Genomic DNA, 113,982 nt, shown 5'->3' on the forward strand with positions numbered 1-113,982 from the left:
GATATCGCCGAGCGACGGATCCCGCAGGATGGCCGGATCAGCCTGACCCTGGGCGGGAAACTGCTCGACGTGCGTGTGTCGACCTTGCCCAACCGGTCGAGCGAACGGGTGGTGATGCGGATATTGGACAAGGAGAGTGCGGGGATATCGCTTGATCTGCTGGGCATGTCACCGGGCACACATGATATTCTCACCGAGGCCCTGAGCGAACCCAATGGTATCATCCTGGTCACCGGGCCGACAGGCTCGGGCAAGACCACCAGTCTCTATGCCGGGCTCAAGCAGCTCAACGATGGCAGCCGCAATATCCTGACCATCGAGGATCCGGTGGAATATGCGATCGAAGGCATTGGCCAGACGCAGGTGAACGCCAAGGTCGGTCTGACCTTTGCCGCTGGACTGCGCGCCATATTGCGCCAGGATCCGGACGTGGTGATGATCGGGGAGATACGTGACAGAGAGACCGCCGAGATAGCGGTACAAGCCAGCCTGACGGGCCATCTGGTGCTCTCGACGGTGCACACCAATGATGCGGTGGGCGCGATCACCCGTATGCGCGATATGAAGGTGGAGCCGTTTCTGCTGGCCTCGACGCTGAGAGCGGTTGTCGCGCAGCGTCTGGTCCGCAAGCTCTGCCCGGAATGCCGCACCCCGATTCAGGCAGACGGCTCTCTGGCCTCGCTGCTCGGCTTTGACAATGGCACGGTGGTTTATCGCGAGACGGGCTGCGAGGCGTGCAACCAGACCGGCTTCCAGGGCCGTATCGGCGTGTTCGAGGCAATCCGTATCGACGACACGCTCCGCAAGCTCATCAATGATGGTGGGGATGAGGCAGCGATAACTGCACATGCATTCCGGAACCAACCCAATCTGGGGACAGCTGCAAGAGATCTTGTCCTTGAAGGTCTGACCACGGCCGAAGAAGCAATCCGGATATCGAGGCGCGAAAGCGAAGTGGCCGATGCCTGATTTCGCTTATGTCGCCATCGACCCGAAGGGCCGGGAAAAGACAGGACGACTGGCCGCTGCCAGCGATGATGCCGCGCGGGCGAAACTGACGGAGCGGAACTTCTATGTGGTCAGTGTGGAGGCGTCGCAAGGGAAACAGGCGAAGGCGTCTGGTGGGCTGCTGGGCCCGAAAAAGCTGAATGCCAAAGAACTCACATTGTTCACGCGGCAATTGTCCTCACTGGTGCAAGTCAGTCCGCTGGAAGAAGCGTTGCGGCTGATCGGCAATCAGAATGAAAAACCACACGTGCAGCAGCGGATCGCTTCGGTCCATGGCGGGGTGATAGAGGGGCAACGCCTGTCCGAAGCGATGCGCCGCGAACCGAAAAGCTTTCCACCGCTCTATCGGGCGATGATCGCCGCCGGGGAAAGCTCGGGCACGCTGCCCGATATCACCGAACGCCTGGCGGATCTGCTGGAGCGACAGGCGGAATTGCGTGGCAAATTGATCGGGGCATTGGCCTACCCGATTGTGCTGGCGCTGGTTTCCGTCCTCGTGGTTGCGCTTCTGATGATCGCGGTTGTGCCCAAGGTGGTCGAGCAATTTGATGATGTGAACCAGCAACTCCCTATGATCACGCGCATTGTAATTGGAATTTCCAGTTTTCTGGCAGACTATTGGTGGGCGATTGCCATTGTGATCGGTATCGCCTTGCTGATCGGCTGGCGCGCGCTCAAGGAGCCCCAGATCAAATATCGCTTTGATGGCTTTCTGCTCCGTCTGCCATTTTTCGGTCGGTTGCTGCGGGATTTGCATGCGGCGCGTCTGGCGCGGACATTATCGACCATGGTCGCGAGCCGTTTGCCGATCATCGAAGGTCTGCGGCTGACCACCAACACAATCAACAACAACGTGTTGCGCAAGGCGTCGGAAGATATGGTGGAAGCCATTCGTGGGGGCGGGAGCTTGTCCACAGCGCTCAAGAATACCGGCGTCTTTCCGCCGATGCTGGTCTATATGACGTCCAGCGGGGAAGCATCCGGACAGCTTGACGATATGCTGGCGCGGGCGGCAGGTTATCTCGAACGGGAATTTGACAATTTCAGTTCCACCGCCTTGTCTTTGCTTGAACCGATCATCATCGTGGCCCTTGGCGGGCTGGTCGCGCTGGTGATATTGGCGATATTATTACCGATCTTGCAGCTTCAGAATCTTGCCGGACTTTAGAGCCGGATAAAGGAATGGATATGACGACAGATATAGAAAATGCTGAAGAGGCTTCTGCACCGGAAGCAAAGCCCCGTAAAAAGCGCAATGGTTTCACGCTTGTGGAACTGATGGTGGTGATTTTCATTCTGGGCCTGCTGACCACCATCGTGGTGATCAATGTGCTGCCCAGCCAGGATCGGGCGATGGTCGAAAAGGCGCGAGCTGATATTGCCACGCTGGGCCAGGCACTGGAAATGTACCGACTCGACAATTTAAGCTATCCCGGTTCATCCGACGGGCTGCAGGCCTTGATCGCGCCACCGGCATCGCTGGTCAATGCAGCGCGCTACCGGAAAGGCGGTTATATCAAGAAGCTGCCCGAAGATCCGTGGGGACGACCCTATCAGTTTGACAATCCGGGCCGTCAGGGTCCCGGTTTTGATCTTTATTCGCTGGGCGCCGACGGGGCGCCGGGCGGTGAAGATGACAATGCCGATATATACGCTGAATAAGACCGGAAAGGCGTGAACATCCCTCTTCTTCTGGTCGCTTTTCCAACGGCGGATGACGAACCACTCTATTGGTGGCGGGTTGACGATGGCGTGGTGCAGGCGCGGGGCTGTGATTCCGACCCTTGGACCGCCTCGCACGCGGCTGGGCAGGATGATGCGCCATCGGATGTTTATATAGTCGCGATTGTACCGTCGCATCTGACCACGATCATCGGGCATGACGCCGTAAACGACGTAACCGATAGTCAGGGCCTCGCAGCGGCGATCATGGCTGCAAAAGCCCAAAGTCTAGACAGCGAAAATGCCCATATTGTGGCCGCAATGGACGGCACCGGCAGAGCGGTGACGGCAACGATCGGAGCGGATATTTTCTCCGCTGGCCTGACCCGATTAGAAGCGATTCATATCGACCCCGACGCGATCATCGCATCGGGCTGGCTGCTGCCGGTTGCCCAAGAGGGCGCAGTTGTAGCAGATTTTGGCTTTGATCGGGTCATTCGCGCGGACAATATTGTCGGGACCGATGATCCGGCACTTAGGGAGCTTCTATTTGCTGGTCAGGACATCGCGCCAATCATCGGTGACGATTTCGACGCGATGCTCACAGCCGCCTCTCAGAAAACCGAACTCAATTTCCGCAGCGGAACCTTCGCCAAAAAGACGCAGCGGGTGATGGACATGCGGCAGAAGCGCCGTCTTATCTGGATGGCTCTGGCGTTGCTGATCCTGTCTCTGGCGATCCCCTTGATACAGTTTGCGCAATATCATTGGGCTGCCAATGCAGCTGATTCGGCTGCTTTGACCAGCGCCGCTGCGGTGGTTGGAGAGGTTGATGATCCGGACAGCGCCGAGCGGGCGCTGGATGATCGGATGATTGCTGAAAACAGAGGGAATATCATGTTCCCGGTGCCAGCTTCGGCGCTTTATTCGGCCCTGCAGAACGTTCCCAATGTTTCCATAAGCCGCATGGCTTACGGAGAAAACGGGATTGTGTCGGCAACTTTGTCCGCGGTCCGCAACGAGGATATCAATCCCGTCCTGCTGGCGATGCAGGATGCTGGGTATATCATCACCGCAACACCGCGCACCGATGCAACAGGCTCGGCGCAGGCGGATATTACGGTGAGGGCGCCATGATGGAAAATGTCAGCAACTGGTTTGTCGGTCTTAGCCAACGGGAAAAAGCCCTTGTTGCTATCGCCGGCCTGCTGCTGGTCGCGGTGACCGGCTATTATGGCGTCATCAAACCTCTATCCGGAGCGATGGAGACTGCCGAAAAACGCTATGTTGATGCGGTCGAGAGACAGGGGCGGATCGATAGCAAAATCGCGGCGCTCAAACAGCCGCTTGGCGAAGAAACGGTCAAATATAGTGGCGCGATCGATTCCTTTGTCAGCCAAAGTGCGGGCGAAACCGGAATCGCAGTGGGGTCCATCACGCCACAGTCCGAAAACCGCGTGAATATGGTCGTGGAATCGGCCAAGCCTGTAGCTTTATTCGGTTGGCTGGCGCGGATCGAGCGGCAGGGGGTCTCGGTGGAGACTCTCAGCATCAGTCCGTCGGGCAATGAAGCAATATCGGCAACATTGACCTTGCGGTCACACTAGCTCAGGCTTTTGCTGTCGTCACTCGGCGGGTTCAATGTGACGCTGCTTGTCTGCAGGGAACATCACACCGCCATCATCTGCGGACATGACTTCGGGTTCAGCCGGCTTGGCCTTTGCGAGCTTTTGTTCTTTCAGGACCCATTCGCCTTTGCTGTTGCGAATATAGGCGGGCGCCCGCTGGACGTTCCAGACCAGACCCATTTTTTCCCAAAGATAGATGATCTGACCGTTGAGGTCGAATTCCCACCAGGCAATTTGCGATGATGCTGCGCGTGGATGCTGGTGATGGTTGTTGTGCCAGCCGTCACCGAAGGTCATCCAGGCCATGAACCAGTTGTTGCGCGATCCGTCGTTGGTGTCGAACCGCTGGGAGCCAAAGACATGGCCGATGCTGTTCACACCCATGACGAAATTGAGGAAGAAGAAATTGCGGAGCAGACCGCCGATCAGGATGGTCCCGACGATATGTTCCGGTCCGCCAAATGCCAGGGCCCAAAGCGCCGGCAAGATGATGACCGAGAAAATGGCAATCGACCAGCGATGCTTGTGGCACCACATGACTTGCGGATCGTCGATCAGACCTTTGCCGTACACCTTCATGTCCGATGTGGTATTGTCAAACAGCCAGCCAAAATGGGCAATGCCGAGACCTTTCCATTTCGACATTTTATTGCCGTGGCCGTCAATATGGGGACTGTGGAGATCGCCCACATCATCCGAAAAAGCATGATGGCGGCGATGGTCGGCAGCCCATTTCAGGACCGAATGCTGCGTGGACATTTGCGCCAATATGCCGATAGCCAGGCGCATCTTGGGTCCGGCTTCAAAAGCGCGATGCGTGAAAAAGCGATGATAGCCGATGCCCACGCCCATGTTGATCAGCACGAAGCCGAACAGAAATGCTGACCATTCTACCCATCCAGTCGACTGGGAGAGGGCCCAATATAGCGCGCCGATCGCGCCGAAGGTCATAGCAGACAGCAAAATGCCATATTCGATGCGTTTGGCCCGCGCGGCGGGGCCGCCGATAATGACACCATTTTGTGGATGTTTCTCAGCTGGCTGGAAACTTTCCGGCTGGAGGTCTTCAAATGCTGTGGCCATGGACAAAATCCTTCACACTTTACGCAGAAGGCTAGGATATCCGCTAAACACTATGATTACAAACCTCTTAACCATTTGAGCGCTTTTGTGGCACGAAAATGGCCGATGTAGTCAAGTTTCTAAACGAAATTGCGACAATCAACCGGGATTTCGGCGCAGCAGGCTACTCGTCGTTTAATCTGCCTTGGGTGCTTCTGCTCGTCCGTGGCGAGGCGCGTGGGCGTTCGGGACGCGGTTGCTGGGCGACTCTAGCAGGACGCGCTGCCGGCCTCCGGTCTGCGCGCTGTGGACGCGCTTGTGCTTGCTGACCTGCATTGGTTGGCCGTCTGCTGGTTCGGCCGCTTCTGTCTGCGGAGTTACGGTTTCCGCGCGCCGCTTGCCCACTGCCGCGTGCGACGCCGGTCATGTTGGAGCCGCCACGCCGCTCACCGCGTACGGTTTCGCCTTGGCGCGCGCCGGAATAATTTCTGCGTTCCGCTCTTCGTTCGCGGCGTTCTGCGCGTTGTTCGGGGGACAAGTTCGCACGATTTGCCCGATGTCCACGGCGGCTTTGGCGCGCCCAATATTGCGCCCGTTGACCGGCCCAGTGACGGCGATGATTGTCGCGCATGGCATGACGCTTGCCACCACGGTCGAAGATGTAAACACCATAGCCGGGATAATAATATTGATCGTACCAGCCGCCGCCATAGCCGATGTTCGAGAAGCCATAGCCATAGTCGCAGGCATAATAGTCATCAAACGGGGCATAGGGGTCACAGCCCTGATCATATCCATTGACATATCCGTCGCCATAATAGCCGCCGGCGGAACCATACATGCAGCCGCTCAAGCCTAGAACGGCGCCAGCAAGCACAGATGCTTTCAGCCATTTGGTGGTTATTTGATGTGCCATTGTCGATCCCCGTTTCGATTGCTGCGGCGATAGCTACTGCCGCTTTGTCGGCGAGTCTCGGCGCAAATTCATGATGACCCATTATCTAACGGATTGTGATTGAATAGCTTATGAATGGAGAGCCTTGCTGACATTAATGAAAGTAGCTAACAGGTGATATAAACCGCAGATCAGGAGCGATCCCTTGGCCACAGTTGCAGAAAAACCCCATGGATATCCCTTTGAGGAATCGGCTAACCCGCATTGGGTGAGACGTCCCAGCAAGGAAGAGCTGGAACATATTCCGGGGGAGGCCGGACTGCCGTTTCTGGGTTGTACGCTAGAACTTCTCAAAGATCCTGCGGCTTTTGGCAATCGGATGTTGGAACAATATGGATCGGTCTACCGTGCGTTCAGTTTTGGCGGATGGTCGGTCAATATGCTGGGTGCCGATGCGACCGAACTGATCTTGTTCAACAAAGACAAGATATTCTCGAGCGAGCAGGGCTGGGGCCCGATCCTCAACAATCTCTTCCCGCGCGGCTTGATGCTGATGGACTTTGAACGCCATCGGGCGGATCGAAAGGCGCTTTCCGTGGCCTTCAAGCCCGGACCTATGAAACACCATTGTCAGGTGCTCGGTGAAGGCATTTTGGAACGGGTCGCCGAGTGGGGCGGGAGCGAGTTTAAATTCTATCCGGCGATCAAGTCCTTGTCGCTGGACACCGCAGCAAGCGCGATCCTCGGCATTCCCTGGGGGCCGGAAGCGGACAAGATCAACAAGGCTTTTGTGGATGAAGTGCAAGCTTCTGTTGGTGTGGCACGCAAGCCTATTCCGTTCACAAAAATGTGGAAAGGCGTGAAGGCCCGTGAATATCTGTTGCGCTATTTTACCCCTCAGGTGGAAGAGCGTCGCGCCAGAGGCGGCGAGGATATTTTTACGCAAATCTGCCTGGCCACCCATGAAAATGGCGAATTGCTTACCGCAGATGAAGTCGTCGATCACATGAACTTCCTGATGATGGCAGCGCATGACACAATTACCTCATCGGCGACCAGTCTGATCTATTTGCTCGCCAAAAACCCAGAGTGGCAAGAGAAGGTGCGCGAAGAATGTCTGGCGGTTGCACCGGCCGGAACCGCGCTTTCAATGGAACAATTGGGCAAGCTTGAGCTGACCGAAATGGCCTTTAAGGAAGCGCTGCGACTCATCCCGCCGGTGCCTTCTATGCCACGCCGGGCGATCAAGGAATTTACCTTCCGCAACTATACGATTCCGGCGGGCACCAGTGTCGGGATCAGCCCGAGCTTCGTGCACAAGATGGAGAAGCACTGGCCCGATCCAAACAAGTTTGATCCGTTGCGCTTCACGCCGGAAAATAGCGTCGGCCGTCACAAATATGCCTGGGTGCCCTTTGGCGGCGGCGCGCATATGTGTCTGGGCCTCCATTTCGCTTATATGCAGATCAAGATATTGATGCACGCGATGTTGACCCAGAACCGTGTGGTGCTGCAAGGAGGACCGGACTATGAACCGCAATGGCAGGTCTTCCCGATCCCGCAGCCCAAAGATGGATTACCGGTCCGGTTGGAAGCGCTTTAGCTAGCGATCGGGACAAAGGATAAGAATTAGATTTCTCCGGGGGCGGAGAGGAAAAGCACAGGGGAAACATCATGAAAGCATTTCGTATCGTCACCATATTGGTGGGGTTGATCTCGATATTCCTGGGCGCAACCGGTGTGCTTTTCGGGGCTGTCGAACATTCCGGTGGTGCCGAAGTCGCTGCGGCGCTGGACAACCAATATCGCTATCTTGCCGCTGTCTATGTTGCAGTCGGGCTGATGATCTTATGGTCTTCGGGCGATGTGAAAGGCCGGGTAGCCGCGTTGCGTTTCGCGATGCTGGGCTGGTTTCTCGGCGGCTTAGCCCGCATTGTTTCTTGGTTGACCGTTGGTGAACCTGCCAGCTGGCAAGTGAGCGGGATGGCAATTGAACTGATCGTGCCGGTGGTTCTCGTGCTATGGCAAGAGCGGGTGATCAGAGCCTGACCGGCTTTGCCTAGCCAAACCATCGCGGAAATTTCCGCTTGATCAGGGTGACCAGCACCGGGTCCATATAGCGGTAATCATCCGCAATGCCCAATATGTGGAGGTCTTTGTCTTTGAGCTGGGCCCTGAATTTTTGCGTGACCTTCTTTTGATGTTGGCGTTCCATAACGTAGATGGCATCGGCCCATTCTATCAGATCGCCCGATAGCGGTGTCTCGGAATCATTATTGGTCCCCGCTGAAATGGCTTCAACGCCGTCAATCCCGTTTAGCACAGCCTCGGCTGTGGGGCTGCGCAACTTGTTGCGGGAACAGATGAACAAGAGACGCGTTGGAAGAGCGCTCACTTGGCAGTCTGTGATGCCAGCATATCCTTCAGATAGCCGCCGGTATAACTGCCCTTGACCTTGGCCACTTGTTCCGGCGTGCCTTCTGCGACAATTTCACCACCACGCACGCCGCCTTCAGGACCAAGGTCCAGAATATGGTCAGCGGTTTTTATCACATCGAGATTATGCTCGATCACCACCACGCTATTGCCCTGTTCGACCAGTCTGTGCAGCACTTGCAACAATTTGCGGACATCCTCGAAATGGAGACCGGTGGTCGGCTCGTCGAGAATATAGAGCGTTTGTCCGGTCGAACGTTTGGACAGTTCCTTGGCGAGTTTTACCCGCTGTGCCTCGCCGCCGGAAAGCGTCGTGGCCTGTTGCCCGACCTTCACATAGCCGAGACCCACTTCGTAGAGCATCGCCATCTTGTCGCGGATCGGCGGCACCGCTTTGAAAAAGCTCACCGCATCTTCGACCGTCATGTCGAGGATATCGGCGATGGATTTTCCCTTGAACTTCACCTCGAGCGTTTCGCGGTTATAACGTTTGCCGCCACATTCCTCGCAGGTCACATAGACGTCGGGCAGGAAATGCATCTCGATCTTAATCAACCCGTCACCACGGCACATTTCGCAACGGCCGCCCTTGACGTTAAAGCTGAACCGGCCTGGCTTGTAACCGCGGACTTGTGCTTCGGGGAGACCGGCGAACCAGTCGCGGATATTGGTGAAGGCACCGGTATAGGTGGCCGGGTTGGATCGCGGGGTGCGACCAATTGGCGACTGGTCGATATCGATGACCTTGTCGCAATATTGCAGACCGGTGATCTTGTCATGCTTCCCGGCAATCATCCGCGCGCCATTGAGCGTCCGTGCCGCCGACGCATACAGCGTATCGATGGTCAGCGAACTTTTGCCCGAGCCGCTTAGTCCCGTCACACAAGTGAATGTGCCGAGCGGGATGGATGCCGTGACATTTTGCAGATTGTTGGCGGTCGCTCCGTGGACCGTCAGCTTCTTGCCATTGCCCTTGCGGCGCTTGGCCGGAACTTCAATCTCTCGTGTCCCGTTGAGATAGGCTGCGGTCAAAGATTTTTTCGACTTCAATATCTGTTTCAACGTGCCTTCGGCGACCACTTCGCCGCCGCGCACACCCGCGCCCGGGCCCATGTCGACCACCCAGTCCGCGGTGCGGATGGCATCTTCATCATGTTCCACTACGATCACCGTGTTGCCAAGATCGCGCAATCGTTTCAGCGTGGTCAGCAACCGGTCATTGTCCCGCTGATGCAGGCCAATGCTGGGCTCATCGAGGACATAGAGAACGCCGCTGAGTCCCGATCCGATCTGGCTGGCCAGACGAATGCGCTGGCTCTCGCCGCCGGACAATGTTCCGCTGGTGCGATCGAGATTGAGATAGTCCAGACCGACATTGTTGAGAAACCCTAGCCGCTCGATAATTTCCTTGAGAATAGGTTCGGCAATTTGGCTCTGTGTTTTGTTGAGCTTGGCACCCAGCGTTTCAAAAAAGGCCAAGGCATCGCCGACGCTGCGCCGGGTGGAAATACTAATATCCTCGCCCGCGATTTTGACCGCCAGTGCTTCGGGCTTCAGCCGCGCGCCGTCACAGGTCTCGCAAGGGGCGGCCGCTTGAAATTTGGCGAGCTCTTCCTGCATCCATGCGCTCTCGGTTTGCAGCATCCGTCGTTTGAGATTGCCGACGACTCCTTCGAATGGCTTTTTCACTTCGTAGGATTTTCGTCCGTCCTGGAACCGCAGCGTGATCGGCAGCCCCTGCGTGCCATTGAGGATGACATCTTGATGATGTTCGCTCAGTTCATTCCACGGGGTATCGAGTTCAAATTCGAAATGCCGCGCGAGACTGCCCAGCACTTGCATATAATAAGGCGAGGGCGGGTTGGATTTCGCCCATGGCACCACGGCGCCCTTCTTGATGGTCAGCCCAGGATTGGGGACGATCAGCTGGGTGTCGAAGTGGAGCTTTTCGCCAAGCCCATCACAGGAAGGGCAAGCGCCTTGCGGGGCGTTGAAGGAAAAGAGACGCGGCGCGATTTCTTCAATGGTGAAACCGCTGACCGGGCAGGCAAAGCGTTCGGAAAAAACGATCCGGTTCGGCGGCAGGCCGGTGCCTTTCATTTTCTTGCTTGTCGGTTCCGGTTTGAAATTCGCGTTGGTCTCTGCGACGTTAGATCCTTCGCCGGATTCTGGACCAGCGGCAAGAGCCTCCTCAACCGTCCCATCGGCCAGATCGATAAAGGCCAGCCCATCGGCCAGCCGCAGTGCGGTCTCGAAACTGTCGGCGAGCCGCTGTTCCATGCCTTCGCGCACGACCAGCCGGTCAACCACGACTTCGATGTCATGCTTATATTTTTTGTCGAGCTTTGGCGTTTCCTCGATGTCGTGAAATTCGCCATCGACGCGAACCCGCGTGAAGCCGGCTTTCTGCCATTCGAGCAATTCCTTGCGATACTCGCCCTTGCGGCTGCGGACGACGGGCGCGAGCAGGAAGAAGCGGGTTTTCTCGGGCAGGGTCATTACCCGGTCGACCATCTGTGATACCGTCTGCGCGGTGATCGGCAGGCCGGTGGCTGGCGAATAAGGCACGCCAGCGCGGGCCCAGAGCAGGCGCATATAGTCATAAATTTCGGTCACCGTCGCGACGGTCGAGCGCGGATTGCGGCTGGTAGTTTTCTGCTCGATCGAGATTGCGGGCGATAGACCCTCGATATGTTCGACATCGGGCTTCTGCATCATCTCCAGAAACTGTCGCGCATAAGCGGACAGCGATTCGACGTAGCGCCGCTGGCCTTCTGCATAGATGGTGTCGAACGCGAGCGAGCTTTTGCCGGAGCCGGACAGGCCGGTGATCACGATCAATTTCTCGCGCGGAAGCTCAATATCGACGCCTTTGAGATTATGCTCGCGGGCACCTTTTACTTTTATGTGGGTCAAACTCATGCGCGTGCTTTGCCGAAGATGCCGGAGAGAGTCCAGCGGGTCAAAAGGACAGGGTGGTTTGTGCTATATGTTCTGTTTATGTTCGCATTGCAAGTCCGGAATGGTCAACGCACCGGGAAAGCCACTATGTCGATAGATTGCTATGCTCTTTGTTTATCTATCGCGTCTGTTTGCTTTAAAAGTCGCCCGATAGCGCTCAAAGAACCCGACCATTTCCGGTGACCGCTTGCTCTTCATGTCGCAGAAAAATTTGCGGTTCCATCCCTTGGCGGTACCCAAGTGGATCATCGCGTAAACATAGGCGAGCAACCCCGCCGAAAAGGCAAAGGCGGCGCCCATGCCAGCCGCTGCCCAGACCACTGCTGCTAACAGCGGATAAGCCAGCACCGGAAAGCTGATCGCTTTGCGATAGTTGAATATGCCTTTGCTTTCCCGTGTTGGCAGGCCGAATTTCCCGACCAGGGTGGAGGTGAAGGGCAGGCGGTTATGGATGATCGCCGCCGGTATCTTGACCCACCATGGAACGGGCGCGAGCATGATCGTTGCGAGTGCCAGCAGCTCGAAAAACGGATAGCGAATGACCAACAGTGCCAGGACTTTATAATCGTGATATTGTTTGGCCGTATGGTCGATGAGTTCGCCAATGCCTTCGACCGCATAGCAGCCCTTCTCGCGGAAGCGGAACACATTGTTGGGCGCCATATAATAGCGCATCAGGCCTATCTTTCCGGGCATGTCAGCTCGCGCGGGGCGGATATCGAGCAGCTTGGCGACTTCATCTGTATAGGTGCCATACCAGACCAGATGATCCGTCTTTTTCTCAGGCCTGTTGGCATAATAGGTCGCATTATACTTCGCGATCCGCTGGTCGATATTGCCATTGATGCTGTCGCGAAAGTCCGGATCCGCGATCATCCGGTGGACCAGCAGGCATTGCATTTCGCTGATATTGTTGAGGCCGCCGGTGAAGGGGCGGGTGAAGCCGATCGTGTAGATATTGTCGAGGTCGGGTGAAACCACGCCCATATATTGCTCGCGGGTTTTATAGGAGAAGGTCTCCACGTCGCTATCACCATATATCCGGATCTCGGGAATGGCCGGTTCTTCCTGATCACCGTCGATGATCATATCGAAGGTCGCGCGTTCGCCGCCCTCGCTGATCAGCTTTGCATCATGATCGATCATGGCCGCCGACTTGTCCCAAAGCTTCACATGGCCATGTTCGAGGAAGAAAGGCAGGTCGTTGATCAGATAGCCATCGCTGATCTTCTGTTCCAGCGTCTCCTCGCAATAGAGTTTATACACATCGATCGGCCAATATTTGATCGCGATATGGCCGTTTTCGACCGGTGCCTTGGCTTTGAAAAAACTACGGATATCCTTGTTTGGCCGGATGCTCTTGGGATGGCGGACGCCCAGGCTGTTGCGGTCGAACAGCTTGGCAAAGCCATGGTGGATCAAGCCATGGATATAGCCGCCATCGATAAAGGCACGATAGCTCCATTTGCTGACTTCGGAGAAATTGTGACATTCCAGCTGATCGAGCGGTACGAAGCGCGGACCATCGTCGAACGGGGAGAAGGTCGCGAACATCTTGTCGAGCATGATGAAGCCATTGGTGATCAGATGGACCTGCGCGCCATAAGCGACCAGTTTGGCGATCAACAGATTGGCGCTGTCGCCGGTGGAGGTGATCGCCACGCTCTTGCCCGCCACGCTTTCGTCGATGGCAATCTGCTTCAGATTGCTGTTCATTTTCCGCCGGAAAGCCGTGGCAACAACGACATGTTTGGCGCGGAATTGCTTGCCGTTCTCGAGATGGACGATGCTGTGATCGCCATGATTGTCGATATGGCCGACGCGCCCGTTGTGGATATGGTCGGCGTAGCGCGCGGCATATTTCTTGTGGATCGCGTAAAATTCGCGGGCAGTGGGGAAGCCATCGGAAAAAGCTTCGCCTTGTTCCTTGAGCATATCGACCAGTTCGAAGGAATAGACACTGCTCTGCAGAGAACTGACCAGATCGAAATCCAGCGCGTCGGCGGCTTCCAGCTGCTGCCAAATTGGGGTCAATTCAGAAACCATCAGCCAGCCAATCCCGCTGGCATCCAGTTCACGGATCAACGGCATGGTTGAAAACCCGCCACCGACGATCAGGACATCAATCTCCTGTGTTTGAACCATATTGCTCCCCGCGGCGATCCGGCGCTTGTGCCATTGGTAACCAGACGACGGAATAAAACAACGCTCTTTTGGTTGCGGCGGATATCAGAAATGGCAGCAGCATGTTCGGTAACATGCAGAATAGGCCATCGTCTTGCCTATTGATCGACGGATAAATGGCGTTGGTCGAATGGAAAGCGGCGCAGCGCCTTGCCGTGGTAAACCGCGAGCAGCTCCTTGATGATCTTGCAAGCATGTCTGCTAACGGATCCGATCGAAGCTCAATCACAGGGGGGATGGTGTCAGATTGCCGATCCGCAAAATGTTGGCCCGGGAAGATTGCCTACCGCATGGGCGAGCTCCGACTCCCGGAACAGCAGGCCGAAAGCCCACCCCTTACCGGGCTTAGCCATTGCGACGCTTCTGGGACCATCCCCTTTTGATTGGGTTTGCTAATCAGATAATGATTGATTGATCACTCGGCCATCAGATCCCGGACAAAGCCGATCAGGCCGGTTTGCCGCGAACGGCGCATGCGTTCGGTGGCGAGAATTTGTTTCACCTTGGTAAAGCAGGCGTCAAGATCATCATTGATCAGGACATAGTCATAGCCATCCCAATGGCTGATCTCGCTGGCGGCCCGCTCCATCCGTCCGTCAATCACGTCGGCGGCATCGGTGTTGCGGCTTTCCAACCGCTGGCGCAATTCTCCGAGTGACGGCGGCAGGATGAACACCCGCACGACATCCTGTCCGGCCCGTTGGTAAAGTTGCTGGGTTCCCTGCCAGTCGATGTCAAAAAGTACATCCTGGCCGGCTTCCAGGCTCTGATTGACCGGGCCGGTCGGCGTTGCATAGCGGTTGCCGAACACGGTGGCATATTCGAGGAAACTATGGTCGGCGACCATTTCCTCAAATTCGTCATCGCTGACGAAATAATAATCTTTGCCATGTTCTTCGCCCGGGCGTTTTTTGCGCGTGGTAACAGAGACCGACATGGCGATCTCATCATCCGCTTCCAGCAACATGCTGGCCAATGTGGATTTGCCTGCGCCGGATGGCGAGGACAGCACGAATAGCAGCCCTCTGCGGTTCAGATCACGGTGATCATTGTCAATTGTCTGAGAAGAAATATCGTCGGCCATAGCGGCTATTGGCCGAGAAGGGCGTATCGCGTCAAGATACTTGTCCCGATGATCTTCACTCTTGGGCCGAGATGAAATCATCCTGATGACAGTCCTGAAAATTCCGGCTATCCAAATTATATGTTTCAGGGACGTGTCAGCACTATCTTCTATGCGATCGGCATTACCATCATGGTCGGCTGGCTGTTTTACGTCGGTAAGGACATCATTCTGCCGATCGTGACGGCTGTGATATTGTTACAGATTCTCTATGCCGCGAGTGCCACGGTCGCCCGTATTCCGGGACTGGGCCGCACACCGCTTTGGCTCCGGGCCTCTCTCGCGCTGATCGGCGTGCTCGCGCTGCTTTTTGCGATGACCCGGATGCTGGTCGCCAGCCTGCAGAATCTGGTGCCTTCCTTGCCGCTCTATCAGCGCAATCTCGAGAATCTGTTCGCCGCCTGGTTCCCCGCACCGGTCGAGAATGCCGTTGCTCAGCCAGAAATTTCCGAACTCATGGCTTCTCCGACCGAAATGTTTGACCGGGGCACCGAGGCGGTTGCCAAGGCGATCAGTGAATTTGCGACCCGATTTTTTACCGAGATCGATATCGCCGCGCTCGCCCAATCCGTGCTGTCTTCGCTGACCAGTTTTGGCGGTTTTGTCTTCATCACGATATTATATGCTTCGTTCCTGCTGAGCGAGATTACCGGATTTCCGGAAAAAGTCCGCCGGGCTTTCGGATCGGATAGCGATTCCACCGACACGCTCAACATGATCACCCGAATCAACCATGATATCGGTAGCTATCTGGCAACCAAGACGTTGATCAATATCATCCTGGGCGTCATTTGCTGGATCATATTGCTGACATTGGGCGTGGAATATGCGGCTTTGTGGGCGATTATCATCGGCTTGCTCAACTATATTCCCTATATCGGATCTTTCGTTGGCGTGGCGTTTCCAGCCCTCTTCGCCGTTGCTCAGTTCGGCAATCTGACCATTCCATTGATAGCGACCGGTCTGATGACAACGGCGCAAGTGATTATCGGCAATGTTGTTGAGCCCAAAATGCTCAGCAAGTCGGTCAATGTCAGCCCGATGGTGGTGCTCGTTTCGCTGGCGATCTGGAGCAGCCTATGGGGTATTCCCGGTGCGATATTGGCTGTGCCCTTCACCACCATCTTGATGATTGTGCTTGCCCGCCGGCCGGGCACCCGTCCGATTGCGGCGCTGCTGTCCAGTGATGGCAATGTCTAGAGCAGGACCCGAGGCAGGGATCTCTTAAGCGGGGGTCAACGGGGGCTTTAGGAAAAAGGCCGCGATGAGCCCTGAGACCAGCAAGCCAATGGCCAAGGCAAAAGCCATGTCATAGCTGCCGGTTGCTTCGAAAATGAAGCCCGCCCCGGCCGGTGCAGCGGCCGCAAAAGGCAACATGACAGGTGCAATCACCGAGTTGATGATCGGGAAGGCGCGTTCGCCATAATAATTCCCCGTCACCACCGGTCCGAGCACAAGCAAGCCTCCGTAACCGGCGCCGAATAGCATGCCCATCGCCGAGAGCAGGATGACACCCGTGCCCAGCCAGAAACCCGCCAGACCAAGGGTCATGAGCGAAACAAACCCGAACACCGCCCAGCGCAGCTCGAATTGATCTCCAAGCCAGCCGGCAGGAATTCGGGCCAACCCGCTGCCCAAAATCGCGAGACCAATTATGGACGCCGCTTCGAGACCGGAAAGCCCGTTGTCGGTGAGATGCAATATCCCGTGGTTGAGCAGAAAAAAGAACGTCCCCAGATAGCCAAGCGTCACCAACATCACCAGATAGAGCGCGGGTGTCCGGATAATCTGTCTAACCGTCCAGTCATGATCAGTGCGGTGGGTTTTTGGTTTTTGGTTTTGGGCCAAGGAGCCGCCCGCCGCGAGGCCCGGATCGACATCATCAGGAAACTGGCCAATGTCCTTTGGCCGGTCGATGATAAATTGCGCTACAATCAGGGCTAGGATGATCATGGCAGCGGCCACCATCCAGGCGGCACGCCAACTGTCAAACTGGCTCATCAAGGACGAGAGTATTGGCTGCACCAATGCGCCACCCACAGCGCCGCCAGTCAGGACAATCCCTATGGTGGTCGATCTTTTGATGCTGAACCAGCTGATCATCGCGGTTTGTGAGCAAATCGGGCCGGTCAAGGCAAAGGACAAGCCCATGATTCCGCCCCAGATCAAGATCCATTGCCAGACCTCTGTCACCGAGAAAATCAGCAACATGAGGCCGGACAGCATGACGAGCAGGCCGATCGTTTCTGTCCAGCGGACGCCATATCGACTGAGAAGATATCCGGTCAAAGGATAGGCCAAGCCAAACATTACCAAGGCAATGGACTGCGCCAAAGACGCCGTCCCACGGTTCCAGTCCATCGTCTCGACCATCACCGGGAAGACGACAGAATAAGCGAAATAGACAAAGCCGGAGGCGGCAAATTGGATGAAGAAGAACAGCCCGACATTGGTCCAGCCATAGAATTTTCTGGGCGATTGCCCCGATTGCGCGGTTACCGCCAACATGCTCTCCTGCACCGCTTGATAGCAGCGGTTTTTTTACGAGCTTACAGCAATGTCAGTTACAATCAATGTTGCAGTCGGAAGGGCCAAATGGTTTTTGCTGGATTTTGGCAGCCAGAGATCGCGCCTTCCCCGCTGCCCCGTTCAACAAATATTGATAGAGCACATAATCGTCATCATGGACGAATATTAGCCGGCGACTATTGCTTCTCTGGGTCACATGATGAGGAAAGCTAGGGATAGCAATGCAGGCAAGAAGAGCCATGGCAGCAAGTTATAAACATACTTGGCGATGGCAAATGGGGTCAGGTTTTCAATAACGGACAGTTCACACCGGATTAGTGCAGTTAATAAAGTGTCATCGAGATTTAAATTCAACGTTTACAGCCCCAATCCTTGCCACCGAACGTCATATTCCAGAACAATGCAGTCCTCGTTCAGATCGGTATTTATTATCCAAGCATCGGCAGTGTACAAACTAAATGAGATTTTTGTATAGTCATCGCAATATAAAATTTTGCCTTTTTTGTATTTTTTCTTTCCATTAAGGTTGTTTCGAGGTTTGATATTTTCATAGGCCTGCTCTCTTGCGCTTCCATAATATAATGTAGAATAATCATTATTTTCCATCGTAATTATGGCTTCGTTTATGTGCATGTTGCGAATGTCAGGTGGGCTTGGTCTTATACAAAAATACAATACAATAAGAATAGATAGAAATACTATTAATAGTAAGCAAAATACAGTTACACAGCCATTTTTTTGAAATATTCTCATCATAAAATATATCTCAGAAACACTTAAGTTGCAGTGGAATTACGGCGACAGTAGCAAAAATGCACTTGTTTATCTGACTACGAGTTTAGGGGGTATTGCACCTGCTACCGTAACTCAATCTCGGCTTAGCTCATTCGTCGCCCAACGTAGCCGATAACCCCAAACAGCGCCATTCCCTTGGCGATTACCAAAGGGGCAAATGCGGCGATCTTAAATTCCTGAGGCATCGGGGCTGTGAATATCGCAAGCGCGTTAGTCACAATGAGCAATCCCAAAATCAGCCAGAACCAAGCCCTACCCCTTAAATGCCACTTCAAATTCAGAGCTACGCCAATGCCTCCAAACAGAAAAATACATCGCACAGATAAATGCCGTTATGATTTGTTCGGAATAGAGCGGACCAGGTTATCGTATTTTCTGTTCCTGCAGGAGTTGTAGGCATCTGCTGTATTCGCAATATCATATGCGGTCAAACCACCAACGCGACTGTACCTAGGCGCTTGAAGGCTGCACCTCCCAAGCTTTCTCCGACCGCTTCTTGTTTGCCAGTATAAGCTAACTCTGTTCGGGGACTGGTTTGCCCTCAATATCAATAACGGCTTCGGACGCAGGCAGGTTCTCTGCTTCTTTCGAATCATCATATATTTTTTTGGCGATCAGCGCTCCGCCGACCAAAAGGGCGCCCGGGATAGAACGGGTCGCGATGCGGGCGGCGATCATGCCTAGTCCGAAGTTCAGCAAGCCATCACCTTTTGCATGTTTGCGGGTTTCATTGCCGACCACGGTGGTGAATATATTTCTGACTAGCGACATCGCACATAGGTTCCTGATCTACGTCGGGTTTCCGACCATATTCTCAGGCTTAACATGGGCATCATAGGTTTCTTCGTCAACCAGCCCCAGTTCCAAGGCCGTTGCGCGCAGCGTCTGGCCAGAGGCGTGGGCGTGTTTGGCGATGGCCGCCGCCTTGTCATATCCAATGACCGGGGCAAGCGCGGTAACCAGCATCAGACTATTGTTGACCAGCTCCTTGATTCGCGCTTCATTGGCGGTCAGTCCGTCAACACAACGTTCGGCAAAGCTCGACATGCCGATGGAGATGATCTCGATCGAACGCAATACATTGGCGCCGATCAGCGGTTTGAATACATTCAGCTCCAGATGGCCTTGCAGGCCGCCCACCGTCACCGCCTGATGATTACCGATGACTTGCGCGGCGACCATGGTCAGCATCTCGCTTTGGGTCGGGTTGACCTTGCCCGGCATGATCGAACTGCCCGGTTCATTGGCCGGAAGGTCCAGTTCGCCGAGACCAGACCGCGGCCCCGAACCGAGCAACCGGATGTCATTGGCGATCTTGGTCAGCGAAACGGCCAGCGTGTTGAGTGCACCGGAGAGTTCGACCATCGTGTCATGGGCTGCCAGTTCGGCGAATTTATTGGTGGCGGACGTGAATTTCAGTCCCGTGATCTTGGAGATCTCATTGGCAATATGTTCGCCGAAATTCTCTGGTGCGTTGAGTCCGGTGCCCACGGCTGTGCCACCCTGAGCCAATTTGAGCAGCCGGGGCAGGACCGCCTCGACTCGGTCGCGCGCGGCTACCAGTTGCGCCGCATAGCCGGAGAATTCCTGTCCTAGGGTCAACGGCGTGGCATCCTGAAGATGCGTGCGACCGATTTTTACAATCGATTTCCACTTTTGTGCTTTCTCCGCCAGCGCATCGTGCAATTGTTCGAGTGCAGGAAACAGTTCGACCTCCAGCGCCAGTGCTGCAGCCACATGCATGGCGGTGGGGAAGCTGTCATTGGACGACTGCCCGCGATTGACATGATCATTGGGGTGGACCGGATATTTGCCACCGCGGGTGCCGTATATCGCTTCATTGGCGACGCCGGCAATCACTTCATTGACGTTCATATTGGACTGGGTGCCCGACCCGGTCTGCCAGATGGTCAAAGGAAATTGATTGTCATGCGCGCCGGTGCGTACGGCATTGGCGGCTTTTTCAATGGCTGCGGAAATTTCCGGTTCCAGGCCATGGATGCCATTGACCCGCGCGGCGGCCTGTTTGACGGCCGCCAGAGCATGGATCAGCCGGATCGGCATGCGCTCTTGCCGGGGAAAGGGGAAATTCTCGATGCTACGCTGAGTTTGAGCGCCCCAATAGGCATCGGCCGGGACTTCTATCTCGCCAAGAGAGTCGGTCTCGGTGCGGGTGCCGCTCACTTTTTCTTGCCGAAGTCCACTGTTACAACGTTGGAGCCATCATCAACCAGTTCGACCGCCGCGCTGTCGCCGTCATTTTCCGCGGGATCATGGTTGTCCATTTCGCCGTCAATCTCGTCCACCTGAAATTGCAGCGCAAAATCTACGGCCGGATCGACGAAAGACGTGATGGCCGCGAACGGGATATGGAGCATGGAACTGATCTGGTTGAAACTGAGGCCCACTTCGAATCGATCCTCATCAACCTTCAAATCCCAATAGCGGTTCTGAATGACAATCGTCATCTCGTCCGGGAATTTTGCGATCAGGTGGTCGGGAATATCAACGCCGGGTGCGCGGGTCTTGAACGTTATATAGAAATGATGCTCGCCGGGCAGGCCGCCTGTTACGACTTCTCCCAATACCCGGCCGACCACGGCGCGCAGGGCTTCCTGGACGATTTCGTCATATGGAATCAGGCTATCGATTGCATCATCACTCATTTGTCCTAGGTGGCGGGAAGCGGGCATCGGGTCAAGAGCGTAAAGTGAATTTCGTGACAACCAAAGGCCGCGAAATTCTTGCCTGATTTGGCCAAGCCATTATAGGCCTGTTGCATGAGAACAGCGACAATCGAACGAAACACCAAGGAAACCGAGATATTTGTCGAGCTGAACCTCGACGGTACCGGTCAATATGACGTGTCTACCGGCATTGGTTTTCTTGATCATATGATCGAACAATTTTCGCGTCATTCGCTGATTGATCTGAAATTGCGGATCAAGGGCGATCTCCATGTCGATCAACATCACACAACCGAGGACAGCGCCATTGCGCTGGGACAGGCGATCCAGCAGGCGCTCGGCGACAAGGCTGGCATCGTCCGTTACGGCAGCGCCTATTCCCCGATGGACGAGACTTTGAGCCGCGTTGCGCTGGATATCTCTGGTCGACCCTATTTTGTCTGGAATGCAGCTTTTACGCAGGAACGGCTCGGCGAGATGGATACCGAATTGTTCAAACACTGGTTCCACAGCGTCGCCGATGCTGCCGGGATTACCCTGCATATAGAGCTGCTCTATGGCGAGAATAACCACCATATAGCCGAGAGTATTTTCAAGGGCTTTGCCCGGGCCATGCGCCAAGCGGTAGAACGGGACCCGCGCAAAGGCGATGCTATACCTTCTACCAAGGGGCAGCTGGGTGGCTGAGACAATTGCGCTGATCGATTTTGGCGCTGGCAATCTTCATAGCGTACACAATGCGCTGATCGCTGCAGGGGCCGGGAATGTCGCAGTGACGGCAGATCCGAAGTTGGTCGCGCAAGCCGATCGCATCATATTGCCCGGCGTTGGAGCATTTGGCGCCTGCCGTGATGCACTGGTCGGGATATATGGCATGGTCGCAGCCCTAGAGCGGCGGGTCCGCGATGAATCTGTACCTTTTCTCGGTATTTGTGTCGGAATGCAGATGCTGGCCGACACAGGTATAGAATTTGGCACACATGAAGGTCTTGGTTGGATCGGCGGTACGGTAAAGGCAATCGAGCCTTCTGCCGCCGCGATCAAGATCCCGCACATGGGCTGGAATGATGTGACCCCGACCGAGGGGCATGATCTTCTCGAGGCCGGCGAAGCTTATTATCTGCACGGCTATCATTTTGACGCCGCCAACGAAGCGGAAATCTTGGCGAGGACCAGCCATGGCGGCCCGCTGGTATCTGCTGTCGGCCGCGACAATATCGTCGGCGTCCAATTTCATCCCGAGAAAAGTCAGGCTTATGGACTGGCTTTTCTCAGTCGCTTTTTGGAGTGGAAACCATGATCGTATTTCCCGCAATTGACCTCAAATCGGGCGAAGTCGTGCGGCTCGCCGAAGGCGATATGGATCGCGCGACCGTCTATGGTGACAATCCGGCGGAGCAGGCGGGCTTGTTTGCCACGGCCGGAGCCGAGCATATCCATGTGGTCGATCTCGATGGCGCTTTTGCGGGTTCACCGAAAAATGCCGAAGCGGTCGAAGCGATTGTCGCCAGCTTTCCCGGCTATGTGCAACTGGGCGGCGGGATTCGCGATCGCCAGACGGTCGAACGCTGGTTTGGACTGGGTGTGGCCCGGCTGGTGATCGGGACTGCGGCGCTCAAAGATCCAGAATTCGTCAAGGATATGGCGAAAGAATATGAAGGCGGCATAGTCGTCGCTGTGGATGCCAAAGACGGCATGGTCGCAACCGAAGGCTGGGCCGATGTGTCGGATGTCAGCGTCCGTGATCTTGCGCGCCGCTTTGAAGATGCAGGCGTTGCTTCTGTGCTGTTCACCGATGTTGGCCGCGATGGGATGCTGACCGGCTGTAATATCGAAGCGACGGTCGATCTGGCCCGGGGCGTCGATATTCCTGTGATTGCCAGCGGCGGGGTCAAGGGCCTGGATGATATTCACATGCTCAGCCAATTTGCCAAGGATGGCATTGAAGGCGTGATCACGGGGCGTGCGCTTTATGACGGACGGCTGGATCTGGCGACCGCGATTGCGATGGCCAACCGGTGACCGTCCGTATCCGCGTCATTCCCTGCCTCGACGTTGCCAATGGCCGCGTGGTCAAGGGTGTGAATTTCGTCGACCTGCAGGATGCCGGTGATCCGGTGGAACAGGCCCAGGCCTATGATGCTGCCGGCGCTGACGAACTCTGTTTTCTCGACATTACGGCCAGCCACGAAAACCGCGATACGATTATCGATGTGGTCCGGCGCACCGCCGAAGTCTGTTTCATGCCGGTAACGGTGGGCGGCGGCGTGCGCACCGCGGATGATGCCCGCGCCTTGCTAATGGCGGGCGCGGACAAGGTTGCGGTGAACAGCGCTGCTGTCGCCCGGCCTGAAGTGATCAGCGATATTGCAACCCGGTTCGGCAGCCAGTGCATGGTGGCATCGATCGACGCGCGGCGTGTCGCCGAAGGGCGATGGGAAATCTTCACCCATGGCGGACGCACAGCCACCGGGATTGATGCGGTCGACCATGCGGTCAGGATGGCCGAGCTGGGCGCAGGCGAGCTGCTCGTGACGTCGATGGATCGGGATGGTACCCGCGATGGCTATGATCTCGCATTGACGCGCACAATCGCCGATGCCGTGTCTATTCCGGTGGTTGCAAGCGGTGGCGTGGGCAATCTTGATCATCTGGTAGAAGGGGTAACCAAGGGGCACGCCAATGCAGTGCTTGCGGCCTCGATATTCCATTTCGGAGAATATAGTATAGCCGATGCCCACGCCGCGCTGCGCTCGGCACGGCTTCCCGCAAGAGTTTGATTCTGCTTCTATCGTCTATGGTTAATGTCGGTTTACCTTACAAATCCGAAACTTCGCAAAATACGTTAACCATTCTAACCCTCAAGAAACTAGGAAATTCATCAAGTTGGCAAGGAAATTGCTTAACTAATCCCATCGAAAAACGAAGATTAAATAGGGGTTTATGATGAAATTGATGAAATCAGCAGTATTGGCAGGCGTTGCAGCAATGGCTTTTGCAGCAGGCGCTCCCGCAAATGCTACTTGGGGTAGCTCAGGCTGGGGTAGCTCCGGTTGGGGTAGCTCAGGTTGGGGCAGTTCAGGTTGGGGTTCTTCTGGATCAACCGGTTCATCTGGATCGACAAATTCAACCGGTTCTACCGGCGGAACCACCAGCACATCAACCGGTTCAACTGGTTCAACCGGCGGATCTTCTTCCGGCGGTGGAACACCGGTTCCAGAGCCATCAAGTTTGATGATGCTCGGTTTCGGTCTTGGTGGTTTGGTTGCAGGCCGTATGGTCGCACGCCGCCGCAAAAAGGCCTGATTTCTCAGGTTTCAGAGACGCCCGTTTTCCAATAGCGGCGCGCTAGAAACAGGGCTGTCAGATGGGGATCTGACAGCCCTTTTCTGTGGGTGTCATAAACTTGTGCCGCTAGCACTTGACGAACAGGCAATCGGTCGCGCAAACCGTCAGCGATGACGGATATTCTTAAAACTCTCGAACGCACAATCCTGGAACGGCGTGAAGCCGAGCCGGATCAAAGCTATGTTGCCAGCCTCCGTGCCAAAGGTCGCGCCAAAATGGCCGAGAAATTGGGCGAGGAGGCTATCGAAGCGGTGATCGCTTCGGTTCAGGACGACAAGGCCGCGATGACCGGCGAGGCTGCTGATCTTTTGTTTCACCTGATGGTCTTGCTCGCCGACATGGATATGTCGCTTGACGACGTGATCGCGGAGCTGGCGCGTCGCGAAGGCCTGTCCGGATTGCAGGAAAAAGCTTCAAGAGGAACCAGCTGATGGCCATCGACCCGACCCTGTCCTATGATGATGATAATATTTTTGCGAAAATCCTGCGCAGCGAAATTCCCAACAAAACGGTTTATGAAGATGAATGGGTGCTCGCCTTTCATGATATCAATCCGCAAGCGCCTGACCATATCTTGGTGATCCCGAAGGGGCGCTATGTCAGCTGGGACGATTTCTCGGCAAAGGCTAGCGCGGCTGAGATTGCCGGATTTGTGCGCGGAGTGGGTCATGTGGCGCGCGAAGCCGGCATGGTGGAGCCTGGTTATCGCTTGCTCGCCAATATCGGCAAAGATGGTCATCAGGAAGTTCCACACCTGCACGTTCATATTTTTGCCGGAAAACCGCTTGGCCCGATGTTGATGCGCAGCTAGTAACAGGTGTAACAAGGCCGAAACGGTCCAAGATATTGGGGAGAATATTTCAATGGCAGGCGCAATAGCACCGGGTGGCGAGGGTTGGTCCTCGCGAACAGCATTTGTTTTGGCAGCGGTTGGCGCCGCGGTTGGCCTCGGCAATATCTGGCGTTTCCCGACGCTTGCTGGTGAAAATGGCGGCGGTGCCTTCGTCCTTGTCTATATTGGTTGTATTCTTTTGATCGGACTGCCGATGGTGCTGTCTGAAATATTGATTGGCCGTCATGGCCGCAGCGACGCCTATCATAGTGTGGTCAAGGTCGCGGAAGATTCCAATGTTAGCAGAAAATGGGGCATATTTGGCGGAATTGGGGTTCTGAACGCCTTTCTCATCCTCACCTTTTATAGCGTCGTTGCTGGCTGGGTGCTCTATTATGTCGGCGTGATGGGCGGCGATTTTCTTGGGGCCATTGCTTCCGGAAACCCCTTTGCTGGAGCGCTTGCTTCGGAAAGTCCGGAAACCATTCCCGGCAGAATGACCGATCTTTTCAGCAACATACCCATGCTGTTGGGGATGCACACATTGTTCATGATCATGACCATCTGGATCGTTGCGCGCGGCGTGACCGACGGTATTGAAAAAGCGGCAACCTATCTGATGCCGACCTTTTTTATCCTGCTGGTGTTGATCACGATCTATGGTGCTTTCACTGGTGAATTTGCCAAAGCGGTGGCCTTTTTGTTTACTCCGGATTTCAGCAAGCTAACTCCGGCGGTTATGAATGATGCGTTGGGGCAAGCCTTGTTCTCGATGAGTGTCGCTTCCGCGGCATTGATCACTTATGGCGGCTATGTATCGCGGGAGACCAAACTCGCGCCCACCGCCGGGATGATCGCCTTTGCTGACACCGGCGTTGCGCTTCTCGCAGGTCTGATGATTTTCCCGATTGTTTTCGCCGTTGGGCTAGATGCCGCAGCGGGACCGACATTGGTGTTCCAGTCTCTGCCAATAGCTTTCCACACGATGCCTGCCGGATCATTGGTAGGACTCTTGTTTTTCATCCTGGTCTTTTTCGCGGCCTTGACCAGCTCCATATCGTTGCTCGAAGCCGTAGTGGCATGGGCGATGCGCAAATTTGAACGGAGCCGTGCGTTCACAGCCTGGTCGATTGGCGGAATCACCTTCTTGATCGGCGTTGCCTGTGCCTTGTCCCTGAACGTTTGGAGCGATGTGCGACCTTTGGGCTTCATTACGCTTTTTGAAGACAAGAATATTTTCGATACGATTGACGATCTGGTGTCCAAAATCTTGCTGCCGCTCACGGCGTTCCTGACCGCTGTCTTTATCGGTTGGAAGGCTGACAAGAAGCTGATCGCGGCAGAGACAGGCCTGGAAGGCCCGCTGTTTGGCCTGTGGCGCTTTTTGGTGGCGTGGCTTTCTCCCGTCGGCGTGGCGCTGATCTTTGTCTTCGCTGTCTTCCCTAACCTGGTTGGGCAGGGCTAGCCGGTGGCCGGGCTGAAATCCCCGAAATGCCCGATATGTCGCAAAGCCGGAGTAGAGCAATGGGCACCTTTTTGCAGCGCAGGCTGTAAGGATCGCGATTTGCTGCAATGGCTGGGCGATGGATATAAAATACCCGGACCAGCGGTTTCTCCAGACCAGCTGGCTGATCATTTTGCCGGAGATTCCGGACGTGACGGGGAAGGCTAAGCGGTTGGAATCGAGCCGCCATTTTTAGGCTGGACAAGCAGCAATCCCCCCGCCTATAGCGTCGCTTCCTAACGCGGCCCGCACATTGTGTAGGCCCAGATGCCCGAGTAGCTCAGTTGGTAGAGCAAGCGACTGAAAATCGCTGTGTCGGTGGTTCGAATCCGCCCTCGGGCACCACTTTTTCCTAATATTTGGTGTCTCCAAGATTTCGCGCCTTGAGAATGCTCATGGCCATGCGCCAATGAATTTCGCCGAGCTGCAATGTCCCCCTTAAATGTTCCGCGATTTCGCCGTTTAACAATTCAGGTGCTTTGTAATTCCCCTCGACAACAGCGCGCAACCATTGCTCCCTTCTGTGTTGTGCTGCATTTGGTCGAGGCTTTTAGGGAGCGACACCGGTTTGATTATCCCTCCGGTGTCGCTCCTTTTCTTTTGTCATCGACCGCTAAAGCCTGCCGAGAATTGCCGGGCAGGCGCAACCCAATCCGCGGCGTTTAAAGGCCATCCAGGCCTTTGCTCACCATGATGTTGACCGCAACGCGGCGGTTTTGTGCTTTGCCCTGTGCGGTGTCATTGCTCGCAAGCGGGTCTGCTTTTGCCATTCCAGTGGGGGTGAGCATGCGATAGGGTTTCCAACCACAGGCTTGCTGAATATAATTGACCACCCGACCGGCCCGTTGTTCGCTAAGGCGCTGATTCAGTTCATCGCTACCGGTCGAATCCGTGTAGCCGACAACCAACAGCAAAGAGTTTTTCATCCCTTCTGCGGTGCTTGTTGCCGCGCACAGATCGGCTTTGCCCTGCGGGGATAGCGCGGACTTGCCAATATCAAAGTTCACGTTCGTCGTGCCTTTGATATTATATTGATCGATATCGCCCATGCGGCCCCTCAACGCTTGGGTTGCCGCTGTTTGTTCAGCAAAGCCTTGGGCCGTGCCCGTGTGGATCATATTTGCCGTTTTCAGGTCATTGTTGCGCAAATTGATTGTGCTCGCCACGAGGCCATCGCCGGATTGCAACGTCTTGACGGTGACAGGGAGGCCATTGAGCAACGCCGTCTGGGATAGTGTTTTGCGGTTGATGCCGAACAGGCCCTTGCTGGCTTTGATCTTGGTGGCATCATCAAGAGCGACAACCGCCCTGGTGCCGTCTTCGGCAATGATTTGCATTCTGTTGCCGCTGCGTGCTGTGATGATGCCTTTGATGTCGGGTCCTTTGGTGGCGGGAGCATCCGATATGGCGTCAACATATTCGGTTTCCTGCTGGCCGGTCACGACGATGTCGTCTTCCTGATTCAGCTGCTGTGCAGAAACATTACTCGGCGCTAGAATTGCAAGCGTGGCAAGCAAGAGAGGGGTTTTCTGACTTTTGGAAATATCACGCATTAAGCTTCTCCTTCAAACGATAGAATCCAGCCCCCGTGTTTGTGACGTTATGACCGTTAGACTCCCCAAAGCCTGCAGCGCAATATGAAGCGGTAAACGCGACATATGGACCGCCTGAGTGGTGCGGTCTTCCTTTCTGGTGCATGAACATGACCGGCTTTGTGGCTGATTCTGGGGACAATCCGAGTGGATCGCGGGGCAAGCCGTTGCGGACTGCCTGGTACAGAGAGAGGACGGGTTTCCGGAGGCGCCCGGCCGAGGGGCGAGCATTCGGCAGAATATCGAATCTATCGAGAATGATGCCCCAAGATCATCTCCGCCGCTTTTTCGGCAATCATGATTGTTGGTGCATTGGTGTATCCGGATGAAATCCGCGGCATGATAGAGGCGTCCGCGACATATAATCCTTCCAGTCCATGCACGCGCAATTCATGGTCGACCACGGCCATGGCATCGGCCGTTCAACACACTGGCACTGGTAGCAGCGATCAAAGTCCATCTTCGATCGTCAGGAAACAGGAAATGGGGGACGGACAATCTTTGCAACATATCGCCGCTATCGGGATGCAGCCGAGATTTGAACATTGCGCTGCAGCGGCCTAATCTGCCGTCCAGTCACGAGCCAGTTGATCCAACAGGCGCACGCCAAAGCCGGATGCGCCTTTAGGAGACAGCGGTCGTGAGGAACTGTTCCAATCCACACCGGCAATATCAAGATGCGCCCAAGGCAGAGATTCATCGATGAAATAGCCGATGAAATGCGCGCCGGCGCTGGCACCTGGCGCATCTGTAACGCCAGAGTTCTTTACATCGGCAATGTCTGAACGGACTGCTTTCGCATAGGCTGGATGAAGCGGTAATCTCCACAGAGCCTCTCCGCTCTCTTCTGCTGCGTTCAACATTCGGTCTGCCACAGCATCTTCGCGCGCGAACAGTCCGGCATATTGACTGCCCAGCGCTCGTCCGACTGAGCCGGTCAGCGTCGCAATATCAACCAATGCAAAAGGTTTGTACCGATCCGCCACATATTGCACCGCGTCGGCGAGCACCAACCGGCCCTCGGCATCGGTGCTCAGTATTTCGATCGTCTTGCCACCATAGGTGCGGACGACATCACCGGGGCGTTGGGCATTGGCGCCGGGCATGTTTTCGGCCAGCGCGGCCACTGCTACGACATGAACCGGCGCACGGCTTTTGGCTAAAGACAATGTGGCCCCCATTACCGCAGCGGCGCCTGACATATCCGCCTTCATTGCCCACATGCCTTTATTTGGTTTTATGGATATGCCGCCCGTATCAAATGTGATCCCTTTTCCTGCCAGAGCCAGTGGCGGACCGCTTGCGCCCCGATAGCTGACGACCATCATCCGCGATCCGCGCGGGCTGCCTTGGCCAACACCCACAATGGCGCCCATGTTCAATTTTCGCATCTCCGTTTCATCAAGAACCTTGATACTGACATTGGGAATGCCAGAAAAAGCCGCGCGTGTGCGGTCAACAAAGCTCTGCGGGTAGAGAGCGTTCGCTGGCTCGCTTTGCAGATCACGGACAAAGCGGACCCCTTCGGCAAGATGCTTGTGCCGACCATTCCAAAGCGCCTGTGCCTCGCTCGCGCCGGCCCCCGCAATGGTTATCTTTTGGCTGGCCGGACTTTTGTCCACGTCATATTGATAACGATCAAAGCGATACTGGCCGAGTGCCAAGCCAAGCGCCGCTTCGGTCATCGTCGCGGGATCAGGCGCGCCGACAATGGCCAGTTCAACCTCTTCCTTCATCAATTTTTGTACGGCGCTGCCTGCGGCTTCGCGCCAGTCCGCGCCTTTGTCGTCGGGCTTTGCGGTTCCGACAATCAGTATCAATGGGCGCTGACCAATGCCCCGGAGCTTAAGGCTATGGCCTAGCTTTCCTTTAAATCCCTCGGCGGCAATGGCAGTCTCCACCGCGCCACGCTCGGTCATGGACAGGCCCGGAACATCTAGCAGCTCCCCATTTTGGGTCAAAATGACGAGCGCGGCGGTTGCGGGCACTTGCTCGGCAAAGCCGATGGGCCGTTCTTGACTATTCCCGGCCGTGCTGGCGGGTACACCTGATCCAATAACCGATTGCGCCTGCGCCGGGGCGGCTATTGCCATCAACGGTATGGCGGCAAAAAGGCCAATGCATTGAGTCTTGAACTTGGTCATGAACGCTCCTTTGTATCTTTGGCTTCGGGGTTGGCCAAGGCTGTAACTTTGCGCAAGACCATGCAAAGGGCAAGTTCGATCTATCAACAAAAAACGATGAATGGAGACGTCGAGGACAATGTTGGCCCCTTTCTACAACGGGCCCCCACGTGAGTCTCGGTCATGGTTGCAAGCCCTGACTCCTTCGTGAACCCGCTTCTTGAGACGCCGGTTTCTCTATTGTCAAGGGAGGTCAAAGGGATAGGAATGATTTATAGAGACCAAATGACCTGATCGGTCTATTGCTGTTCCACAAGCGATGGCGGATCAACAAGGGTGGGCTTCGGTGGAAGAATGCGCTGCCACATGTTTCGCCGCATAATTTTAACGTCCTTCAGGGGGTCACATGACAGACCAGGAATATGATATCATCGTTTATGGTGCCACTAGCTTTGTCGGTCAGATCATGACCCGCTATATGCACGAGCAATTTGCCGACGGGTCGATACGCTGGGCGATCGCCGGGCGTTCCCAGAGCAAGCTGGAGGCATTGAGCCACGACATCGGTCTGTCAGATATTGAAATTCTGGTGGCGGATGCCAGCGACGAAGACGCGCTAAAAACAATGTGTGGGCGCGGCAAAGTCGTTATCTCGACCGTCGGACCTTATGCGCTATATGGCGATACATTGGTCAAGGTTTGCGCCGAATCTGGCACCCATTATTGTGACCTTACGGGCGAGCCGCAATGGATCCGCAAAATGCAGCAACGCTATGCAGAAGCGGCGCAGGAGAGTGGCGCATTGATCGTGCATTGCTGCGGGTTTGACTCGATCCCGTCAGATCTCGGCGTGCATTTCTTGCAAAAACAGGCCTTAGAAACATTTGGCCAGCCCTGCAGCAAGATCAATATGCGGGTAGCAAAGCTCAAGGGCGGCGCATCGGGCGGCACGATCGCCAGTATTATCAACATGGTCAAGGAGGCGGCAGGCGACGCGGATTTGCGGCGGCAATTGCAGGATCCCTATAGCCTATGTCCACCAGACCATGGTTTTTCGGCTCAGCAACGCGACGTAAAAATGGCCTATGATGATGAATATGACAGCTGGATTGCGCCCTTTGTAATGGCCGCCATCAACACCCGTGTAGTGCACCGTTCCAACGCTTTGACGAACAACAGCTACGGCGTCGACTTTCTGTATGAAGAGGCGATGGTGACCGGCAAGGACGGAAAGGGGAAGCGGATGGCCCGGGCCACGGCGTGGGGCATGAATCTATTCATGGTCGGTCTTGCGCTGCCACCGGTTCGTTGGTTGCTGGAAAATTATATACTGCCCAAGCCGGGGGAAGGACCCAGTGAAAAAGAGCAGCTGGAAGGCCATTATGACCTTGTCTTTTTGGGTGCCACAGCGGCGGGCGATCAGATAAAATGCCGCGTAACCGGTGACCGCGACCCGGGCTATGGGTCGACCGCGAAAATGCTGGCGCAGGCCGCTGCTTGCCTCGCGCAGGATATGCCTGCGGATGCGAAAGGCGGTTTCTGGACACCGGCCTCAATATTGGGCGACAAGCTGATTGAACGATTGCGCAAGCACGCCGGTCTCACATTCGACCTTGAATGAACCAGACCACCGCTCTCCCCGTGAATGCAGCGCTGGAACGGGCTTCTGGCCGCCGACCAGCTAGCGTTTTGTCGACCGGTAGCTGTGCTGGACCAGGGATATCACATTGCCTGCGGCATCACGTTCAAAGGTGATCGCCTCTGCGAGTGTGTCGTCCTTGCGTTTGCGCCGGAAAACGTCGCCTTCCTCATGGACCCAGGTCTCCAGCGCGCCGGTCGGATCATTGGCGAAAATCGGTATAGCAAACAGGCCGTCCTCATTGACCCCAACATATAAGTCCCAGTCATAATTGGCGACATGATAAGACCCTTCAAAGGCAGACAGGTTGACGCTGCTTTTCGACTTTTCTGCTTTGGCCGTTTTCTTGGCGTCTTTGGCTAATTTTCCATGAACTTTGGCTATCGCTTTTTCGGTTAGCGAATAGACGGTTTTCACCATCGCTCCGGGTGATACATCGTTCGCACTGACCATCATCACAGCCGCCACTTTGGTCGGCAAACGCATGACAAATTCGGTCCGCGCGCCCGGACAATAGCCGCCATGGCCCCACATGGTTTTTTTGTTATAGCGCCGCGTCGCATATGCGAGCCCCCACGCCGGTTCTTCAAAATCCGCACCGACCCAGTGTACGCGCTGCATATTCTTCAGCGTGGTCGCTTTCAATATTTCCTCGCCTCCTTTGTCCAGCAATCGGAAATTCCATGACGCAAATTTCGCTATGTCGTTGACACTGGATGCAATTCCAGCGGCGGGGGCGAAGGCGCGGAAACTGTGTGGCTCGACGGCCTTTCTTTCGCCCTTCGCAGAACGGATATAATAGCCTTGCGCAAAGCCATTGCCCGCGCGATCAAAAGGCATGTCGGTTGCCGATCCGTCCATTCCGAGCGGGCTGAAGATGGTCTGATCGACATATTCGCCCCAGCTCTTGCCGGATAGCTTGCTCACGACATCACCCAGCATGGCCATGCCGAGGTTTGAATATTGCCAATGGTCATAAGGCTTGTACAATTGTTCCTGCGTGCTGACCGTCTCGCGTAATCCAGCAACATCGGGGAAACTATTGTCGGCCCAATAATCTAGCGTGCCTTCTCGGGGCAAGCCCGCGACATGCGACAAAATTCCCCGCGTTGTGACAGGCTCTTCAGATCCGAGCTTGTCGGGCAAGGCCATGCTGGCATCATATTGGCTCAGCGGCGCATCAAGGTCGAGCAGCCCTTCGTCGACCAGATTCATCGCCGCGACCCCGTTAAACAGCTTTGACACCGAACAGATGCTGAAGAGTGTATCATCGGTGACGGGATTTGCCGTGCTGTAGCTTTCAACGCCAAATTGATGGCTCCAGATCAGTTCCTGATCATGCACCATGCCGATCGCTGCACCGGGAACCGACTCCTTCTCCAGATTGGCGTCTAGCCAGACCGAAGCGGCGCGAAACCGAGAAGCCAACGCTTCCTCTGGCGTTTCCGCCAATGCCGGCATCGTGATTGTCGTGGCGAGCACAATGGCCAGCGCATTTCTGGAAAGCATGATCAAAATCCCCTGTAATTTCGACCAACTTACGCCCGGATGGCGCAAATGCAAGATACGGGATGACAGGTTTTTGACGTCCGCTTTCGAGATGTTGCGAACCCAAGGCCAACGCCCGCTTTGGGCGCAAAAGCGGACACTAGGAATTTCGCTTATGTTTCAGTTCGAAATATCAGGAGCATAGATTAAGATTGGTGTTGACTATAAACTCTACATATATATATTTATATTCATGGCTAGGCGTCGCAACATATCAAAACAAACCCGTTTGGTCCTATTGATGCTCGCCGAGGCTCCACAAACTTGGCGGTATGGTTATGAAATAACCAAGATGTTAAACATCAAGTCTGGTGCTCTTTATCCGATTCTCATAAGATTGAGTGAGCAGGATTACTTGGAATCAGAATGGCGGGATTCTGAAAAGCCGGGACTTCCTCCGAGGCACGTTTACCGCTTGTCCGCCGCCGGAACAGCTCTGGCGCGCCATCAAGCAAATGATGCGTCGCTTGATCCTTTGGTTTTACCAATTGGTGCGGCGGTATGAAATCCATTCAAATAAAAATGGCTGAACATATCCTGTCAGTATCATCGCGAATTATGCCCACTAGCCAGAAACAGTGGGCGACCGCAATGCACAATGAATTTCACCATATCGATGGACAACAGGACGCGCTGCTTTTTGCAATTGGATGCCTTTTCGCTGCTTGGAGACAGAAAATGAATGTTGAACGTTATGAACCCATTTTACGCTGGGGTATCGTTACCTGCCTCTTTGGTTGGGCAGCACTCAAGGTTTATCTTAGTAGCGCGAGCCCTGAGGCCTGGCAGGAATATTCTTGGTCGGGCTGGCAGTTGGCGTTGATTGGCTCTGCATCCATTGCGTATTTGGGTGCCGGAATATTTTTACTCCTCAAAAAATGGCCACATACACTTGCTGTGTTGCTCTTTGCATTGGTTTTAAATTCAGCACATTTCATGATGATAGCTTCGACTGCATATATTGAAACCAGTATTGCTGTTCCGATGGTCTTCTCACTTGCTGTGGTCAGTGAAGAGTATTTTATATGGGCCTTGGCTATGACTGGCAGCTTGTTTTTGTGGCTTATTCCAAACTTGAAATGGATTAGAAAGGGGCATGCAGTATGAATCCCAGTTATGCGAAATATCTTGCTTGGTTAGGCTGTTTCGTTCTTGTTCTTACTGCATTGCTCCATACCACCGGTTTCTCTGAAGCATCCAAAGTCGCGAATATTGATGGCACCAATCCTTTCGTTGCATTTTTTATCGAACCATTATGGCTACTTCCTGTTTGGAATTGGCTTATTGTGTCTTTGCTAGCCGGAATATTGACTATCAAACAGCATCGGCAGAATGCTATTCTTCTAACTATCATCAGCCTTATACCATTAGCCAATGCCGCGACTCTTTTTATATTCACGGGGCCATTTGTCGGGGGCTTTGCGCTACTAATTGCAGGCAGCTTGTTTGCTACAAGCGGTTTCATGTCATTGCGGGAAGTAAATCAAAGTCTCTCGGATAAGAAATAAACCCTTGTTAGATCTCGGCTGGCGAGCTTTCCAGGGTCCGCTATGGGGGCAAAAGCTGACACTAAGATTGGGCAGTTTGATTGTCGGTTTTGGCTCGATTTGCCGACATTCGACGGTCGTGATACTAAGCCTCCTATTAAATTAGGGACAGGTTTGGATGAAAATAGTTGGAGTTGCTGTCGCGCTCGTTGCTGCAGTGAGCGCCTCTAGTGCTGAAGCGAGAGATATTGTTGCGGATGCGGCAGATGCGATCGCTGCGCAGGATGCTGATACTTTGGAAAACATGCGTTTCGATGCATATGATTTAGATAACACACCATTGTCAGTGGACAACCTGCTGGACCGCGTCTCCCAATGCAAATTTCTAGATCAAATGGACCCTGATCTCCAGCCTTATCCCCGAGAGATCCACTTTGCATGTGAACAAAGTCAAGATGATCAAGGTCCCTGTGAAAGCAATATTCTGATTGTTGCGCTTGATCGCGCCACATCACCCCATGTGTTCGCTCAACTAAGGTTCAAGCGGCTTGAAACTAGTGCTTGTGCTCTGCCTCAGGCTCCGGTTTCAAAAAATCCCAACAATGGCTTATAGTATATCCGCACCCGGCACACTCGAGCACGGTTTGGCTAGCCTTGGGCCAATGTCCGCTTTCGGGAGATTGCTGCCATTGGAAGACTCTTTTTATGGCAGATTTTCAACCAATTTCGGTTAAACTATGGAACGTAATCCCACTATTCGCGAAGTTCTTCGGTTGGCAAATGAGGTACAATCACCTTGAGTGCTTCGATCATTCTCTCATATTCGGCACGGACCGCTGGTTCATGTCCTCCCTGAGCAAAACTAATCGTTCGTCGTGTGTTGATTTCGATCATCGCGTGATGCCAGTAGCCGTCGTTGTCGGTAGTTCGGAAAATCAGCTTACTGATCGAATGCGGCGCTATACGCTCGACTGAACTCTGCAACGGCCGCTTCATCACCAAGGTGATTTCCCCTGTTTGGCAATTGACCAGAAACTCTCGTGTTCGAGCGTAGATGAGCTCCTTTACCAAGAAAGGCAGACCCAATAAAAATAATGCTGTGAATGGTACGACAAAATGCAGGGGCGCTGCATCTCGTGGTTCCAGCCATAACGCTATGATGCAGACCGGAAAAATAATCAGAAAACAAAGCATCATGATCGCACCTAGCCAATCGCCTTGATCAACAAAATGCTGTTCGGGAGGGTGACCTTCCTTGTCCATAAATCAGCCATAATGGCCTATTGTTAAACTTATCTTTAGTGCCGGCTGGATGGTCACACTGGATCCGCTGGCTGTGGCCTTGACAGGCTTGAAAACCGAGGTTTTCGGGCGAAAGTGACGGGAAACAAAAAACGTGCATTTCTGTCAATTTTGCGCTGGGGCAATAGGGTCGGGCTTGCCTCCGGCTTTTGAGGCTGGAAGATTTTGAGCATAGGCATAAATGCGAAAGAAATGATCCTAGGCCGGAATCAAAGGCTTGGATCGCTGCGATGCAGCCACTTCACCCGCTTCTCTTATTTCCGGTAGTCCAGTGGCGGATCGCGGTCGCCGAGCAGGGATTTATACTGGTAATCCGGGCCGCGCGCCTTGTCGAATTCTGCCTTGGCTTCGGCGCGCAGGTCGGGGTTTGTGTATAGCTCTATCGCCGCCAGAGACAGCGTTTTGGCGGCGACTTGGACGCCTTTGAAGCCGATCGACATGCCGCTGGCCGCAGACGACTGCCAGCTGTGCGCCGAGGTGCCAGGCACCCAGGTGGCGGTGCGCAGGCCGACCGTCGGTGTGGCATAAGAGACATCGCCGACATCGGTCGAGCCATAGCCGAGGGAGACCGTATAAGCTTGTATTTCTTCCTGGCTGCCCAGCGCATGGCCGGGTTTGTCAAAGCTGGCATATATGCCCTCGGCAAATTTCTGCTCTTCCGCTGTATAAGTAACACCGCCGACCTGGCGCAATTTGGCATCCATCATCTTCGCCAGCGGTTCGTTGACCAGCAGCGGGTTGTTGCCGTGAATCACTTCCCAGTCGACTTTGGTGCCGGTGCCCAGCGCGGCGCCCCGGGCGGCGTCTTCGAGCCGCGTCCAGATGGCATCAACGCCATCCGGATCGGGGTGGCGGACATAGTAAAAGACTTCAGCAAAGTCCGGTACGACATTGGGCGCGGTGCCGCCGTCGGTGATGACATAATGGATCCGGCTTTGCTGCGGGACATGCTCGCGCATCATATTGGCCATCATATTGAAGGATTCCACGCCATCCAGCGCAGAGCGTGCCTTTTCCGGTGCTCCCGCGGCATGGGCAGACGTGCCGCGAAAACGGAATTTCGCGGAGCGGTTGGCAAGGGTAGTGCGGGCGGCGGCCGAATTTTCATCAGCGGCATGCCAGTGTAGCGCGATATCAACGTCATTGAACAATCCCGCCCGGACCATATAGACTTTGCCGCTGCCACCTTCTTCGGCTGGCGTGCCATAGAGGCGCACGCGGCCGGGCGTGCCGGTTTGCTTGAGCCATTTGCTCACCGCGATGGCGGCTTCTATCGATCCGGCGGCGAACAGATTGTGGCCGCATGCATGGGCGGCGCCTTTGCCGTCGATCGGGGAACGGGTGGCAACCGCGTCCTGATTGATGCCAGGCAGGGCGTCATATTCCGCCAAGATAGCGATCACCGGACCGCCTTTGCCGAACTCGGCGGTAAATGCGGTGGGAATATCCGCCACGCCAGAGGTGATGGCGAAGCCGTTGGATTTGAGCGTCTGTTTCAGAAGGTCGCTGGATTTTTGTTCCTGATAGCCCAGCTCGGCCCAATCCCACAATTGCCGGGCGGTCTTTGCCGATTCCGCGGACCGCGCATCGACTAGAGCCGAGATGTCCGACATGATGTCTGCTGGCTGGGCATGGGCGGATACGGGAAGGGAGGCGAGGGCGGCAATCAGGGCGTAACGGATCATGGGAACCTCATTTGTGCAGTTATTCAGGCGAGGATGGCATAATATGGGGGCGACGGGCAACCACGTTTTAATATTGCCTGATGTGGGTGATTTTAGGTCAATTGCAAAAATGCAACTCGCAGGTGCAGCATTTCATATTGCAACTTAATTGAGGGCGGGCCTAGTTTGCGGTTCAACCCCAAACATAATGGAGTAAACCATGCGTCTAATATCCTCCCTCATCCTTGCTGCAACAGCACTGACCCTGACCGCTCCAGCCGCATTGGCTGCAGATGCAGAACGCAATGACCGTCTCTATGACGTCAGTGGTTCCAAGATTGCCAAAGTGACTCGCGTTACCGATGCTGGCGATCTTTTGGTTATTTACAAAGGCAAGGTTCGCCGGATCGAAGCGGCTACGCTTTCTAACAACGATGGCAAATTGGTGACCAGCCTCAGCAAAGCTGAAATTCGCCGTTTGAAGTAATTTCAAGCGTCTCTGTGTCGCGACTTTTCTAGCAATTCTAGATATTTAAAAGCCGGTGCTTTCTTCAAGCGCCGGCTTTTTTGTGCCGCTCTGCCGCCACCAGATCTTCCGGCCGGTTTATGTTCATAAACAATTGTTCATCGGACCAAGTGACTTTATCCGCTCCCGCTTCTCGCGCTAGCCATTGCAGGGACGGTGACCGCTTGCTCTGCTCGAGCGATTGGCTGATATTGTTGATCATATCGCAGCGCCAATAAGCAAAAGTAGGGTGGATGCGTTGGTGATCCTCTGCCACGGTGCAAATGCCGCTCGCGGTCAGACGTTCGACGAGATCGGCTGGTGCATAGGGGGCATCCACCGGCAGAGTGACAAACCCCGCCATCTCCGGATGTGTCTCGTGCAATCGCGCAGCCACCGAAAATATCCCGCCCACCGGACCACCGGGAGCATTCGGATCATCGCGGATAATCGTCAAACCGGTGCCATAGTCCTCAGCCGCAGACAAAAGGGTCAAGTCTGCCTTGCCCGCAAATTTTGAGACAAGCCTGTCAATCAGCCTTTGGCCTTTAAAGGCGATGATCGCCTTGTCGATGCCCATGCGGGTCGACTGTCCGCCGGCCAGAATGACGAGGCAGGTCGGTGGCTTGCTGTTCATGTAAGAAGTCCCGTTTGAAGCATCGGCCTCAATCTGGCCTTAGCTGCCCAATCTGTCCAGCAAATCCCCGATCAAGTCTGTTGGAGCGGCTTCGTTCGGGCGTTCGTCTTTCGCAGATTGTGATAGCTCCGCCTTCAGTCTGCGATCAAACAGCGAGCGATTGGGCGGTCGACTGGAGGTCTCTGGCTTTGCGGATGCCCATTGCCGACCGCTGTTCTTTGGCGCTTTCCCGGGATAGATAAAGCCATTTACGGGAAAGGTCGTGGTCCCCAGCTTGCCGATCGGGGCATACCAAATGCGGACCCGGCTCCAGTCATTGTTTTGCGAGACATCCTTTGCCGCAACGCGCCGTTCAATCTGTCCGCGACGGCCATTGATCGGCGACCAGTTTGCGTGGCTGATCAAGATATTGCGCTTGTCGATAATCTTGTGAACCACAGCAACATGGCCCAGTCTCATGGCGCCATGACTGGCCAGGGACAGGACCGCGCCTTCGGCTGGTATTGCTCCGCGTTGATAGACTCCCGCCGCCTTGTCCCACCAGCTATGCGCGTCACCATAAATCTGGACGCCGCTAAGCTCCCTGGCGAACGGCACGCATTGGAGATAGTCATTGGCTTTTGCCGGTGTCGGCAGCATCACCGCTTGCAGCACCAAGAGAATCGGAATGATTGCATTCCGAAGCAAAGTTGCAGATTGTTTTATAGCCGTTGCGTCCATCTGACGGGACTTAGCCGGCTTGCCCAAAATTCTCGCTAATGGGCATCGTAAATTTCTTGTAAACCATCATTCGACAATGGCGCGGCCTATCGCGAAATGACCGTTCCGTTGGAGACTTCAAAATGCAGCGCGTTGTTAGGAATATCTTTGAATAAACCCGGTTCGGTGCCGGTAAGCCAGACTTGACCGCCCCGTTCTTCCAGCTTTTGAAAAAGGGCAGCCCGCCGCTGCGGATCCAGATGGGCTGCAACCTCGTCTAGCAACAATATCGGTCGGTCGTTGCGCCGTTCGGCAATCAAGTCGGCATGGGCCAGAATGATCGAGAACAGCAATGCTTTCTGTTCTCCGGTTGAACATTTCTCTGCCTGCTGCTGCTTTGCAGCGTGCAATACATTGAGATCCGCGCGATGCGGGCCCCGCAAAGTCCTGCCCGCTGCTTTGTCTGCGAGACTATTCTGTTGCAGCATTTCGTGGAGTTGAACCTCGGTGCGCAACTTGTCATCCACCAGTTGCAAAGTTGGCGTTGCAAATATTTGACTGTCTGATTGTACCAGCATCAAATCCAATGCCTGCACCATCTTATATCGGGCCTCTGCAACCAAAGAACCGAATTGCGCGAGCTGGACATCCAGCCCTTCAAGCCAATTTTTGTCGGCAATGGAATCATCGGCTAGCAAACGGTTGCGTTCGCGCCGGGCGGCTTCGTAGCGGGCACAGTTTCGCGCATGGGCCGGCTCTAGGGCCATGACCAACCGATCGAGAAAATTCCGCCGTCCTGCTGCCCCCTCCATGAACAAACGATCCATTGCAGGTGTCAGCCACAAGATCGAGAGCCATTGCGCCAGATCATTGGTTGGCGCGGCTGCCTCGTTTATCCGTGTTTTGCGACGCTCGGGCGCGTCTGGATCGGTGCCGGTTCCAATCTGGACGTCTCCCAACTGAGCCGCGACGGCGAAATTACCCGGACCTTCCTGACAGGCCATGTCGCGAAGCGGCGCGCGCCTCAGACCGCGTCCGGGGGCAAGCAACGACAATGCTTCCAAGACATTCGTCTTGCCGGCTCCGTTCTCGCCGCTGAAAACCATGAATCCGGGCGCTGCCGTTAGGCGCAATTCCGGATAGTTGCGAAAGTTTTGCAAGGTAAGTTGGGACAGGTTCATGGCAGAGCTTTCTACTAGCTTTCACCATCTTCAAAGAGAAGCAAATTCGGATTGAGCCATAGTTCAGGACCGAGACTGGAAATTGAATACTAACTATTGGTATATTTTCCTATTTTTCGGTCTTAATGGTTTTCCTGCTTCCGCGCAAAATAAGTTAAGTGATTGATATAAAGATATATATTGAAACTGGCACGGACCATGCAAAGCATTGGATATCTTCGCAATGGTGCGAAATACAGATTTAAATTGAAAGGGTATCCAAATGTTCTCGAATGTCTCCAACAACCTGACAGCGGCCGTAGCCGCCTTGTTTTCAGCAGCTCTATTCGTTGGTGCCAGCGTTGGCCCGGCGGTCAACAACGCTGCTTCGATTGTCGTTTAATATCCCTTTATAGCAAAGAAAGAAAATATCATGTCACATAGTCTTCAAAATTCATTTCTTGCCGCTTTCGGAGCGGTCGCAACCGCTACGCTCTTCATCAGTGCCAGCGTGATGCCAGCGATTAACTCATCAGCCGCGTTGGTGATCTGATGGTTGATAAGAGCAAAAACAAAGAAACTCAGCCGCAAAACTGGCCCGAGCCCATTTCATCAAACAAAGGAAGCAATCACCCCATGAAAAGCAAACTGAAACTCGACAAAGCCAATGGCAAATTGATGGGCGTCTGTTCCGGACTGGCAAATTGGAGCGGTATGGATGTTAATTTGATACGCATCATCTTCGTCCTCGCAACGATCTTCGGCGTTGGCTCTGCTGTTATCATCTACCTTGCGATCGGATTGATTGTCGATTGATCCCGATATTCATTCATCGGTAGATGATATAACATACGGAAACTATTGAAGAAAAAATATAGACCGCTCTGGCTAATCCGTGTAATTGAATATTTCAATTTCGCACTATAATTGCCGGAGCGTCAATGTCCCCAGGTCATCATCATAGCCATGGGCATTCTTCCCACAGCCATCATGATCGCCATGGACCGCACGGCCACATGCCAGCAAACTTCAGCCGCGCCTTTGCTTTGGGCATTACGCTCAACATCATTTACATCATTGTAGAAGTCATATTTGGTTTGTTGTCCGGATCGATGGCGTTGTTAGCCGACGCCGGCCACAATCTTTCCGATGTCTTGGGGCTGGCGGTCGCATGGGCCGGCGCGGAACTCTCGAAACGACCACCAAGCAAGCAATTCACTTATGGTCTGGGTGGTTCATCCATTCTTGCCGCTTTGCTAAACGGCCTTTTCCTGCTTGTTGCTTGCGGGGCGATTGCTTGGGAAGCGATTGAGCGTTTCAGTGCTCCGAGCGCCATTGCGTCGACCACGGTTATCATTGTCGCTTCGCTTGGTATCGTGATCAATTTTGGAACCGCGATGCTCTTCATTCAGGGTCAGAAGGAAGATATTAATATACGCGGCGCCTTTCTGCATATGATGGCTGACGCCGGCGTTTCTGCGGGTGTGGTTGTTGGCGGGATTGTAATTTATTTTACCGGACTGAACTGGATCGATCCCCTGATCAGCCTGTTCATTGTTGGTCTGATATTCTGGAGTACATGGGGATTGCTGTCTGAAGCGATCAGGATGTCGCTGGCCGGTGTCCCTCGCGATATCGAACTGGAAGAGGTGCTCGATTATCTGGGTTCATTGCCGGGGGTACAAGCTGTTCATGATCTCCACGTATGGCCAATGAGCACTAGCGAAACCGCGATGACCGCGCATCTGGTTCTGCCAGATGGCCATCCGGGGAGAGGGTTTCTTGCTGATGTTCAAAAAGAAGTGAAGGCCCGGTTTTCCATTCACCATATCACCATTCAGATCGAACTTGAGGACGAGGAGGCAGAATTGTGCCAGATTGACTGCAGTGGTCAAAATTAGCGGCTGGAAAATTATTATGCACTTTTCGCATTTTTTATGAACAAATCGGCTTTCGCGTTAACGATTGCATAAACATCTTTCGTTAATCCTGACCTCGAGCAGGCGATTACCTGCGTCTAGCTGAACGCATCCATTTAGGTTGCGTTGGAAACAGGGGATCTGCGAACTATGGACGGCAAGCCGGACCTTCGGACAATGACTAAGGCGTTAAAGCGCGGCGATCCCCGTGTGTCATCACGTGCGGGTGTCGAAATAGTTGCAGCGGTTAGAGAGCCTGGCTTGGGAAGCGTAGAGGCCATGATATTGGACCTTTCGATCACCGGTTTCCGCATGCGTTGCATGACCCGCTTGACTGGCGAGAAAACCATTTTCTTAAGATTGCCGTCCTTTGCCGCCCTTGAGAGCAAAATCTGGTGGAACGAAGGGGACTTTTTTGGTTGCGAGTTTTTGCAGTCTTTGCACCCCGCCGTCTACAACCATATCATCAGCCAATATCCGTCTTTGCAATTGACTGGCTAGAGAGCCGATTGGCAATTTGAGAACCGTCCGCTACGCACTGCGGACTGCATGCAAAAATTTTCCACCCGAACCAGGCTGTTCATAGCCATATTCGTCATCCTGTTGAGTGTCGTCGCTTCGCAACTATGGCCCTATGAACCTGAGATTCTGAACGTCAATGGCGCCAAGGTTCAGGTGATTGACGGAGATAGTTTCAAAACGGCCAGCGAGGAATTCCGTCTCTACGGCATCGATGCACCCGAATATCGACAGCGCTGTAAGGATGAGACGGGTAAGGATTGGGATTGCGGAAAAGTGGCCCGTGCGGGATTGGAAAGACTTCTCGGTGTTGACCGCCATATTTGCGAGGTCTCGGCAAGGGATCAATATCAGCGAGCGATCTCTACATGCACCGATCCGTCCGGGAAAGATCTTGGCGCGGAGCTGGTTCGATTGGGTTTGGCGCAAACCGCCGAGAGTTTTGGTGATCCGGTCTATGCCAAGGAAGAGGGGTTGGCAAAACGAGCAAAACGGGGGATCTGGAAGGGTTCTTTCACAAGTCCGAGAATTTGGCGTGCGGAAAACCCGCGCTGAAGAAGCGCGGTGATCCTGTCTCTCGATATCTTTTATTGCGCGGCCAAAAAATAGACTTATGGTCGATCGCGAACCGCGGCATCCGTTCCCGCGAGTGGGAGGATGCGTGCACGAAAAGATCAAACCGAATTGGCTGTCTGAGATTGTCCGCCGCTTTTCTGTGTTCATGTTCACAATTAATGGATGGACCGCGGGTCAGGAAAACCCTCCGCCGAGAAAAGCGGTCATCATCGCCGCTCCGCACACCAGCAACTGGGATTTTCTATATTTCTTTGGCCTGACCAATAAGCTGAAGATTGAATCATACTGGATCGGCAAGAACACATTGTTCAAATGGCCATGGGGAGACATGATGCGTCGGCTGGGCGGGATACCCGTAGACCGAGAGAAGTCTCAAAATATGGTCGATGCGATGGTGAGAGAATTTGACCGGCGGGATGACTTTCTGTTGACGATTCCACCCGAAGGCACGCGCGGCAGCGTCAATCAATGGCGCACAGGCTTCTACTATATAGCGCTGAAGGCAAAAGTTCCGTTGATTATGGGCATGATGGACTATTCAAAAAGGACGGGAGGATTGGGACCATCGTTCATGCCTTCCGGAGATTATAAGGCCGACATGAAAAAGCTCAGTGACTTCTACCACAGCGTTGCCCCAAAATATCCCGACAAGGCAATGCGCGACATCGTTTCCACTGGTTCTGAAATGCTTGGAAAAGAACGAGAGGAAGGATCGAAAAGTTGAATGTGCTCGCAGCTTTGGGTCTGAATTTCGTATTGCTCGTGGTCATTATGATCATCTTATGGTTTATATCCGTCCGCATAAGGGATGTATCATTTATTGACGCTTTTTGGGCCTATGGAATGGCAATAATGGCGAGCGCGGCCTTCTCGCAGGCTGATGATCCAGGGCCTTTGGCATATATGATCTGGGCACTGACAGCGCTTTGGGGCATCCGGCTGGGAACCCACCTATTCCTACGTTGGCGCAAAGACGGGTTGGACCCTCGCTACGCCAAGATCATGGGACATGCGATGGATAAGCAAGGGATGAGCTTTGCGAAGGCGGCGCTGTTGAAAGCATGGGCGCTCCAGATTCCCCTTCTTTTCGTGGTTTGCTTGCCAGCCCAGCTAGGGATATTGCTGGCCAATAGCAGTGAGATTGGCATTGTCGGGTTTATTGGGGCGGCCATTGCGTTGATCGGAATTGCGTTTGAAACCATCGGCGACATGCAGCTCAAAACTTTTCGCGCAAATCCGGCCAACAAAGGCAAAGTGCTGGACAGTGGATTGTGGAAATATACGCGGCACCCCAATTATTTCGGCGATTTTTGTGCTTGGTGGGGAATTTGGCTGGTCGCCGCTCAGACCGGTTGGCCTGTCTGGGCCGCCGTGGCCGGGCCCCTATTTTTGAGCTTCACGTTGATGAAGTGGAGCGGAGCGCCCCTGCTTGAAAAAAGCTTGAAAAAGAACCGGCCGGACTATGTTGACTATATTGACCGGACCTCGGGATTTTTCCCGATGCCGCCTAAGCGAGACTAGGCTTCAAGCCGCTTTCTTGAGAAGCTTGTTTTCGATAATATTGGCAAAAACGTCGGCTTCCTGGGCTCCCGGCACCATGAACTTTTTGTTGAAGATGAAGGCCGGCACACCGGTAATGAAACGATCTTGCCATTCCGCTTCCACCGCTCTGACCTCGTCAGCATATAGGCCGGTGCTGAGCAGATCGCTTGCCCGCTGCTCATCCAGGCCAACTGCGGATGCGATGGCCACCAATGTTTCGTGATCGCTGACATTCATTCCATCAGTAAAATGCGCTTTAAACAAGGCGAGCTTTAGAGCTGTCTGCTTGCCCGTTTCGCCAGCCCAGTGGAGCAAACGATGCGCGTCAAAGGTGTTCACCATTCGCATGTTTTCGCTATAGTGAAACTCAAAATCCAGATTGCCTCCCGCGTCGCGCAGGCGGTCTCTATTGACTTTGCTCTGTTCGGGGGTGGCGCCATATTTCTGCGCCATATGCTCATTGATGTCCTGGCCTTCTGGAGGCATTGACGGGTTTAATTCAAAAGCATGCCAAGACAGTTCAAAGCGGGCTTTTCTTTCAAATTGAACCATTGCCTTTTCAAGCTTCTTATATCCAATGATACACCAAGGACAAACCACATCGGAGACGATATCCACGGTAATAACTGGTATATCGGACATGGTAATTCCCTTAATTTCTATCAGGCTTTCTCAAGCGTGCATTGCAACGGATGCTCATTCTTCCGAGCAAAGTCCATCACCTGTGTGACTTTGGTTTCTGCAACTTCATAGCTGAACGTTCCGCAGACCCCGACGCCTTTCTGATGCACATGCAGCATGACCCGGGTCGCTTCATCGATGTCCATGTTGAAGAATCGTTTCAGAACGAGAACGACAAATTCCATCGGTGTATAATCATCATTGAGAATGAGGACTTTATAAGGGCTGGGCTTCTTCGTTTTGGCCCGAGTCTTGGTTGCGATGCCCAGATTCGTGTCATCATCGGATCCTTTGTCGTCATCATCGCCCATGACCGGACGATCAACGGCAAGACGCCGCTTCTCAGCTTTCGGGATCGGTAAAAGAATCTGGTGGTTCATCATTCGTCTCAGGATATGGTATTTTTACCCCTGAGGGCAAGTGGCGGATTGATAGTTTCCGATGCTTTTGCGCTTGCCCGTGTCGATAAAGCATAAAAAAGGGACCGCTCCGGAGGAACGATCCCTTTTTGATCCATTCAAAAGCAGCTTAAGCGGCTTTTTTAATGTCCTTACGGATTTCGCTGACGCGATCAGCAATCGGCTGATAGGTTTTCCCAGCGAGCTTAACAACAGCATCGGCATTGTTCGAAGTCTGGTCCATTACCCGGTCCAGGCCGCTGCGAAGATAGTCAGCCTGCTTTTCAATCATGTCTTTCGGCGTTGCAACGCTGAAAAGACCCTGCAGGGCGCGGCTTGCTTCAACAAAATTTTCACGCGTGTATTTCACATTGGTTTGACCAATTGTCTGAGCGCCTTTTGCAGCGATTTTCCCGCTTTCGATCAGCGTCTCGACATTTTCACGGTTAAATTCAACGGCATTTTTCGAAAGTGCAACTGCACGGTCGGCAGCTTCTTTTGCACGCACTTGCGCGTCAGATGCCAATTTCTCAAAACGTGAGCCGAGGTTCTCGACGGTTTTCTTCGCGCTGTTAGCGGCCTTGGTGTTGGCAGCTTTGGTGTTTTTCACAACGCGCTTGGTCGTGGTGGTTTTTCTGGTAGCCATTTTTTTGGTTCCTTTAGTCTTCTTGTTCAATGTGGTTTTGGCAACTGACTTCGCGGCGACTTTGCGCTTCGCTATGACCTTCTTTGTTGCCGGCTTGGACGCTGCGGTTTTCTTGACAGCCGCTTTTGCCGCTGTTGCCGGTTTAGCAGCAGTAGCCACCGGCTTTTTGGTTTCCGTTGTTGTCGGCGCTTTTACAGCTGCAGGTTTCTCGACAATTTTGGTTTCTGACATCGGCTTGGCGGAAATACTGGTCGCGGATGCTGCTGCAGAATAAGCCGCATCAGCAGAAATTCTGCCAGTTGTTTTCGCTGCCGGAGCAGTGGATGTTTCGTTTTTCGTATCAGCCATTGGATACCTCATTTCTTTGTTGCAGTGCACAAATAAGGGATGAGGTGGCTGATGTCAAGGAAAATGGTGCAGTGCACAATAAACGGAATCATGGGATATAAATCAATATTTATCAGATAGATAAGCCTATCGATCTATTTGAAAATTCTGAGAATCAAGAAAAATGCTGCGAGCGCACATACGGCTCGCAGCATCGGTTGGCGGAGAATATCGCAATTGGATTGGCTCTACGCTGTCATCCCGCGATAAACGGAGAGGTGACAATGATCAGCATCGACAAGGATGCAATGCTGGCATTGGCGGCTACGCTCACCGGCGCACGGATCGGTTTCGCTACCGCATTGAACCGTTCTTCGTAATGCGGGTGCTCTGTGCCCATCATGCGGTCCCACCATGTGAAGTAGAGACCGAAGTTGGTATTGCCCTCGCTATGATGAAGGTCATGATGGGTGGTCGTCGTGATCCAGTTTAGTGGGCCGCGGGTCCAGCCAGCCGGAAAAAATTCGACGCCGGCATGACCAATGGCATTGCGTAGGATCATGTGGGCGAGGAAAAGGAAAATGGCGAAGCCGTATGTCGGCGCGCCAAGAACCGATGCCATTAGAAGATAGGCGGGTACGAATGCGGCCTCGCTCATCGCTTCGAACGAAGAGAAGCTATATGCCGCCCAGGGGGTTGGTGTCCGAGACTTGTGGTGATGCAGATGAGAAAAGCGAAACATGGCTTTGAGATGCAATCCGCGATGCATCCAATAGAAGTAGGCATCATGGGCAACGATCATCGCAAGCAGTTGGATGATCAGGATCGGCCAGTTGATCGGGCCTTCCGGAATGCTGATCCATCCTGCCTCTACCATCAAAACCGTGCTGATGGTCGTCAGGCCAAAGACCAGAACCGTCCGCAGCGAAGAAAGAACCTCGCGTTTATAATCCTTGAAACCGGCACGGCGTGTTTGAATGCGCCTGGCTTCGGACCATTTGCGCGCGCGCCAGATGATGAGGGATATCAGTCCGGCCGCGATGAGGTAACGACCGAGGTCGAACGTAAAGGCCGCGAACATATGGTCGATAATCTTCTCTAATAGGTCAGGCACTGGTAATCTCCGTCGTTTGTTTGATTTGCGATGGAGTGGTTATGCCGCGACGCTGACAGCAATTCTCTGCATTCCCGGAAAATGCCGATCAATTTTGAAATGGATCAGTGTTTTTTACTTTTGATCAATCGCTTGTTTGCGAAAATCGCTAGGAGTCATGCCGGCTTCACTGCGAAAAGCCCGGTTGAACGGCGCAAGGCTATTATAGCCTAGATCCATAGCGATTGTGAGAATTGGTAGGTCAACAAGCTCCCGGTCAGCCAATTTTTCCTTGGCTTCGTTGATCCGGTAGCCGTTGAGAAAGGACGAAAAATTGCGATGACCGAGCTTGCCGTTGATCAAGCCTCTCAGGCGATGCTCCGGTGTTGCCAGCTTTTTGGCCAGCGATTGAATAGTCAGGCCGGTTTCGCGATAGTCACCCTCCACCATCATCGCGTTCAGCCGGTCTTTTAACACCGATTCTGACGGAGACAGGTCGTGTTCGCGGGGTTTGTCATGTTTTTGGCTATCGGTTTCAACCAACAAGGTGGCATCGGTTCGGAGCAGCGCAATGCCAGCGAAGAGTATGACCGCGAAGACCATCAATCCGTTCACGGTTTGCGCCATGATCGTCGGATCGGTTCCGTAGATCAGTTCGTGAATCAAAATCCCGCCCGACTGCAGGCCAATTAAGACTGGCAGATAAATACGGATCAGCCGCCGCCGCTGAACCAGGTCATCTTTTAAACCGGAGATCGAGACAATCATCAAGTCGATCACGAGCGTCAAAGACAGGATATGAATGATGTAAAAGCCAACGCCATTTTCGGTGTCGATAAAATGCGCAATCGCCCAGCCGGTTAGATATAGAGCTGCAATTAAGGCCAGCAACCAGAGCGGGGCCGCCCGTTCGTATAGCTCGCGTGCGAACAGCCAGATCCAGAAAGGCGTGCTGAGCGACGCTAGATCGATCAACCGTCCGGTCATCAGAAGCGGGTCAAACAGGGTATCGGCATTGACCAGATAGGCTGCTGCCCCGATCACCAGGCCAGCCAATGGTATTTTCAATGACAGGCGAACCGAACCAGCGATCAATATTGTCAACAGCAGGAAGCAGGCGCCAACGGCCATCAGCCGCACTATGATGAAAAGTTCCAAGTCCATCGGCGATACCCTAGTGCATTTGACGGCAAGCGCCAAATAGTGATGGTTCTTTGTAGCTTATGACAACATGGACCGGTAGGATGCTTATATGTCCTTCACCGCCCGCTTGAAATCTATTGCCACCGCGGTGCCTGATCACCGTGTGACACAATCCGAAGTGCTGGCGATTTTGGCGAAGGCAAGAGGAGCGGATTTGCCGGCCCGCCTGCAACAGATTTTGGGGAATAGCGGCATCGGGCAGCGCTATCTGGCTTGCGAGCCGTCTTATTATCTAAGGCCAAGAGGCTGGGCGGAGCGAGCGGCAATCTACGAACAGATCGCTAGTCAATTGGCGCAAAAGGCGGCTAGCGAAGCGCTGGACAAGGCGGACTTGGTCGCTTCTGATATCGACGCCATCGTGATGATATCAACCACCGGCACCATGACCCCTTCCATTCCCAGTCGATTGATACAAGATCTCGGCTTTGATGCGGCCACGCAAACCATCCCCGTTTTTGGCCATGGTTGTGCTGGTGGCGTGCTGGGACTGGGACTGGCTAGTGATCTCGCGATGGCCCGCAACGGCCAGAATATTTTGCTGATCTCTCTGGAATTGTGCAGCCTGTCATATGATTATAGTCAGTTTGACAAGAAGAATATGATTGCCACCGCTCTGTTTGCCGATGGCTGTGCGGCGGCAGTGATCAGCGGCAAGCAACAACAGGCCGACGCGCCCTCGTTCCGCGCTTTTGATCAGAAGACTTGGCCAGACACGCGCGATATGATGGGGTGGGACATTGGAAACACCGGCTTCGATCTGGTGCTGGCGCGCGATATTCCCACCTTTGTGACCAAAGACTTCGCACCCTTTTGCGATGCATTTCTCAAGAGGCAGGGCCTAGACAAATCTGAGCTTGCGGAGCCCGCCTGTCACCCCGGCGGTGGCAGAGTGGTGGACGCACTCGAAGCATATTTTGCTCCAGACGTTGCCGGCATTCCCGTCACCCGGGCTATACTGAGCCAGCATGGCAATATGTCATCGCCGACGGTTTTGTTTGTGCTCGAACGGCTGCTCACTCAGAATCCGCAAAAGCCCATATTGCTAACTGCGCTGGGTCCCGGTTTTACCGCTGCTCTGGGTATTCTGGATCCGAGGGGCATGGCATGACCGACAATCTAGGCGCCCTTTTTACGAACAGTCCAACATGGGTTACCTGGGTGCTTGTCTATATCGTGGTGCAACGGTTGGGTGAACTCGTTCATGCCAATCGCAACACCAAAAGATTGTTCAGCGAAGGTGGGATGGAACATGGTGCGGACCATTATCATTATTTCATCTTTCTTCACAGCGCCTGGATTGCGATCATCGCGTTGCTTGTCCAACCGCAGCACATTATCCATCCTGCTTTATTCGCTCTGTTTGTCGGTACGCAGGCCCTGCGCATCTGGACGCTAGCCAGCATTGGCCGCTGGTGGACAACGCGGATAATCTCGGCGCCCCATTTCGACCGGGTGAAGCGCGGGCCTTATCGGTTTGTCAGCCATCCCAATTATCTGGTCGTGGTGCTTGAGATTGCCATTGTTCCGCTGATGCTTGGCTTGCCTTGGGTCGCACTCGTCTTCTCCGTCCTCAACGCGATATTGCTGCGCCATCGCATTGGGGTGGAGAGTGCGGTCCTTAGCGAACGACAGCCTTAGCTGCGCGCCAACCGGCCGGGACGAGCGCCGGTGTCCTTGTCATTCTCGCGGACCTTGATGCCGTTGCAATAGGTTGCGATGTAGCCGGTAACCGGCTGCATCACCCGTGTCCCTCCGGCAGGAAGGTCTTTGTAGGCGACGGGAGAGGCAACGCTGAGATTGTCGAAATCGATCACGTTGATATCGGCGCGTTTTCCCACTTCCAATGCACCGCGATCCTTGAATCCATAAAGTGCCGCATTGCGCGCGGTCTGCTTGTGAACCAGAAATTCCAGCGGCAGCCGCTCGCCCTTTTTCCGGTCCCGGGCCCAATAGGATAGTTGCGTCGTTGGCATGGTTGCATCGCAGATCAGCGTGACATGTGCCCCCGCATCGCTCAGACCGGTGACGGTTTCACTATGCTCCAGCAATTCGCGCAACACATCCATACCCTTGGCCAGATTGGCTGCGCTTAAGGAGCAGAAACGTTTACCACCATCTTCGAGCATCCAGTCGTATAGAAATTCCAATGGATCGCGACCTTCGGCTTTCGCTAGACTGCCGATCGTTTCTGCCACATCTGCTTCATAATCGACCGGATCGTGCAGCGGATATAATATCGCAGCGCCGCGACCGAGCAAGGCAGAGATATTCTCCATGCTGCCGGGTGCTTCGTGCTTGATTTCCTTTTCCGAAAGCAGAGCGGCTTTTACGTCGGGATCGCGCATGGCAGTTACCCGCTCGTCCAGTGGCAGTTTTGCCAGATTGTCGAGATAGGTCGGCTTGCGCATGAACGGATGATAGCTGCTTAATCCTGTCAAATAGCCAATCAGGCGGGATGGCACTTGCGGATATAATTGCGCACCATTGTCGTTGGCCTCGCGCGCCATCATCAATGTTTTGCGCCACAGATCGGGTTCATAGTCGGGGGACTGTATCAGAGTGAAGGTGACCGGCCGTCCGCTGCTGATCGAGATGTTCCGCATCATCTCATGTTCTTGCTGCGGCGTTGTCCGTTCCCCGCCCATATGCTCCAACTTGCCCACCGTACCGGCAGGGATCATTTCGAAAACCCCTTTGCCGAGTTTGCCCATGGCACCGGCGATTGCGGTCAGTTCTTCTTCCGGAGCAAAGGTCCCGGGAACTTCTGTACCCCAGAGCGATCGGTGACCGATGGTGCGCGAGGTGCTGAATCCGACTGCGCCAGCGTCAACCGCTTCGCCAACAATGGCGGCCATTGCATCTATATCTTCGGCGGCGGCATCTTTATTCTGCTTGCCGCGTTCGCCCATCACATAATAGCGCACCGCGCCGTGCGGGATTTGCGCTGCGACATCGATCGCATATTCACGGCCACCGATATAATCCATATACTCCGGGAAGCTCTCCCACTGGCCCCATTCTATGCCTTCATAAAGCGCGGTACCGGGAATATCCTCGACGCCTTCCATCAGCTCGATCAGCGTCTTTTCCTGTCCCGGTTTAACTGGCGCAAAACCGACGCCGCAATTGCCCATGACCACGGTGGTGGCGCCATTATGGGAAGAGGGTGCCAGTTCGGTGTCCCAGCTCACCTGACCGTCATAATGGGTATGAACATCGACCCAGCCCGGAGTGACGATCGCGCCTGTAGCATCCAGCACTTCCTTCGCCGGGCCATCGATCGAGCCACCGACTTTGACGATCACGCCATCCTGAAAAGCAATGTCCCCGATAAAAGGTGCTCCACCCAGTCCGTCGACAATTGTGCCGTCTTTGATGATCGTATCGAACATGGAGTCTCTCCTGATGGTTTGACCTCAAAATAGAAGGGCAAGCTGTGAAGGGGCCACTGGCTTAATTGCTATGCGATCGGCGCTACCGAGTTTTCATAGGAGACTGTCTAGTGCGGCAGTTTCTTGCCGTTTTCCCGGCAAAAAATTGCCCTTTTGGGACAATGTCGATCTTGCGCCGCGGTCAAACTGGTAAAAACCAGCGCTTTAGCGCGCAATCCCTCTCGTCGACCATATCTGGCACGAGTTTTGCGAATTGTATCGGGGAAGCAATATTATGAAGGGCAATGGTGCAGATCGAATGAGCATGATCTTTTTGACACCCGCAACATCACCAATCTCCTTCAAACTTAAATTGTCGAACCAATACAGGAGTATCATCGATGGATTTCTTAACAATTTTGGATCTTCCTTTTGGATTCGGGCTGTTCGTCAGTTCGCTCGCGATCAGTCCGATGGCACCCAGCCCAGATGATACGGTTCTGGCTGAAGAAGTGTTCATCGAGTGCACCGAAGTTGTGTTGGATTTCGTCGTAGGAGGCGTGCCGAAAACTACGGTGAGCGAAAATTGTACAGCAGGCCAGTGAACGAAAATTGGTGATGATTGGGGTGGGTATGTTGATGCCTGCCGGTAACAGAAAACTTGATAAGGCCGGAAAGAATATTGATTATGACGAAATTGAAAACACTATATGCATTGGGTTTCTTGGCGATTTTGACAACGCCATCTTCCGTGTTCGCAAAGGATAATGCCTCTGTGTCATGGACGGAATCCTACGTCGATGTTGGCAGTGGCTTGGGTATGGAGTGGAATTTCCATACAGTGGATGGCCAGCCGATATTGGAATTTGGAGTCAAAGAGACCAGCCATCGACTGGATCGGTTGTGGGAATTTACTTGTGCCAATCTGGACGCCGGACAAGGGACAATTTCAAACACTATATTTGCGAAATCGCCAGAGGTTCGAAAGGGTGATGAATTCGGTTTCTCTATTCGGGTCGATGATGGCAGATCGTTCGGATTGGTCGGACACAAGGGCCTGTTTCAGATTCAAGGCGTCAGTTCCCACTATCCTCAGTTCGATATTTCCGATTCCCATAATCTGTGGGATGAGATGCGTCGCGGAAAACGGGCGTTTGTGAACATGAATGGCAACAAGTTCTCGATCCATCTGAACGGATCATCCCATGCCATTCAAAATTTTCTGAACGCCTGCAGCGAAGGTGTTGGTTGATGGCTTTGCTAGGGCAATTGTCCTCAAGCCTCAAAACCAGAAGCGCAAACCGATCACATAGTTGGTGACGCTCGGGTCTTCTCCGGCAAGGCGCGCAAAATCGCGACTGCCGCCTAGTTTCCACTCCTGCTCCACGCCGACATAGGGGGCAAACTCGCGCGCGATTTCGTAGCGTAGGCGCAAACCGACCTCGATTTGGTCGATGCCGGAGCCGACCCCCAGCTCCGGCATATCCTGCGCGGACAGGCTTGCCTCCAGGCGCGGCTGCAGGATCAGGCGCTGGGTGAGGCGTTGGTCATATTCCGCTTCGATCCGAGCGGTCAGATCTCCCTTGTTAGAGAGAAAGGCTGCCGCATCAATCTCCAGCATATAGGGCGCGTGCCCCTGCAGGCCGACAACAGCATGGGTGCGACTCGGTCCCGTGAGATCCTGCCTTATGCCCGCTTGCAGATCAAAAAACGGCGCGATCGCGCGGCTGTATAGGGCTTGTATCTCGGCATCTTCTATCGCTTCGCCAAAACTGCCTTCGCCCTCGCTCTTGAACCAAAATTTGTCGAGATCACCGCCATAATAGCTCTGCAAATCCCAAAGATAGCCGCCGCTGCCCTGACGCGCCCGATATTCAAGACGGTCTCCCTGAAACCAGAACATCTGCATATTGCCATGATTTGCGTAGATGGCCTTGCGGGAAGCGCGCATGGCATCCGCTCCCCAAATGGCATCCGCAGCATTGGCCGGTCCGCTTTCTGAGCTCGCCATATCGGCGGCCGGAACGGCGGCGTGATCGCTATGGTCGATCGCGCCATGATCCATTTTCGAGTGATCGATTGGCCGGGATATCTCTGGCGGGGACTCATCGTCGCCGTGACCCATTTTCGCATGATCCATCTCACCATGGTCAGCCGCAGATTCTTCTGCCGCTGGAGCCGGGATCGAGTGGTCACTGTGGTTTTGATGTTGCGCTATTGCAGGGGCAGTCGCGATTAGTGTGACTATGGTCGCTGAGCATATCCGCAACATGATCATGCGTCTTTCGGGAAGGCGACGCTGACCGTCTGCATCATGCCGGCGTGCATATGATAGAGCAGGTGGCAGTGAAATGCCCAGTCGCCCGGTTCGTTGGTGGTCACCTCGAAGGTCGCGCTGCTACCCGGCTGGACAATCACGGTATGTTTTTTCGGTTGATGATGGCCCTGACCGTTGACCAGTTCGAAAAACATCCCGTGCAAATGGATCGGGTGCGCCATCATCGTGTCGTTGACCAGCTTCACCCTCACGCGCTCATCATAAGCAAAACGGATAGGGTCGTCACCGACCGCACTGAATTTTTTGCCGTCAAGCGACCACATATAGCGTTCCATATTGCCGGTTAGGTGCAATTCCATAGCCCGATCGTTCGGGCGTTTGTTGTGATCCATTTCAAGCGACCTGAGCATCCGATAGTTGAGCACACGGTGCGGAACATCGTCGAGGCCCAATCCCGGATAGCCGGTTCGATCCTGCGGATGCATGGATACCATGTCGATACCGGGTCCAACCCTCACCGTGTCGGGCAGCAAAGCGGTGTCGCGCATAGCCATGCTGCCACCGCCGCTATTTCCGGTTGGCTCCATCGCGCTCATATCGTGACCGCTGTGCCCCGGCTCGGCTTTTGGGGGTGGTGCAGTGTGCCCCATGGCGGCGTGATCCATCTGGCTGTGGTCCATCGTCGGCGGTTTTGCCGATCCGTGGTTCATTTTTGAATGATCCATAGCGCCGCCGTGACCGCCATGGCCACCTTCGACCATTCCGCCATGGCCCATGTCGACCATGCTCAGTAATGGCGGATCGCGCAAGGCGGGGAAGGTGGCTTTGCGTCCGGCTTTGGACGTCAAGGAAGCCTGCGCCATGCCGCTGCGATCCATGCTCTCCGCGGCCAGTGCGAAAGCACCGTCTTCGGTGGGTGTGACGATCACATCATACGTTTCTGCAACGCCGATCTGAAGCTCATCAATCTCTACCGGTTGCACATTGATACCGTCGGCCTGCACCACGGTCATCGGTAGGCCGGGCAGACGGATGTTGAAGAAGGTCATGGCGCTGCCGTTGATGATTCGCAGACGCACCCGTTCGCCCGGCGTATAGGGCAGCTCCAGCCCGTCATCGGGGCCATGTCCATTGATCAAATAGGTGTATGTTGGCGCAGAGACGTCGGCGATGTCGGTCGGCATCATTCGCATCTGTCCCCACATGCGCCGCTCTTCGCCGCTCAAATCATAATCATCAAAAGCCGCTGTTTTCTGTTCGCTGAAATAGCCTTCCGAGACTTTCAATTTCTTCATGATCGCATGGGGATGCATGGGGGTGAACTCGCTGAGCATTATGATATGCTCGCGGTCATATTGCACGGGGTCGGTGCCAATTGGGTCGATGATCAAAGGCCCGTAATGGCCCATTTGTTCCTGCAGGCCGCTGTGACTGTGCCACCAATAGGTACCCGATTGGCGCGGCTTATAGGGCACATCAAAACGGCCATCCGGCTTGATCCCGGGAAAGCTGATCCCTGGAACACCGTCAAACTGGAACGGCAGCAATAGACCATGCCAATGGATCGAGCTGTCGACACTCAGCATATTATGGATGGACAGGGTGACATCCTGACCTTCCTGCAGCCGGATAAGCGGGCCCGGCACCGTGCCGTTGACTGCAATCGCATGGCCCGACCGACCGCTGGTGGCAAAGCTGCCGTCGCCGATGTGCAGGTCGATTTTGGATCCGGAAAGCTGCTGACTGCCCTTGCGCAGCGGGCCTCCTGTGTGCCCATGCATTTTTCTGTCCATCTTGCCGACAGCCCAGGCGGGCATAGGCAGGGCGGCGGCACTGCTAAGCGCTGCAAGAGAACCGATCATGGTGCGACGAGAGACTTGCATATTGGCTTTCCTCATGACTTCTGTCTATACCCCTATAGGGTATGCTATCAAGCGAGAAGATATGGCCAAAAGTACAGCAGATTCCAAAATCACCCGACTTCATCGGATCGAGGGACAGGTCCGCGGCATCGCCCAGATGGTCGCAGATGATCGCTATTGCATGGACATATTGCATCAGGTCCAGGCCGTGAAAGCCGCGCTAGCCAAGGTCGAAAGCCAGCTTTTGAAAGACCATGCGGCTTGTTGTGTCAGCGAAGCTATTGCCTCTGGCGATGCGGCGGAACAGCGAGAGAAATTTGACGAGCTGGTAGACCTGTTCGAGAAGGTGAAGCGTTGATCAGGATGCGTATGCCATCCTGACATGGTCAGCCGGTTGCGCGGATAGGCGGGTAAGAGAATCTATCCGGCCAAAAAAACGCAAATTCCCCGTGCAAGGCTTTCCGCAATCCTCATCAACAGCATAGGTCTGTGACCTGCCCGCTAGATCGCGGCGGCCATATAGCTTGCCTGATTGATCGCGGCCTTGGCGTCGAGTTCCATCGCTTCAAAAGCGCCGCCGACCAGTTCGGCAGAAATGCCTTCCTTGTCCAGATCATCATAAAGCTCGCGCAACGGGTCTTGTCCGGCGCAGATGATGATTGTGTCGGCTTCCAAAAGCTCGGGTTGGCCGCCTTGCAAGATATGTAGGCCGGCATCGTCTATTTTCACATATTCAACGCCGTTCATCATGCCGACACCGCGCCGCGTCAGCGTGATGCGATGGGTCCAGCCGGTTGTCTTGCCAAGGCCTGCACCGACCCGGCTGTCTTTGCGCTGCAGCAAGGTGATTTCGCGGTCAGACTTCACGATCTTTGGTTCCACGCCGGTGACACCGCCGCGCGGGTGATTTTCGAAATCAACGCCCCATTCTGCCGCGAATACATCGCGATCAACGGCACCGGACGCGCCGGCATGGCTGATCAATTCAGAAACATCAAAGCCGATGCCGCCCGCTCCGATAATGGCAACTTTTTTGCCAACCGGCTTGTTGCCCTTGATGACGTCGATATAGCTGACCACTTTATCGTGATCGATGCCATCGATATCGGGGGTCCGCGGGATGATACCGGTCGAGACGATGATATGGTCAAAACCTTCCGCTTTCAGCCCGGCGGCATCTGCCCGCGTGTTAAGCCGCAAGTCGATAGAATGGACTTCGATCATCCGTCGATAATAGCGAAGAGTCTCGTAAAATTCCTCTTTGCCGGGAATGGTCTTTGCCAGGTTAAATTGGCCGCCAATTTCGGAGGATGCTTCGAACAAGGTCACCTTATGGCCGCGCTGCGCCGCCACTGTGGCGTAAGCGAGGCCGGCCGGACCGGCACCAACGACGGCAATCCGCTTCGCTTTTGTGACGGGCTCATAGTTCAATATGGTTTCGTGGCAGGCGCGTGGGTTGACGAGGCAGGTTGTTAACTTGCCCATGAACGTGTGATCCAGACAGGCCTGATTGCAGGCGATGCAGGTGTTGATCTCGTCCTCGCGGCCTTCGACAGCCTTGCGCATGAATTCGCCGTCGGCGAGCAATGGCCGCGCCATGGAGACCAGGTCAGCGTCGCCGCGCGCCAGAACCTCTTCTGCGACGTCCGGCATATTAATGCGGTTTGAAGTTATGACCGGGACGTCCACTTCTTTGCGCAATCGACCGGTCACCGACGTGAAGGCCGCCCGTGGCACCATCGTAGCGATCGTTGGCACCGCGCTTTCATGCCAGGTAAAGTGGGTGGAGATAATCGTGACACCGGCCTTTTCCAGAGCCTTGCCGAGTGCGATAATCTCTTCCCAGCTCATTCCGCCATCCAGCATGTCCATTGCCGCAATGCGGAAGATTAGGATGAAGTCCTTGCCAACGGCCGCGCGGGTTTGCTCGACGATCTCTATGGCAAAGCGCATCATATTTTCAAAAGAACCGCCATATTCATCTTCGCGAAGATTGGTTTTCTTGACCAGAAATGTAGATATCAGATAGCCGGCCGAGCCGATGATCTCGACGCCGTCATAGCCTGCTTTCTGGGCCATGAGTGCGCAATTCACATGATCGTCGATCTGTTTTTGGATACCGGCCCTGTCGAGCTCATTGGGCGGATGTTTGGCAATCCGCGATCGCACGGCTGAAGGCGCGACCATGTCCTTGTTATTGGCCAGCGGGCCGGGGTGCAATATCTGCATGCATATCTTCACATCCGCAGCGGCGCCGTGCACGGCTTCGGTGACCATCCGGTGCTTGGCGGCTTCTTCGTCACTGGACATGATGGCGCCGCCCATCGTAGATTCTGCATTGGGTGCAATCCCGCCGGTGATGATCATGCCGATATTATTGGCGGCCCGTTCCGCGAAATAGGCAGCCATGCGCTCAAAGCCACCGTCCATTTCCTCCAGGCCGGTGTGCATGGAGCCCATGATGGAGCGATTTTTAATCGTGGTGAAGCCCAGGTCGAGCGGTTCAAGCAATTTTGGATATTTCATATTCAACTTTCTATCTTAGTCTGTATTCAAAGCCTATTATTCAATATGTTAGAAGCACTGATACGTCAGTGCTAGTTTCGGGGGTATCAGGTTTCCGCGGGGGGTGAGATCAGGTTGCGCCACGCTTCTTTCGCTCTTTGTTTTCCTTTATGTTCCAATATGGTCAGGGCCGGAATGAGCATCTGCAGTATAACCGCACCGAACAGCACGCCGAAGCCCAGGCTGGCCGACATCGGTATTAGAAACTGTGCCTGGGTGCTCGTTTCAAATGTGATCGGAGCGACGCCCAGAAAGGTTGTCAGCGAGGTCAGCATGATGGGTCGGAAGCGCGATTTGGCACCATTGATAATCGCTTCCTCAATTTCCATGCCTTCGCGGACATTCTCGTTGATGAAATCAATGAGAATAAGGGAGCCGTTCACGATGACACCGGAGAGAGCAATTATTCCAAATATACTGAGGACACCAAGCGGCAGACCCAGTACGAGGTGTCCGATCAGCGCGCCAATGATCCCGAAGGGTATGACTGCCATGATGATGAGCGGTTGCATGTAGGACCGGAACGGAATGGCGAGCAACGTATAGATCATCAACAATGCGGCGAGGAAGGCGAGGCCTAGGTCGCCAAAGGATTCTTGCTGCTCCTTCTGTTCGCCGCCAAAGCGATATAGCAATTGGGGGTAATCTGCCTGTAGTTCGGGCATGATTTCGTCGGTTACCGCAGTCGCGATTTCCTGACCAGTGACGACATCAGTGTTGATGTCGGCGGTCACAGTCGTAATCCGTCTCCCGTCGGTCCGGCGGATTACCGACGGTGCCTGACCAAAGGATACTTCTGCCAGAGTGGCAAGCGGGACTTCACCGCCCGGGACGCGGACGCGGAATCTTTCAACATCGACGATCGAATTGCGTTCCTCTTCGGGCAAGCGGATATAGACACGCATATCTTCCTGTCCCCGCTGAACACGGAGGGCTTCGCTACCGAAGAAGGCCGCGCGCACCTGAAGCGCGACATCCTGCAAGGTCACTCCCAATGACCGTGCTTCGGGCTTCAACCGGAGCTGGATTTCTTTCAACCCTTCGTCCTGATCGCTTTCAATATCGAAAACGCCGGAAAAGCGGTTGAGTTTCTCCATCAGTTTGATCGAAGCCGCTTCCACCACGTCTGGATCGGGATCCGAAATTTGAACATCGACCGGCGCTCCGATAGATATCAGATCCGAAGCGAAGACGAGTGATCGGGCTTCGACAACAGTCCCGACATTTTCTCGCCATGCGTTTTCAAATTCCCGGGATGTAAGCGCACGCTGATCACCAGGAATGAAACTGAACTGGACGCTGGCAATGTTGGATGAAAAACCTTTGGTCTCGAAGGCAGGTCCGTTCACTCGCGGGGCCTGCCCGATGAGCGTGAATATGCCGCGCAAAGGTGACGGTTCGTCCTCGTCTTTTTCTGCCTCGAATTTCGCAAAGGTTTCGCGACCTTTTTGTTCGATCAGTCGAGCAATTTTCTCGGTTTCTGTGATTGTGGTTCCGGCAGGCATCTCTAGACTGGCCGTAACAATGTCGTCTTCAATTGCAGGAAAGAACGAGTTTTTGATAATGCCCGCCGGGATCAGGGCCCCGATGACAATGAACAGCGCGACGCTGCCGGCCAATATGACAAAAGGCATGCGGATAGAAAAATGCAGAGCCCGATCGAGCGGGCCGTTGACAAAAGCCTGATAGTAAACGTCCACCTTTGCTTGAAGTCGCTCAAAAAAGCGTGTGACGGGGTTGCGTGTCGGCGCGCCGGGCGCTGGCAAGTGACTGAGATGGTTGGGAAGTATCAATAGGCTTTCGACCAGCGACAAGAAGAGCACAGCGACCACGACCAACGGAATATCGGCCAGGATTTTTCCCATGATGCCGCCGATAGCGAACAAGGGCGAGAAGGCCGCGACGGTTGTCAGGACAGCAAAAATGACGGGTACGGTGACCCGCCTTGCTCCGCTTACTGCAGCGCCTAACCCTGTCCGACCGGATTCGCGCCGGGCATAAACGCTCTCGCCGACGACGATGGCGTCATCAACCACCATCCCCAATGCCAGGATGAAGCCGAACAGCGAGAACATATTGATACTCGAGCCGGCGAGATCCAGCAGGAAGATTGCGCCGACAAAGGTTACGCCGATGCCAAGGGCGGTCCAGCCAGCGAGGCGGATATCTAGGAATAGAGTGAGCGCGAGCAAAACCAGCAGCAATCCGATAGCCGCGTTCTTGAGTAGCAAACTGAGGCGTTCGTTAAGAAGTTCACTGTCATCGCTCCAGATTGCGTAGGAGATGCCCTCTGGCAAGGAATGCGCGAAGGGCCCTTCAAGATAGTCGTTGGTGGCTCTGGATACATCCAGCACGCGTTCGTTACTGGTTCGAAACACCTCCACAAAGGCCACAGGCTTGCCATTGAAAAGCGCAACAAGTTCCGAATCCTGAAACCCGTCCCGGATCTTGGCAATCTGTCCCAGGCGGATCAGGGTGCCATTTTCGTTGCTGACCAGAACGATATCTTCGAAATTCTGCTGATTGTAATTTTGTCCAATGGTCCGGACGCGAACTTCCTCGCTTTCGGTATCAATCGAACCGGCCGGACTATCGAGACTGCTGGCGGCAACGGTCCGGGATATGTCGTTGAGCGAAAGCCCGAAAGCCTGCAACGTATCTTGCGGCACCTCGATCGAAACCTCATAGTCGCGGATGGCGCTGGTATCGACAAAGGAAACTTCCGGTAGTGTCGCCAGGGACTCTTCCAACCGATACGCCGTTTCCTTGAGCGCATTTTCGGATACATCTCCAAAAATGGCAACCCGAACCACGCTCTGTCTAGAGGTCACCTCCCGGACATCGGGTTCTTCGGCTTCATCCGGGAAGGTTTGGATCTGGTCTATTTCGGCTTTGATATCGTCCAGGGCGCGGTCGATATCGGTTCCTAATTCCATCTCAATCGTCACGGATCCGGTGTTCTCAGCGGCATTGGACTGGATTTGCTTTACATTCTCGACGGCTTCAACGGCTTCTTCGATCTTCTGGACAATCGATTCTTCCACTTCATCGGGCGTGGCGCCTGGATAGGCGACGCTGACCTGAACCCTGTCGAGGCTATTCTCGGCGAAGACCTCCTGAACGATGGTTTGGTAGGAGGCGATCCCGGCAACGAACAAGAAAATCATCAAAAGATTGGCTGCGACGCCGTTGCGCGCCATAAACGCAACAAACCCCGTCTGTTCCATTATCGCTTTGCTCGGTTGCTCCGGCTGCGGAAGGTCAAGATCGGACGAGTTTGTCACTTGGTCGTTTTGGCTTTCGCCGCATTTTCCGGACTGCTGTCACTGGTTTTTGCGGTTTTGATTGCGGAACGTTCTTTTGCAATGCGAACTTGCAAACCTTCGGTCGCGATCTTCAGGCTACCGGTAATGGCCACTGGATTGGCGCCAAGTCCGGCTGTGCTGACCAGCGCCGATTTATCGGTCCGCTGATAAATATTCACGGTGACAATGCGCAATTTCCCGTCGCGAACCAACCAGACCTTATTGTCCGCTTTTAGGGCAGAAAGTGGCAAAATTGCATATGAATCGAGAGGTTTTCCGGTAATTTCCGCATCGACAAAACTGCCGACGAAAAGAGGAGGAGCGCTCGAAGCTGTGGCTGTTTTACTATCCTTTGCGACCACAGAAGCGGGTGCGCCGCCGCGGGTAGGGTTGGGAATGCGGAGGTACACGTCAATCGTTCTGGTCTTTGGATTGAGCAAGGCATTTACCCGATCCACATAGGCGGACCAGCGATAGCGGACACCGCCATAGTCGGAATATATCGACGCTTCGATCCGGTTGCCGGACCCGGCGGAAAACAATTGCGGGATCAAAGCTGCTTCTTTCTCCGATAGGGGAATGATCGCTTCATAATCTGCGGTGCTGACCATCGAACCCAAAGACTGACCCGGTTGAACATAGCTGCCCAAGGCGATTTGTTCGGCGCGAACAATGCCGGAAAACGGCGCACGCACCACAGTGCGTTGCAAGGCTGTCTGGGCGTTGGCCAGATTTGCTTGTGCGCGTCGCAGACCGGCGCGAGCAGATCGCAATTGTGGCTGTCTGGTCGCCAGACCGTTTGCGGGGCTTTTCTGTATTGCCTGATGATTGTCTGTCTCTGTCCTTTGGTTGAGCACGTCTGGTGGCAGGATCTGTGCGGCATAGTCGCTGCTATCAACGTTGGCGTAGGCGTCGCCGTAACTAGTGCCGCGCTGTTCGAATCGATCCAGTTCGGCTTTGGCCAAAGTCACTTCCTCGCGGGCCTGCATAACAGCCACATTCTGCGACGCCACATCGGCTTGCGCTGTTTGTACTGCATTGCGGTAATCCGAAGTGTCGATCCGGAAAAGAGTGGCTCCTCGCGCGATGCGCTGACCTTCGCGCAGGCTTGGATTGACGTAGACGAGCTTGCCTGCGACCTCTGCCGCCAATGTCAATTCTTCGCGCGCGCGCACTGTGCCGGCGCCCGTGATCATCAAATTTCCCGAACGAATTTCGAGCGGTTCAGCCTGAACAAGAGGAATGAGATCCTCCGGAGGTTTCTCCTCCGGTTCGGATCGGATCAGGATCAGAACGGCAGCAATCAAGATCGCTCCGAGCAGAATCAGGCCGCCGAGTACCCGTTGCCTATGCACTTATTTGTCTCCCTGAATGGCTGGAGGATCGGTCATAATGTCGGGCGCGCGGGGAACATCGTCCCAGCTTCCGCCCAACGCACGGTGAACGCCAAGCCGCGCCAAGGCGACGTCGCGTGCAGCGGATGATAAAGAGGATTGCATCTGATATTGCGCCCGTAGCGCGTCGAGATAATCGACATAGCTGCCAACGCCATTGGCAAAGCGGCGGGATTGCAATTCGACCGATGCTTTCGCCTCGTCGAGTTGGGAGAATAGGAAGCTGTAGCGCTGGCGTCCCTCTTCATAGCGTTCAATCGCGGTGCCAACCTCTTGATAAGCGGTGAGAAGGGTGCGTCCATAGACCGCGGTCTGTTGTTCATATTGCGCTTTCGCGACGTCAATATTCCCCTTGATCCTGCCGCCTTGAAATATTGGTGCTGTCAGCCCTGCTCCGAGGTTGAGCAACCAATTGTCAAATATGTTGAAAGCGCCGGACGGGTCACCGGCCTGGCTACCTGTGTTGGCGGAAAGGGTAAGGGAAGGGAAACGCTCTGCGCGTCTTGCGCCAAGATTGTAGCGCGCAGATTCGAGTCGTTGGCTCTCTGCGAAAACATCGGGGCGCTGCGACAGAAGATCGATTGGCAGGCCAGAAGGGACAGGCTTGAAGATCAATTTGGGAGTCAGTTTCTTACCCAGCAATGCGTCCATATCGTTTGAATATCGACCAACCAGAACCGCCAATTGGCCTTCGGTTGCGGTCAATTGGCTTTCCCGCTGCGGCAAGCTGGCTTGTACGTTCCGGAAGTCTTGCCGGACTTGATAGAGTTCAAAGGAGGTCGTGAGGCCGCGGCGATAGCGGTTCTCGGTCTGCTCGACGCGATCGCCCAATATGTCGATGGTTTTCGCGGTCAGCGCGATTTGATGCCGCCCATCGACAAGGTCGAAATAGCTTGTGATTGTTTCGGCCAGCACCGCGAGACGGACCGCTTGCAGGTCGGCGGATGCCGCGATCGCATCGGCACGCCCGGCCCGGGCATCATTGCGCAGCTTGCCCCAAATATCGAGTTCATAGGAAAAGGCGAGGCTGGAAGAATATGTCTCGTTCCGAAGACGCCCTGCGCCTGCGCCGGGAATCGAACCAAAATTGGTTCCGGCGGTCGGAGAATCCGAATAGCGGCTTTCCAGCCCGGCGTTCACTTGCGGGAACAGACCGCTCTTGGAAACACGGGCCCGCGCCTCGGCAGCCCTCAAACGTGCTGTTGCTTCTGCCAAATCAAGATTCTTGCTCAGGGCTTCGTCCAGCAAATTGTTGAGCACGGGGTCCTCAAAAGAGGTCCACCAGCGAGCCGGTTGATAAGCGCCGTCTGCTCCGCTTTGACTGAAGGCCGCCGGGATGCCGGCGACGAGTTCAGGCACAGCGGATTCAGGCGCCATGCTGACGCAACCGCTTGTTACCGCGGTAATCGCCAACAGCGATAATGTGACACTTTGGAATCGGTTTCTCAAAACAGCATCCGTGATTGAATCAGCTGGGACTTTACCAAGCATCAATAATATGTCAGGGAGAATAATGAACGTCAACGTTTCATTTGAACGCCATCGTTCATTTTGTGAGTAAAGATGACTATCCGGGGGAAATATGCCGTGGAAAACGCGGATAAGCATATCGTCAAAGAACGATCAGACAGGCCATCAAGCCAAAGAAAAATAAAGAAAATTTTGGCTGCAGCGCGTGCCGAATTTTTAAAGAGCGGATATTCTGCTTCGAGCATCGAGGCCATAGCGGCGCGTGCCGAAGTATCCAAAGTAACGGTATATAGTTGGTTCCAGAGCAAAGAAAATCTGTTTGGCGAAATGGTCAAGGCAGAATGTAGTCGGATGAGCGAGGGCGTTGTCGGGGAAAATCTTGAGGCTAAAAATCTCCGCGATATCCTGATTCTCGTGGCCGAGAACATGATGGGCTTTTTGATGGATGACGAAAGGATACGCTTTGATCGTATCCTTGCAGCAGAGGTGAACCGGGACCCCAGGATCGGTGAGCAGTTTCTCGACAATGGCCCACGTGCCTTGCTCAACAATATAACCAAGCTTCTGCAAATATTTGTCGATAAAGGGGAGATCCAAAGCGATGATCTCAGCGCCGCGGCAGCAATGTTTGTCAGTCTGGTGGTCGGGCGCATCGAAATGATGCTTCGCTATGGAGAGAAAATAAACTTGACCGGGCCGGAAAAGAGTGAGCGGGCCAAGCGCGCGGTTGATGCCTGGATGCTGATCCACCAAGCTTAGTTATCTGTTTTCTATGGCTATTCCCTGACAGCACGGAGAGCGGCGCCGGCTGCAAAGGGGGTGATCGCGACCAGCAGCAAGGAAATGGCTGCCAAAAATGCCAACGCGCTGCTGCTCTGCGCGGATAGGCTTCCAGCACCAAAAATGAGCAACGGAATCGCCAGTGGAACCAGCAGCAGTCCGCCCAGCGCCCCAGCCCCTTTCAGGCCAGCGGTCAGCGCCGCGATCATCACCGCCAAGCCTGCCAAAGCGGGCGTGGCAATCGCTAGGCTAGCCAATAGAGTCCCGAGGGCAACACCTTCCAGCCCCATCAAACCGCTGGCCAAAAGGGCCGCGAGCAAAAGCGGCGGGCCAAAGGCCAACCAGTGGGAAACGAGCCGGGCCGCCGCGATCATCTCGTCGGACAGACCGCGGACGATCATCTGGTCGTAGATGCCATTTTCGAGATCGGGCTGGATCAAACGGTCCAGCGGCAGCAAGGTCGCCAGCAAGGCTGCGATCCACAAAATGCCGCCACCAGTCTGCAGCAGCAGTTGCGGGTCGGGCCCAACGGCAAAGGGGAAAAGCGTTGCCGCCGATAGATAGAAGATGACCGGCAGCCATGTCCCGCCGCTGGCATAGCTTTGCCGTACATCACGCCAGATGATCGAAGCAATCCCGTTCATCACAAACATGCTTCCAATTCTTCCAATGGTTGGAGGTCCAAAGTGAAATCAAAGGCAATCGGCAGGGGTATATGGCTTGCCGCGATCAATAGGCCGCCGCTATCCAAATGGCTTTGCAAGGCCAGACCCAATTGACCGACGGAATCCGTGTCGAGGCCATTGGCCGGCTCGTCCAGCAACCAGAGACTTGCGCCAGTGAGATAGGTTCGCGCGAGTCTTGCCCGCTGTCTTTGTCCGGTCGAGAAATAGCGCACCGGCACGTCGGCCAGATGATCAAGTCCGGCGCGTGCCATCGCGGTCGACACGTCGGCATTGTCTTTGCCATCGAGCTGTGCCCAGAAACGCAACGTCTGTGCGAGCGGCAAATGTTCATCCAGCGCCAGCCGGTCATCGCAAAGGGCTATGGATTCAGGTCCGGCATAGGATCCGGCCATGGGATGCAGCAGGCCAGCGAGCAGGCGCAGCAGGCTCGATTTGCCGACGCCATTGGGCCCGGTGAGCAATCCGGCTTGTCCGGCTTCCAACACAAAATCGAGGTTGCGGAACAATATCCGTCCGCCGCGCGCGCAACTCAGGGCCTCGGCCAAGAGCCGATTGCTGCTTCCGGTTGACTGTCCTTCATTCATGGATCAGACTTAAGACATGATTTGGCGCGAAAGCCAAGCAAGGAGCGATAATTATGGTGGCGCAACTGACGGATGACGAACGCACGGTGGCTTTGGCGAAGCTGTCTGATTGGGACTATGACGCGGCGCGCGATGCGATCAGTCGATCGTTCAAATTTTCCGATTTTACCGAAGCCTTTGCGTTTATGACCCGTGTCGCCCTGCACGCGGAAAAAGCCGACCACCATCCCGAATGGTTCAATGTTTACAATCGCGTCGACATTCTGCTCACCACCCATGACGCTGGCGAAAATGGCGGTCTGTCATTGCGCGATGTGAACCTGGCCGATGTGATCGAGCTGTGCCTCTAGAGCCTATTTCGTATTCGCACCGGACAGCATGTGACCAAGCTCGCTTGCCACACTGACCGCCTGTTTGCGGATTCGACCCGGCATCCAGCGAGCGGCAAAGGCTAGTTGTTTTGCCATTTTATTGACCGGCGTGTGGACCTTTTTTCCATGCACCGCATCCCAGGCCGCGGGCCCGATGATTGAAACAGGGCTGACCATGACCCCGGCGGCTTCAAGCTGTTGCTTGCCGCTCTGGTTGGTGCCTTCAACAACCCCGGATATGATATTGGTGTCGATGAAACCCGGCATCAGCGAGCGCGCCTTGATGCCATATTTACGAAGCTCGATATCATGCGATTCGGCAAGACCACGGACAGCAAATTTGGTCGCGCTATAAACGCTGAGATCGGCAACCCCGTATATGCCCGCAGCTGATGCGGTATATAGGATGCAGCTGTCTGGCGTGTTTTTGAGCATTTCAAAACAGGCGCGCGTGCCAGTAATCACGCCAGTAAAGTTGATTGCAATCATAAGATCAATGGCGGAATCTTCCATTTCCTGGATTGGTCCACCTTCGCCAATGCCGGCATTGTTGAACATGACAGTCATTGTGTCGCCGGTGATGGCGCCGAACTCGGCGACGGCTTTCTTCCATTGGGCGCGATCGGTCACATCCAACCTGTGGATGGAGCTCTGACCCTCTGGCAATTGTGCAGCCGTTTCGGCCATGCCATCATCATTGATATCGGCAATGCCGACGAACCATCCTTTTTCGGCAAAATAGCGTCCGACTTCGCGGCCCAGACCGGATGCGGCTCCGGTGATGAAAATCGTTTTTTGCCCGCTTTGATAGCCCATGGTTTCGCTCTTGCCTTGTTATTAACACTGATGTTCATTCGAGCGGTTTTTCTGCTGCAGGTCAAGTGAAGTTGGACATGCAGATGAAAGCGCGTCACTATGCCGATCAATGCCTGTCTCCGGTCCCTCCCTTCATCTGCAGAATGTCAGCCGGCACTTTGGCCCGGTTAGGGCGGTGGATGCGGTGTCGCTGGACATTGCCGCCGGTAGTCTGGTCGCGCTTGTGGGTCTTTCGGGTTCTGGAAAATCTACGCTGTTAAAGATGATCAATCGGCTCATCGAGCCGGACAGTGGAACCATCTTGATAGATGGCGAACCGGTCGAATCAGATGACCCGCACATCTTGCGCCGACGGATCGGTTACGTGTTCCAGAATATCGGCCTGTTTTCGCATATGACCATCGGACGCAATATTGCGATTGGACTGGAACTGGCCGGAGTGAAAGATGGGCGAGCGAATCGGGTGACGGACCTCCTCGATCTTGTCGAATTGCCGCGAGACATGGCCGCACGCATGCCCGATCAGTTGAGTGGCGGCCAGCGACAGCGGGTCGGAGTCGCCCGCGCGCTCGCAACCCGACCGGGTCTGATGCTGATGGATGAGCCCTTTGGCGCGCTTGATCCGGTGACGCGCGACAAACTGACCGACCAATACAAGGCCCTGCATGAAAAGCTGGGTCTTACCACGATCATTGTGACCCATGATATGGCCGAAGCGCTCTATCTGGCGGATCGGATATTGGTCATGCAGGATGGTCAGATCAGGGCTGACGCTACGCCTGGAGAACTCTTGTCCGGCAATGTCGGTGCAGAAGCCGAGGCGCTGGTCGCCATTCCCCGTGCGCAGGCGGCGCATCTGATCGCGTTGAGCAAATCGACATGAGCGAGGTGTGGAAACAGGCCTTTGCCCGTGTCCCGGAATTGCTGGCTGCTCATGTCCAGATCAGCGTTTCGGCGCTTGCCCTGGCGATGCTCATTTGTTTGCCGCTGGCCATTTGGGCGGCGAGATCGCCGAGAATAGCAACCCTAGCCCTGACGGTTGCGAGTCTGATCCAGACGATCCCTGGCTTGGCACTGCTTGCGCTTTTCTATCCATTGCTGCTTGGTATTTCCGCCATAATAGGCGGCGGGATATCGGCTTTTGGTTTCCTGCCAGCGCTGCTCGCGCTGACCCTATATGCGCTGCTGCCGATATTGCGCAACGCGGTGACCGGCCTGTCGGGTGTGGATCCGGCGGCGAAGGAAGCAGCTGATGGACTGGGTATGACGAGCAGCCAAAAACTCTATTTTGTGGAGGCGCCGCTGGCTGCTCCCACAATCATGGCTGGCATTCGAACGGCGGCGGTATGGACAATCGGCGCGGCAACGCTTTCAACAACGGTTGGGCAACCTAGCCTTGGTGATCTGATCTTTGCGGGGTTGCAGACACAAAACTGGACGCTGGTGCTAACCGGTTGCCTGTTTTCAGCCGCGCTGGCGATTTCGGTTGACCTGCTGCTCGGGCTTATCGAGCGAGGCATTCGCGAGCGGCGCCGGATATTGGTAGGCAGCGGGATGGCGGTCATCGCAGGGGGACTCTTAGCAGCGACGCTGCCGCTGCTGATCGCGCGCGACAATATTGTGGTGATCGGAGCCAAGGGCTTTTCAGAACAGTTCATTCTCGCCCGGTTGATCGGGTCCCGGTTGGAAGACGCAGGCTATAGCGTGCGTTACCGCGATGGCCTTGGCTCAGCAGTTGTCTATCAAGCTTTGTCGGCGGGAGATGTCGACGTCTATGTCGAATATTCGGGCACGATCTGGACCAACCAGATGCAACGCACTGACGCCCCGCCAAAATCCGAGATGCTCGATAGCATCGCGCAATGGACCAGTGACAGTCACGGCGTCGAGATGCTCGGCGCTTTGGGGTTTGAAAACACCTATGCCTTTGCGGTCAGACCAGAAGATGCTCGCGAAAAGTCGCTGAAAACACTTGATGATCTTGCCCGCGTATCCAGCGACTTCAACTTCGGGACGGATGTCGAATTTCTCGAACGGCCCGAGTGGCGGATGGTGCAGGCCGCTTACCCGATCCGCTTCAAGGATGCCCGGTCGTTTAATCCTACCTTCATGTATCCCGCTCTAGCCAGCGGTGAAGTGGATGTCATTTCGGCCTTTTCATCCGACGGCCGGATCACCGCGAATGATTTTGTCGTGCTGGCAGATGAGAAAGGGGCCGTACCATCCTATGAAGCCATATTGCTTCTTGCCCCGGAACGGGCCGACGATGATCGATTTGTAGCCGCGATAAATCCGTTGGTTGGTGCGATCGCGGTAGAAAATATGCGCGAAGCCAACTATATGGTCGATCGCGAAGACGATAAAAAAACGCCGGAGCAAGCCGCCGGCTGGTTGAATGAAAAGTTGAGGGAATGAACGTGAAATCTGGACATGCATTTTTTTTGAAAATGGTCGGACTGGCTGTGCTTATCTTCATGGCATCCTTTTCGGTGACCGCCCGCGCAGAGGTGACGGTCACATTCTATTCGCATGATTTCGGCAAGAACTTCCCCCATGCTTTCTTTGTCGCCAAGGGCGAGCTGGCCAATGGCAAAACGGTCGATACCGGCTTTGGCTTTACCGCGATCAACGTTTCCCCGGGCATATTGTTCGGTTCGGTCAAGGGGCACGTAAAAGCGCCATCAGCCAAATATATTACCAGCAGCAATCCGCATTTTACCGTGAAAGTAGAAGATGCGAAATATCGCGAGCTCTTGGCCGTTGTGAAGAAATGGCAGGCTATTCCTCAGAAGAGCTACAGCCTCAACAAACGCAATTGCGTCCATTTTATCAATGATGTGATCAAGACCCTGGACCTCAAGACAAACCTGAAAACGGCCAACTGGAAGAAACCTCGGTCCTTCATGGAAGAAGTCATGAAGCTTAATCCGTTTCTTAAATAACCAAAGAAGGACTGATCTTATGGTGGACGTATGCATGATCATTGGCGCGGGGGCCGGTATCGGCGGTCATGTCGGGAAACGCTTTGCGCAAGACGGCTATCATGTCGCTTTGTGCCGGCGGAGCGATCAGGATGGTCTGGACCGGATGTTCAGCGAGATCGAAGCCGCCGGTGGTTCTGCTTCGGGCCATATATTGAACGCTGCGGATGAAGGGGCAATCGAACAGCTGATCGACGAGATCGAGGCGGACATCGGCCCTATCAATGTGGCGGTCTATAATCTGGGCGCGCAAATCGGCAATCGGGCTTTGGCGGATACACCGCTCAAGACATTTGAGCTGGGCTGGCGGATTGGTAATCTCGGCGTGTTTCGGGTGGCGCAAAAGCTCTTCCCGTTGATGGTGGCCCGTGGCGGCGGTGCCTTGCTGGTGACCTCGGCAACTTCGGCGATGCGCGGCAATGCCGGACAGCATAGCCATGCTGCGGCTATGGGCGGACGGCGGATGTTGTGCCAGAGCCTGAACGCGGAATTTGCGGCACAGAATATCCATGTCGCGCATATCCTGATCGATAGCGCAGTGAACGCGCCGGATACGCTGGGCAAGCTTCTTGGGCCGGAACGCTTTGCGAAGCTGCTAGAGAGCAAAGCGCAAGGTAAGGATGAAATCATGGAACCTAGCGCGATTGCCGACACTTATTTCCATGTCGCGCACCAGCATCGCTCCGCATGGACGTTTGAACTGGATATGCGCGCCTTTACCGACAACGCATGGTGGAACCATCCGTTGGATATCTAAACGCTACATCACCATGACATGATAATGGTGCCAGGTGAAAATCGCTACGGCACCGCGATGGGGTGACCAGCTTTCCGCCCGCGTGCGAGTCTCTTTTTCAGAGGGGCGTTCGGGCCACTCCAGAAAATTGCCCACGCCAACCTGTATGGCAAGATCACCGGCCGGCCAGATGTCGGGACGGCCCTGAGCAAAGAGCAGATAGATTTCCGCTGACCATCGGCCAATGCCCTTGATCTTGGTCAGCAGCGCGATGGCCTCTTCATCATCTTGCGGTAGATTGGCAAGATCGAGCCCGCCGGACAGGATCAACTCGGCGAGGCTTCTGGCATAGCCCTGTTTCTGGCGCGACAATCCGCATGCCCGCAATTCATCAAACTCGGTAATAATCAAGGCTTCTGCCGGGCAACCTTCGCCCAGTCGGGCCTCAAGCTTGTTCCAAACCGCGGCTGCCGATGCCACGCTGACCTGCTGACCGACTATGGTGCGGAGCAATGTTTCATAGCCCTCCGGGCGAATGCGCGGCTCTGGATAACCCGATTGAGCAACAGCCGCCGCCAGCATCGGCTCCCTTTCGCTGACATGGTCCAGCCCGGCTTTGATCATTTCTTTTGATAGGCCCATTGAATTCCCGTCCCCGTTTCGGCCCTTGATTCTTTGCCAAGGTCCAGACATAGCGTGCGGGATTTTCAATTAACAGTCACTACAAGGGGTAGCTATGCCAACCATTCATGTAACCGGTCGCGATGGCGAAGAAAAAGCGGTTTCCGTCGAGAACGGAATCAGCGTTATGGAAGCAATCCGCGACAATGGCTTTGATGAGCTGCTGGCGCTTTGCGGCGGCTGCTGCTCTTGCGCGACCTGTCATATTCACATCGATGCCGACTGGAAAGCCAAGTTGCCGGAAATGAGCGAAGATGAAGATGATCTGCTCGAAAGCAGTGACCACCGCGACGAGTTTTCGCGCCTCAGCTGCCAGATCGAATTGTCTGATGATCTCGACGGCCTGAAGGTTCGGGTCGCCGAAGAAGACTAAATTCTCGGATCCACTGAATAAAAAAGGGGAGCGGCTTGTCAGCAGCTCCCCTTTTTTGTGTCTTGCTTGCCTATTTCGTCAGCTTGACGATCGCGGCTGGCCCGCCTTTGGCGCTGCTGGCTTCATCGACCTTCCAATGCAGTTTTTTCATCATGCCCTTGGAGGTGTAGCCATCGGCGGTGTTGTTGCTGAGCACTTCACCATTGGTCTCGATGATAAAGCTTCCATCAATGGGTTGCGCTTTTGATTTGCTTGTGCCGCCCGGAGGCATTGGGCCCATGGCGCCAGCCAGTCCGCCCGCGCCGGCCATGGCTGGTGTCAAGACTTCCAGCTCGCCGCCACTGCGCCGGATGATCTGCACAAAGGGAAATTGCATGGTCGCGCCAGGTATGGTCGGAAATGCGAAATTTTGATCGAAATTGCCGGTGACGGCATATTCAACTTCGAACAAGTTATCGCCCATATATTCGACTTTGTTCCAGCCATCATATTTGGAAAGCTGGGTTGCAAATTTTTCCAGACTCTCATCATTCCCGGCGATCGCGCCTCCGAAAATCGAACTCATGGCAGCATTTTGTTGTCCGCCTCCTTGCGCTCCATTTTCCGTGGAATCTTCGTCCGCCATCCCGGGTGGCGAGGACATCGGATTGTCATCCCCTTCCGCCATTTGCATCTGGCCATTATAGGTAAAGCTATAGGACCCGTCGTTCATCAATTTCAGGTTGGAATCAAACTTCCCCGGGATGAGCAAGCATCCCGTGAGCAGCAGTGGAATGGACAAGGCCGTGAAGAGTTTTGCGAATAATGTCATAATCTATGTCTCCGGATGCTCTTCTGTGAATAGGTGACAATCCCATCAGCCGGCAATTTTGATCAAAGCCATCGGTGGGGCGCTCGTGCGTTCGGTGATATTCCAAAATAATATCTTCATGCCGCCTTCCGTTTCGGGACCTTCCTCGGTATTATTGGTCAATATCTCGGCATCGGTGATGATTTTAAATGTGCCATTTGGCTTCGTGAAGCCTGCCGGCAAAATCGATTCGTCCTCTTCGCCAAATCCTGCCGTTTCATTTTTGCTCTCGTCGCCCATAGCAGCGAGCGTTCCAAGCTGCATTATTCCGCTATTTTGCTCAAGTTGAGCAAATCCCGGCGCTTCGATACGAATCTTGTCATCATTTCGGACGATTGCTTCAAGAAAGGCGTTTGCCCCTTTGGTTTGTTCGAGATGGGGGAAGGTAAAATTCCGGTCCAATCGGCCGCTGATCAAATATTTGACATCGAACACACCGTCGCCACGATGATCGATTTTTTCCCAACCCTTTTGTTTGCGGGTGCGGATGAGCAGTTCTTCAAGCGCGTCGGGCGTGGACGGATCCATGCCGCCGAATAGCGCCTGGAATAGACCGGTCATGCGCTCATTTTCGCGTTTCAGCTCTTTAAGCTGCTCTTCCGCTTCCGCTTCGGTACATTCTCGTTCTTGCCCGTTTACAGACTGCACATCAGCGCCAAGCTGGTAGGCAGTCTCTTCTATTTCGGTGTCTTTGAAGCATTTCGGTTCAAACTCATCTTCTTCCGATTCCGCTGCGACATTGATCAATTTCTGCATGCCCAATATCGAAATCTCACCTTCATAGGCGAAAGAAAATTCACCGCTTTTCTGAAGGACCAATTCGGATTCAAACTGGCCAGGCGTGACGAGGCAACCAGTCAGAAGCAAGGGCGCTGCAATCGCTGCAACGACTTTTGCAAAATAGGTCATGCGTTATTTTCCCCTGTTTCGAGTATATTCTGCATAAAGAGAAATTGCGGCGGCGTTGGAGACGTTGAGGCTTTCCATCTTGCTGCTCATCGGCAAACGGGCCAGCGTATCGCAATGGGCAGAGACATTCTGCCGCAACCCTTCGCCTTCCGCGCCCATGACCAGCGCCAGCTTGCCGGTCCCCATGGCAGTGTCCAGTTCATCGTCGGCGTCGCCGTCCAGTCCGATCCGCCAATAGCCGGCTTCGGCAATTTCATCGAGCGCACGGGACAAATTGACCACCCGGACCCACGGTACAATTTCCAAAGCACCTGACGCTGATTTTGCCACCACACCTGATTCGGGAGGTGCGTGACGGTCCTGTGTGATGATTGCGGCTGCATCAAAGGCAGCGGCAGAGCGAAGAATCGCTCCGACATTGTGCGGGTCGGTTACTTGATCGAGCAGCAGCAACGGACGATCGGTCTGTTCGTCCAGCACATCGCCGAGCCAGATATCCGGAAGCGGATCGACATCTGCGACCATGCCCTGATGCGGTGCCTCGCGCGGAATGACCCTGCCAAGATCTGCAACATCGCTGATCACAACCGCGATATCATCAGGAATCTCAAGCGTTGCGAGGGCCTCACGCGTGATCGAAATTTTCTTGATCACCCGTCTGGGATTGTCGAGCGCTGCTTCGACCGCGTGCCGTCCCCAGAATTTGAGTCCGCCACCGGTTTTCTTTATTGATTTGTTCTTGCGTGCCATATTTATACCCTAGCCGCTAAGCAGCTTGCACACAGCCCTTTTTTTCTTTGAATTTGCAAGGGCAGGCATTGACAGTTTGCCATCCCTTCGTCATTGAGCCGCACTTGCCCAGAAATGGCAAGCCCGAGCAGCAATTGCTCATGGGGACAGGTGGCCGAGTGGTTAAAGGCAGCAGACTGTAAATCTGCCCGCGCAAGCGTACATAGGTTCGAATCCTATCCTGTCCACCACTAGCCCCATGTTTCAACCTTCCAGAACATCGCTAGATGGCAGGTTATCCTGAGATATGATGCGCGTTTCATGGCACTGGTTGTTGCCTTTTATTCCCTGCCACGCTGCCTGTGATCCAGCGGATGAAGTGGGGAAAATGATATGGGCATGTTAGCGGCGATGGGCACGAAGGCGGCTGCGGCGCTTATCCGACCAACAATCTGAAAATTGCGCTTTGATATCCGCAATAGCTGAAAGCGGGCGCGCCATTGATCCGTTCAAGGATCGACGGGATTTTCCGCGCTCGAACTGGTGATGCGCATGGAAGTGGTTTTTGCCGATTCCAATATTGCCAGCATATCCCAAAATGCCGTCGGCTGAGACGTTCCAAAATCTATGCTGACCGAATGGGGTTCGATCACCAAGGAATGAATGACCTCACCGACCTGATTGTCAGCATTATACCGGATATCCTGGGGATCGAACCACTTTGTGAACCATTGGGAAAGCTGATCCTCCGGTAAGTTATCAGCATCATGGTAGATGATCACATCGTCCCAACGGAGATGTTCAATCAATAAGGAGGATTGGCCAAAGCCACCGGATATCGGGTCAAAAACCAGAATGTTTTCCGGTTGAAGCTCTACAATCTCCGTGGGTTCATTCTTGATGAAGTCAACGCAATATAGATGATCAAAAATACCACTCTTATCGCTCAGCTTCAGCTTTACCTCTGATGCTCCCTTGGCGGAATCTTTCTGTTGATGTTCGACAAAGTCAATAAATTGAGCAACATAATGCTCTCTCAACTGAGTGACAAAATCGGTATTTTCCATAGAAACTTGTTATTGTCTCGTGCGATCGCCCGCAACATTAAAAAGGAAGTGCGCGCTTTGGGTCGACCATATCCTGAAAATGGGCATTGGTTTTCGCATTTCCGGTCGGTAACATCTGAACGTGCGGCCGTTGTTTGATTGAGTCCTTAGTCTTACTGCGACAGGATTGACAGGTTTCATGATGCGCTAAATTGTTGATGCGCAATCCCCATGCAAAGGGCTCTTTTTAAGGAAGGACTTATCATGAAAATGTATATCAAAAGCGTGATGGTTGAAGATCAGGCCAAGGCTCACGCATTCTATACCGATATTCTCGGATTTCGGACCAAAGACGATATTCCGATGGGCGAACACCGCTGGCTGACTCTCGTCTCTCCGGAAGACGTCGACGGCGTGGAGCTCGCGCTTGAGCCTAACGGCTATCCGGCGGCCTCCGCCATGCAAGCAGCGCTTATGGAAGACGGCATTCCCTGGACATCGTTTGGCGTGGAGAATGTGCAGTCAGAATTTGAGAGACTCGAAAAACTGGGTGTGTCTTTTACCCAGACCCCGATGGAATCCGGCGGTGTAAAATACGCAACGTTCAACGACACTTGCGGCAACCTGATCCAAATCGTTGAACTCGGAGACTGAACGTCCGAAACAGACGTCAGCAGTGTGGCTGCTTCTTCCAGAATGAGGTCTCTAGCACCGGCCGTTTTCGAAGCTCAAAAAATGGCGCGGACGCCGGCGTGATGAGCTAAGACCTGAGGACGATTCCAGCTGCATCTAATGCTGAAACTCCAGCTCTGGAGTATAAAATTCTCTTCTAGTGAACCCTGATGCTGTGTTAATAGTGATGGTATGAGTGACATAACATCACTTTATGTTCACAAGGTCCTCGGTCATGTTAGCGCTGGCGTTGAGACAGGCGATCTGCTGGAAGATTTAGGTCTTGCTCCCGACGGTTCGGTTGATCCAAAGCTGATGGTATCAGCAAACCAGTTTTATGATTTCTTCGCCGCGCTCGCGGCCCGGGACCCGGATGGCCTATCATTGCCTACTCGTATAGGCGCAACCATGAAAACTGATGAATATGGAGCGTTTGGTCTGGCTTGGAAATCTGCGCCAAATCTGCGCGGCTCGTTAATGAGGTCGGAGCGCTTCGGCCGTGTTATGGGAAGCGCTGAAAGTTATACATTGCAAGAATGCGACGAGGGCTGGTTCTTTAGTCTGGACAAGGCAGGTGATGGTCGCCTCGGCATGCTGCTTTCCAATGAAGCAAGCATGTCGGCGGTGATGACCATTTGCCAAGAGGTGAGCACCCAGCCGTTCCAGCAGCTTGCTGTGTATTTCCAGCATCCTGCACGCGGCGACCCGGCTGTTTATCAGGCTCACTTCGGATGCCCGGTTCATTTTGAATCCGGGCGCGATGCATTGCTTATAAGCGATCAGAGCCTTTCCGTTCCCAACAGGCTGGGCGATGAAACAATTGCTCAATTTTTTGATCAGCATCTTGAACAGGAACTCGCGAAGCTGGCTGAACCAGAAAGTCTGGAAAAGCGCGTCCGCCTGGCAGTGGCCAAAATGTTGAGCGAAGGCCTCCCCACTTTGTCGCTGATCGCGTCTTCGCTCGGCATGAATGCACGCACGCTGCAGCGCAGACTGTCTGATCAGGAGCAGTCGTTTCAGAACCTCGTTGATCAAGCGCGGCGCGAACTTGCCCAGCAATTGCTGCGAGAGACAGACTATAGCCTGGCGGAGATAGCCTTTCTGACAGGCTTTGCCGAACAGAGCGGTTTTACCCGTGCATTCAAACGCTGGTCTGGAAAGACCCCCCGCTCATATCGGATTGGCACTCAGCGCCAAATGTGACGCGATTGGGATAAAGATTGACGCGCTTGGGCAAGAGTAACCGCCTGTCCCTCCCTATTTATGGTTTGTCAAAACCAATCGGGAGTATGCTAATGAATACGCAAACAAGCTACGATGATCTGACCTTGGTCATCGGCGGAACCGGTAAGACTGGTCGCCGGGTCGCCGATCGTCTTGAACAGATGGGATGCGAAGTCCGGATTGGCTCGCGCTCTTCGGTGCCATCATTCGACTGGGATCGTGAGGATAGCTGGTCTGCCACGCTTGATGGCGTAAAAAATGTCTATATTACCTATTCGCCAGATCTCGCAATGCCGGGCGCACCCGACGCCATTCGAGCTCTTGTGCAGCTTGCCAAGCAAGCCGATGTGAAGCGCCTTGTTTTGCTTTCCGGACGCGGAGAGAAAGAGGCCCAGGCCTGTGAACAGATCGTGCTGGAAAGCGGCCTTGAATGGACGATTGTGCGAGCCAGTTGGTTCAACCAGAATTTTTCGGAAGGTGCCTTTGTCGACATGGTGCTTGCCGGAGCCATTACCCTGCCCGCCGGAGACACAGTCGAGCCCTTCGTGGATGTGGACGATATCGCCGATGTGGCCGTCGCCGCATTGACGGAAGATCACCATAAGGGGCAGGTCTATGAAGTCACTGGTCCGCGACCGATGAGTATTGCAGATGTTGCTGCAGATATCTCTCGCGCAACGGGTCGTGAGATCGCCTTTGTAGATGTGCCTCATGACGTTTTTGTTGCCGAAGTCTCGAATTCAGGCGCGCCCAAGGAGGTTATCTGGATGCTCGATTATCTTTTTTCCACCGTCCTCGACGGCCGTAACAGCCGTTTGACCGACGGTGTTCAACGCGCCCTTGGTCGTCCACCGAGAGACTTCGCAGACTATGCACGGGATGCAGCAGCGACCGATGTGTGGAGGGCGACAGCATGAGTCGGATCTTTACAAGAACCGTCCTAGCGGGATCGGGGGCAGCCCTAACTGTTATCGGAGGCTTTATCATGTTCATGCCTAAAATTTTCCTGGCGACGAGCGAGGTGATTGTGGAGCATGATGCGGGCCTTATGTCTGAAGTGACAGCGCCAAGCGGTCTTTTGATTATCACTGGCCTATTCATGATGCTCAGTGCCGTTAGGCTGCAATCTGCAAATATGGGTCTCATCTGCGGTGCTGTTGTCTATGGCAGCTATGGTATTAGTCGTCTGATTAGTATGGATTTTCACGGTATTCCCTCTGACACTTTGATCGTCGTCACATATTTCGAAATTGCTGTCGCCGCGATTTTGCTCGCGCTGAGACTGAACGCATCGTCAGCTAAGTGGCTCAATGTGGTTTATCCCTATTTCAGCCAATACGACCCATCATTCACTCACAATAAAAGGAATAAGTGACTCATGACCTATGAATGGCCACTCTATTTTTGCCTTTTTCTCGCACTATGGAGTGCGGTGATTGGCGGTGTGTTTTCCGCCTTTTCCGAATTTGTCATGTCCGGTTTGCTAAAGACTGCGCCAGCGGGTGGTATTGAAGCGATGCAGCACATCAATCGCTATGTAATCAAGACCCAGTTCGTTGCTGGCATTTTGTCAATCGCCATCTTTTCGGTTCTCTTTACAATATACAGCTTGATGGTCTTCGACGGTGCGGCGTTGGTGACATTGATCCTTGCGCCCGTAGTGTATCTGCCAACCGTTTTTTTGATGACGATGTTCGGCAATGTGCCGATGAACAATAAGCTCGCAAGTCTTGATCATACCGCCTCAGAGGCCGAAGCCTATTGGAAAAAATATGATCGAGACTGGACCCGGCTCAATCACGTGCGTTCCATCGGCAGCATTCTGACTGCGGGTCTCTATGTCATTGCCGCAATTACACTCATCACCAACGGGCAGGTGCAATCATGAAATACGCAAAACTCAGTCTGATATTTGTCATGGCAATTGTGATCTGGGGCGGATCGGTTTTTGCCGCTTTGGACCAAGGTTGGGGGCATAGTACCGTTGCGAAAACTGGCGAAAACCAAGCATTTGCAGCAGCTGCCCAAGACATAGCGGAACAACGCAGCACAGGAAATGTCAGTTTTGCCCTGATTGAAGATGGAACTCCGATAGCCGACTTTTACCTCTCCAAGGGTGAGCGGATCGACGGTCAAACTGTCTTTCAAGTCGCTTCGCTGGGCAAATGGCTGACTGCATGGGGCGTTATGGCCCTAGTTGAAGACGGCAAGATTGGCCTCGATGAGCCGGTTTCAACCTATGTTTCCCGCTGGCAATTGCCTGCCTCACAATTTGATGCTTCCGGTGTAACGGTACGGCGACTGTTGAGTCACACGGCAGGCCTCACTGATAGGTTAGGTTATAACGGGTTCGATACAGCGCAAGACCGCCAAACGCTCGAAGTGTCACTTACCAAAGCGGCGGACGCATCTCCCGCTAAAAATGGCAAGACTGTTCTGGGCAGCGAGCCGGGTTCTGAATGGAACTATTCAGGCGGCAGCTACACGCTTCTGCAGCTTATGATCGAAGAGGTCTCAGGCAAAAGCTTCTCTGAATTTATGCAAGATCAGGTTTTCGAACCGCTCGGGATGGATCGGACCACATTTGATCACGCGAAGGCGATCAAACTTGGCCTTGCCCAGAACTTTCGGCCGGACGGCTCAACCGAACCATTTCGCTGGTACACGGCACTTGCAGCCACATCCCTGTTCACAACGTCTGAAGATTTGACCAAATTCATTTCAGCACAGGCGCCGGGCGCAACAAACGCGGTTCTCTACGCAAAGACGATGGCTTTGATCCGAGAGCCTCATGCTTCTGATATGGGAGCGGACATCTGGGGCCTTGGCGTGATGCTTTATGCGTCCAATAATTTGGGCGACTTCATCATTGGCCACGATGGCAGCAATGAGCCAGCCATCAACACGGCAGCCCGGTTCGATCCGGCAACCGGTGACGGAATTGTAGTTCTGTCTACTGGTAATACGATGCTGGCTACCGAGATTGCCGGCGAATGGGTGTTCTGGAAGACAGGAAATGTAGATAGTCTGACTTTTGCGTCCCGACTCCCGGCAGCAATGACAATATTCGCAGCCGGCGTGATCATCATCTTGCTTGTTGCATCATTGCTCATTTGGAGAGGTTGGCGCAATCGCAAGGCGCTGTCGTCACCGGGCTGAACGGATGCCGTCAATTAAATCAGAACAAGTTTAATGTCCGTTTTTCTACTCTAAGCGCACGCTTGTCCGTTTCGTCAGCAAAACACAGGTAACGGGCAAGCTCACCGGCCTCGTTGGAAGGCTGGTAAGCTTACCCGCTGTGTCGCCAAAAGCGTGCCCTTGTGCAGGCGGATCCGCAGTGGAATACTTTTATTCCGCGGGTTCCATGGCCTCTTCTGCGGCTTCTTCGCTAAGCTTTTTTGCGATGATACGGCGGGCACGAACGGCCGCCTCATCGCTTGGCAATAGCAATGGCTTCATCGACAAGAGGTCGGTTTCGCCTTCCATCATTTCCTGACACAAGGTGACCATACGCCCATCTTCTTGTGAGAAAGTCTCTCCGACGCCTTTTTGAATGCCCATATCCGTTTCTGGAGAATCGAGATTTTTGTCGCGGCATAGGTTCCAGAAATAATAGCAGGAGCCTTCGTCGATTGGGGTCACCATATTGGCGCCCGGTGAGTGTGAACCCACCTCGCGATTGGTGTTCGGAGCAACGGAGCCTGAGTCCAGCAGCATATTGGCTGGTGCTTCCCAACGCACATCGAAATAATATTCCATGAGGTCAGGGGCTTCAGGCCAAAGCAGCGCAACCAGCGGCATTTTGGGTGCATTGATTTCGCAATGGTAGTCCCAGATCAAATCGCCGGTTTGTTCCGTGCTATATTTGCGTTCAAAATTGTCCGCAAATTGATCACCCAAATTGAGGCGAGGGTGAAGGAATTGAACATGGGTGCGGTCGAGCAGATTGTCGACAGCGAGTTGGTAATGTGCATCCAATTTGTGCGAACCAAAGACCGTTTTGTGACCTGGGCGTTCTTCCGTCATCGAGTAATCTGGGATCAAAGCCACGTCTGCTTTGTCGGGATCGCCCACCCAGATGAACATAATGCCCCAGCGCTCTTCGAAGGGGTAAGATTTCAAACGTGCAACTTTGGGCGGGTTAAGGTCGGTCTTGCTGCCTTTATCGCCATTTGGGTTGCGCACGCATTGTCCGGTCGAATCGAATTCGAGGCCGTGATAGGGGCAAGAAACATTGTCGCCAAATCGCGGGCCTTCGCTAAGAGGAGCAAAGCGGTGCGGGCAAATGTTGGACATGGCGATGGCTGTGCCGTCTTCCTTGCGGTACATAAGCACTTGCTCATTGACCAATTTTCTGCCCAGAAATTTCCCGTCATCCAACTCGTGCGAGAAACCCGCGCAATACCAAACATTCTTCAAAAATGCCATTTGCCTTATCCTTTCCTCTCAGCCAGACGCTCTTTGACATCTGGCCCCGCAATGAGATTCGTTTGCCTCATTGCCTATGCACATGGAATTAATCTAACAGTGTTAGTTTGTAAAGGTGGAATCGATGGCAAGACGTAGCGATATTGTGCTGTCGCAAGGGATGATTTGCGATGCAGCACTGGAGATTATAGAAGAAAGCGGGTTGGACAGTCTTACGATGCGTTCTCTCGCGCGGGGTTTGGAAATTCAGGCGCCCTCGCTCTATGCGCATTATCGCGACAAGTCGGAGCTCATTTCTGCGATTGCGGTCCGTTATTTCATGGAAGCGCGTGATGCCGTGTTTAGCGCATCAACGGCGGGTGAGTGGGCTCAGAAATTCGGCTTCGCTTTTTATAATGTGCTGATGAGCAATCGTGATGCAGCGAGGCTGTTCGCTCTGTCGCAGCCTCCGGTCCAATCGGAAGAGGTCAGTCCGGAAAATGCGGCCAAGCCACTGGCAGGTTTTGGGCTATCGATTCCCGAAGCTCTGGAAATACAGGCTGCGGTCATTTCGCTTTCGCTTGGAATGGCGCTGGATCATTCAAACACAGTTACCAGCGGTTTTCTGAGCCAGCACTTCGTTTTGGAAGACGCGTTTCGATCCGCACTCAAAGCGCTGGCTGAGGGGCTTGTCTCGCGCGACATCCCCGCTTCACCTGCTGGATGAGTTACTGCGTCTAAGCCAGTTTGCAGACTTCATCGAAATCGTAACGCGGCAAGCGTGGGAAGACCTTGGATGGATCGCCATGTCCGATGGTGCAGATGAAATTGGTTTTCACCTTTGTCTCTGACCAAAAGACATCGTCGACCGCTTGCGGGTTGAAGCCGCTCATCGGGCCGCAATCTAGACCGAGTGCGCGCGCCGCCATTATCAGATAGGCGCCTTGCAAGGTTGAATTGCGAAAGGCTGTGTCGGCGATCAACTGATCATTGCCTGTGTACATTCCGCGCATATCGGCGTGGGGGAACAGCTTTGGTAGCTGCTCTACAAAATCCATGTCCATGCCGATAATCACCACCACCGGCGCTCCGCTGATCTTATCCTGATTGGGCGGAGCCGCGCAGGCCGCAACCTTGTCCTTCATCTCCTGCGTGCGCGCAAAAACAAAGCGAGCGGGCAGGCAGTTCATCGAAGTTGGCCCCATTTGAAGAACATCAAATAACTGTTTGATCTGCTCATCAGAAACAGGTTGATCCGTGTAGCCGTTCTGGCTGCGGGCATCGAAAAACAGCTGATTCAATGCTGCATCGGAAACGGGTGTTTTGGTGCTCATGTTCTGATCCTCAACCCAATGGGCCCATGAAGGTTTGGTCGGCATAGGTGTCTTCCAGTGCCTCAATCGTGTCGGGCCACGGCGTTGTAACTGCGCGGCGACTTTCGACTGGGCGGCGTTTGCCCTCCCAATCCAGCTGCTCCATGTAGTAGTAAAGCTGGATGGCATGGCCGTCTGGATCTAGGCCAAAGACTGTGTAATCGATCCCTGGGTTGAGCTCTGGCGGTTGGTCGATGAAGGTAACGCCTTCGCTTTTCAGCCATTCAACTGCGTTTTTCAGCTGCTGATAACTGCCCAGTCTCATGCCCATGCTGACCGTGCGCGAATGTTCGGACAGGCCGAGCATTGCCCGCGACTCCAGCGGATAAAGCTTCAGGCTGTGATGCTCATTGCCGTGGCGCAAGAAGACAAAATCATGGCCATTGTAAGTGACGGTTTCGGTCACTTTGAAGCCGAGCATTTCGGTGTAGAACGCAACCGATGCGGCCATGTCTTCAACGAAGACTGCGACTGGCCCCAGAGAAGTGACTTTGAAAGGACGGCGCAGCATAACGCCGCCTACATCATAGCGGCGATCGTCACCGAATTCTGTGCGCTGAAAGCCGTCCTCCATGGAGACGCCTGCCTCAATTTTCTGATCACGTTCCGTAAAGTCAGAGATTTGCGGCATGGGGAATTCGCCATCAAAACGCCGGTCATAATAGGGCATGGGTTTGCTGCGTCCATTGATGCCGACTTGCTCCATGCCATAATATAGCTCGCAGGTTTGCCCCTCTGGCGTGCTGAAATAGCAGTGCCAATTGCTACCCGGCATATCGCGCCCCGTGCGGATCAGCTTGGTTTTTTCGGAGAGATATTGCTGCGCATTGACCACTTCTTCAAGCGAGCCGACCTGCCAAGTGAAGTGTGACATGGTGACTTCCGGATGGCCTTCTGGGTCGCCGATGATCGGACCAACAGAAGGGTGGGCAATGATCATCGCATGATGATCGGAATTAAATGTCATGAACGGCACGCGGTCATCAACGATAAAGTCTGTTGGCACATCAGGCGGCGCAAGCATTTTGAGGTGGACCATGTCAGTCATATCAAAGCCAAGCAGTCGGCCGTAAAAGTCTATGCCAGCATCAATGTCGCTCAGGTTGAAGCCAAAATGACCGAGGCGCCGAATGCGGAAAGGCCGTGGAAATTTTACGCCTTCAACGGAGTAGCTGGTCATTGTGATTCCTTCCCAATATTGCATTTGGCCCCTGCGGGCTTGCCATTTCCAATTGCGGTTTTGGCTTTCTATATGTTGCAGCATTGGCCAACGCTGTCAAAAATGCAAGAAATATTCGAATATTATAAAATATTTCAAAGAAATCTTGCATATTTGATTTTCTTCGTCATATTCCCAGTCTCGCAGCGGCTGAAGAGTCGATGCGCTAAACGTCGAATCGCACATGGCATTGATTCATTGTCCAATAGTGCGATCGAGGAAATGGGAGATGAAACTTGAAAAGAGCATTGTTGTGCAGTTGCGGTATCCTCGCGACAGCAATCGGGTCTTCACCAGCATTCGCACAGGACGCAGCGGCTGAAGAAGTAGATCAAAACGTCATTATCGTGACAGCAAACAAGCGCGAACAAAATGTTCAGGATGTCCCCTCGTCGGTCACGGCCGTGACAGCGGAGACATTGGAAGCACGCGGTGTGAGCGACCCTTCTGATCTTATCGCAATTGTACCCAATCTTAGTGGCGGCACATCGCGCGGCGACACTGCGCTGGCGATTCGCGGCGTTGGTCTGACTGTTCTCGGTAGTTCTCCTGGCGTGGCAATCCACGTTGATGGCGTTTATCAACCGCGTCCGCAAATGGCGGATATTGCTCAGGTTGATATTGGACAAGTTGAGGTGCTGCGCGGTCCGCAAGGTACATTATATGGTCGCAATGCCAATGGCGGGGTGATCAATTTTAAAACAACAAAGCCCGGTAGCGAAGTGGGCGGTTATGTTCGCGCAAGCTATGCTACATTTGATGAATATAAGATCGAAGGCGGCCTCGATCTTCCGATCAGCGATGCTGTTCGTGTGCGCTTTACCGGCAAACGTTGGGAGCGTGGCAAGGGCTTTGTCAAAAACATAAACCCCAATGGCAGCGGTGATGTTGATAAAGGCGATAGCCTGTTCGGTAGGATTCATCTTGAGGCTGATCTCGGCCCAGATGTAACGGCTAGCTTGATCGGAACCTTTGCCAGGCGGCGGGGAGAGTTTATTTACTTTACTCAGGTCGGCACACCCCTCCCGCAGGCGGTAGCCCAGAACCCTATTTTGAACACAGCGACTTTTCCTACACGGGCGCGCCAAACTGCGCAAAATGACCCGGTTAGCCAGAACCGCCGATATAAAGGTATTACCGGCATTCTGGAGTGGAACTCTGGTGATTTTGGTATCAAATCAATCACAGCCTACCAGCATTATAAGGATGAGTTCTCGGCGGATTTTGATGCGCTGGATGTATCGCAATCACCGAGGCAAGATCAGCAAGAAGCGAAAACTTTTACGCAAGAGCTGAACTTCACGCTCAACACTGGCCCGCTCAAAGCAGTGGTTGGCGGTTTCTACATGGATGATGAGTTTTCAAACAAATTGGACTTCCAATTTCCGGTTGGGATCTTCCAGCTTGGTTCGCCGGCCGGTCTTCCGCCCGGTTCGACTCTGTCGTTTTCCAGCGATCCCTATAAGACAAAGTCCAAGGCTGTTTTCGCCGACTTCACGGTTGATGTGACAGACAGGTTATTGCTTTTGGGTGGCATTCGCTATTCTGAAGATTCGCAACGCATTAGAGAAGTGAACGGAATTTTTGTACAGACTCCTGGCGGTCCGTTCCAAATTCCGCCAACTGCCTGCCCCAATCCCAACAATCTAACCGGGGAAAGTGCAGTGAAGTTCAGTTCAACTACCCCGCGTGTAGGCCTACAATATCGGGCTTCAGATGATAGCAATCTATATGCTAGCTATTCACAGGGGTTTAAAATTGGTGGCTTCAACTACCGGGGAGGTTGCGGCGCGTCTTATGGATCAGAAAAACTGACGGCTTATGAGATTGGTTCCAAAAACCAATTTGGTGACCTGACGTTGAACGTTGCTGGATTCTACTATGACTATAAGGATCTGCAGGTCGAGCAGTTGGTCGGTTTCTCATTCGTGCTCAACAACGCTCCGAAAGCCAAGGTTTATGGCGCAGAGGTGGAGACCTCTTATCGCGCTGGCCCGCTGACCTTGAACGCCAACGCCTCGCTGATGAGTGCGCGCTATGGTGCAGGGTTCTTGAACCTTGACCTTCTCGATGCGGCGGCCGGTCTGCAAAATACAGATGGCAATGCCTTGTCGAATGCGCCGGACTTCTCGGCGAACATTGGAGCATCCTATGAGACGGATCCTGTGATCGCCGGCGGGGCTCTGACATTCAGGGCTGATCTTTCTTACAAGTCACGGATTTTCTTCCGCGAATTTGGCAATAATGCAGACTCGCAACCAGGTTATGCGCTGGTTGATGCTTCTGTTACTTGGCGCAGTGAGGATGAACGTTTTTCCGTACGCGCCTTTGGCCGAAATTTGACCGGCAAAGATTATTTCCAATCTCTGGCCTCGTCATCATCGACAGGAACGCGGTTTGTGACTTGGGGCTCACCCCGCCAAGTCGGACTTGAATTGGGTCTGAATTTCTAAAGCTCTTTCTCCAGAGTGACCCACATAACATTGGGGCGCCAGCAGGTTTAATTCTGCTAGCGCCCCATTTTTTACTTTTGGCCGGTTGGCCGACCGATGCAGCTAAATCTATATCTGAAGCGCATGGTCCAAATCATCAAAGACTGCTTGCCGCTTTTCCTGCATCGCAGTCTTAGCAGCATTCAGATCTGTGGGCCGCAGCATCCCAGCGTTCCACGTGGCAATCTGCTCGAGCCCTTCTGCAACCGAATGGTCGAGCCCATAATTGATACCACGCTTTGTGCCTGCCAAGGCCAGCGGCGACTTGGAAGCGATCAATTTTGCCATATCCAGGGCTTCTTTGATTACAGTCTCACGGTCATCATGGACGGAATTCACGAAGCCCCATCCCAGCGCTTCTTCTGCATCAAAGCGTCTACCGGTATAGGCGAGTTCTTTTACAATGCCGGGTGCGATCAATCGGGGCAGGCGTTGCAAAGTGCCCACATCCGCCGCCATGCCAACGTTGATTTCCGCGACGGAGAAGCGTGCATCCCGGGATGCCAATCTAATGTCGCATGCGCATAGAAAATCAATAGCCCCCCCAATGCACGCGCCATGCGCGGCTGCAATCACGGGCAGCCGGCTGTGTTCAACAGCGTCAAATGCGGACTGCAATTGGCGGATGCGATTGTATAGAGCGTGGGCGCCTCTTCCGGCTTCTGCCTCCGCGCATTCGCTGATGAAAGCAAAGCTCGACAAATCCATGCCTGCGCAAAAATGCTTGCCTTCGCCCGATATGACGACGGCTCTCACAGCGGTATCGGCATCCAATTGATGCATGATTTGCGGTAGCTCAATCCAAAATGCATCGTTCAGGCAATTGGCTTGGTTCGCATTGTCTAGCATAAGATGTGCAATGCCGCTTTCGGTCGACAGCTTGAAAAAATCAGTTTGGGTCACGTATTGCTCCATTGTGGCGCCGAGATTGACGCAGTGGTTTTTTTAGCCGGTCAAAGGCCAAATTCCTTCTGGCCAACAGGCATAAGCTTGACTAGCAGCAAATTAGAAAATATTACAAATTTTCGAAAAAACATCAATGGTGATATTCTGAACAAGCATCGCCATTTTTATAGGATATGCCCGGATGGTCGGTCCGGTGCGATAGAGGCGATTGAGAATATGAGTGATAGTCTTGCTGGGCGCGAACAGAAAAGCGGACAGCCTCCGTTCCGCCATGTTCCTTTCGCAAAATTGGATTTGGATGTTGAGCATTTAAAAGATGGCGCGATTATTATGCATTCGCGCACTCCACTCACATTGCGAGAGGCGCATTTGCCAGCCTATCTCGCTCGCCATGCCAATGCCCGCCCAGATCGCGCTTGGCTGGCACAACGTAAAATAGAGAGCGGAGATTGGCGCGAACTATCGTTCAGCGATGCCAAACGTCAGGTCGATGGCATGGCGCAGGCGATCTTGGATATGCAAATTCCCGTTGGTCGTTCGCTGCTGATCCCCAGTGGCAATTCGATTGAACATGCCGTGATGATGCTGGCAGGCATGCAGGCCGGTGTACCGATTGCGCCTGTCTCTGAGGCATATTCTTTGATGAGCGGCGATTTCGGTAGGCTGAAACAGGTTTGCGAAACCGCCGCACCCGGATTGATCTTTGTCCAAGACGGGGCAAAATTTGCGCCAGCGCTAACGGGCGCTGGGTTAGACCATCTGCCCATCATTGCGGCGGAAAATGTGCAGGCGGGGCATTTGGCTTTCACGGATCTGGCCGCGACGGAGCCGGGCGATCGGCTTGTGGAGGCAATGGCTGCGATCAAAGCAGAATCCGCGGCGAAGATCATGTTTACCTCCGGTTCGACAGGCACGCCAAAGGGTGTTCCGTTGACCCATGAAGGTCTGCTGGTGGCTGCCGAGTCCAATCTCACAACCATGGGCCGGTTGGATGAAGGAGTTGGTGTCCGCCTCGATTGGGCGCCATGGAGTCACGTCTTTGGTGCAACGACTCTGAGTCTTTCTATCATCGATGGTGGCACATTCTATATTGATGAGGGTAAACCTGTGCCTGGCCTCTTTAGTCGGACGGTGCGCAATCTGGCGGAGGTTCAGCCCGACTTTTTCATGAACGTGCCCTCTGCCATCGCGATGCTGATCGACGAGATGGAGGCCGATGAAGCACTGGCTGGTATGATTTTAGAAAAAATGACTGCTTTGGGATATGGCGGCGCAGCGCTTCCCGCTGATATTGTCGCGCGTTTCGAAGCATTGGCGGTCCGGCACACGGGGCAGCGGATCACGATTGTTTGCGGTTACGGCACAACGGAGACCGGGCCCGGAGGAGGCTTCGTCTACTGGCCAACCGATGTCACAGGTACTCTGGGCCTGCCGCACCCTGGATTTGCGATGAAATTGGTCCCGCTTGGTGATCAGCGTTATGATGTGCGTGTGTCCAGCAAAGCCGTCACGAAGGGCTATATCAATCGGCCTGATCTGAATCAGACGATTTTTGATGAGCATGGCTTTTATCAAACCGGCGATTGCGTGCGTTTCTCGAAAGAAGGCGATCCGCAATCGGGTCTGATATTTGCAGGCCGGCTGAATGAGGAGTTTAAGCTGCTCAATGGTACTTTTGTGCGTGTCGGCGAAGTGCGCATAGCTTTGCTGGATGCGCTGGCGCCTCTGGTCAAGGAAGTGGTAGTTTGCGGAGAGAATCAGTCGGAATTGCGCGTTTTAGCATGGCTCAACGCTGAAGCGGCCGCGGCACTGGATGGTGTTGCTTCAGCCGAAATTGACGCGCTGAACGATTCGGTAGCGATCCAATCGGAAATCTCGGCAAAGATGGCGGAGTATAACCGCAAAAACCCCAGTGCCTCCAATGCGGTTCGGGCCATGCGCCTGTTGGCTTTACCGCCGCAATTGGATCACGGTGAGCTAACCGACAAAGGCTCGGTTAACCAGCGCGCGGTAAAAGAGCGCAGGGCCAGCGATGTAGACGGCCTATTCAATACCAATTCGGAAAACGTGGACCTGCATTTCTAAAGAGCCGCAAAGAGTGTGGAAATAGATCTGAATATGAAAAATTCAGCATATTTTCGAAAAAATCTATTAATTTCCTTTTTTCCTTTATTTTCTAAAAAAGAAATGTATCGTTCTAATCACGGTCAGAGGCGATTTGCTTGCAGAGGCAATGCGTTTGGGGGCTGAATTTTCGCTACGCTCCGTGCTGGGCGTGAAATGATATGCGCTTGATGCCGCGAAGGCATCGCAGCGGGCGCAACGGGCTTAGGAGAGGCACATGCAATTAGCGCATTTTCGTCACAAGGGCCGCGTGTCTTTGGGGATGCGAGTTAATGATGAATTGGTCGACCTGACCGCAGCGGGCGGGCCGGCATCACTGGATGCCGCTCTTGCTGACGGAGGAGGCTTGCTTACAGGTCTTGAAGAACTGGCCGCCAAGGCGGACAGCCGGATCGCCGTAGATGCGGTGGAGGAGTGGCTGCCTCCCATCCTCGCGCCAGGCAAGGCGATCGCTATCGGTCTCAACTATGTTGATCATGCCGCAGAGGGTGCACATGAGGTGCCGGACTATCCGATCATCTTCACCCGCTATCCATCATCATGGGTCGGGCACAAGCAGCCGATAATTCAACCCAAAGTGTCTAAGATACTCGACTATGAAGGCGAGATGGTCATTGTCATCGGCAAAGGCGGTCGTGCGATTTCCAAAGAGCGCGCGCATGACCATGTCGCGGGCTATTCGATCTTTAACGAAGGTTCGATCCGCGATTACCAACTGCGCACGCACCAATGGACCATTGGTAAAAATTTCGACAGCTCTGGCAGCTTTGGTCCGTTCTTTGTGAGCGCTGACGAGTTGCCTCCAGGGGCTAGCGGGCTGCAATTGCGTACCGTGCTTAACGGCAAGGAGATGCAGAGCGCAAACACCGCAGACATGGTGTTTGATGTTGCGACTTTGGTGTCGACCCTATCCGAAGTCATGACTCTGAGCCCGGGGGATATCATCATTTCTGGCACGCCAGCAGGTGTTGGCGGCGCGCAAAAGCCGCCGGTATTCATGCAACCTGGCGATGTTTGCGAAGTTTCCATCGATGGGATTGGTGTGCTGTCCAATACAATTGAGCTAGAGCAATAGTCGGCAGATAGGCTGTCCAATAGGTCGTAAAACAAGGCCAGGTACGGAGATAAGGATGACTGAAAATTCAGTGGAAGTGGCCATCATTGGTGGCGGAATTGCAGGCCTGACAACGGCGATCGCGCTGAACCGCGCCGGCGTTGATGCGCAAGTGTTTGAACAAGCGCCTGCCTATGGCGAAATTGGCGGGCATTTGACTATTGATGACCCCGCGATTGCGGTGCTTGCACGCTGGGGCCTAGATCAGAAGTTCCACGATATCTCCTGCCAATTGGAAGGCATGCAGGTCAAGAAATTGGATACTGGCGAAGAAGTTGTCTCCATGCCCTTTCCTGACCTTGGATCGCTCGGTGTGAATGACGACGGCCGCATGGGAACGCGCGTTGTACACTCTTTCTTGCGGGCCGATTTTCTGGGAATGCTACTGGCTGAAATTCCCGAAGGTAAAGTCCATGTCGGGCACCGCCTCACTGCCCTTCAGAATGCTGATGATGGGGGAAATAGTAACCCCGTTGCCACGTTTGAAAATGGCACCGAAGTTAGCGCGACTGTTATATTGGCGGCAGACGGCGTGCGCTCTCTTGCCCGAAAAATGTTCGATGATGTGCCAGCTGTGGCTGCGGGACATACCGTTTTGCGCACCATGTGTTCTGCGGACATTCTGCCTGATGACTTGCCGACCAACCGCATGCTGTTCTGGGATGGCTGGGCCTTTGGCGACAAGGCTGCGGGCGTTGGCGTTCACGCTTTAACTGTGCCAGTGCGCGGCGAGAAATTCATTAGCGTTGACTTGCAATTCCAGGGCGGAGATCAATTGGAAGATTGCAACCCATCAGACTTGCCGGTCGACCGAGTTATGGGCCGCTACCCCGACACACTTGATCCGATTATCAGCAAGATGATTGAGGCCCGTGTCGAGCCGCTAGCGGCTTATCCTTTGTTCGACCGTCCGGTGGCGAACAAATGGGTTGATGGCCGGATCGCTTTGATGGGCGATGCGGCGCATTCCATGCGGCCCAATCTGGGGCAGGGCGGCTGCCAATCGATCCATGACGCAGGCGCGATAGCTGATGCCTTTGCCGAGCATGGTGTCACCCATGAAGCGCTCAAAGTGTATGAGGCTGTGCGCAAGCCCTACACCCAATCCATAGTTGAAGCCGCAAAGAATATTCAAGTCGATCCGAAGGCGTGGAAAGACAAGGGTAAGCCTGCATAATTTTTGGTAATTTTACTGGTTGAAGAAAAATTTGGAGAAGTGATATGAGCAATTCAGAACGGGATCTGCAAAGCATTTGGTCCTTCATGGACGGTGTGGCTTTCACACAAGGTTATGTTGATGCTGCGGGCACGCGCACGCGTTATGTCAATGCTGGACCAAGTGATGCGCCGGTTGTCGTCATGGTGCACGGCATGGGCGGCACGTGGGAGAATTTCATCGCGAATTTCGCCGAGTTTTCTAAGCATTTCAACACATATGCATTCGACCTGAAGGGTCACGGTTACTCGGATAAGCCCGATGAGCCCTATGCCGTTTCTGGCTATGTCGATCAATTGGAAGGCTTTGTTGAGACTCTTGGCCTGAAAGATGTCAGCATGTTTGGCCTGTCGATCGGCGGTTGGATTTCTACGAAATTCACCCTTCGCCGCCCCGACCTGGTGAAGCGTCTGATCGTGATGTCCGCATGGGGTCGTACACGCATCAATGAGACCGAGGAAGACCGCCAAAAAGGCATGCAATTCCTCGCTCAACGCGCGCAATCGGTAGCCGACCCTACCATTGAGAAAATGGACAAGGTTTTCTCTCAACTTATTGCTGATCCGAAACAGCGTATGCTTGACCTCTTGACCCTGCGGATGCGTGTTTATGCGCAGCCCAATATGGTCCGCACGATGGAAAATGTCTTTGCTGGTATTATGCCGCCGCATTGGGATGAAAACGTGCTCACCGATGAAGAGCTCAAGAGCATCAACCGTCCAACCATGGTTATCGCATCACCAGATTGCAAAGACGAGTTTCTCGTCATGGCGCATGAGTATAAAGGGCTGATCCCGGGCGTTGAATGGTGCGAAGTGCTTGGCGCATCGCATTGGCCGCAGTGGGAAACCGCTGATCAAGTGAACAAAGCATCAATTGCTTTTTTCAAGGGCTAAGCATCAAGTAACGCAGTTACGAAATGGGAGTTAAAGGCGATGGAAGCACCTGCAATTGCGGAACGAGATAGGCGCTGGAAAGCCGCGGATGACATTATGGCGCGCCATGATGTCGATGTGCTGATCACCTTTAGCGATTTTGGCGATCAGTCCAGCCTTCAGCGTTATTTCACCAACTTTCGTTCGTCTTATGACTATATCGCAGCACTGCTGTATCGCGGGCAAAAATGTGATCTTGTTATGACCCATCCCGGGGCTATTCCGATCGCTGGTCAATTGTCATGGGCGACCGATATTCTGCCCACGGCAGTGCCTGATAATATGGCAGGGCAGAATAGTGTGCAGACGCCTTCGGTGGCCAGTCAGATAGCCAATCAAATCGCCAAAAGAGGCATAAATCGAATTGGTGTTGCGGGGATGGAATATTTCCCAAATGGCTGGATTGAGGCCATTCGCGAAGCAAATCCAGCGGCTGAATTTGTCGATATCTGGGATGATGTCCATCAGTTAAGGCTTGTCAAAAGTGAAGGGGAGCAAGCGCTCATTCGAGAGTCTTGCCGTATATCCGATGTTGCTTGGTCGCATGTGCCCGACATCGTCAAGCCAGGACGCAAACGATACGAGGTGCTGGCCGATATTGAGCATATTTTGCGCCTTGAAGGGTGCGAGGACTCCTTCAACCTGTGCATGTCCATGCCAATGCTGCAGCAGCCACTCGATCGGAATCCATACTCTGCTTTGCCTATTGAGGAAGACAGTGTCTATCTGATCGAGATTTCACCGCGCTATCTTGGCTATTTTGGTCAGCAGACCAATCTGGTCGCAACCGGCCCGGTTCCGGGCGAAATGTTGGCGGCGCATAATGCGGTCAATGCGGCTAGGGAAAAGGGGCTGGAGTTGGTGAGGCCCGGCGCTGATCTGGTGGATGTTGGTGCAGCGATCACGGCGCAGTTCAAGGCCGATGGTTTTGAACCCGCATCGCCTTCCTTTGGTCATGCGATTGGGCTGGAATTGGAAGATTATCATATAAAGGGCGCGCCGTTTGAACTGAAAGAGGGCATGACTTTTATTTTCCATCCCATGGCAGCAGGACATCCGGCTGTTATGCGAGCGGATACATATTTGATCACCGCCAATGGATATGAGCGGCTGACCACTGGTGATCCTGCCGCGATGGTGCTCTAATGGCTTTGGGCGGTTTCAGAAGCCTGGCCGGATTATGCGCTTTGGCCATGGCAGCGCCTTTGGCGGCTCATCAAACCGAAACGCCTGACGATTCTGAACAGCGCGCAAAGGCAGGCACGAAAATTGTCTTGCTAGGAACTGGCGGAGGGCCGCGCCTCAGGGTGGATCGGGCCCAACCAGCCAATCTTTTGGTTGTAGAAGGCACGCCTTATCTGATCGATTGCGGCGAAGGTTGCGTTACACAATTGCGCAAGTCGGGTCATGATCCCGCTGCACTCGGTGCGGTTTTTTTAACGCATCTCCATCTTGATCATAGCGCCGGGACAGCATCGCTTGGAGCATTTCGTTGGACTTTAGGCGCTCAAGATGTGCTGAGCGTCTTTGGACCTCCGGGTACGGCCAAATTCCTCGACGCTGGAATGGAATATCTTTCTCTGCCTGGTTCTGTCCATGCAACCGAAGTGCGCGGCATGGGTTCCATGAAAAACGTCATTCGCGCGCAGGACTTGAGCGTCGACAGCAAGGGTGCCGTAGAAATATATCGCGATGGCAGAGTCCGTGTGCAGGCCGTCAATAATTCGCATTTCTACCATTTGGCGAAGGTTGATGCTGGTTTTGGCGCGATCCGGTCTTACAGCTACCGGATCGATACATCAGATCGTTCCGTTGTTTTTACCGGCGATACCGGCCCTTCCAAAGCGCTAGAGCGGCTAGCGAAAAATACCGATGTACTGGTTACCGAAGTGATGGATGTCGATGGCATTATGGCGCAATTCGAGGAACGGGGAGGCTTTACCGCCGCTCAGCTTCTGATGATTGAAAAGCAAATGCGCGCGAAGCATTTGACCCCTGAAGAAGTTGCCAAATTGGCGACGGCGGCCAATGTCAAAACCGTTCTGCTCACGCATTTTACCACGCCTGATGGTGACAAGGCGGCGGTTGCACAGATCACCGCCAGAGTTCGGGCAGGTTTCGACGGTGAAGTGATCGCTGGCGAAGATTTGCAAGCCTTTTGACCCAGCGGCGCCAATCACGCTCGTTTGCGCAGCGGATGTACCAGGCAAGGCAGGGGCAGCAAGCCTTGCTTGATGGGCGTGATTCTGCAAAGACTGTACGGGTCAATAAACAAGAGATTTCTTTATGGTAAGTGGCCGCGTCTTAGAAGGTCTTGCAGGTGGACGTTCGTCCGTTCCGCAAGATATTGCGGGAGAGGATGCTGCGAGCTTCGCTGTCTACCGCCAGCTGCGATCTGATATTACGCGTTGCGTCCTAAAACCCGACGAGAAACTCCGCTTTGAGGCACTCCGAAAGACGTATGGCGCGGGCATCGGAACTCTGAGAGAAGCTCTGTCGCATTTGGTCTCGGACGGGTTGGTCCGGATAGACGTGGGCCGCGGCTTCAGAGTTGCCCCTGTGTCTGTCGAAGACCTTGAAGATATCACATTCTGGCGGATTGAATTTGAATCCAGAGCTATTTCTGGTTCCATTCGCAACGGCGATGACAATTGGGAGGCGGGCATTGTCAGTGCCTTCCATCTGTTGAGCAAATCCTGCCTTCCAGACTCCGAGGCAACTTCGGAACAATGGATGAGCTATGGTGAGAAGCACACTCATTTTCATGATACGCTGGTCGCCAGTTGTGGCTCGCCGTGGCTATTGTTCTTTCGCAGCGCCCTGCAGTCTCAAGCGCAAAGATATCAAGCTTTTGCAATGTCTCACCGCGACCAGATTCGTTATCGACTAACCGATGAGCACCGCGTGATCATGCAGGCCGTTGTAGATAGGGATGAGCAGGCGGCCATTGCGCTTATTTCCGATCATATTCAACAAACCACTGATGATGTAAAAAAACTGCTCAAGCAGTCGGGTGCGATCCCGGAATTTAGCGTTGGCGCGGGTGAGAAAAGCAAGCCGCGTCCCCGCGGAAGGCCGCGTAAGGCCGGCTAAGCTGGCTCTGGTGCTACTAGCGGCGGGCTTCATTCCAAAATGCTGCTTAATATTTCTCCACCAATATATTGACTTGATTGCTATTGATCATAGCAATTGGAAGTGCTATGATCAATAGCAATAGGAGAGGTCCAATGGAATTTGAACGATGCAATCCCCTAACCGGTGATGTGGCTTCTACAGCCCCAGCCATGCAGGTTTCCGATCTGGATGCCATCGGCAGTCGTGCGCAAGAAGGCTTTGCCATATGGTCGGGCATGGGCCCCAATGCCCGCCGCGCCGTGCTCATGAAGGCGGCTGATGCGCTAGAGGCTAAACAACAGGACTTTGTCGCGGCAATGGCGGCAGAAATTGGTGCCACGCCGGGCTGGGCGATGTTCAATCACGGCCTTGCGGTCGGGATGGTGCGCGAGGCTGCGGCGATCACGACCCAAATTTCCGGCGAAGTCATCCCCTCCGACAAGCCGGGCTGCGTTGCCATGGCGTTGCGTGAGCCGGTGGGTGTGATCTTGGGCATTGCGCCGTGGAATGCGCCGATCATTTTGGGCGTCAGAGCAATTGCTGTGCCGCTGGCTTGCGGCAATGCAGTAATCCTCAAGGCAAGCGAGCTTTGCCCGCAAACTCACGGCCTGATTATCGATGCATTTTTGGAGGCTGGATTTCCCGCGGGTACGGTTAATGTCGTTAGCAATGCGCCGCAGGATGCGGCCGAAATCGTCGGCGGCCTAATCGATTTGCCGCAGGTTAAGCGAATCAATTTCACAGGCTCCACGACAGTTGGCAAGATTATCGCAAAACGCGCAGCAGAACATCTCAAACCATGTTTGTTGGAGCTTGGCGGCAAGGCTCCGCTTGTGGTGCTCGAGGATGCTGATTTGGATGAAGCGGTTAAGGCTGCAGCCTTTGGCGCCTATATGAATCAGGGGCAGATTTGCATGTCGACCGAACGGATCATAGTGGTCGATGCGGTGGCGGACGCCTTTGCTCAGAAGTTTGCTGAAAAAGTGGAATCAATGCCGGCGGGCGATCCGCGCGATGGCAATACCCCGCTCGGTGCCGTTGTTGATACCCAGACGGTTGCCCACTGCCTCAACCTGATTGAAGATGCGGTGGACAAAGGGGCAAAGCTATTGGTTGGTGGCGAAACGAGCCTCAATGTGGTGATGTCGGCGCATTTGGTCGATTATGTCACGCAGGATATGAAGCTTTTTCGCGACGAGAGTTTTGGCCCAGTTGTTGGTATTGTCCGTGCCCGTGACGAAGCCCATGCAATCGAGCTGGCCAATGATAGCGAATACGGCCTTTCCGCAGCTGTCTTTACCAAGGACACAGCGCGCGGCCTGAGGGTCGCGAAACAAATCCACTCCGGCATTTGCCACATCAATGGACCCACGGTGCATGACGAAGCGCAAATGCCTTTTGGCGGTGTAGGCGCATCTGGCTATGGCCGTTTCGGGGGGAAAGCCGGAATCGAGGCCTTCACGGAATTGCGGTGGATCACAATGGAAACGGAGCCCGGCCACTATCCGATTTGAGCCAACTCATTCCGATACTCTCTCCTGAAAGGATGGGCGAAACGGTGTAAGGTGGAATTCAGAAATGGATCTAGTTACCGCAACAAATTCCTATTTCTTCTCTTTCTCCGCCGCACGCTCCGCATCGATCATCCGTTTGAATACCGTCCAGGTCGTATCGTTGGGACGCGGATCGTCACCGGGAGGCGGGGTGGTATAATCAGGATAATTGAGAGCAATCTCGTCCTTAATGACCGCAGGTAGTTCATCGTAATGCTTTAGTTTTGCACCCATGGCATTGAACACCATTTGTCCCTGACGGCCGCGCATCTTCATCCACGGCATCCAGTCAGAAATACGAACCCAGCTAATCGTCGGATAAGCCGTTGGATTTTTCGTGTCGAGAATTTCATCTGCAAGCATAGCAAAGTCAAAAATTTCCATCGCATGATATTTGTTGCCGACGTAATCTTGATAATCACCTGCTAGAACATTGTGATAAAAGAGCGGGACTTCAAATGGCATGAACAGCCATTTTCCCTGACGGCGTAGCGTTGAAATCCGGTGTGGCTTGCCATCGGCAGAATAGGGGTAGTTGGGGCGACTGTTCACCGGATCATTGGCAATTTGCATGACCTTAACCGTTTCACCGGACCAGGGATTCTCCCACGTTCTGAGTACCTCATTGGTTTTGGGATCAAGATAGAACATCACCTCTTTGCTGACTTGGCGATAGCCAACCCCGCGCTTGGGGTCTTCGATGCGAACGCATTGGCGAATGTTCATGCCCTCGCCATTGAACAGGTGGCGGTCGGGCTCACCTTGAACTCGCGAATAGACTTTTCCGGACCAGTGATAAATTGCTGGAACGCCATCCGCGACGCCACATTGGACACGCTTAGAAATTTCCAATGCATCTTCAGCCTTGTTGGGGTCCAGTGTCCGAGCGGCTGCGGGACTAGTCGCTAAGGCTGCCAAGATTGTTGCTGTAAATAGTCCACCGGTCAAACGTCGCTTCATTTCACTATCCTCCAGTCGATCAGGTTTGCACCTGAATGCCAATATGGGGTGACCTTAGATTTGTCCGGACAAATTGTGAAGAGGCAATGTTGCAATTTTGCAGGAAGCTTAAAAAAGTGACCTTTTCTCGGGCTATTCGGTGTCTTTCCCATCCAGAAAACACATGATTTCTGCTGCGGTTGCCCCCGCCGCCTCGTCGAGCACCGCGCGCTTGATGTCGAGTCTTTCGACCAAGCGAGCAGTGGGCATCAATCCGGCACCGCGCCTGGTCGCGTCCAACAACATGGACTGGGTGGCCAATATCAGCGTCGGGCAAAGCACCAATGGCAACCGGATTTCAACATCATAAGAAAAAGCAGCATGGAAGGCTGCGTTCATATGCTGTCCGTGGCGCAGCTGCTCCACAAATATTTCGAAACTTCTGTCAGGCCCCTGACTTGCGAGCCTTTTGGTCATGCCCCGATCCCAGGGTGCTTCAAGGCAATGAAGTTCTGGGGTGATGGCAAATGGCTGGGCCGCAGACGACAAGAATTTGGCGCGGTCTTCAGGATCGAATGCGGGAATATCCACGAGCGCCAACTTGCGTATAGAGCTGGCGGTCTCGCACGCCATTTCAACGGCCACCAGATTGCCTGTATGAAAACCGATAATGTCTATGGGCGCCGTGTGTGATTGATCCGCTACCACCGCGCGCATGGCTTCAGCATATTCAGCGACTGATGGTTTGGCGGTGAAAATATCGGAACCGCCATGACCTGGGAAATCTGGTGCGATCACGCGACGGTCTTGCGCCAGGAAGGGCATGATCGTGGTGAAGGCCAGGCCGCTAAATGGTGCTGGGTGGAGACAATAGAGGTCCGGTTGAGACGGCGTTTGCGCCGGTTCCTTCATGCGCCAGTGAATCTGGCCAAATGGGCCGTCCGTATATCCCTTGCGGATCATTCGGTTGAATCTCTCAACCGGTCAATCTGCGCGCGATAGAGGCGGCGAGTGAGCGGCATCATCAGAAACGGAATGAAACCGAAAATAAAAGGAACGGCGGCGACTGCATAGCGGATATTTTCTTCGCCGAAGACGCTGCTAGACAATTCGCCGACGACAATCGGACCCAATGAACCAAACCAGCTAATCGAGAGATAATATATTGCTACAATCTGCCCGCGAACTTGCGCAGGTGTAATGACGAGCAATGCCGTTATGCCGATGGCTGACACAATCCCGATACCGACAGTGTTGATACACAGGATCGCAAAAGCAAGCTCTGCTGTCGGCATGAAGAGAGGAATGGATGCGGTCGGGACCATGATTAAAAAGCCGATGTAGAGTAGCCGTAAAGATGCATCCTTGACTCCCTTCTTGGTCCACCAATCGGAAATGGTTCCCATGAGAAGCATGTTTGCCGGACCGATGACGAGCAAGGCGACTCCGTTGACAAATGCATATTTTTGCGGCGACCAGCCCCAGGTTCGTTCAAAGGTCGGTGCGAGGAATCCCTGGCTATAGGCGATCGTGGTCATCGTGCCGATCAACAGCAAAAAGCCGAGGTATAGAAGCCTGTTGCGCCAGATATATTGTATCGCATCGGTAAAGCCACTGCCGCTGATAACATCTGCTGTGGCGGCGGCTGGTCGCCGCGCTGGTTCTTTCATAAGCAGGAAGAAAAGCGCAAAAACCAGGCCCGGTAAACCGACGATTATCAAGGTGAAGCGCCAAGGCGACAGCTCACCGAAGAAGGGCAGGGACTGGGTGCCACCGGCGGATGTCCATGCGATGATTGCACCACTCAACAACGAGGCAAGGCCTGCGCCGATCGGTAGGGCTGAGGAGTAAAAGGCAATTGGTTTGCCGCGTTTCTCCGTCGGAAAGCTATCGCCAATCATAGAGAAAGTTGCCGGACTAAGGGTCGCTTCTCCGACGCCCACACCCATGCGGGCCGCAAACAATTGGACGAAATTCTTGGCGGTGCCGGTCGCGATGGTTGCCATCGACCACAAGGCGACCCCGATGGACACAATCCAGATGCGCTTGCCGCGGTCGATCAGCCAACCCATGAATATACCGACAAAGCCATAGACGAGCGTGAAAGCGCTCAGCAGCCAGCCAATCGAGCGATCGGACAGATCAAATTCGGCTTTGATCGGTTCGATCAGTAGACCAAGAATATAGCGATCTACAAAGCTGAAAATATAGGCAATGGTCAGCATAACCACCAGAAACCATCCGGCCGTGGCACTGGGATAAGGTTTTTCCGAAGGGCGCTCTGTCGCGGTTTTGCTGTCCATCATAGTGCGTCTGCAATGCGGTAGATAACGATAAGATTATCATCAAAATCCACAATGCCGATTTCGCGCCCGATGCGGCCATCATGCGTTTCAAGACGACCTTCTTCATATACTTTCAGTCCCAGCGCAGCGCTGTCCGCCATTGCTTTGTCCGGGTCCGCGACATCCAGCACGATTGCGCTGCGCCGGGGATGGGGGACCGGCGCGAGTGGCACGTTTTTGATTCCGGACAGGGCCATGACTCGTGGTTGGCCCGGCAACGAAAGAATTACAAAATCAAGCTCCGCGCCATCGGGAATTTCAAACACGGGGATGGAATAGCTCTCTGGATTGTGTCCTTTGCGAAACGTAACTTCAAAACCAAGAACGTCTCGATATAACGTCAGGGCCTTGTCAATATCCTCAACAACGAAATTCGCGCGCTGAAATCGTACTGGCTGTGTTTCGGTCATGTCATTTTCCTTACTTCCATTCCAACGGTTCGCCGCGAACAGAGCAGCATTGTACTCCAACATTCCGGCCGTAATAGAGATTCGCTAGCGCGCGCGGCATGTTCTGGAAGCCGTCTTCTATGTCCTGTACAGGTTTTAATCTGCCATCATGTATCCATCCCGCTAGATCATCCATCACCTTCTCCCAATTCTGGAGATGGTTGTAGACGAAAAAGCCCTGCATCCTCGTTTCGGTGGCGCGCAGACGGGTGTAGTTGGAAAGGGCGAATGGGTCTTTGCGGGTATATTCGCTGATCGAGCCGCACAATATGACGCGGCTGTGGAGGCGAAGCCGTTCGAGGCAGGCCTCCAGCGTCTCGCCGCCGACATTGTCAAAATAGAGGTCAATGCCGTCGGGCAGCAGCTCATCCAGCCGTTGTTCGATGTTTTCGGATTTATAATCGATCGCACGGGAACAGCCATGCTGCAGAATGAAGGCGCATTTTTCCGGGCCACCAGCCATGCCCACAACATCGCAGTCCATAATATTGCTGGCCATCTGGCTGACCATGGAGCCAACTCCACCGGCCGCGCCGGAGAGCACCATCCGATCACCCTTGCGGGGGGTGCCGCAGGAGAATAGCCCCGCATGGGCTGACAATCCGGTCATACCCAAAACGCCAGACCCCAGAGCTGCCGGCAGGCCGTTATCAGGCATAGCGAAGAATTTTTCCTGCGCCGTCATCTTCGAAGTCTTGTAGGTTTGCCAACCCAATTGGCCTTGAACCATCTGTCCTTCGCGCCAATCCGGATGGCGAGACTTGACGATTTGCGCAACGCCGCGGCCGTGAATCACGTCGCCCGGCTGCAGCACACGCTCGCCGGCCGCTCCGGTGCCTTGCATATAGAAGCGCATGACGGGCGCCAGTCCAAGATAGTGGGTCTTGAGAAGGACCTCCCCATCTTCTGGTTCAGGTATATCTGTCACCGTCCAGTCGAAGTCATCGGGTAAGACATTGCCCACGGGCCGCGCCGCGACCCGCCATTGATAGTTGGCGCTGTCGTCAATCCGCTTGTCCGCAGCGAGAGCGTCAAAGGCCGTCAGCTTGTCTGTTGTCACTTATTCATGAACCTTCACGACCTGGTTGACCTCGAAGAAATAGCCATCGAGATCCCAGAAGGAACAGCCAATCATATCTTTCTTTTTTCCATCTGCGCCGGTGACTTGCCAATCATGGGGTTCGCAGTGGATTCGGGAGCCTAGCTTTCTCGCCCGTTCGACGGCACCTTTCGCATCCTCAGATGCCACCACAAAAACCGGAGTGCCAAATTGGATTTCGGTTGGAAGCTCCTTGGGCGCATCCTGTTTGGGGTCAAGCCACTCCAACAACCCGATCATACCGATCAGATCATCTTTGCATTTGAGAATGATCAGGCGAGTCTGATCACCCTTTTTCCCAGCGGCCAGTTGGGTACCGGACAATGTGAAGGGTGTGTCCATCCATTTTGTCATGCCGAACACGGTCTCATACCAATGAGAGGCGCTGTCGCCATTGCGAACCATCAGCGTTGTGCGTTTGATGATGTCAGTCATTGATTTTGGGGCTTTCGATGAGAAGCACTTGGCATTCCGCACAGCCGTCACGCAATTTCTTCACTTCCTGATATTCCGGACTGTCCCAAAAAGCTCTTGCCGCCGCCTTGTCTGGCCATTCTGAAATCACCATTGAAGCACCGTCACCAAAATCACCTTCCAGAAGCTCCGTTCCTGGACCGCGTAGAACATATTTGCCTCCGAATTTGTCGACGAGCGCGCCTGCTGCGGCACCATATCCGGCGATAAAAGCGTCTCTGTCGTTGATCTTTGCCGTCACGATCATATAGGCGGGCATAGTAAAGCTCCTTAAGTTGTCCGGACAAATTAAGCGCATTGCCTCGTAATGCAATGCTTAATTTATATATAAATATCATATGTTTAATCTATATTGTTGTTCAAGAGCCCAGCTTGAAAATCGTTTTTTGACTGTCAAATTGCCCGTTGCAAATTTGTGACAGTCCGGCGCCATCGACAGTCTAGTGAAAAATTTGTCTGGACAAATTATTGAGACGGTGAGACTTTGTGAATGGAGGAATGAAAATCAGCCGTGCTGGTTTCAGGGAGGACTAAATTTATGAAATTTTCTTACAAATATTTGCTTATGGCCGCAGCAGCATCCGCGCCAGTATCGGCTTTTGCGCAACCCGTTTCTGGCGAAGGCGCAGAAGACTCGAATGTCATTGTCGTTACCGCACGCAAGGTTTCGGAAAACCTGCAGGAAGTACCGGCTGCTATCGCCGTGGTCAGTTCTGCATCGATTGAAAATCTGGCGTTGGATAGCGTGTCCGACATCTCAAAAGTGACCGCAGGGCTGACCTTTGATGATAGTTTCGGACGCGACGCAAACCGACCGGTGATTCGGGGCCAAGCCAATATATTGGGCGACTCGGGCGTCGCTGTGTTCATTGACGGCATATATTTCAGTGGATCAGTCGGTGATTATGCCGTCGACAATATTGAACGGATTGAAGTCGTGAAGGGGCCACAGAGCGCGCTTTATGGACGGAACACCTATTCCGGTGCAATCAACATCATATCGAAAACCAATGCAGATCGCCTCACAGGTTCGATCTCGGCCGACATTTCAGAACATAATCGGTTCGATATCAACGCCAATGTGCGCGGGCCAGTGACGGATTCCATCACGGCCTTTGCGTCTGCCCGCTACTATAAATTTGGCGGTGAATATACCAACCTTTTTGATGGCAACAAAGTCGGCAAACAGAAGTCCTACTCATTCTCGGGCGGTTTCGCCTATGATGACGGAGGGCCCTTTACCGCTCAGATCCGGACATATTATAATCGCACCGACGATGGACAGCCTGCGATTTTCGCAACCAGCGTAGGCGACAATAATTGCCTGTTCGACAATGGCGGTTTTTATGGAGGTGCAGGCCGTTATTTCTGTGGCACCATCCAGCCGGGCCAGATCAACACCGACTATACGCGGCAATTCGCGAATAATGGCGCCGACGTTGGCCTGAATATTAAAACTTTCAATGCCAGCCTGCGGATGGACTATGAAATAAACGATCAGGTTACATTGACGTCGCTGACTGGTTACAACCGTGTCACCGACCGGACGGAAACAGATGGTGATTATGCGCCGACCAGTTTCCAGGCTTCGACCTTTGCAACCTTCCCTGCGGGCCCAGTTGGCCTGGGGATTGTCAATGGTCCACCAACCGACTTCTCATTTGCCAACGCAGGCAAGACCGAAGATATTTCGCAGGAAATTCGCCTCGCATATGACGGCGACCGGTTCGATTTCATGGTAGGCGGTTATTATTTTGACCAGACCGACGATAGCCGGGACATCAGGACGCTTCCGGCGGATGCCAATGCTCGGGCACTGGCCAATTCCAATGCGCGAAATGCGCAACTCTGCTCGCCGGCCCGGGGCTGCTTTTTCAGCTTCCTAACCTCTCCTGCATCAGCCGGTGTGGTTTCGGTGCCAAGGAACTCGAACAGCTTGGATATTCAGAACTGGGCTCTCTTCGGTTCTGCAAGCGCTGAGATTTTTGATAATTTCACCATCAGTGTGGAGGGTCGCTATTCGGAAGAAACGATCAACCAGTCTGCGATCAGCCGAAATGTAGGTGATCCGGTGCCAATCCCGGTTGTTGCCAGGGCAAAATTCAAAAAATTCACGCCGCGTATATTGATGGACTATCAAGTGTCTCCGGATAACCTGATCTATGCCTCTTTCGCGCAGGGTCAAAAACCGGGCGGGTTCAATGGTGTGCTTGCTATCAATGCCGGGCAGCCAACCTTTAACGAGGAAGAAGTGGACGCCTATGAAATAGGGATCAAGAACCAGTTTCTGGACGGTGCTTTGACGGCAAATCTGGCGTTGTTCCACAATGAAATCACCGGTTATCAGTTGACCCAGACGGTATTCCTGCCACCCAACCGGATCAGTTCGATCGTAAATGCCGGGGATGCTCGCGTAGACGGACTGGAACTGGAGCTGATCGCACGCCCAAGTCGGAACTTCACATTTACCGCCAATTATTCGATGGCGGATTCGAAGTTCAAAAACGGAGTAGACGAGAATCAGGGTGTTCTTGATGACGTTGCAGATGATGGGTTGGTGAACTGCTCAACCGGAGATCAATTCCCGGCGTCTGCTGGTTGCCAATCACTATTTGGTTCGATCGAAGGCAAGCGTATCCCTCGGGCTCCTGTCCATCAGTTCTTCGCCGATGTTGATTATCGTACGGATATTGGAGACAGCGGCTGGAAAGTTTTTGCCGGCGCCAATGTCACGATGATTTCCAGCAGCTTTGCACAGGTCCACAATCTAGCCAAAACCGGAGGATCAGCTGTCGCTGATGTCCGGCTTGGGTTTGAAAACGAGAATTTCAAGATCCAGGGCTATGTGAAGAACCTGTTTAATGAAGACTCTGTGGCACAAATCATCCGTTATGCAGATGCCGATGCCAGCTTCAAACGAAGCTTTGCATCGGGCTTGCGGCCTGGACGGCGCATTGGCGTGGTATTGACCGCAAAATACTAAGATCAATCCAATTCAAAAGCCCGTCGCCCTCTGGGTGGCGGGCTTTCTATTTGCGTGTGCTTCATACGAGAGTTTAACTGATATTGGTCAGAATCGATAGCAATTCGGCTGGTGCGGTGATCATCGCCTCATGGCCTGTTTCCAAAGCGTGATATTGCCATTGTTCGTTCGCTTGAACCTGTTCGGCGTGCCATGCGAAACTCGCATTTTGCAGGACAGGGTCAGTGCAATGGATGTATGTTCTGGACAATCCATTTGATCCGCCATTGGGCAAGTCTATGGGATCGAGCCAAGACTTTAACGGATGGGGACTCATATTCTGAGACACCCAATCATAGCTGGGATGATCTTCAGGGATTCCCAACATTTCGGGCAAGAGTGAACTCATCGCGATGCCATCGGCCACCAAAGCGCGCAGTCCCTGCTCGGTATTCGCTAATATATCAGGACTGCGCTCTGGCCCCTGCGTAATCATCGACTGGCCATCTTTGGGAAGCGCAGCGTCAAGATAGACGATGTGGCGGAGCCGTTCCTTCAAAGCATCGGCAACCCCCGTGATGACCATCCCTCCATAGCTGTGCCCGACCAAGGTGATTTCTTTGAGGTCATGTTGGTCAATCAGATTGGTGATATCCGCTATATGCGTGCTCAGGCCAACTTGCGCGGACAAGAGATGTTTCCGGTCCGCCAGCCCGGTCAGAGTTGGCGTAAACACGCGATGTCCCATGTTTTCTAGGGGCTTGCATATGTCTCTCCAACACCAGCCTCCGTGCCAGGCACCATGGACGAGTATATAGGTGCGCCCTGAGTGTTCCTTGGAAGCATCCGTTGTCGCTGGCATGAGAAGATTTTCATTTGACACTCTTCTTGCCTCGATCCCTATAAATTGCGAAGCACATGATCAGCGACGCGCTCTCCGCTCTCCAGTGCGCCCTCCATACCTGAGCTTTCTTGCGCCATATGTTCGCCCGCGAAGTGAATTCTCTGGCCGGAATAGCGCGCCGCTTCTGCCAACATTGCCCCTTGTCCAGTGCCGATATGATGGTAGATTCCGCGCGCAAAGCTATTCTTCTGCCAACTAAAAATTCGGACCAACCGAAGCTTGCCTTTCGCTGAGGGTCGCGCCTTTTCAATCTTTTGAATGATCGTGGCGCCTGCTGCTGCCGGGTCCATATTATCGATCAGATCAGCGCTGGGCCCGTTGAGCCAAACCTTTAGCATTGCGGGCTCGTCGCCGAGCACGAAAACCCGACCGAGCATGGGATCGTCGCTCCAGATTGTTTCGGGCATGCCATCGGATTTCCAAAACGGTTCTTTGGCGGCAACATAAGCAAAGCTCGCCCTTGTATATGGTAGGCCCGAGATCATATTGCGCATCGCTACCGGAAGTTCTGCTTCAATCTGGACGCTTCGTAAGGTCGAGAAAGGAGCGGTGCAGATAACATGATGCGCCCCATATTTTTGGCGGTTAGCGAGGCTGATTTCAACGCCATCGTCCTCATGCTCCATGGCAAGTACATTGCTGCCTAGAATGATGTCAGAGCGTAACGCCGAGGCCATGGCATCGGTCATTCTTTGAGAGCCCCCGCGGACATAGCGCGTTGGTCCATTACTAGACCTGAAAATCGCCAACGTGCGGGCGATATGCAGCGCGGATTGCTGATCAAGGCTGTTGCCATTCAAATTGGCATCAATCAGCCGCATGGCTTCGGGTGAAGCCCCCTGTGCCGATAAATATTCCCTCAACGAAACATCTATCGCGCCTGTTTCAGACTTCAACCAGTCAGCAACATTGGAAAATTTGGGCAGGCCGCCCAGATAAGACCGGAGCAATTGGTCGGGTAGATGACGCCTTTCTTTATTGCTAAGCCTATTTTCCGGGGCCGTCGCCCACTGATCTGCCGTCAACGAGCGTCCCAGAATGTTATAGAGCGCCCCGCGCGGAGATGCGGGCGGGATGTAGCGCTCGACGCCCAATCTATCCGCAATTTCATGAAAGCGCCGATATCCCGCGCCTACCTGGATACCTCCGGCATCGGGCGTTCCGGGAAGATCATCCAGTGTATAAAGCCGTCCGCCAATGCGGTCCGAACCCTCCAGCACAATCGCCTTGTAACCGGCCTTCTCAATCAGGCTGGCAGCATGGAGCCCGGCCAGCCCGGCTCCGATGACAATCACGTCGGCGCTGGTTTTGCTCCAAGTACGACGGGGTGCCGCGCAGGAGATCAATGATGCGCTCATTCCCCCGACAAAGGCGCGGCGGCTTATTGGATGCGCGACAGGTTTTTCCATAAGGGGAATTGACAATATATTGCTCCAGGAGGCAAGTATAATTTGTCCGGACAAATGAGGTGATCCACTGATGCAAAAGCTATGGTTCTTAGCCTTGATCGCAATGGCGATCGTTTTTCCTGTTGAGGATGTTCGCGGACAATCTGATCTGACTGGTGAAGACATTCTAGCGTTGGCGAGAGAGGCGGCAGGCGGGGATGGTTGGGCCAATGCCCGGTCGCTGACTTTGTCAGGGCACGCTATTTTCTACGGCAACAAAGGCCATCTGCCGCGTTCAATCGCCAATGACTATCGGATGTGGCGCATATTTGATCCTGAGCGCAATGATGCTCATGGTGCCAATGGCAAGGTTCGGATCATTGCACAATCCAAAGGCGAAAGGATATTTGAAGTCGGTTTCGACGGCAAGACAACTTGGACCGAACGCGGCATCACACCCAAGGCGGAGGCCGACGCATTTTGGGCAAGCAATTTTGGTTTTGGAATCATTCGCCAGGCCGGAAAACCAGGGTTTGTGACAAGTCGTCTCGCCAATGACAAAATCGGGAAACATGATCTATATATGGTTGAACTGGTGGATCCATCGGGTGGAAAAACCCTATTTGGTGTCGATCAAGACAACCACGCCATCCGCACGATGGGCTTCCGCACGTCTAGGGGTTGGCATTTCCGGACCTATGACGATTTTGTCGAACTGGACAATCCGCGCTGGCTGCAAGCACGCCATGTCACACTATATTATGACGGACGCAAATCGAATGAAGTGTTCTGGACCGAGACGAAGGTCAACGAGGATTTGGACCAGAAGCTGTTTGCACCGCCTGGCCGCTAGTCTCCAGAGACGCGTTCCGCGCCCTCGATCGTACAACTTGCCTGCATCCATCGGAGGTTCAATCCTACCCGGCTGGCGTCAATGTCGGCCCAGCTATAGCTTGCCGCACGATCCGGATCGTCCTTGTGGATATAGAGCACCATGCTGGGTCGATTGGTGCTTGGCGGGGGCCAATGGACCGCGCGCATTCTCAATGTTACGGCCTCGGCTCCGCTGTCGCCGCCGCCGACTGTAACACGGCCGCCCTGATCATGCAGCTTCAGATCCTTCGAAAACAGCCAATCCGTATCACCGTCTTCCTTTGCTTTGCTTTTGGGAATGGCGGCCCAGCAAGTCACCGGACGCGCCCGTTTCAAAATTGTTTCCGTTCCGTTATTCAACTGCAGTGTGATGCTCTCACGTGTGATCGCAATGATCTGAAACGCTTGTTGGCACGCCATTCGATTCTGCATTGCGCTATAGGTCCAGCCGCCTTCGGTGCGATCAAAATAGCGGCCACAATGGCCAACCGATATCAAACTGCGCTTTCCGGTGTTGCTAACGGCAATTTCCTGAGCATCTACAATGGCTTTGCCCTTTGCATCAATTTGCTCAAGCATAAGATTGCCGTCATCAATCGAGATCCGCAATGACATCCACGGCGCCGCTTTGCGGCCCGCATCCTTGTCAAAATATACCTGTTCTTCGTTGCTGAATGTGCCCGGCAAAAGATCGGCTACATCTGGGGGCATATTTGGGGCAGCGATAGCGCCCATCGCTGGAACCAGCACCAATCCCTGCAACATATTCTCGATCCTTCTAAAATTTGTCCGGACAACTCTAGACGATTGAAGTGGTTAGGCAATAGCTAGAATGAATTTGAGTCTATCCGATTGGGGATAGCGTGGAAGGGTTGAGCAAAGCGTTCAATCATCATCGCTGCGACTGAAGTTGGATTGGAAAGCGTGCCGGTATCCGGCGGCACTTAATTGGTCATGCGTTTTACCGTTCTTAGCCAAGACGGATGAAGTCTGGTGGTTGGGACACGACTATTCTTAATTTGTCATATTTTGCGATAGGTCTGTGTTTCTGCCTTTTACATATGGCGCCTAATTTTGAGACAGCATCACGCTGTCCCTTTGATTTTGACACTGCCGGGTATTGGATCAGCGCACTATTTGGGAGAACCAGCTGATGAAGGGCATAATTTTCAATGTGATTGAGGAGGTCGTGTCTGACCAGTTTGGTCCGGGCGTATGGGATGAACTGCTCTCGAAAACAGAGCTGTCTGGCATATATACATCTCTTGGTAGCTATCCAGATGAGCAGTTGTTCGACTTGGTTGGCGCGGCGTCTGAAATGACGGGAAAACCAGCGGCGGAATTGTTGAAGACACTTGGCCGTGGTGCAATGCCACGACTGCATGGCCGATTTCCGAAATTTTTTGAAGATGTGCCGGGCGCACGTCCATTCATCCTCAGTTTGAATACAATCATCCACCCTGAAGTTCGCAAATTATACTCAGGCGCAGGCTGTCCGCATTTTCATTTTGCTGAAACCGCAAGCACGGTTACGCTCGGATATAATTCGCCTCGCAAACTTTGTCATTTGGCCCATGGTTTCGTTCTGGGATTGGCTGATCTCTTCGACGAGACAATTGAAGTGGATCAACCTGTTTGCATGCACGAAGGCGCGCCCATGTGCCAAATAGAGTTGACCTGGAAATGAGTGTTGAACCGGCACAAAACGAATTTCAGACCGCAGAGTATCTTAGCAAGAAATGCGAACGACTTGAGCGTCAACTGGTCCGTGAAAAAGCTATACGGCTAGAAGCCGAAGATATTGCAGAGCATGGTTTGCGTGATCTCTTTCTCAGTCGCGAACGCCTCGAATTGTTGAATAGAGTTTCGAGTTTTGCAAATGACTGCGAAGAACCACGGGATGCGTTGCAGTTTGCGATCAACGAAATTTGTGAAGCGGCCGAATGGCCGGTGGGACATGCGTTGATTAGAAAAGGGCCCGTTGGCGATGCGCGGCTTGAGGGGACCGATATTTGGGCAGCCCAGGACCAGGACCTTAGTTTTCCTTTTATGGAAGCCTCGCGCACGTTGGTCGCTTGGCCATGCGCCTCTACGCCCGGCAGGCTATTCCTTGAAACAAAACCGACATGGGTGACTGATATCCACGCCCAAAGTGGATTTACCCGTTCTTCGGCCGCTATGCGATCCGGGTTGCGGAGCAGTATTTCTGTGCCAGTTATAATGGGCCATGAATTGGTCGGTGCTTTAGAATTTTATCAGACCGATACGGTCGAGCCGAAGCCTGAATTTCTTGAGTTGCTATTGCAAATAGGCATTCAGATCGGACGTGTTTTCAAGCGGCGCAAACATGCTGATATACTGCGCGAAAATGCCGCAACCGACTCTTTGACAGGCCTGCCAAACCGGCTAGCGTTTGAAAAAGAAGTGCGGGATATATTTGATCTGGAACATCAAAAATCCGACTTCCAATCGGCGCTAATCTATCTCGATCTGGATGGC

At 53.8% G+C, this 113,982-nt stretch carries 114 protein-coding genes, 2 tRNA genes and 1 pseudogene (1 of these 117 only partly in view); 63 read left to right on the plus strand and 54 right to left on the minus strand.

Annotation, left to right across the window (positions count from 1 at the left end):
• From ABJV08_RS05635 to gspM, 5 genes are all read left to right on the plus strand, one after another.
• On the plus strand, positions 1-969 hold a 969-nt coding region (locus ABJV08_RS05635), incomplete at its 5' end, for an ATPase, T2SS/T4P/T4SS family (RefSeq protein WP_348174925.1).
• Positions 962-2,176, plus strand: coding sequence for a type II secretion system inner membrane protein GspF (gene gspF, locus ABJV08_RS05640; RefSeq protein WP_348053244.1), 1,215 nt, complete (start codon positions 962-964; stop codon positions 2,174-2,176). The genes ABJV08_RS05635 and gspF, both read left to right, overlap by 8 nt.
• A 20-nt stretch (positions 2,177-2,196) precedes the next feature.
• Positions 2,197-2,670: a type II secretion system major pseudopilin GspG gene (gene gspG, locus ABJV08_RS05645; RefSeq protein ID WP_348053246.1), complete on the plus strand. Its 474-nt coding sequence runs from the start codon at positions 2,197-2,199 to the stop codon at positions 2,668-2,670.
• 12 nt (positions 2,671-2,682) lie between these two features.
• Positions 2,683-3,807, plus strand: coding sequence for a hypothetical protein (locus ABJV08_RS05650; protein ID WP_348053248.1), 1,125 nt, complete (start codon positions 2,683-2,685; stop codon positions 3,805-3,807).
• Complete coding sequence (gspM, locus tag ABJV08_RS05655; RefSeq protein ID WP_348053251.1) at positions 3,804-4,277, plus strand: type II secretion system protein GspM; 474 nt, start codon at positions 3,804-3,806, stop codon at positions 4,275-4,277. The genes ABJV08_RS05650 and gspM overlap by 4 nt, the downstream gene beginning before the upstream one ends.
• An 18-nt stretch (positions 4,278-4,295) precedes the next feature.
• On the opposite strand, the gene ABJV08_RS05660 is transcribed toward gspM, so the two are convergent.
• Positions 4,296-5,381 carry an acyl-CoA desaturase gene (locus ABJV08_RS05660; RefSeq protein WP_348053253.1) on the minus strand — a complete coding sequence of 362 codons (1,086 nt, stop codon included), beginning with the start codon at positions 5,379-5,381 and terminating at the stop codon, positions 4,296-4,298.
• A 163-nt stretch (positions 5,382-5,544) separates the two neighbouring features.
• A complete protein-coding gene (locus ABJV08_RS05665; RefSeq protein WP_348053255.1) occupies positions 5,545-6,276 on the minus strand; it encodes a hypothetical protein in 732 nt (243 codons plus the stop codon).
• Positions 6,277-6,460: 184 nt separating this feature from the next.
• On the opposite strand from ABJV08_RS05665, the gene ABJV08_RS05670 reads away from it, so the two are divergent.
• Both ABJV08_RS05670 and ABJV08_RS05675 read left to right on the plus strand, forming a co-directional pair.
• Positions 6,461-7,858, plus strand: a complete 1,398-nt coding sequence (locus ABJV08_RS05670; protein WP_348053257.1) for a cytochrome P450 — start codon at positions 6,461-6,463, stop codon at positions 7,856-7,858.
• Positions 7,859-7,929: 71 nt separating this feature from the next.
• A complete protein-coding gene (locus tag ABJV08_RS05675; RefSeq protein WP_348053259.1) occupies positions 7,930-8,304 on the plus strand; it encodes a DUF4345 domain-containing protein in 375 nt (124 codons plus the stop codon).
• Between the two features lie 10 nt (positions 8,305-8,314).
• Here ABJV08_RS05675 and ABJV08_RS05680 read toward each other — a convergent pair whose 3' ends face one another.
• From ABJV08_RS05680 to gmk, 4 genes are all read right to left on the minus strand, one after another.
• On the minus strand, positions 8,315-8,650 hold the full coding sequence (locus tag ABJV08_RS05680; RefSeq protein WP_348053261.1) for a phosphotyrosine protein phosphatase: 336 nt from the start codon (positions 8,648-8,650) through the stop codon (positions 8,315-8,317).
• The gene (gene uvrA / locus ABJV08_RS05685; protein ID WP_348053263.1) at positions 8,647-11,613 is read right to left on the minus strand and encodes an excinuclease ABC subunit UvrA; all 2,967 of its coding nucleotides are present in this window, start codon (positions 11,611-11,613) and stop codon (positions 8,647-8,649) included. The genes ABJV08_RS05680 and uvrA overlap by 4 nt, the downstream gene beginning before the upstream one ends.
• A 153-nt stretch (positions 11,614-11,766) precedes the next feature.
• Complete coding sequence (locus ABJV08_RS05690; protein WP_348053265.1) at positions 11,767-13,797, minus strand: hypothetical protein; 2,031 nt, start codon at positions 13,795-13,797, stop codon at positions 11,767-11,769.
• 454 nt (positions 13,798-14,251) lie between these two features.
• Positions 14,252-14,920, minus strand: a complete 669-nt coding sequence (gmk, locus tag ABJV08_RS05695) for a guanylate kinase (protein ID WP_348053267.1) — start codon at positions 14,918-14,920, stop codon at positions 14,252-14,254.
• A gap of 120 nt (positions 14,921-15,040) precedes the next feature.
• On the opposite strand from gmk, the gene ABJV08_RS05700 reads away from it, so the two are divergent.
• Positions 15,041-16,159 (plus strand): AI-2E family transporter, encoded by a 1,119-nt coding sequence (locus ABJV08_RS05700; protein WP_348053268.1) that lies wholly within the window; start codon positions 15,041-15,043, stop codon positions 16,157-16,159.
• A 24-nt stretch (positions 16,160-16,183) separates the two neighbouring features.
• Here ABJV08_RS05700 and ABJV08_RS05705 read toward each other — a convergent pair whose 3' ends face one another.
• From ABJV08_RS05705 to ABJV08_RS05725, 5 genes are all read right to left on the minus strand, one after another.
• Entirely contained in the window at positions 16,184-17,467 is a 1,284-nt protein-coding gene (locus ABJV08_RS05705) for an MFS transporter (protein ID WP_348053269.1), read from the minus strand.
• Positions 17,468-17,845: 378 nt separating this feature from the next.
• Complete coding sequence (locus tag ABJV08_RS05710; protein WP_348053270.1) at positions 17,846-18,094, minus strand: hypothetical protein; 249 nt, start codon at positions 18,092-18,094, stop codon at positions 17,846-17,848.
• A 702-nt stretch (positions 18,095-18,796) separates the two neighbouring features.
• A complete protein-coding gene (locus ABJV08_RS05715; RefSeq protein WP_348053271.1) occupies positions 18,797-19,054 on the minus strand; it encodes a hypothetical protein in 258 nt (85 codons plus the stop codon).
• Positions 19,055-19,072: 18 nt separating this feature from the next.
• Complete coding sequence (gene fumC / locus ABJV08_RS05720) at positions 19,073-20,467, minus strand: class II fumarate hydratase (RefSeq protein ID WP_348053272.1); 1,395 nt, start codon at positions 20,465-20,467, stop codon at positions 19,073-19,075.
• Positions 20,464-20,949, minus strand: a complete 486-nt coding sequence (locus tag ABJV08_RS05725) for a ClpXP protease specificity-enhancing factor SspB (protein ID WP_348053275.1) — start codon at positions 20,947-20,949, stop codon at positions 20,464-20,466. Before ABJV08_RS05725 ends, fumC begins: the two co-directional genes overlap by 4 nt.
• A gap of 114 nt (positions 20,950-21,063) precedes the next feature.
• On the opposite strand from ABJV08_RS05725, the gene hisB reads away from it, so the two are divergent.
• The 10 genes from hisB (at position 21,064) to ABJV08_RS05775 (ending at position 26,999) form a co-directional block, all read left to right on the plus strand.
• Positions 21,064-21,657 carry an imidazoleglycerol-phosphate dehydratase HisB gene (gene hisB, locus ABJV08_RS05730; RefSeq protein ID WP_348053277.1) on the plus strand — a complete coding sequence of 198 codons (594 nt, stop codon included), beginning with the start codon at positions 21,064-21,066 and terminating at the stop codon, positions 21,655-21,657.
• Entirely contained in the window at positions 21,620-22,270 is a 651-nt protein-coding gene (hisH, locus tag ABJV08_RS05735; protein ID WP_348053279.1) for an imidazole glycerol phosphate synthase subunit HisH, read from the plus strand. The genes hisB and hisH overlap by 38 nt, the downstream gene beginning before the upstream one ends.
• Positions 22,267-22,992 (plus strand): 1-(5-phosphoribosyl)-5-[(5-phosphoribosylamino)methylideneamino]imidazole-4-carboxamide isomerase, encoded by a 726-nt coding sequence (gene hisA, locus ABJV08_RS05740; RefSeq protein ID WP_348053281.1) that lies wholly within the window; start codon positions 22,267-22,269, stop codon positions 22,990-22,992. Before hisH ends, hisA begins: the two co-directional genes overlap by 4 nt.
• Positions 22,989-23,750, plus strand: coding sequence for an imidazole glycerol phosphate synthase subunit HisF (hisF, locus tag ABJV08_RS05745; RefSeq protein ID WP_348053283.1), 762 nt, complete (start codon positions 22,989-22,991; stop codon positions 23,748-23,750). The genes hisA and hisF overlap by 4 nt, the downstream gene beginning before the upstream one ends.
• A 166-nt stretch (positions 23,751-23,916) precedes the next feature.
• Positions 23,917-24,276, plus strand: a complete 360-nt coding sequence (locus ABJV08_RS05750) for a PEP-CTERM sorting domain-containing protein (RefSeq protein ID WP_348116168.1) — start codon at positions 23,917-23,919, stop codon at positions 24,274-24,276.
• Between the two features lie 152 nt (positions 24,277-24,428).
• Positions 24,429-24,749 carry a phosphoribosyl-ATP diphosphatase gene (locus ABJV08_RS05755; RefSeq protein WP_348053287.1) on the plus strand — a complete coding sequence of 107 codons (321 nt, stop codon included), beginning with the start codon at positions 24,429-24,431 and terminating at the stop codon, positions 24,747-24,749.
• Positions 24,749-25,129, plus strand: coding sequence for a histidine triad nucleotide-binding protein (locus ABJV08_RS05760; RefSeq protein WP_348053289.1), 381 nt, complete (start codon positions 24,749-24,751; stop codon positions 25,127-25,129). The genes ABJV08_RS05755 and ABJV08_RS05760 overlap by 1 nt, the downstream gene beginning before the upstream one ends.
• Positions 25,130-25,181: 52 nt before the next feature.
• A complete protein-coding gene (locus ABJV08_RS05765; protein WP_348053291.1) occupies positions 25,182-26,615 on the plus strand; it encodes a sodium-dependent transporter in 1,434 nt (477 codons plus the stop codon).
• A 3-nt stretch (positions 26,616-26,618) separates the two neighbouring features.
• Positions 26,619-26,822 (plus strand): DNA gyrase inhibitor YacG, encoded by a 204-nt coding sequence (yacG, locus tag ABJV08_RS05770; protein ID WP_348053293.1) that lies wholly within the window; start codon positions 26,619-26,621, stop codon positions 26,820-26,822.
• A 101-nt stretch (positions 26,823-26,923) separates the two neighbouring features.
• Positions 26,924-26,999: transfer RNA gene (locus ABJV08_RS05775), tRNA-Phe, on the plus strand.
• A 317-nt stretch (positions 27,000-27,316) separates the two neighbouring features.
• Here ABJV08_RS05775 and ABJV08_RS05780 read toward each other — a convergent pair.
• The 3 genes and pseudogenes from ABJV08_RS05780 to ABJV08_RS05790 form a co-directional block, all read right to left on the minus strand.
• Positions 27,317-28,207 carry an OmpA family protein gene (locus ABJV08_RS05780; RefSeq protein ID WP_348053295.1) on the minus strand — a complete coding sequence of 297 codons (891 nt, stop codon included), beginning with the start codon at positions 28,205-28,207 and terminating at the stop codon, positions 27,317-27,319.
• Positions 28,208-28,494: 287 nt separating this feature from the next.
• A pseudogene (locus ABJV08_RS05785) lies at positions 28,495-28,653 on the minus strand (GMC oxidoreductase); the annotation flags it as partial.
• Between the two features lie 153 nt (positions 28,654-28,806).
• Entirely contained in the window at positions 28,807-30,390 is a 1,584-nt protein-coding gene (locus ABJV08_RS05790; RefSeq protein ID WP_348053297.1) for a leucyl aminopeptidase, read from the minus strand.
• Positions 30,391-30,775: 385 nt separating this feature from the next.
• On the opposite strand from ABJV08_RS05790, the gene ABJV08_RS05795 reads away from it, so the two are divergent.
• Positions 30,776-31,990, plus strand: coding sequence for a saccharopine dehydrogenase NADP-binding domain-containing protein (locus tag ABJV08_RS05795; RefSeq protein WP_348053299.1), 1,215 nt, complete (start codon positions 30,776-30,778; stop codon positions 31,988-31,990).
• A gap of 60 nt (positions 31,991-32,050) precedes the next feature.
• Here ABJV08_RS05795 and ABJV08_RS05800 read toward each other — a convergent pair whose 3' ends face one another.
• Entirely contained in the window at positions 32,051-33,517 is a 1,467-nt protein-coding gene (locus tag ABJV08_RS05800; protein ID WP_348053301.1) for a serine hydrolase domain-containing protein, read from the minus strand.
• Positions 33,518-33,749: 232 nt separating this feature from the next.
• On the opposite strand from ABJV08_RS05800, the gene ABJV08_RS05805 reads away from it, so the two are divergent.
• The 4 genes from ABJV08_RS05805 (at position 33,750) to ABJV08_RS05820 (ending at position 35,656) form a co-directional block, all read left to right on the plus strand.
• The gene (locus tag ABJV08_RS05805; RefSeq protein ID WP_348115126.1) at positions 33,750-34,061 is read left to right on the plus strand and encodes a PadR family transcriptional regulator; all 312 of its coding nucleotides are present in this window, start codon (positions 33,750-33,752) and stop codon (positions 34,059-34,061) included.
• Positions 34,058-34,663 carry a hypothetical protein gene (locus tag ABJV08_RS05810; RefSeq protein WP_348053305.1) on the plus strand — a complete coding sequence of 202 codons (606 nt, stop codon included), beginning with the start codon at positions 34,058-34,060 and terminating at the stop codon, positions 34,661-34,663. Before ABJV08_RS05805 ends, ABJV08_RS05810 begins: the two co-directional genes overlap by 4 nt.
• Positions 34,660-35,064, plus strand: coding sequence for a hypothetical protein (locus tag ABJV08_RS05815; protein WP_348053307.1), 405 nt, complete (start codon positions 34,660-34,662; stop codon positions 35,062-35,064). Before ABJV08_RS05810 ends, ABJV08_RS05815 begins: the two co-directional genes overlap by 4 nt.
• 157 nt (positions 35,065-35,221) lie before the next feature.
• On the plus strand, positions 35,222-35,656 hold the full coding sequence (locus ABJV08_RS05820; RefSeq protein WP_348053309.1) for a hypothetical protein: 435 nt from the start codon (positions 35,222-35,224) through the stop codon (positions 35,654-35,656).
• Positions 35,657-35,796: 140 nt separating this feature from the next.
• Here ABJV08_RS05820 and ABJV08_RS05825 read toward each other — a convergent pair whose 3' ends face one another.
• Positions 35,797-36,306, minus strand: coding sequence for a hypothetical protein (locus ABJV08_RS05825; RefSeq protein ID WP_348053311.1), 510 nt, complete (start codon positions 36,304-36,306; stop codon positions 35,797-35,799).
• Positions 36,307-36,599: 293 nt separating this feature from the next.
• Positions 36,600-38,030 carry an amidohydrolase gene (locus ABJV08_RS05830; protein WP_348053313.1) on the minus strand — a complete coding sequence of 477 codons (1,431 nt, stop codon included), beginning with the start codon at positions 38,028-38,030 and terminating at the stop codon, positions 36,600-36,602.
• Between the two features lie 199 nt (positions 38,031-38,229).
• On the opposite strand from ABJV08_RS05830, the gene ABJV08_RS05835 reads away from it, so the two are divergent.
• The gene (locus ABJV08_RS05835; protein WP_348053315.1) at positions 38,230-38,496 is read left to right on the plus strand and encodes a hypothetical protein; all 267 of its coding nucleotides are present in this window, start codon (positions 38,230-38,232) and stop codon (positions 38,494-38,496) included.
• A 64-nt stretch (positions 38,497-38,560) separates the two neighbouring features.
• Here the strand turns inward: ABJV08_RS05835 and ABJV08_RS05840 are convergent, their stop codons facing one another.
• The 3 genes from ABJV08_RS05840 to recF form a co-directional block, all read right to left on the minus strand.
• Positions 38,561-39,151: a molybdenum cofactor guanylyltransferase gene (locus ABJV08_RS05840; protein ID WP_348053317.1), complete on the minus strand. Its 591-nt coding sequence runs from the start codon at positions 39,149-39,151 to the stop codon at positions 38,561-38,563.
• Positions 39,152-39,190: 39 nt separating this feature from the next.
• Positions 39,191-39,838 carry a CHAP domain-containing protein gene (locus ABJV08_RS05845; RefSeq protein ID WP_348115122.1) on the minus strand — a complete coding sequence of 216 codons (648 nt, stop codon included), beginning with the start codon at positions 39,836-39,838 and terminating at the stop codon, positions 39,191-39,193.
• 119 nt (positions 39,839-39,957) lie between these two features.
• A complete protein-coding gene (recF, locus tag ABJV08_RS05850) occupies positions 39,958-41,031 on the minus strand; it encodes a DNA replication/repair protein RecF (RefSeq protein WP_348053321.1) in 1,074 nt (357 codons plus the stop codon).
• Positions 41,032-41,646: 615 nt separating this feature from the next.
• Here recF and ABJV08_RS05855 point away from each other — a divergent pair.
• The 6 genes from ABJV08_RS05855 (at position 41,647) to ABJV08_RS05880 (ending at position 45,545) form a co-directional block, all read left to right on the plus strand.
• Positions 41,647-41,826, plus strand: coding sequence for a PspC domain-containing protein (locus ABJV08_RS05855; protein WP_348053323.1), 180 nt, complete (start codon positions 41,647-41,649; stop codon positions 41,824-41,826).
• A gap of 200 nt (positions 41,827-42,026) precedes the next feature.
• A complete protein-coding gene (locus ABJV08_RS05860) occupies positions 42,027-42,911 on the plus strand; it encodes a cation diffusion facilitator family transporter (protein WP_348053325.1) in 885 nt (294 codons plus the stop codon).
• Positions 42,912-43,106: 195 nt separating this feature from the next.
• A complete protein-coding gene (locus ABJV08_RS05865) occupies positions 43,107-43,430 on the plus strand; it encodes a PilZ domain-containing protein (protein WP_348074377.1) in 324 nt (107 codons plus the stop codon).
• A 48-nt stretch (positions 43,431-43,478) separates the two neighbouring features.
• The gene (locus tag ABJV08_RS05870; protein WP_348053329.1) at positions 43,479-44,003 is read left to right on the plus strand and encodes a thermonuclease family protein; all 525 of its coding nucleotides are present in this window, start codon (positions 43,479-43,481) and stop codon (positions 44,001-44,003) included.
• A gap of 106 nt (positions 44,004-44,109) precedes the next feature.
• The gene (locus tag ABJV08_RS05875) at positions 44,110-44,748 is read left to right on the plus strand and encodes a lysophospholipid acyltransferase family protein (RefSeq protein ID WP_348053331.1); all 639 of its coding nucleotides are present in this window, start codon (positions 44,110-44,112) and stop codon (positions 44,746-44,748) included.
• A gap of 47 nt (positions 44,749-44,795) precedes the next feature.
• The gene (locus tag ABJV08_RS05880) at positions 44,796-45,545 is read left to right on the plus strand and encodes a DUF1295 domain-containing protein (RefSeq protein ID WP_348053438.1); all 750 of its coding nucleotides are present in this window, start codon (positions 44,796-44,798) and stop codon (positions 45,543-45,545) included.
• 3 nt (positions 45,546-45,548) lie between these two features.
• Here the strand turns inward: ABJV08_RS05880 and ABJV08_RS05885 are convergent, their stop codons facing one another.
• From ABJV08_RS05885 to ABJV08_RS05905, 5 genes are all read right to left on the minus strand, one after another.
• A complete protein-coding gene (locus tag ABJV08_RS05885) occupies positions 45,549-46,208 on the minus strand; it encodes a DsbA family oxidoreductase (protein ID WP_348053333.1) in 660 nt (219 codons plus the stop codon).
• 20 nt (positions 46,209-46,228) lie between these two features.
• The gene (clpS, locus tag ABJV08_RS05890; protein ID WP_348053440.1) at positions 46,229-46,558 is read right to left on the minus strand and encodes an ATP-dependent Clp protease adapter ClpS; all 330 of its coding nucleotides are present in this window, start codon (positions 46,556-46,558) and stop codon (positions 46,229-46,231) included.
• A gap of 217 nt (positions 46,559-46,775) precedes the next feature.
• Entirely contained in the window at positions 46,776-47,639 is an 864-nt protein-coding gene (locus ABJV08_RS05895) for a phasin family protein (RefSeq protein WP_348053335.1), read from the minus strand.
• A gap of 235 nt (positions 47,640-47,874) precedes the next feature.
• Positions 47,875-48,732, minus strand: coding sequence for a sterol desaturase family protein (locus ABJV08_RS05900; RefSeq protein ID WP_348053338.1), 858 nt, complete (start codon positions 48,730-48,732; stop codon positions 47,875-47,877).
• A gap of 114 nt (positions 48,733-48,846) precedes the next feature.
• The gene (locus ABJV08_RS05905) at positions 48,847-49,875 is read right to left on the minus strand and encodes a helix-turn-helix domain-containing protein (RefSeq protein WP_348053340.1); all 1,029 of its coding nucleotides are present in this window, start codon (positions 49,873-49,875) and stop codon (positions 48,847-48,849) included.
• An 88-nt stretch (positions 49,876-49,963) separates the two neighbouring features.
• Here ABJV08_RS05905 and ABJV08_RS05910 point away from each other — a divergent pair, with 88 nt between their 5' ends.
• Together ABJV08_RS05910 and ABJV08_RS05915 are read left to right on the plus strand one after the other, a co-directional pair.
• On the plus strand, positions 49,964-51,022 hold the full coding sequence (locus ABJV08_RS05910) for a type III polyketide synthase (RefSeq protein WP_348053342.1): 1,059 nt from the start codon (positions 49,964-49,966) through the stop codon (positions 51,020-51,022).
• Positions 51,019-51,552 (plus strand): isoprenylcysteine carboxylmethyltransferase family protein, encoded by a 534-nt coding sequence (locus ABJV08_RS05915; protein WP_348053344.1) that lies wholly within the window; start codon positions 51,019-51,021, stop codon positions 51,550-51,552. Before ABJV08_RS05910 ends, ABJV08_RS05915 begins: the two co-directional genes overlap by 4 nt.
• Here the strand turns inward: ABJV08_RS05915 and ABJV08_RS05920 are convergent.
• Complete coding sequence (locus ABJV08_RS05920) at positions 51,549-53,306, minus strand: amidohydrolase family protein (RefSeq protein WP_348053346.1); 1,758 nt, start codon at positions 53,304-53,306, stop codon at positions 51,549-51,551. The genes ABJV08_RS05915 and ABJV08_RS05920 overlap by 4 nt on opposite strands.
• 380 nt (positions 53,307-53,686) lie before the next feature.
• Between ABJV08_RS05920 and ABJV08_RS05925 the strand changes: the two genes are divergently transcribed.
• Both ABJV08_RS05925 and ABJV08_RS05930 read left to right on the plus strand, forming a co-directional pair.
• A complete protein-coding gene (locus ABJV08_RS05925; protein WP_348053348.1) occupies positions 53,687-53,890 on the plus strand; it encodes a hypothetical protein in 204 nt (67 codons plus the stop codon).
• Positions 53,891-53,973: 83 nt separating this feature from the next.
• Complete coding sequence (locus tag ABJV08_RS05930) at positions 53,974-54,537, plus strand: hypothetical protein (RefSeq protein ID WP_348053350.1); 564 nt, start codon at positions 53,974-53,976, stop codon at positions 54,535-54,537.
• A gap of 30 nt (positions 54,538-54,567) precedes the next feature.
• Here the strand turns inward: ABJV08_RS05930 and ABJV08_RS05935 are convergent, their stop codons facing one another.
• Together ABJV08_RS05935 and ABJV08_RS05940 are read right to left on the minus strand one after the other, a co-directional pair.
• Entirely contained in the window at positions 54,568-55,557 is a 990-nt protein-coding gene (locus ABJV08_RS05935) for a copper resistance protein B (RefSeq protein WP_348053352.1), read from the minus strand.
• 2 nt (positions 55,558-55,559) lie between these two features.
• Entirely contained in the window at positions 55,560-57,446 is a 1,887-nt protein-coding gene (locus ABJV08_RS05940) for a copper resistance system multicopper oxidase (RefSeq protein WP_348053354.1), read from the minus strand.
• Positions 57,447-57,507: 61 nt separating this feature from the next.
• Here ABJV08_RS05940 and ABJV08_RS05945 point away from each other — a divergent pair, with 61 nt between their 5' ends.
• Positions 57,508-57,783, plus strand: coding sequence for a metal-sensitive transcriptional regulator (locus ABJV08_RS05945; RefSeq protein ID WP_348053356.1), 276 nt, complete (start codon positions 57,508-57,510; stop codon positions 57,781-57,783).
• 143 nt (positions 57,784-57,926) lie between these two features.
• Here the strand turns inward: ABJV08_RS05945 and ABJV08_RS05950 are convergent, their stop codons facing one another.
• The 4 genes from ABJV08_RS05950 to ABJV08_RS05965 all read right to left on the minus strand — a co-directional run bounded on the left by ABJV08_RS05950 (position 57,927) and on the right by ABJV08_RS05965 (position 66,180).
• A complete protein-coding gene (locus ABJV08_RS05950; RefSeq protein WP_348053358.1) occupies positions 57,927-59,951 on the minus strand; it encodes an NADPH-dependent 2,4-dienoyl-CoA reductase in 2,025 nt (674 codons plus the stop codon).
• 86 nt (positions 59,952-60,037) lie between these two features.
• Positions 60,038-63,274, minus strand: a complete 3,237-nt coding sequence (locus ABJV08_RS05955) for an efflux RND transporter permease subunit (protein ID WP_348115112.1) — start codon at positions 63,272-63,274, stop codon at positions 60,038-60,040.
• Positions 63,271-64,650, minus strand: a complete 1,380-nt coding sequence (locus ABJV08_RS05960; protein WP_348053363.1) for an HlyD family efflux transporter periplasmic adaptor subunit — start codon at positions 64,648-64,650, stop codon at positions 63,271-63,273. Before ABJV08_RS05960 ends, ABJV08_RS05955 begins: the two co-directional genes overlap by 4 nt.
• Positions 64,651-66,180 (minus strand): TolC family protein, encoded by a 1,530-nt coding sequence (locus ABJV08_RS05965; protein ID WP_348053365.1) that lies wholly within the window; start codon positions 66,178-66,180, stop codon positions 64,651-64,653.
• 96 nt (positions 66,181-66,276) lie between these two features.
• On the opposite strand from ABJV08_RS05965, the gene ABJV08_RS05970 reads away from it, so the two are divergent.
• Positions 66,277-66,918, plus strand: coding sequence for a TetR/AcrR family transcriptional regulator (locus tag ABJV08_RS05970; protein WP_348053367.1), 642 nt, complete (start codon positions 66,277-66,279; stop codon positions 66,916-66,918).
• 17 nt (positions 66,919-66,935) lie between these two features.
• On the opposite strand, the gene ABJV08_RS05975 is transcribed toward ABJV08_RS05970, so the two are convergent.
• Positions 66,936-67,583 (minus strand): heme exporter protein CcmB, encoded by a 648-nt coding sequence (locus ABJV08_RS05975; RefSeq protein ID WP_348053441.1) that lies wholly within the window; start codon positions 67,581-67,583, stop codon positions 66,936-66,938.
• Positions 67,583-68,209, minus strand: a complete 627-nt coding sequence (gene ccmA, locus ABJV08_RS05980; protein ID WP_348115109.1) for a heme ABC exporter ATP-binding protein CcmA — start codon at positions 68,207-68,209, stop codon at positions 67,583-67,585. The genes ABJV08_RS05975 and ccmA overlap by 1 nt, the downstream gene beginning before the upstream one ends.
• Positions 68,210-68,259: 50 nt before the next feature.
• Between ccmA and ABJV08_RS05985 the strand changes: the two genes are divergently transcribed.
• Positions 68,260-68,559, plus strand: a complete 300-nt coding sequence (locus tag ABJV08_RS05985) for a 4a-hydroxytetrahydrobiopterin dehydratase (protein ID WP_348053443.1) — start codon at positions 68,260-68,262, stop codon at positions 68,557-68,559.
• 3 nt (positions 68,560-68,562) lie between these two features.
• On the opposite strand, the gene ABJV08_RS05990 is transcribed toward ABJV08_RS05985, so the two are convergent.
• Positions 68,563-69,396, minus strand: a complete 834-nt coding sequence (locus ABJV08_RS05990) for an SDR family oxidoreductase (RefSeq protein WP_348053371.1) — start codon at positions 69,394-69,396, stop codon at positions 68,563-68,565.
• Between the two features lie 109 nt (positions 69,397-69,505).
• Here ABJV08_RS05990 and ABJV08_RS05995 point away from each other — a divergent pair, with 109 nt between their 5' ends.
• From ABJV08_RS05995 to ABJV08_RS06010, 4 genes are read left to right on the plus strand one after another with little or no spacing between them, the layout of a single operon-like run.
• A complete protein-coding gene (locus tag ABJV08_RS05995) occupies positions 69,506-70,279 on the plus strand; it encodes an ABC transporter ATP-binding protein (RefSeq protein WP_348053373.1) in 774 nt (257 codons plus the stop codon).
• A complete protein-coding gene (locus ABJV08_RS06000; protein WP_348053375.1) occupies positions 70,276-71,811 on the plus strand; it encodes an ABC transporter permease/substrate-binding protein in 1,536 nt (511 codons plus the stop codon). The genes ABJV08_RS05995 and ABJV08_RS06000 overlap by 4 nt, the downstream gene beginning before the upstream one ends.
• Positions 71,808-72,338: a hypothetical protein gene (locus tag ABJV08_RS06005; RefSeq protein WP_348115106.1), complete on the plus strand. Its 531-nt coding sequence runs from the start codon at positions 71,808-71,810 to the stop codon at positions 72,336-72,338. The genes ABJV08_RS06000 and ABJV08_RS06005 overlap by 4 nt, the downstream gene beginning before the upstream one ends.
• A gap of 19 nt (positions 72,339-72,357) precedes the next feature.
• Positions 72,358-73,134 (plus strand): SDR family NAD(P)-dependent oxidoreductase, encoded by a 777-nt coding sequence (locus ABJV08_RS06010; protein ID WP_348053379.1) that lies wholly within the window; start codon positions 72,358-72,360, stop codon positions 73,132-73,134.
• Between the two features lie 3 nt (positions 73,135-73,137).
• Here ABJV08_RS06010 and ABJV08_RS06015 read toward each other — a convergent pair whose 3' ends face one another.
• Entirely contained in the window at positions 73,138-73,755 is a 618-nt protein-coding gene (locus ABJV08_RS06015) for a DNA-3-methyladenine glycosylase 2 family protein (RefSeq protein WP_348053381.1), read from the minus strand.
• Positions 73,756-73,849: 94 nt separating this feature from the next.
• On the opposite strand from ABJV08_RS06015, the gene ABJV08_RS06020 reads away from it, so the two are divergent.
• A complete protein-coding gene (locus ABJV08_RS06020) occupies positions 73,850-74,167 on the plus strand; it encodes a 2Fe-2S iron-sulfur cluster-binding protein (RefSeq protein WP_348053383.1) in 318 nt (105 codons plus the stop codon).
• 70 nt (positions 74,168-74,237) lie between these two features.
• On the opposite strand, the gene ABJV08_RS06025 is transcribed toward ABJV08_RS06020, so the two are convergent.
• The 3 genes from ABJV08_RS06025 to rlmB are packed head-to-tail and all read right to left on the minus strand — an operon-like array spanning position 74,238 to position 76,676.
• Positions 74,238-74,978, minus strand: coding sequence for a hypothetical protein (locus tag ABJV08_RS06025; protein ID WP_348053385.1), 741 nt, complete (start codon positions 74,976-74,978; stop codon positions 74,238-74,240).
• Positions 74,979-75,023: 45 nt separating this feature from the next.
• Positions 75,024-75,926, minus strand: a complete 903-nt coding sequence (locus ABJV08_RS06030; protein WP_348053387.1) for a hypothetical protein — start codon at positions 75,924-75,926, stop codon at positions 75,024-75,026.
• A gap of 3 nt (positions 75,927-75,929) precedes the next feature.
• Positions 75,930-76,676: a 23S rRNA (guanosine(2251)-2'-O)-methyltransferase RlmB gene (gene rlmB / locus ABJV08_RS06035; RefSeq protein WP_348053389.1), complete on the minus strand. Its 747-nt coding sequence runs from the start codon at positions 76,674-76,676 to the stop codon at positions 75,930-75,932.
• A gap of 144 nt (positions 76,677-76,820) precedes the next feature.
• Between rlmB and ABJV08_RS06040 the strand changes: the two genes are divergently transcribed.
• A tRNA-Tyr gene (locus tag ABJV08_RS06040) sits at positions 76,821-76,906 on the plus strand.
• Between the two features lie 258 nt (positions 76,907-77,164).
• Here the strand turns inward: ABJV08_RS06040 and ABJV08_RS06045 are convergent.
• Positions 77,165-77,722 carry a hypothetical protein gene (locus tag ABJV08_RS06045; RefSeq protein ID WP_348053391.1) on the minus strand — a complete coding sequence of 186 codons (558 nt, stop codon included), beginning with the start codon at positions 77,720-77,722 and terminating at the stop codon, positions 77,165-77,167.
• A gap of 243 nt (positions 77,723-77,965) precedes the next feature.
• Between ABJV08_RS06045 and ABJV08_RS06050 the strand changes: the two genes are divergently transcribed.
• From ABJV08_RS06050 to ABJV08_RS06075, 6 genes are all read left to right on the plus strand, one after another.
• The gene (locus ABJV08_RS06050; RefSeq protein ID WP_348053393.1) at positions 77,966-78,355 is read left to right on the plus strand and encodes a VOC family protein; all 390 of its coding nucleotides are present in this window, start codon (positions 77,966-77,968) and stop codon (positions 78,353-78,355) included.
• 210 nt (positions 78,356-78,565) lie between these two features.
• Complete coding sequence (locus ABJV08_RS06055; RefSeq protein WP_348053395.1) at positions 78,566-79,576, plus strand: AraC family transcriptional regulator ligand-binding domain-containing protein; 1,011 nt, start codon at positions 78,566-78,568, stop codon at positions 79,574-79,576.
• A 92-nt stretch (positions 79,577-79,668) separates the two neighbouring features.
• Positions 79,669-80,514: an NAD(P)H-binding protein gene (locus ABJV08_RS06060; protein WP_348053397.1), complete on the plus strand. Its 846-nt coding sequence runs from the start codon at positions 79,669-79,671 to the stop codon at positions 80,512-80,514.
• Positions 80,511-80,972 carry a DUF4345 domain-containing protein gene (locus ABJV08_RS06065; RefSeq protein ID WP_348053399.1) on the plus strand — a complete coding sequence of 154 codons (462 nt, stop codon included), beginning with the start codon at positions 80,511-80,513 and terminating at the stop codon, positions 80,970-80,972. Before ABJV08_RS06060 ends, ABJV08_RS06065 begins: the two co-directional genes overlap by 4 nt.
• A gap of 3 nt (positions 80,973-80,975) precedes the next feature.
• Entirely contained in the window at positions 80,976-81,485 is a 510-nt protein-coding gene (locus ABJV08_RS06070) for an anthrone oxygenase family protein (RefSeq protein ID WP_348053401.1), read from the plus strand.
• Positions 81,482-82,756 (plus strand): serine hydrolase domain-containing protein, encoded by a 1,275-nt coding sequence (locus tag ABJV08_RS06075; protein ID WP_348053403.1) that lies wholly within the window; start codon positions 81,482-81,484, stop codon positions 82,754-82,756. Before ABJV08_RS06070 ends, ABJV08_RS06075 begins: the two co-directional genes overlap by 4 nt.
• Positions 82,757-82,945: 189 nt before the next feature.
• Here the strand turns inward: ABJV08_RS06075 and ABJV08_RS06080 are convergent, their stop codons facing one another.
• The gene (locus tag ABJV08_RS06080; protein ID WP_348053405.1) at positions 82,946-84,025 is read right to left on the minus strand and encodes an aromatic ring-hydroxylating dioxygenase subunit alpha; all 1,080 of its coding nucleotides are present in this window, start codon (positions 84,023-84,025) and stop codon (positions 82,946-82,948) included.
• A 124-nt stretch (positions 84,026-84,149) separates the two neighbouring features.
• On the opposite strand from ABJV08_RS06080, the gene ABJV08_RS06085 reads away from it, so the two are divergent.
• Positions 84,150-84,731 (plus strand): TetR family transcriptional regulator, encoded by a 582-nt coding sequence (locus ABJV08_RS06085; RefSeq protein WP_348053407.1) that lies wholly within the window; start codon positions 84,150-84,152, stop codon positions 84,729-84,731.
• 10 nt (positions 84,732-84,741) lie between these two features.
• On the opposite strand, the gene ABJV08_RS06090 is transcribed toward ABJV08_RS06085, so the two are convergent.
• Positions 84,742-85,338, minus strand: coding sequence for a malonic semialdehyde reductase (locus tag ABJV08_RS06090; RefSeq protein WP_348053409.1), 597 nt, complete (start codon positions 85,336-85,338; stop codon positions 84,742-84,744).
• 10 nt (positions 85,339-85,348) lie between these two features.
• Entirely contained in the window at positions 85,349-86,557 is a 1,209-nt protein-coding gene (locus tag ABJV08_RS06095; RefSeq protein WP_348053411.1) for a VOC family protein, read from the minus strand.
• Between the two features lie 275 nt (positions 86,558-86,832).
• Here ABJV08_RS06095 and ABJV08_RS06100 point away from each other — a divergent pair, with 275 nt between their 5' ends.
• Entirely contained in the window at positions 86,833-89,049 is a 2,217-nt protein-coding gene (locus ABJV08_RS06100) for a TonB-dependent receptor (protein WP_348115099.1), read from the plus strand.
• Positions 89,050-89,157: 108 nt separating this feature from the next.
• Here ABJV08_RS06100 and ABJV08_RS06105 read toward each other — a convergent pair whose 3' ends face one another.
• Positions 89,158-89,991, minus strand: coding sequence for a crotonase/enoyl-CoA hydratase family protein (locus ABJV08_RS06105; RefSeq protein WP_348053413.1), 834 nt, complete (start codon positions 89,989-89,991; stop codon positions 89,158-89,160).
• 219 nt (positions 89,992-90,210) lie between these two features.
• On the opposite strand from ABJV08_RS06105, the gene ABJV08_RS06110 reads away from it, so the two are divergent.
• The 8 genes from ABJV08_RS06110 (at position 90,211) to ABJV08_RS06145 (ending at position 100,011) form a co-directional block, all read left to right on the plus strand.
• Positions 90,211-92,079, plus strand: a complete 1,869-nt coding sequence (locus ABJV08_RS06110) for an AMP-binding protein (RefSeq protein WP_348053415.1) — start codon at positions 90,211-90,213, stop codon at positions 92,077-92,079.
• 256 nt (positions 92,080-92,335) lie between these two features.
• The gene (locus tag ABJV08_RS06115) at positions 92,336-93,193 is read left to right on the plus strand and encodes a fumarylacetoacetate hydrolase family protein (protein WP_348053417.1); all 858 of its coding nucleotides are present in this window, start codon (positions 92,336-92,338) and stop codon (positions 93,191-93,193) included.
• 55 nt (positions 93,194-93,248) lie between these two features.
• On the plus strand, positions 93,249-94,409 hold the full coding sequence (locus tag ABJV08_RS06120) for an NAD(P)/FAD-dependent oxidoreductase (protein ID WP_348053419.1): 1,161 nt from the start codon (positions 93,249-93,251) through the stop codon (positions 94,407-94,409).
• 44 nt (positions 94,410-94,453) lie between these two features.
• A complete protein-coding gene (locus ABJV08_RS06125) occupies positions 94,454-95,344 on the plus strand; it encodes an alpha/beta hydrolase (protein ID WP_348053421.1) in 891 nt (296 codons plus the stop codon).
• A gap of 39 nt (positions 95,345-95,383) precedes the next feature.
• Complete coding sequence (locus tag ABJV08_RS06130) at positions 95,384-96,529, plus strand: M24 family metallopeptidase (protein WP_348053423.1); 1,146 nt, start codon at positions 95,384-95,386, stop codon at positions 96,527-96,529.
• Positions 96,529-97,545 (plus strand): MBL fold metallo-hydrolase, encoded by a 1,017-nt coding sequence (locus tag ABJV08_RS06135; RefSeq protein ID WP_348115095.1) that lies wholly within the window; start codon positions 96,529-96,531, stop codon positions 97,543-97,545. Before ABJV08_RS06130 ends, ABJV08_RS06135 begins: the two co-directional genes overlap by 1 nt.
• A 124-nt stretch (positions 97,546-97,669) precedes the next feature.
• Positions 97,670-98,476 (plus strand): FCD domain-containing protein, encoded by an 807-nt coding sequence (locus ABJV08_RS06140; RefSeq protein WP_348053427.1) that lies wholly within the window; start codon positions 97,670-97,672, stop codon positions 98,474-98,476.
• Positions 98,477-98,610: 134 nt separating this feature from the next.
• A complete protein-coding gene (locus ABJV08_RS06145; protein ID WP_348053429.1) occupies positions 98,611-100,011 on the plus strand; it encodes an aldehyde dehydrogenase in 1,401 nt (466 codons plus the stop codon).
• Between the two features lie 90 nt (positions 100,012-100,101).
• Here ABJV08_RS06145 and ABJV08_RS06150 read toward each other — a convergent pair whose 3' ends face one another.
• The 7 genes from ABJV08_RS06150 to ABJV08_RS06180 form a co-directional block, all read right to left on the minus strand.
• Complete coding sequence (locus tag ABJV08_RS06150) at positions 100,102-101,010, minus strand: DUF1838 family protein (protein ID WP_348053431.1); 909 nt, start codon at positions 101,008-101,010, stop codon at positions 100,102-100,104.
• Positions 101,011-101,142: 132 nt separating this feature from the next.
• Positions 101,143-101,952 carry an alpha/beta hydrolase gene (locus tag ABJV08_RS06155; RefSeq protein ID WP_348036833.1) on the minus strand — a complete coding sequence of 270 codons (810 nt, stop codon included), beginning with the start codon at positions 101,950-101,952 and terminating at the stop codon, positions 101,143-101,145.
• Complete coding sequence (locus ABJV08_RS06160) at positions 101,949-103,295, minus strand: MFS transporter (protein WP_348036835.1); 1,347 nt, start codon at positions 103,293-103,295, stop codon at positions 101,949-101,951. Before ABJV08_RS06160 ends, ABJV08_RS06155 begins: the two co-directional genes overlap by 4 nt.
• On the minus strand, positions 103,292-103,744 hold the full coding sequence (locus tag ABJV08_RS06165; RefSeq protein WP_348036837.1) for a VOC family protein: 453 nt from the start codon (positions 103,742-103,744) through the stop codon (positions 103,292-103,294). Before ABJV08_RS06165 ends, ABJV08_RS06160 begins: the two co-directional genes overlap by 4 nt.
• 10 nt (positions 103,745-103,754) lie before the next feature.
• Positions 103,755-104,843, minus strand: a complete 1,089-nt coding sequence (locus ABJV08_RS06170) for an NADP-dependent oxidoreductase (protein WP_348036839.1) — start codon at positions 104,841-104,843, stop codon at positions 103,755-103,757.
• On the minus strand, positions 104,844-105,317 hold the full coding sequence (locus ABJV08_RS06175; protein ID WP_348036841.1) for a VOC family protein: 474 nt from the start codon (positions 105,315-105,317) through the stop codon (positions 104,844-104,846). It abuts the gene before it with no gap.
• A complete protein-coding gene (locus ABJV08_RS06180; protein WP_348036843.1) occupies positions 105,310-105,615 on the minus strand; it encodes a DUF1330 domain-containing protein in 306 nt (101 codons plus the stop codon). The genes ABJV08_RS06175 and ABJV08_RS06180 overlap by 8 nt, the downstream gene beginning before the upstream one ends.
• A gap of 279 nt (positions 105,616-105,894) precedes the next feature.
• On the opposite strand from ABJV08_RS06180, the gene ABJV08_RS06185 reads away from it, so the two are divergent.
• The gene (locus tag ABJV08_RS06185) at positions 105,895-108,339 is read left to right on the plus strand and encodes a TonB-dependent receptor (protein WP_348036845.1); all 2,445 of its coding nucleotides are present in this window, start codon (positions 105,895-105,897) and stop codon (positions 108,337-108,339) included.
• 73 nt (positions 108,340-108,412) lie between these two features.
• Here ABJV08_RS06185 and ABJV08_RS06190 read toward each other — a convergent pair whose 3' ends face one another.
• Positions 108,413-109,180, minus strand: a complete 768-nt coding sequence (locus ABJV08_RS06190; RefSeq protein WP_348036847.1) for an alpha/beta fold hydrolase — start codon at positions 109,178-109,180, stop codon at positions 108,413-108,415.
• Between the two features lie 38 nt (positions 109,181-109,218).
• Complete coding sequence (locus ABJV08_RS06195) at positions 109,219-110,631, minus strand: NAD(P)/FAD-dependent oxidoreductase (protein ID WP_348036849.1); 1,413 nt, start codon at positions 110,629-110,631, stop codon at positions 109,219-109,221.
• A gap of 70 nt (positions 110,632-110,701) precedes the next feature.
• Here ABJV08_RS06195 and ABJV08_RS06200 point away from each other — a divergent pair, with 70 nt between their 5' ends.
• The gene (locus tag ABJV08_RS06200; protein WP_348036851.1) at positions 110,702-111,463 is read left to right on the plus strand and encodes a hypothetical protein; all 762 of its coding nucleotides are present in this window, start codon (positions 110,702-110,704) and stop codon (positions 111,461-111,463) included.
• On the opposite strand, the gene ABJV08_RS06205 is transcribed toward ABJV08_RS06200, so the two are convergent.
• Positions 111,460-112,248: a hypothetical protein gene (locus ABJV08_RS06205; protein WP_348036853.1), complete on the minus strand. Its 789-nt coding sequence runs from the start codon at positions 112,246-112,248 to the stop codon at positions 111,460-111,462. The genes ABJV08_RS06200 and ABJV08_RS06205 overlap by 4 nt on opposite strands.
• 388 nt (positions 112,249-112,636) lie before the next feature.
• On the opposite strand from ABJV08_RS06205, the gene ABJV08_RS06210 reads away from it, so the two are divergent.
• Both ABJV08_RS06210 and ABJV08_RS06215 read left to right on the plus strand, forming a co-directional pair.
• A complete protein-coding gene (locus ABJV08_RS06210; protein ID WP_348036855.1) occupies positions 112,637-113,170 on the plus strand; it encodes a heme NO-binding domain-containing protein in 534 nt (177 codons plus the stop codon).
• A protein-coding gene (locus ABJV08_RS06215) for a GGDEF domain-containing protein (protein ID WP_348036857.1) crosses the window boundary here: on the plus strand, positions 113,143-113,982 show its 5' end (the start). The gene runs 1,185 nt beyond the window's last position; 840 of the gene's 2,025 nt are visible here — the first part of the coding sequence; it begins with the start codon at positions 113,143-113,145; the stop codon falls past the right edge of the window. The genes ABJV08_RS06210 and ABJV08_RS06215 overlap by 28 nt, the downstream gene beginning before the upstream one ends.

Origin of the sequence: Parasphingorhabdus sp. (assembly GCF_039982395.1) — a bacterium.
Lineage (GTDB): Bacteria > Pseudomonadota > Alphaproteobacteria > Sphingomonadales > Sphingomonadaceae > Parasphingorhabdus.

Bases quoted from the DNA above. Each gene is read 5' to 3' on its own strand.
- gspF (WP_348053244.1), top strand. From the start codon at position 962: ATGCCTGATTTCGCTTATGTCGCCATCGACCCGAAGGGCCGGGAAAAG.
- gspG (WP_348053246.1), top strand. From the start codon at position 2,197: ATGACGACAGATATAGAAAATGCTGAAGAGGCTTCTGCACCGGAAGCA.
- gspM (WP_348053251.1), top strand. From the start codon at position 3,804: ATGATGGAAAATGTCAGCAACTGGTTTGTCGGTCTTAGCCAACGGGAA.
- ABJV08_RS05660 (WP_348053253.1), bottom strand. From the start codon at position 5,381: ATGGCCACAGCATTTGAAGACCTCCAGCCGGAAAGTTTCCAGCCAGCT.
- ABJV08_RS05665 (WP_348053255.1), bottom strand. From the start codon at position 6,276: ATGGCACATCAAATAACCACCAAATGGCTGAAAGCATCTGTGCTTGCT.
- ABJV08_RS05675 (WP_348053259.1), top strand. From the start codon at position 7,930: ATGAAAGCATTTCGTATCGTCACCATATTGGTGGGGTTGATCTCGATA.
- uvrA (WP_348053263.1), bottom strand. From the start codon at position 11,613: ATGAGTTTGACCCACATAAAAGTAAAAGGTGCCCGCGAGCATAATCTC.
- ABJV08_RS05690 (WP_348053265.1), bottom strand. From the start codon at position 13,797: ATGGTTCAAACACAGGAGATTGATGTCCTGATCGTCGGTGGCGGGTTT.
- gmk (WP_348053267.1), bottom strand. From the start codon at position 14,920: ATGGCCGACGATATTTCTTCTCAGACAATTGACAATGATCACCGTGAT.
- ABJV08_RS05700 (WP_348053268.1), top strand. From the start codon at position 15,041: ATGTTTCAGGGACGTGTCAGCACTATCTTCTATGCGATCGGCATTACC.
- ABJV08_RS05705 (WP_348053269.1), bottom strand. From the start codon at position 17,467: ATGTTGGCGGTAACCGCGCAATCGGGGCAATCGCCCAGAAAATTCTAT.
- ABJV08_RS05710 (WP_348053270.1), bottom strand. From the start codon at position 18,094: ATGGAAAATAATGATTATTCTACATTATATTATGGAAGCGCAAGAGAG.
- ABJV08_RS05715 (WP_348053271.1), bottom strand. From the start codon at position 19,054: ATGTCGCTAGTCAGAAATATATTCACCACCGTGGTCGGCAATGAAACC.
- ABJV08_RS05725 (WP_348053275.1), bottom strand. From the start codon at position 20,949: ATGAGTGATGATGCAATCGATAGCCTGATTCCATATGACGAAATCGTC.
- hisB (WP_348053277.1), top strand. From the start codon at position 21,064: ATGAGAACAGCGACAATCGAACGAAACACCAAGGAAACCGAGATATTT.
- hisH (WP_348053279.1), top strand. From the start codon at position 21,620: ATGCTATACCTTCTACCAAGGGGCAGCTGGGTGGCTGAGACAATTGCG.
- hisA (WP_348053281.1), top strand. From the start codon at position 22,267: ATGATCGTATTTCCCGCAATTGACCTCAAATCGGGCGAAGTCGTGCGG.
- ABJV08_RS05750 (WP_348116168.1), top strand. From the start codon at position 23,917: ATGAAATTGATGAAATCAGCAGTATTGGCAGGCGTTGCAGCAATGGCT.
- ABJV08_RS05755 (WP_348053287.1), top strand. From the start codon at position 24,429: ATGACGGATATTCTTAAAACTCTCGAACGCACAATCCTGGAACGGCGT.
- ABJV08_RS05760 (WP_348053289.1), top strand. From the start codon at position 24,749: ATGGCCATCGACCCGACCCTGTCCTATGATGATGATAATATTTTTGCG.
- ABJV08_RS05765 (WP_348053291.1), top strand. From the start codon at position 25,182: ATGGCAGGCGCAATAGCACCGGGTGGCGAGGGTTGGTCCTCGCGAACA.
- ABJV08_RS05780 (WP_348053295.1), bottom strand. From the start codon at position 28,207: ATGCGTGATATTTCCAAAAGTCAGAAAACCCCTCTCTTGCTTGCCACG.
- ABJV08_RS05790 (WP_348053297.1), bottom strand. From the start codon at position 30,390: ATGACCAAGTTCAAGACTCAATGCATTGGCCTTTTTGCCGCCATACCG.
- ABJV08_RS05795 (WP_348053299.1), top strand. From the start codon at position 30,776: ATGACAGACCAGGAATATGATATCATCGTTTATGGTGCCACTAGCTTT.
- ABJV08_RS05800 (WP_348053301.1), bottom strand. From the start codon at position 33,517: ATGCTTTCCAGAAATGCGCTGGCCATTGTGCTCGCCACGACAATCACG.
- ABJV08_RS05805 (WP_348115126.1), top strand. From the start codon at position 33,750: ATGGCTAGGCGTCGCAACATATCAAAACAAACCCGTTTGGTCCTATTG.
- ABJV08_RS05810 (WP_348053305.1), top strand. From the start codon at position 34,058: ATGAAATCCATTCAAATAAAAATGGCTGAACATATCCTGTCAGTATCA.
- ABJV08_RS05815 (WP_348053307.1), top strand. From the start codon at position 34,660: ATGAATCCCAGTTATGCGAAATATCTTGCTTGGTTAGGCTGTTTCGTT.
- ABJV08_RS05820 (WP_348053309.1), top strand. From the start codon at position 35,222: ATGAAAATAGTTGGAGTTGCTGTCGCGCTCGTTGCTGCAGTGAGCGCC.
- ABJV08_RS05825 (WP_348053311.1), bottom strand. From the start codon at position 36,306: ATGGACAAGGAAGGTCACCCTCCCGAACAGCATTTTGTTGATCAAGGC.
- ABJV08_RS05830 (WP_348053313.1), bottom strand. From the start codon at position 38,030: ATGATCCGTTACGCCCTGATTGCCGCCCTCGCCTCCCTTCCCGTATCC.
- ABJV08_RS05835 (WP_348053315.1), top strand. From the start codon at position 38,230: ATGCGTCTAATATCCTCCCTCATCCTTGCTGCAACAGCACTGACCCTG.
- ABJV08_RS05840 (WP_348053317.1), bottom strand. From the start codon at position 39,151: ATGAACAGCAAGCCACCGACCTGCCTCGTCATTCTGGCCGGCGGACAG.
- recF (WP_348053321.1), bottom strand. From the start codon at position 41,031: ATGAACCTGTCCCAACTTACCTTGCAAAACTTTCGCAACTATCCGGAA.
- ABJV08_RS05855 (WP_348053323.1), top strand. From the start codon at position 41,647: ATGAAAAGCAAACTGAAACTCGACAAAGCCAATGGCAAATTGATGGGC.
- ABJV08_RS05860 (WP_348053325.1), top strand. From the start codon at position 42,027: ATGCCAGCAAACTTCAGCCGCGCCTTTGCTTTGGGCATTACGCTCAAC.
- ABJV08_RS05865 (WP_348074377.1), top strand. From the start codon at position 43,107: ATGACTAAGGCGTTAAAGCGCGGCGATCCCCGTGTGTCATCACGTGCG.
- ABJV08_RS05870 (WP_348053329.1), top strand. From the start codon at position 43,479: ATGCAAAAATTTTCCACCCGAACCAGGCTGTTCATAGCCATATTCGTC.
- ABJV08_RS05880 (WP_348053438.1), top strand. From the start codon at position 44,796: ATGATCATCTTATGGTTTATATCCGTCCGCATAAGGGATGTATCATTT.
- ABJV08_RS05885 (WP_348053333.1), bottom strand. From the start codon at position 46,208: ATGTCCGATATACCAGTTATTACCGTGGATATCGTCTCCGATGTGGTT.
- clpS (WP_348053440.1), bottom strand. From the start codon at position 46,558: ATGGGCGATGATGACGACAAAGGATCCGATGATGACACGAATCTGGGC.
- ABJV08_RS05895 (WP_348053335.1), bottom strand. From the start codon at position 47,639: ATGGCTGATACGAAAAACGAAACATCCACTGCTCCGGCAGCGAAAACA.
- ABJV08_RS05905 (WP_348053340.1), bottom strand. From the start codon at position 49,875: ATGGACTTGGAACTTTTCATCATAGTGCGGCTGATGGCCGTTGGCGCC.
- ABJV08_RS05910 (WP_348053342.1), top strand. From the start codon at position 49,964: ATGTCCTTCACCGCCCGCTTGAAATCTATTGCCACCGCGGTGCCTGAT.
- ABJV08_RS05915 (WP_348053344.1), top strand. From the start codon at position 51,019: ATGACCGACAATCTAGGCGCCCTTTTTACGAACAGTCCAACATGGGTT.
- ABJV08_RS05920 (WP_348053346.1), bottom strand. From the start codon at position 53,306: ATGTTCGATACGATCATCAAAGACGGCACAATTGTCGACGGACTGGGT.
- ABJV08_RS05925 (WP_348053348.1), top strand. From the start codon at position 53,687: ATGGATTTCTTAACAATTTTGGATCTTCCTTTTGGATTCGGGCTGTTC.
- ABJV08_RS05930 (WP_348053350.1), top strand. From the start codon at position 53,974: ATGACGAAATTGAAAACACTATATGCATTGGGTTTCTTGGCGATTTTG.
- ABJV08_RS05935 (WP_348053352.1), bottom strand. From the start codon at position 55,557: ATGTTGCGGATATGCTCAGCGACCATAGTCACACTAATCGCGACTGCC.
- ABJV08_RS05940 (WP_348053354.1), bottom strand. From the start codon at position 57,446: ATGCAAGTCTCTCGTCGCACCATGATCGGTTCTCTTGCAGCGCTTAGC.
- ABJV08_RS05945 (WP_348053356.1), top strand. From the start codon at position 57,508: ATGGCCAAAAGTACAGCAGATTCCAAAATCACCCGACTTCATCGGATC.
- ABJV08_RS05950 (WP_348053358.1), bottom strand. From the start codon at position 59,951: ATGAAATATCCAAAATTGCTTGAACCGCTCGACCTGGGCTTCACCACG.
- ABJV08_RS05965 (WP_348053365.1), bottom strand. From the start codon at position 66,180: ATGCTTGGTAAAGTCCCAGCTGATTCAATCACGGATGCTGTTTTGAGA.
- ABJV08_RS05975 (WP_348053441.1), bottom strand. From the start codon at position 67,583: ATGAACGGGATTGCTTCGATCATCTGGCGTGATGTACGGCAAAGCTAT.
- ccmA (WP_348115109.1), bottom strand. From the start codon at position 68,209: ATGAATGAAGGACAGTCAACCGGAAGCAGCAATCGGCTCTTGGCCGAG.
- ABJV08_RS05990 (WP_348053371.1), bottom strand. From the start codon at position 69,396: ATGGGCTATCAAAGCGGGCAAAAAACGATTTTCATCACCGGAGCCGCA.
- ABJV08_RS05995 (WP_348053373.1), top strand. From the start codon at position 69,506: ATGCCTGTCTCCGGTCCCTCCCTTCATCTGCAGAATGTCAGCCGGCAC.
- ABJV08_RS06000 (WP_348053375.1), top strand. From the start codon at position 70,276: ATGAGCGAGGTGTGGAAACAGGCCTTTGCCCGTGTCCCGGAATTGCTG.
- ABJV08_RS06005 (WP_348115106.1), top strand. From the start codon at position 71,808: ATGAACGTGAAATCTGGACATGCATTTTTTTTGAAAATGGTCGGACTG.
- ABJV08_RS06010 (WP_348053379.1), top strand. From the start codon at position 72,358: ATGGTGGACGTATGCATGATCATTGGCGCGGGGGCCGGTATCGGCGGT.
- ABJV08_RS06015 (WP_348053381.1), bottom strand. From the start codon at position 73,755: ATGGGCCTATCAAAAGAAATGATCAAAGCCGGGCTGGACCATGTCAGC.
- ABJV08_RS06020 (WP_348053383.1), top strand. From the start codon at position 73,850: ATGCCAACCATTCATGTAACCGGTCGCGATGGCGAAGAAAAAGCGGTT.
- ABJV08_RS06025 (WP_348053385.1), bottom strand. From the start codon at position 74,978: ATGACATTATTCGCAAAACTCTTCACGGCCTTGTCCATTCCACTGCTG.
- ABJV08_RS06030 (WP_348053387.1), bottom strand. From the start codon at position 75,926: ATGACCTATTTTGCAAAAGTCGTTGCAGCGATTGCAGCGCCCTTGCTT.
- rlmB (WP_348053389.1), bottom strand. From the start codon at position 76,676: ATGGCACGCAAGAACAAATCAATAAAGAAAACCGGTGGCGGACTCAAA.
- ABJV08_RS06045 (WP_348053391.1), bottom strand. From the start codon at position 77,722: ATGGAAAATACCGATTTTGTCACTCAGTTGAGAGAGCATTATGTTGCT.
- ABJV08_RS06050 (WP_348053393.1), top strand. From the start codon at position 77,966: ATGAAAATGTATATCAAAAGCGTGATGGTTGAAGATCAGGCCAAGGCT.
- ABJV08_RS06055 (WP_348053395.1), top strand. From the start codon at position 78,566: ATGAGTGACATAACATCACTTTATGTTCACAAGGTCCTCGGTCATGTT.
- ABJV08_RS06060 (WP_348053397.1), top strand. From the start codon at position 79,669: ATGAATACGCAAACAAGCTACGATGATCTGACCTTGGTCATCGGCGGA.
- ABJV08_RS06065 (WP_348053399.1), top strand. From the start codon at position 80,511: ATGAGTCGGATCTTTACAAGAACCGTCCTAGCGGGATCGGGGGCAGCC.
- ABJV08_RS06070 (WP_348053401.1), top strand. From the start codon at position 80,976: ATGACCTATGAATGGCCACTCTATTTTTGCCTTTTTCTCGCACTATGG.
- ABJV08_RS06075 (WP_348053403.1), top strand. From the start codon at position 81,482: ATGAAATACGCAAAACTCAGTCTGATATTTGTCATGGCAATTGTGATC.
- ABJV08_RS06080 (WP_348053405.1), bottom strand. From the start codon at position 84,025: ATGGCATTTTTGAAGAATGTTTGGTATTGCGCGGGTTTCTCGCACGAG.
- ABJV08_RS06085 (WP_348053407.1), top strand. From the start codon at position 84,150: ATGGCAAGACGTAGCGATATTGTGCTGTCGCAAGGGATGATTTGCGAT.
- ABJV08_RS06090 (WP_348053409.1), bottom strand. From the start codon at position 85,338: ATGAGCACCAAAACACCCGTTTCCGATGCAGCATTGAATCAGCTGTTT.
- ABJV08_RS06095 (WP_348053411.1), bottom strand. From the start codon at position 86,557: ATGACCAGCTACTCCGTTGAAGGCGTAAAATTTCCACGGCCTTTCCGC.
- ABJV08_RS06110 (WP_348053415.1), top strand. From the start codon at position 90,211: ATGAGTGATAGTCTTGCTGGGCGCGAACAGAAAAGCGGACAGCCTCCG.
- ABJV08_RS06115 (WP_348053417.1), top strand. From the start codon at position 92,336: ATGCAATTAGCGCATTTTCGTCACAAGGGCCGCGTGTCTTTGGGGATG.
- ABJV08_RS06120 (WP_348053419.1), top strand. From the start codon at position 93,249: ATGACTGAAAATTCAGTGGAAGTGGCCATCATTGGTGGCGGAATTGCA.
- ABJV08_RS06125 (WP_348053421.1), top strand. From the start codon at position 94,454: ATGAGCAATTCAGAACGGGATCTGCAAAGCATTTGGTCCTTCATGGAC.
- ABJV08_RS06130 (WP_348053423.1), top strand. From the start codon at position 95,384: ATGGAAGCACCTGCAATTGCGGAACGAGATAGGCGCTGGAAAGCCGCG.
- ABJV08_RS06135 (WP_348115095.1), top strand. From the start codon at position 96,529: ATGGCTTTGGGCGGTTTCAGAAGCCTGGCCGGATTATGCGCTTTGGCC.
- ABJV08_RS06140 (WP_348053427.1), top strand. From the start codon at position 97,670: ATGGTAAGTGGCCGCGTCTTAGAAGGTCTTGCAGGTGGACGTTCGTCC.
- ABJV08_RS06145 (WP_348053429.1), top strand. From the start codon at position 98,611: ATGGAATTTGAACGATGCAATCCCCTAACCGGTGATGTGGCTTCTACA.
- ABJV08_RS06150 (WP_348053431.1), bottom strand. From the start codon at position 101,010: ATGAAGCGACGTTTGACCGGTGGACTATTTACAGCAACAATCTTGGCA.
- ABJV08_RS06155 (WP_348036833.1), bottom strand. From the start codon at position 101,952: ATGATCCGCAAGGGATATACGGACGGCCCATTTGGCCAGATTCACTGG.
- ABJV08_RS06160 (WP_348036835.1), bottom strand. From the start codon at position 103,295: ATGATGGACAGCAAAACCGCGACAGAGCGCCCTTCGGAAAAACCTTAT.
- ABJV08_RS06165 (WP_348036837.1), bottom strand. From the start codon at position 103,744: ATGACCGAAACACAGCCAGTACGATTTCAGCGCGCGAATTTCGTTGTT.
- ABJV08_RS06175 (WP_348036841.1), bottom strand. From the start codon at position 105,317: ATGACTGACATCATCAAACGCACAACGCTGATGGTTCGCAATGGCGAC.
- ABJV08_RS06180 (WP_348036843.1), bottom strand. From the start codon at position 105,615: ATGCCCGCCTATATGATCGTGACGGCAAAGATCAACGACAGAGACGCT.
- ABJV08_RS06185 (WP_348036845.1), top strand. From the start codon at position 105,895: ATGAAATTTTCTTACAAATATTTGCTTATGGCCGCAGCAGCATCCGCG.
- ABJV08_RS06190 (WP_348036847.1), bottom strand. From the start codon at position 109,180: ATGCCAGCGACAACGGATGCTTCCAAGGAACACTCAGGGCGCACCTAT.
- ABJV08_RS06195 (WP_348036849.1), bottom strand. From the start codon at position 110,631: ATGGAAAAACCTGTCGCGCATCCAATAAGCCGCCGCGCCTTTGTCGGG.
- ABJV08_RS06200 (WP_348036851.1), top strand. From the start codon at position 110,702: ATGCAAAAGCTATGGTTCTTAGCCTTGATCGCAATGGCGATCGTTTTT.
- ABJV08_RS06205 (WP_348036853.1), bottom strand. From the start codon at position 112,248: ATGTTGCAGGGATTGGTGCTGGTTCCAGCGATGGGCGCTATCGCTGCC.
- ABJV08_RS06210 (WP_348036855.1), top strand. From the start codon at position 112,637: ATGAAGGGCATAATTTTCAATGTGATTGAGGAGGTCGTGTCTGACCAG.